The following is a 115,343-nucleotide window of genomic DNA, read 5'->3' on the forward strand; positions in this document are numbered from 1 at the left end:
GGGGACGGTTTGCCGGTATCGATCTGGCAGAAATCACACCGGCGCGTGCACTCGGACCCGCCGATCAGGAACGTGGCTTCCTTGTCCTCCCAGCATTCAAAAATGTTGGGGCAGCCGGCCTCCTCACATACCGTGTGCAGGCCTTCCTTTTTCACCAGGTTCTTGAGCCCGACGAACTCCGGACCCATCTGGACCTTGGCCTTGATCCACTCCGGCTTGCGCTCCACCGGAACAGCAGAATTACGCTGTTCAACGCGCAAAAGCTTCCGGCCTTCAGGTGCCAATGTCACAGTAGAGCTCCTTCGGGGGTAGCGACCAGGGCGTCTTCATTCTTGCGCAGTTCTTCGATAACCCGGGAAACGAGGTCTGCCGGGGCAACGTCATAACCGGTTTCCTGGGCGATGGTGGTCACGCCCGCATCGGTGATGCCGCAGGCGATGATCTGCGAGTACGGGGTGAGATCGTTGTTGCAGTTGATGGCGAAGCCGTGCATGGTGACGCCCTCGTGGACGCGGATGCCGATGGCTGCGATCTTCCTGTCCGGGCCCTTGTCATCCGCAGTGAGCCAGACCCCGGCACGGCCTTTGATCCGTACAGCCTCGATGCCATAGTCGGCGAGGACGGCGATGATCACGGACTCGAGGCGTTCCACATAATCACGGATGCCCGCGCGGTTCTTCAGCTTAATGATGGGGTAACCCACCAGCTGGCCCGGGCCGTGCCAGGTGAGTTTACCGCCACGGTCCACCGGGACAACGGGGGTACCGTCAAAGGGCCGCTCATGGTCCTCTGTGCGTTTGCCGGCCGTGTAGACCGGGGCGTGTTCCAGGAGGAGGACGGTGCTGGGGGCCTTGCCGGCGACGACGTCGTCATGGAGTTCGCTCTGAATGGCCCAACCGCGGGTGTAGTCCACAAAGTCCGGAGCAAGACCCAGCTGTGAAAACTCAAGAGTCATGGGATCCAGCTTAGACCTTGGGAGGCCGCAGGCCCGGTTTAGTGCTGAAGCTCACCCCGGGCAGTGAGCCAGCCCCCATCGGCCGAAAAAAGCCCTTGGAGCCAGGCCTGTGGCTGCCTGTGGATAACTTCTGCACGGGGTTCCGGATTCGGCTAGACATAGGTCATGGAGAAATTGCAGCACCCGGGTGTCCCCGGATATGCGGTGGGGAGGTTGCTCGGCCACGGTGGGAGCTCTTCAGTCTGGCTGGTCAAGGAGGAGAGGACTGGCCGTGAGTTTGCCCTGAAGTGCCTCCGCCGGACCGCGCGGCGGGCAGCTCGCGGGGAAGAGATGACGGAAGAGGGGATCCGCCGCGAGATCCGTATCCTGTCAGTGCTGGACCACCCCCACCTTATTAAGGCCCATAGCGCCGTCAGGGTGGAAGACGGGCCTGACAGTACGGCCGGCCTGATCATGGACTACGCACCCGCCGGTTCGCTCGGTGGGCTGGTGGCGGCACGGGGCAGGTTGAGTGCCGGCGAGACGGTGACAGTCTTGACGCCCATCGCGCAGGTGCTCGGATACCTGCACAGCAAGGGATTCACGCATGCCGACGTCTCACCGGGCAACGTCCTGTTTACCGGCCAGGGGAAGCCGATGCTGTCCGACGTCGGCATCGCCCGGATGCTTGGCGATCCTGCGTCCGCTCCGGGCAGGGGCACGCCGGGCTTTACGGATCCGGCACCCGTGGACGCCGTCCGGGCCGGTCTGCAGCCCGAGCGCGACGTGTATTCGGCTGCCGCCCTGGGCTGGTTCTGCCTGACCGGGTCGCCGCCGCAACGCACGGCGGACCGCCCACCGCTGACACTCCTGGTTCCGACTGTCCCCAAAGAGCTCGCCGTGGCTCTTGAGTCCGGGCTTAACGAAGATCGGCGGCTGCGGCCCACGGCAGCAGCATTCGGGACCGCCATCTACCGGAGCGCATCGCCATTGCCACTTGATCTCGCGTCTGCGGTCCATCCCACAGTCCTTCCTGAACTGGTGACGCGCCTGCACGCGCCGGCATCACCCAGCGGACTGCGCGAAAGGCTCGATTTCTTGCGGCGCCGGCTGGCAACATCGACATGGGCCGGTTGGTTCCCTAACCCGCAGAAGCTGCCGTTCCCGGCGTCGGACTCCACGGTGTCCACGGCAGCCCAGGCCATGCCCGGCCAGGCCCCCAGGGACCAGCGGAAGGACCAGATCGCGCGTGGGCAGGGAAAGCGTGGGCAAGGAATAGGACAGCCCGCGCTGGACAAGCGGAGGGGCAAGCCCGCGCCGGACCGGCGGAACAACCAGGCCGCGGTAAACCGGGAGAAGAGCCGGCCTGCCGGGATGCGGGGCAGGGCCCGGCACGCTCAGGCGGAACCCAGGGGAGCGCTGCGGCGGGGTGCTGTTGCCGCCGCAGCCCTTACCGCGGCCGTGTGTGCCTGGTGGCTTGTTGGAGCGGGGCTCACAGCAGCAGGACCGGGTTCGCCGCCCGCCGGCCAAAGTGCCGGAACCGCAGGTGCCTACCCGAAAACGCCTCGCGTGGAGGCGCCGCAGCGGCTGGACCCGGCCGACGCCGCGCGGCTGCAGGCGGGTTCGCCGGATCCCGGGGTGGCAGTCCAGGGACTGTCGTCGCTGAGGTCCCTGGCCTTCAGTTCCGGCAGGCTGGAACTGCTGGACGAAGTGAACCAGCCGGGCGCAGGGGCCGCTGCAGCAGACCGGCGAATTGCCGAGCGCCTGCAGGCATCCGGGCATAGGCTTGCGGGCTTCTCCACGGCCCTGTCGCAGGTGCACACAGAAGAGGGCGCAACATCAGCCCGTGCAGTGGTGGCGGTGACGTCCGGCTCTTCCGCCTACGAAGAGAAGGACCCCAAGGGTGCCGTTGTCGCGACCGGTGCCGCCGGTGCTGAGCAGCGGATCCGCGTTGTGCTTGTATCAGTTGGCGGCAGGTGGCGGGTCACTGAAATCCTTCCGAGCCCTTGACTTGTCCGCGGCCGGGAGCCGCTACTCCTTGCCGGCCACCCACTCCGCTGCCTGGGCGAGTGTTGGGTGCTGCCAGGTGAATCCCGCAGAGGACAGGCGTGCGGGCTCCATCCGCTGGCTGGCGAGCAGCAGTTCGTCGGCCAGGTCGCGCATGACAAACCGCAGCACCGGACCCGGAACCCTCAGGGCAGCGGGACGGTGCAGGGCATGGGCCAGGGCAGCCACGAGCTCGTTGACGTTGGCTTCCTCGGGGGCGCACAGGTTGACCGGGCCGCTTACGTCCGATTCCAGCAGGAAGAGGAAAGCCGCGGAGACGTCCGGCAGGGTGATCCAGGGCCAGTACTGGCGGCCATTCCCCAGCGGGCCGCCAATGCCCAGCCGGATCAGCGGCAGCAGCCTGCCCAGTGCTCCTCCCTTACGGCTGAGCACCACCGCCGTGCGCGGAGTCACCACTCGTATACCAGGGGGAGCGGCGGCAGCTGCAGCCTCCCACTCGCCGCAGATCCGGGCCAGCGTCCCGGCACCTTGCGGCGCATCTTCCCGGAGCACGGTGTTCCCGGCGTCACCGTAGTAGCCGGCACCGGACTGGCTGATAAATACGGGCGGCGGGGAATCCAGCTGGCGCATGGCGTTGGTCAGGGTGCGGGTGGCATCCAGCCGGGAGCTGAAGAGCTCCGCAACCCGGTTTCGCGTCCACGGCCTGTCCCCGATGCCGGCGCCGGAGAGATTAACGACGGCGTCAGCGCCTTCCAGCACCTTGGGGTCCAGTTCCCCGGCGGCCGGGTTCCACCGGACTTCCGCGGCTGAGGAGGCCTCGCGCCGCACCAGGGAAATCACCTGGTGGCCGGCCGTACGGAAGGTTGCGGACATGTGGGTTCCGATCAGCCCGGAGGCCCCGGCGATGACTATGCGCATGCTGTCCATCACACCACGGCTGCCACACCGGCACCTCCAACGGCGCCGCGTGGGGGATGACTATGATCGAACGATGACCTCTTCGAGCTACTTCCGTTACCCGCACCTGCACGGCGATCTGGTCACATTCGTGGCCGAGGACGACGTGTGGATTGCACCCTTGGACGGCGGCCGCGCATGGCGTGTCTCCTCGCTCCAGCTTCCTGCCCGCAATCCGCGCTTCACCCCTGACGGGCAGCGGCTGGTGTGGACGGTGGTGCAGGGAACGGCGCCGGAGGTGGTGTCGGCGGCAGTGGACGGCGGGGATTACCGGCAGCTGACGTACTTCGGCCACGGCACCACCAAAGTCAAAGGCTTCACCGCCAGCGGCTCAGTGGTTGTCACCAGCGCGTTCCGGCAGGCCGAAAGCAGGCACACGCACGCCTACAGCGTCCCGCTCGACGGCGGCTGGGCGGAAGAGCTGTCGTTCGGCCCGGTGGAGTCGGTGGCCTTCGGCCCCGAGGTGGGTGATGAACGGCCCGTAGTGGTGGGCAGCGTATTGTCCCGCGAGCCCGCCTGGTGGAAGCGCTACCGCGGAGGCACGGCAGGAAAGCTCTGGATCGACAACGACGGCAATGGCGAGTTTGAACGCCTGCTGCCGGACCTGGACGGCAACCTCGCCGACCCCATGTGGGTGGACGGGCGGATTGCGTTCCTGTCCGACCACGAGGGTTACGGCAACCTGTATTCGGTGTTGCCCAACGGAAAGGACCTGCAGCGCCACACGGACCACGAGGACTTCTATGTCCGTCACGCCAGCACGGACGGCAAGCGGATCGTCTTCGAGTCTGCGGGTGAGCTGTGGGTGCTTTCCGGGCTCGGGGCCGACGCAGTGCGGCTGGACATCACGTTGGGGTCGGCCTCGCAGTCGAGGCGGCCGGCACTCCTTAATACAGCCAAACACCTGGGCGAGGCAGTCCCGGACGCCGCCGGCTCGGCCAGTGCGGTGGAAGCCCACGGCACCATCTCCTGGCTCCGTCACAAAGACGGTCCAGCGCGCATCATCGAAGCAACCCCAGGGGTCCGCGCGCGCCTGCCAAGGCCGCTGAACAACGGGCGACTGGCCTACGTCGCCGATCATGACGGCGTCGAAGCCCTGTTCATCAAGGATGTCGCCGGGCCCGTCCCCGGCACCGCCGACGCACCCTCCGCAGCCAGGCCCGCCGGACCTCAGGACGGTGGGGCAGCCGCCCCGGCACAGGGCCGCGACGAGGAGCAGACGCCTTTGCCGCAGCCGGTCCCTGCTGCCGGCGCTGCAGTCCTGGCCGCAAACACAACGAACACCGCCGTCCGGGATGACCAGCAGGCTGACGTCGCTCCTGAGGAAGCGTCTTCTCCTGACGATGCGAAGGCCGAGCCAGCTGCGCACGCCCAAACGCTGCGCATCGGTTTTCCGCGCCCCACCCGGAGCAGTTCGCTGGAGGCAAGCCCGGACGGCAACTGGCTTGCGCTGGGCACATCGTTCGGCGAGGTCTACGCGGCCGATACGCGGACCGGCGAACTGACCCTGGTGGCAAGCATCGGCGAAGGCACCGTTTCGGACCTCGCCTGGTCCACGGACTCCGAGTGGCTGGTCTGGTCCGAGCCGGTCACCTCTTTCGGTTCGCGCAGCCGGCTCCGGCTGGCAAAGGTGTCGGATCCCGGGGCCAGCCCGGTGGACGTCACGGACGGCCGGTTCCGGGACACGTCTCCCGCCTTCACTCCGGACGGGAAGTTCCTGGCCTTCCTGTCCAACCGCAGCTTCGACCCCGTCTACGACGGGCACTCCTTCGACCTCTCCTTCCCCAGCCCCATCAAGCCCTACCTCGTGGCACTGGCTGCAGATACGCCGTCGCCCTTTGGTCCTTCAGTGGATCCCGATGCCGGTGAGGCTGAGGCGGCGAAGGCTGACCCGAAGCAGGATGAGGCGGCCGCCCCCGAAGTCATCGTGGATCCCGAGGGCCTGGCCCACCGCGTTATCGGCGTTCCCGTGCCGCAGGGCAACTACACGTCACTGAAGGCGGCCGACGGCGCTTTGCTGTGGCTCGACTGGGCCCTCGCCGGGGTAACCGGTGACGGCAAAGCCAGCCAGGAGGACAAGGATGCACGCCCCAGCCTGTCCCGTTTCGACCTCGCCCGCCGGAAGCAGACCACCCTGGTGGAGTCTTTGGACAGTTTCCGGCTCTCCGGAGACCGCAGCAAAGTGGTGCTGATCTCCGAAAAGAAGGTCACGGTGGTCCCGGCGGACAAAAAGGTGGACGAGGAATCCGGCGACCTTGTCAAGGTTGACCTGGGGCGGATCCGGGTCATGATGGAACCGCTCCGCGTCTGGGGCCACGCCTTCGACGAGGCCTGGCGGCTGCAGCGCGACTTCTTCTGGGCAGAGGACATGGCCGGGCAGGACTGGGAGTCCATCCACAAGCGCTACCGCCCCCTGGTGGACCGCCTGGGCTCGCACGATGACCTGGTGGACCTCCTGTGGGAGCTGCACGGCGAACTTGGAACGTCCCACGCCTACGTCAAGCCGGCGCCGGTCACCGAAAACGGCAGCCACGGCCAGGGGCGCCTGGGCGCGGACCTATCGCTCACCCCGGCCGGCTGGGAAATCACACGGATCCTTGCCGGCGAGTCCTCAGACCCGCTCGCTACATCTCCGCTGACCCGCCCGGGCGTGGGCGCCAAGGCAGGCGACATCCTGCTGGCCGTCGACGGGGTTCCGCTGTCCGCCTCCGTCACCCCGGCCATGCAACTGGTCGGAGCCGCGGGCCGGGCCGTGGAACTGACCCTGCTCAACGGCACCGCGCACGGCGGACGTGCCGGCACGCAGCGGCGGGTCGCCGTCGTTCCGGTGAAGGACGAGGAGCGCCTGCGGTACCAGGAGTGGGTGGCATCGAACCGGCGCACTGTGCGTGAGGCGTCCGGCGGAACCTTCGGGTACCTGCACATCCCGGACATGATGGCCAACGGCTGGGCCCAGCTCCACCGGGACCTCGATACGGAGACGGCCCTGGATGGACTCATCGTGGACGTGCGGCGCAACCGCGGCGGGCACACATCCCAGCTGGTGGCCGAGCTGATCGGGCGTAAAGTCACCGGCTGGAGCATGCCGCGCGGCGAAAAGCCGCGGACGTACCCGCACCACGCCCCGCGCGGGCCCGTCATCATCCTCGCCGATGAATTTGCCGGTTCCGACGGCGACATCATCACCCAGGTGTCCAAGCTCCGCGGCATTGGCCCTGTGATCGGAACCCGCACCTGGGGCGGTGTGGTGGGCATTGATAACAGGTTCTCCCTGGCCGACGGCACTGGCGTCACCCAGCCGCGGTATGCCAACTGGTTCACTGGCGGCGTGGGCTGGGGCGTTGAGAACTACGGCGTGGACCCGGACATCGAAGTGGCGTACCCGCCGCACGCCTACGCGGCCGGCCGGGATCCCCAGCTTGAATACGGCATCGGTGCGCTGAAGGAAATGGTGCAGGAGCTTCCCACGGACCGGCCGCCGGCCCGCGAGGGCTACCGCCGGCTCCGCGCGGCCCCGCTGCCGGCCCGCCGGCCGGGGAGCCGGCAGGCGTAGCTCCTGACCGTAACTAAAAGGCCCTGCCCTGCCGGAAGATCTTCCGGCAGGGCAGGGCCTTTTTGTTAAGCCTGGGGGAGGGCCTAGGCCTCCAGCGTGGCGTCCAGGGTGATGTCGATGCTGGCGAGGGCGCCGGAGACCGGGCAGCCCACCTTGGCGTCCGCTGCGATCTTCTGGAACTCGTCCTCGGAGATGCCGGGGACCCGGGCTGACATGGTCAGGTGGCTGCCGGTGATGCCCGTGCCCGGAACGAAAGTGACATCTGCCTTGGTGCGCACTTCCTCCGGTGTGTGCCCGGCGTTGGCGAGCTCGTTGCTGAAGGCCATGGAGAAGCAGGCTGCGTGGGCTGCAGCGATGAGCTCTTCCGGGCTCGTTTTGCCGTTGGCCGCTTCAGTCCTGGCCTTCCACGTCACGTCGAAGGTGCCCAGGCCTGAGGTGGCCAGGCTGGTGGTGCCGGAACCCTCCGTCAGGTTGCCGTTCCATACTGCGTTTGCTGAACGTGTTGCTGCCATGTCACTCCTCAAATCGATTCGAACCGGGGCAGGCTGCTGCCAGGACCCCGCCGCTACCCATCCTATGGATTCGGCACCCCAGGTGCACGGGTTGTCCGCTGTCAGAGGATTGTGACCATGGCGCTAAAACGCCGACGGCGACGCCCCCGCAGGTGGGAGCGTCGCCGTCGTACGGTGCAGATAAAATTGCCTACTGCCAGATGGTGGCAATGGCTACGTTCAGCAGCGCCAGACCGCCCACGGCGTGTGCCAGGCCCTTGCTGACGGGCTCGTTGTTCTTGTACTTGCGGCGGCCGATGAAGGCCAGCACCCCAACCGCAAGGGCGATGGCGAACTTGATGCCCAGCTTGACGTAGTTGGCGTCCATGTCCAGGGCCGGGATCAGGCCCATCAGGGCGATGCCGGTGAGCAGCTGGAGCATGGCGCCGTCGAACTGGCGGGGGTGGACGGTGGGATTTTTCATCTGGCCGATCCAGATGCCCACTATCATGGCGGCGCCGACGATGTGCAGGAAAACCACAATGTTATAGACGATGTTCATGGGACCAGTGTAGCCAGAGGTTCTACAGCTTGTAGTAGTTAAACGCCGACGGCGGTGCAGGCGTTGCGCTGGTTACCCACCGCTGCCTGCACCGCCGTGCGTGCGTTGTTGGCCTGTTACAGCCCCAGGTCCGCTTCGAAGGCGCCCTCTTCAAGGCGTGCCTTCAGGGTCTGGAGGAACCGGCCGGCGTCCGCGCCGTCCACCAGGCGGTGATCGTACGTCAGCGACAGGTACATCATGGAGCGGATGGCGATCGAGTCGTCACCGTTTTCATCCGAAACAACCACGGCACGCTTGACGATGGCGCCGGTACCCAGGATGCCCACCTGCGGCTGGTTGATGATCGGGGTGTCGAACAGGGCCCCGACCGAACCGATGTTGGTGATGCTGAAGGTGCCGCCGGACAACTCGTCCGGGCCGATCTTGCCGTCGCGGGTGCGGCTGGCAACGTCGGCGATCTTGCCCGCCAGGCCGGCGAGGTTCAGGTTGCCGGCGTCGGAAATGACCGGAACCAGCAGGCCCTTGTCCGTGTCCACGGCAATCGCGAGGTGCTCGGCGTTGTGGTAGGTGATTTCCTGCTTGGCCTCGTCGTAGGCAGCGTTGAGCTTGGGGTGCTGCTTGAGGGCCTCGGCGACGGCCTTGGCGATGAACGGCAGGAAGGTCAGCTTGACGCCGTTCTGCGCCTGGAACGAGTTCTTGGCGCGGGCACGGAGCTTGGCCACCTTGGTCATGTCCACCTCGTGGACCTGGGTCAGCTGGGTGGAGATCTCCAGGGATTCGCGCATGCGGCGGGCGATGACCTGGCGGATGCGCGGTGCCTTCTGCGTGGTGCCGCGCAGCGAGGAAACTGCGGCGTTGGAGGCTGCGGGAGCAGACGCGGCCGGTGCTGCTGCCGGCGCTGCTGCCGGTGCGGCCTTGGCCTCGGCGGCGGCGATGACGTCCTGCTTGCGGATGCGTCCACCCACGCCGGTGCCGGAGAGTGAGGCGATGTCCACGCCGTGCTGGTTCGCCAGCTTGCGGACCAGGGGAGTGACGTAACCGGACTCGGATCCGCCGTTTGAGGGTGCAGCCTCGGCTGCGGCAGGTGCTGCGGCGGGGGCCGGTGCTGCTGCCGCAGCGGGTGCCGCGGCCGGTGCGGGAGCGGCCTGCGGGGCAGGTGCTTCAGCCTTCGGCGCTTCAGCCTTGGGGGCTTCCTGTGCCGGCGCTTCCTGTGCCGGGGCGGGTGCGGCCGGCGCTTCGGCGGGGGCAGCAGCTGCACCGGAGCCGATGACGGCCAGGACGGAACCGACCTCTGCGGTTTCGTCTTCGTTGACCCGGATTTCCTGCAGGGTGCCGGCAACGGGGGACGGGATCTCGGTGTCCACCTTGTCGGTGGAAACTTCCAGGAGCGGCTCATCCACCTCAACGGAGTCGCCCACGGCCTTCAGCCAGCGGGTGACGGTGCCTTCGGTAACGCTTTCGCCCAGGGCAGGGAGGGTGACCTCGTGGCCTTCGCCGCCGCCGGCTGCCGGAGCTGCCGGTGCTTCCTGGGCGGGCGCAGGCTGTGCAGGTGCTTCCTGGGCGGGGGCTTCTTCAGCCGGAGCGGCAGCGGGAGCTTCCTGCGCAGGAGCTTCTTCGGCCGGTGCAGCGGGGGCGCCGCCACCGGAGCCGTCGCCGATCCGGACCAGGGGAGCGCCTACCTCGGCGGTCTCGTCCTCGGCAACCAGGATTTCCTCAATCACGCCAGCTACAGGAGAGGGGATTTCAGTGTCTACTTTGTCGGTGGAGACTTCGAGCAGCGGCTCGTCCACCTCTACCCGGTCACCTACCTGCTTGAGCCAGCGGGTGACGGTTCCTTCGGTGACGCTCTCACCGAGGGCGGGCAAGTTAACGGATTCAGACATGTCGTCCCCGTTCTCCTTATTGATCTTTAGTGCGGATGATTGCTGCCTTGTTGGCCAGCCTAGTGCACCCGGCATTTCGTGCCGGGTGCACCAGGCCCTTTGGTGCTTGGGGGGAGACTAGCCGTGAAGGGGCTTGCCCGCGAGTGCCAGGTGGGCTTCGCCCAGGGACTCGTTCTGGGTGGGATGGGCGTGCACCAGCTGCGCCACATCCTCGGGGTATGCTTCCCAGTTCACGATCAGCTGGGCTTCGCCCACCTGCTCGCCCATGCGGGCGCCGATCATGTGGACGCCCACCACGGGGCCGTCCTTCTGGCGGACCAGCTTGACCAGTCCGGAGGTGCCCAGGATGGAGCTCTTGCCGTTGCCGGCGAGGTTGTATTCCTGGGTCTGGACCTGGTCGTCGCCGAACTTTTCCTTGGCTGCCTTTTCGGTGTAGCCCACGGTGGCGATTTCGGGATCGGAGTAGGTGACCTTGGGGATGTTGATGTCCTCGACGATCACCGGCTTGAGGCCGGCGATTTCCTCGGCCACGAAGATGCCCTGCTGGTAGCCGCGGTGCGCCAGCTGCACGCCGGGGACGATGTCGCCGACAGCGTAGATGTTGCCGACGCCGGTGTGCAGGCGCTCGTTGGTGATGACGAAGCCGCGGTCGATGGTGATACCGGCTTCCTCGTAGCCCAGGCTGGCGGTGACAGGGCCACGGCCGACGGCGACGAGCAGCAGGTCCGCTTCGAAGGTCTTGCCGTCCACGAGGGTGACCTTCACGCCGTCGTTGTTCTGCTCAACGCCCTGGAAGAAGACTCCGGTGGAGAACTTGATGCCGCGCTTCTTGAAGGCACGCTCGAAGTTCTTGACGATGGTGGCGTCCTCGTTCGGGACCAGCGAGGGCAGGCCCTCCACGATGGTGACGTCGACGCCGAAGGACTTCCACACGGAAGCGAACTCGACACCGATCACGCCGCCGCCGAGGATGATGGCGCTCTTGGGGATGGAGTCCATGGTCAGGGCCTGGTCCGAGGTGATGACCTTGCCGCCGATTTCCAGGCCCGGAAGGGTGCGGGAGTAGGAACCGGTGGCCAAAACGATGTTTTTGCCCTTGTAGGCGGTGCCGTTCACCACAACGGTGTCGGTGCCCTGGAGCTTGCCCTCACCTTCGATGACGGTGATGCCCTTGGACTTGATCAGGCCCTGGAGGCCCTTGTACTTGCCGGCGATGATGCCGTCCTTGTACGCGTTGACGGCAGTGATGTCGATGCCGTCCAGGGTGACGTTCACGCCGTACTTGGCGGAGTCACGGGCGTGGTCGGCGAGCTCTGCCGAATGCAGCAGCGCCTTGGTGGGGATGCAGCCGTTGTGGAGGCAGGTACCGCCCAGCTTTGCCTTCTCCACGAGGCCGACGGTCAGGCCAAGCTGTACGGCCCGCAGGGCGGCGGCGTATCCACCGCTGCCTCCACCGAGTACCAGGATGTCGAATTCTTGCGCAGTTGCCTGATCGGCCACTTAAACGCTCCCTCGCGTGAACGATGACGCGTTCTTCCGCGCATCATCTGGTCTTGGAACTTGCACTGCCGTGATTATGTCAGCGTGCCTGTTCTCTTGCATTTGTGACTACCGTGGTTCACCTTAGCGAACCACTTATCCATGCTCCACCTTGGCGCCGCGTTTGTGGAGCGCTTGTGTCGAGTGTCACGCGGCCCTGCGGCGCAGGGAACATCCCGTGCCGCAGGGCGCGCAGTTACCGGGCTACGGCTGCCCGTTGGCCTCAGGCGGCTGCTGCCAGGATGTCCTCTACATAGGCCACCAGGGTCCGGACCGTGCAGCCCGTTCCCTGCTTGTGGGTGTAGCCGTAGGGGCTTCCGTTGTTGAAGGAGGGCCCGGCGATGTCGATGTGGGCCCAGGGGATCTGTTCCCCGTCCTTGCCCTTACCCACGAATTCGCGCAGGAAAACGGCCGCCGTCATCATGCCGCCGTGGCGTTCGCCGATGTTGGCCAGGTCGGCCACCTGCGAATCGAGGCTGGGGCGCAGTTCCTCGGGCAGCGGCATGGGCCAGACCAGTTCGCCCGCACGGTCCGCCGCGGTCTTCAGGGCACCCGTGACGCTCTCCGACCCCATCACGCCGGCGGTGCGGTTGCCCAGGGCGATCAGCTGCGCGCCGGTGAGCGTGGCGACGTCGATGATGGCGTCCGGGTATTCGCGGCTGGCGGCCACGATGCCGTCTGCCATCACCAGGCGGCCCTCGGCGTCGGTGTTCAGGACCTCAACAGTTTTGCCACCGAACATGGTGAGGACGTCCGCCGGGCGGGACGCCGCACCGGAGGGCATGTTTTCGGCGATGCAGAGCCATGCGGTCGCCTTCACCGGCAGGCCCAGTCCCGCCAGGGCCAGGACAGTGTTAAGGACGACGGCGGCGCCGGCCATATCGCTTTTCATGTCGCCCATGCCGAGGGCCGGCTTGATGGAGATGCCGCCGGTGTCGAACGTGATGCCTTTGCCAACGAGGGCGATCTTCGAGGTTGCCTTGGCGGGGGAGTATTCCACCTTGACCAGCCGGGGCTGGCGGGCTGAGCCCTTGCCCACGCCCATGATGCCGCCGAAGCCTTCCTTTTCCAGCCGCTTCTCATCCCAGACGGTGACTTTGACGGGCAGGCCTTTGGCCAGGTCCTTTGCGGCCTCGGCGAACGTCTCCGGGTAGAGGTGGCTCGGCGGCTGGTTGACCAGTGACCGGGTGGCGTTGACGGCCTTTCCGAGCAGGCCGGCACGCTTCAGTGCTGCGTTGACGCCGTCGTTGCCGGACAGGTCCGTGAAGATAACGGCATTTTTGACCGGATCCTTCAGCCCGTCCGTGGAGGACCGGAATTCGGTGAACGAATAGGCGCCCAGTGCGGCACCTTCGGCGACTGCCGCCACGTCGGCGACGGACGCCGTCGGAAGGGCCAGGACAACCGTGGCGAGGCCGGAAAGCTGGCGGACGGCGGAGCCGGCAGCGCGGCGGAGCGCTTCTTCCGTCAGCGGCTTTCCGGCCGCCACGCTGCCGGTGCCGGCGAGGACCAGGATTCCGGCGCCCGTTTCCGGAAGGCCGGGAAGGCGGACAATCTGGTCTGCGGCGCCCGTGACGCCCAGAGACTTGAGGGACTCCGCCAGGGCCTCGGCACTCTTGGCCGTCAGCGGGTTGTCCAGGAGCACCGGACCGTCAGTGCCCTTCCCCACACCGATGACCACTGCGTCACTGGGGCTCTTCTTCAGGTCCCTGGTGAGGGTACTAAGGTTGATTTCAGTATTCTTGACCACAGGGATCAGTCCTCAATTCTCGCGAGATGTTCGAAGCAGGGATGCATGTTCGGCGCTCTGCCATGGATGCCCGGATTGCCGTCGTTCGGGACGCAGCCCGGGTGTCTTCAAGCCCGTCTGGCAGGCCAGTTCCGATCGTAGCCCGTCCCCGCCCGAGCCGGTGAATTTCCTGAGATGTGCGCCACACCAGCCGCAGGAATGCGGGGCTGTCCCGGGGCGTTGTAGAGGATGTCCACCCGCACCCATGAAAGGAACACGCCGTGCTTGAACGGATCTCCGGCTCCCTGCTGGACCCCGACGCGCTTTATGCAAGCAACATTGAGCTGTTCCACAGCCCGGAGCTCAAGGGGCTGAACCTGGTGATGGGCTTCACCGGATTCGCCGACGCCGGGCAGGTGGTGAAGCAGATCAATGCCGAGCTGCTGGACTCGCTCGACGCCCAGCCCGTTGCCGTCTTCGACGCCGACCAGCTGATCGATTACCGCTCCCGCAGGCCGCACCTGACCTTTGTCGAGGACCATCTGCAGGACTACCAGGAACCCCGGCTCGCCCTCTACCGGCTCGTGGACGGCCTGGGCAGCCCCTTCCTGCTGCTGGCCGGATTCGAACCGGACCTGCAGTGGGAACGTTTTGCCCGCGCAGTGGTGGGCATCGTGGAGAAACTCGACGTCAACCTGGTCACCTGGATCCACTCAATCCCCATGCCCGTTCCGCACACCCGCCCCGTGGGCGTCACGGTGCACGGCAACCGGCCGGAGCTCATCGAGGGCATCTCGGTGTGGAAGCCCACCGTGGAAGTGCCCGCGGCAGTGGGGCACATCCTTGAACTCCGCCTCGTGGAGGCAGGCCGCAACGTGGCCGGCTACGTCATCCACGTGCCGCACTACCTGGCCGAGGCCGAATACCCCACGGCCGCCGTGGCCGGCCTGGAGTACCTGGGTGCCGCCACCTCCCTGATGCTTCCCTCGGACCGGCTCCGCGAAGCCGGCCGTGAGGTCAGCCGCCAGATCGCCGAGCAGATCGACGCCTCCGAGGAAGTCCAGCAGGTGGTGTCCCGGCTTGAGTCCCGGTATGACGAAAAGGCCGAAGGTACCGTCCGGCGATCCCTCCTGGCGGATGAAAATGACGAGCTGCCCAATGCCGATGTCCTCGGCGCCGCTGTGGAGGCCTATCTCGCCCGCGAGAATCCCGGCCAGTAGACGCGCCCGTGTCCTGAACCCTTTCCGCGCCCGGACCGCCGTCGAACGCCCTGCTGCCGGGCCGGGCACGGGTGTCCGGGCATAATGAAGAGGTGACTGCACCCCGAGCCTGGCTGATCTGGACCATTGGAATCTTCGGGTACCTGGTGGCCGTTTGCCAGCGCACCTCCTTCGGGGTAGTGGGCCTGGAAGCGACGGAACGCTTTCACGCCAGCGCCGCCGCGATCTCGTTCTTCACCGTCCTCCAGCTCCTGGTCTACGCCGGGCTCCAGATCCCGGTGGGGCTGCTGGTGGACCGCTTCGGCTCCCGGGCCATGATCGCCGGCGGTGCGGTGCTGATGGGGTTCGGCCAGCTTCAGCTGGCCTTTGCCGACAGCATCCCCGGCGGCGTGGCCGGACGGGTCCTCGTGGGCGCCGGCGACGCCATGACCTTTATCTCGGTGATCCGCCTGATTCCGCTCTGGTTCGCTCCCGCCCGCGTGCCGCTGGTCACCCAGCTGACCGGGATGTCCGGGCAGCTGGGACAGCTGTTCAGTGTCCTCCCGTTCGCGTTCGTGCTGCACTCTGCCGGCTGGACCCCGGCGTTCCTGATGCTGGCCGGGATGTCCGGACTCGCCGTCGTCCTGGTGGTTCTGCTCCTGCAGGATGTGCCGCCCGGTACCGCCCGGCCGCAGGGGCAGCAGGGCTTGAAAGCCACGGGTGCCTCGCTGGCCCGCGCGTGGCGCCAGCCGGGGACGCGGCTGGGCCTGTGGAGCCACTTCACCATCCAGTTCAGCGGCACCGTTTTTGCGATGACGTGGGGCTACCCCTTCCTGATTTCCGGACAGGGCCTGGACGCCGGAACCGTTGCCGCCCTGATGGCGCTGTACGTGGCGGCCGCCATGGCGGTAGGTCCTTTCATCGGGCGCTTTGTGTCCCGCCACCCGCTGCGGCGTTCCACCATGGTCCTCCTGATTGCCGCCGCGACTGCCGGGGCGTGGGCCGCTGTCCTGCTGACGCCGGGCCGTTCGCCGTTGTGGCTCCTGGCCGGCCTGGTCATGGTGCTTGCCATCGGCGGCCCGGGCTCGATGATCGGCTTCGACTTTGCGCGGACGTTCAACCCGGCCCACCGGATCGGGACGGCCACGGGCATTGTTAACGTGGGGGGCTTCATCGCCGCGCTTGTTGCCATCTTCCTCATCGGCCTGGTGCTGGACGTGCTGTACGCCAGCGGCTTCTCCAACGGAGAGCTGTACGGGCTGGCTCCGTTCCGGATTGCCCTGAGTGTCCAGTTCGTGCTGCTTGGCTTCGGCGTTGTGGCCATGCTCGTGTGCCGGCGGAAGGTCCGGCGGCAGATGGCGGCGCAGGGCGTTGTGGTACCGCCCCTCCGCAGTGCCCTGGCCCGCCAGCGCCGGGAAAACCTGGCCCGGCGCAGCAAGGCAGCGGCTTCGGACGACTAGTCCCGCACAGGCCCGGTTTTCGCCTCGTCCGCCGGGCGCGGCGGACTCGTTATCCACATAGGTGAGCCTGGTCCTTCTGAGGCTTCCGCCGCAGGCGAAAGCTGGAACCATGACATCTCCAGAGCGCCTCACAGTCCGCGGCCCGGAAGACATCCTGGGCTTCATTCCGCATTCGTTGGGTTACTGGCCGGCCAACAGCCTGGTGGCCATGACGCTGCAGGGCAAGAGGCTGGGTGCAACCCTCCGGCTGGATCTTCCCGGGCCGGCGGTGCTGGCCGATCCGGCACCCTTCGCCGAAACGGTAGCCGGGTACTTGGCGGCAGACGAGCACGCCGACGGCACTCTGCTGGCTCTTTTCACCAACAACGGCTGGCTGTCCGGGCCGGGATGCTATGACGGGCTGCTGTTCAGCCTTGAAGCGGCGCTGGCCGGAGCCTGCATGCCCGTCAAGGAGGCCTGGTATGTGGGGGACCGCTACTGGCGGGACGCCTGGTGCACGGATCCGGCCTGCTGCCCGCTGCCGGGCCGGCCCCTGGAACAGATCCGGGACAGCCTGCTCAACACGGAAATGGTGTTCCGCGGAAGCAGTGTGGGGCCGCCTCCGGAGGAACGGCAGGCCCGCACTGTCCCCAGCCTGTACCGTGCAGCTGTCCTGGAGGCCGAAGCTGTGTGGTCGGCCCGCCTGGACTGCCGGCGGCAGAGCCGGGCGCAGTTTGACGCTGTGCTGGGCCTCTGGACCGGGTTGCTCGCAGGCCCGCGGGAGGAATTAGGCCAGCCGCTGGTGGACCGGGACGCCTTCCTGCGGGCCTCGCTGCTGGTGCCTGCCTGGCGCGACGCTGTCCTGGTGATGGCGGCGGCCGGACAAGCGGCTGCCGCAGCCGGAGCCGAGGAGTTCGGGAATTTCGACGAGGAGCCGGGACCTGAGCCCGTGGTCTTTACGGGCGTTGTTCCATTGGAGACGGGCCCACCGGAGACCGAGCCGGCCGGAGCTCCATCATCAACCGGGGGACCCCCCGCCCCCGAGCCCCTGCTGAAGACCGGACAACACCAGGGGACTCCCGGTTACGGTGATGTCCTCATGGGGCATGAGCCGCCAGTCCCGCAGTGGCTGACCATGGACGCGCTGGACCTGGTCCTGGGGCAGCTGGCGCTCCTGGGTGGGGCGCCGGCAGCGGCCGCATTAACGGGAAGAGGCTGGATTGCGTGGTGCCGCGGACGCGGCTCGTACTCCGCAGCGTATTACGAGGAAGCCCTGGAAATCGAACCCGGCTACCGTCTGGCGGAACTGCTGCTGGAGCTGGTTCGTCGCGGTACTTTATGCGGGTGGGCAGCCCGGAAGGAGGCAGCCTGGCAGAAATTCGGTCCGGACGCCGCCTGAAGCCCAGCGCTCCGGTCCCCCTTGGCCAGTCAGCGGGACCGTGGGGAGGTCCTATTCGGGGAAACGTGAGACAATGGTTGCCGAGACCCGGTTGGGTCCGTGTATCAAGTGCCTGTAACTGGTCCTTCCGGGGAACATTACAGCCGCTCCGGCAGTTCTATTTATAGACTCTGCCGGCCGTGGTGGCGCTTGGTTTCCACCACGGACTTGACAGGGTCATAGTGGTGTTGCCCGTATGGTGATTCCACAGACCACCGCTAGAAAGGTTTTCTGTGACCCCGTCTTCCACGAAGAAGGACCCCGCCGCCCAGGACGAACTGTCCGCTGAGCAGAAGCAGGCTGCGACAAACGCCAAGCGGGCCGCCACTCGGGCAGCCAACAAGGCTTCTGCCGGTGAAGCTGGTGCGGACGGCAAGCGTGAGCCCAAAAAGCGCGGCCCCAAGCCCGGCGCGAAGGCCGCCGCCGAGGCAGCCGGCAAATCGGCGTCTGACACCGACGATGACGTAGAAGAAGTTGAGGAAGACCTCGACGACATCATCCTCGAAGGCCCCGACGTTGTTGAAGAGGACGCCGAAGCCGATCCCGTGAAGGGTGCTGCCGGATCGGGCAAGGGCTTCGTCTACTCCGATGCTGATGACGACGACGCACCTGTCCAGCAGGTCATGTCGGCCGGCGCCACCGCCGACCCCGTCAAGGACTACCTGAAGCAGATCGGTAAGGTTGCGCTGCTCAACGCCGAGCAGGAAGTGGACCTTGCGCTCCGGATCGAAGCCGGTCTGTTTGCCGAAGAGAAGATCAACGCGGACGACGGGTCCATGGACCCCAAGTACAAGCGTGAGCTTGAGTTCATCATCCACGACGGCAAGCGCGCCAAGAACCACCTGCTCGAGGCCAACCTGCGCCTGGTGGTCTCGCTGGCCAAGCGCTACACCGGCCGCGGCATGCTGTTCCTTGACCTGATCCAGGAAGGCAACCTGGGCCTCATCCGCGCTGTGGAGAAGTTCGATTACACCAAGGGCTTCAAGTTCTCCACCTACGCCACCTGGTGGATCCGCCAGGCGATCACCCGCGCCATGGCGGACCAGGCCCGCACCATCCGTATTCCGGTGCACATGGTTGAAGTCATCAACAAGCTGGCCCGTGTCCAGCGCCAGATGCTGCAGGACCTTGGCCGTGAACCCACGCCTGAAGAGCTGGCCCTCGAACTGGACATGACGCCCGAAAAGGTGGTCGAAGTCCAGAAGTACGGCCGCGAGCCCATTTCGCTGCACACACCCCTGGGCGAGGACGGCGATTCCGAGTTCGGCGACCTCATCGAGGACTCCGAGGCTGTTGTCCCGGCCGATGCCGTGAGCTTCACCCTTCTGCAGGAACAGCTCCACTCCGTCCTGGATACCCTGTCCGAGCGCGAGGCCGGGGTTGTTGCGATGCGGTTCGGCCTCACCGACGGACAGCCGAAGACTTTAGACGAAATCGGCAAGGTCTACGGCGTCACGCGTGAGCGGATCCGCCAGATCGAATCCAAGACCATGTCCAAGCTGCGCCACCCCTCGCGGTCGCAGGTCCTGCGGGACTACCTGGACTAGGACCAGCAAGTCAGCGAGAGCGGCCCGCCGGCTGCCGTGCCCCTCCCGGGGTGCAGCAGCCGGCGGGCCGCTTTGCTTAGTACCAGGCGCTGCTGCGCGAGCGGCTGAGGTTAAAACGAAGAGGGACCCCACCTTCCGGTGGGGTCCCAACTGCTTCGGGTGTGCTAGTCGATTTCTACGGCAGCCTTCTCGTGAAGCTTGCCCGTCTCATCGTGCCAGTCGGAGCTCAACGGCTTGAGCGTTGCCTCGACTGCGCGGGCGTGGTGGCCGCAGAACAGCAGCTCACCGCCGGAGGACTCGAGTACAACCCGCACATATGCCTGGGCTCCGCAACGGTCGCACCGGTCGAGTGCGTTGAGTGTGCGGTCTGCCACTGCTGTTGTCATGTCGGCCTCCTTAGTAGATCAGTACGTCTATATAACCAGTATTCGTAACAAAACCATCGCAAGGATGGGGCAAGTTCGCTGTCCGCGTATCCGCAAGAGTGCGTCAAGATCTGCACAGTCCCCTTCAAGAAGCGCTAAGTGGCGCGGGGCACAGGCCCCGCCAGGTGTGGCAGTCGGTGGTGCACGGCCCGGCCGACTACCCTAGGAAGAGCGAATCCCAGCCCGCTGTTCCATCCTTGAAGGAGTTCACCACCGGTGGCACCAAGTTCTGATTACACTGCCCGGCACCTGTCTGTCCTGGAGGGCCTCGAAGCCGTCCGCAAGCGCCCCGGCATGTACATCGGTTCCACCGACTCCCGCGGGTTGATGCACTGCCTCTGGGAAATCATCGACAACTCCGTTGACGAGGCCTTGGCCGGGTTCGGCCACGACATCAAGATCATCCTCCACGCCGATAACTCCGTGGAAATCCACGACGACGGTCGCGGCATCCCCATCGACAAGGAACCAAAAACCGGGCTGACCGGCGTCGAAGTGGTCTTCACCAAACTCCACGCCGGCGGAAAGTTCGGCGGCGGCTCCTATACCGCCTCAGGCGGCCTGCACGGTGTGGGCGCGTCCGTGGTCAACGCCTTGTCCTCACGCCTCGACGTGGAGGTGGACCGCGGCGGCAAAACCTACAAGATGTCCTTCCGCCGGGGCGAACCCGGCCGCTTCAAGGACGTCGGATCCAAGGTCGACCCGGCCGCACCCTTCACTCCGTTTGTGGACGATTCCGTCCTGGACGTGGTGGGCAAAGCCAAGCGCGGCGTCACCGGCACCAGGATCCGGTACTGGGCTGACCGGCAGATCTTCACCCCGGACGCAAAGTTCTCCTACGACGAACTCGCCGCCCGGGCCCGGCAGACGTCCTTCCTGGTGCCCGGCCTCAAGCTCACCGTGCGCGATGAGCGGAAGGTCCCGGGAACCCCCGGCGAAGCCGGTCCGCATGAAGAGGTCTTCCACCACGACGGCGGCATCTCGGAATTCGTCGAGTTCCTGGCTGCCGATCCCGCGGTCACCGACGTCTGGCGGCTGCACGGCTCGGGCAAGTTCAAAGAGACCGTTCCCGTGCTGGACGAACGCGGGCACAGCCAGCTCGCCGAGGTGGAACGCGACTGTGAAGTCGATGTGGCCCTGCGCTGGGGAATCGGCTACGACAGCACCGTCCGAAGCTTCGTCAACATCATCTCCACGCCCAAGGGTGGAACGCACCAGTCCGGCTTTGAGCAGGCCCTGGTCAAGACCTTCCGCAAAGCCGTGGAAACCAACGCCCGCAAACTCAAAGCCGGCAACGACAAAATCGAAAAGGACGACATCTTCGCCGGCCTCACCGCCGTCCTGACCGTGCGCCTGGCCGAGCCCCAGTTCGAAGGCCAGACCAAGGAAATCCTGGGCACCTCCGCCGTGCGCGCCATCGTGGCCAAGGTGGTGGAGCGTGAAATCACCGCGAAGATCAACTCCGCCAACAAAAACGACAAGTCCCAGTCGGCCCTGCTCCTGGAGAAAATTGTCAGCGAGATGAAGTCCCGCATCTCGGCCCGGGTGCACAAGGAAACCCAACGGCGCAAGAACGCGCTGGAAACTTCCTCGATGCCCACCAAGCTGGCTGACTGCCGCACGGACGACGTCGACCGTTCCGAACTGTTCATCGTGGAAGGCGACTCTGCTCTGGGAACCGCCAAGCTGGCCCGGTCCTCGGACTTCCAGGCGCTGCTGCCCATCCGCGGCAAGATCCTCAACGTCCAGAAGGCGTCAGTGGGGGACATGCTCTCCAACGCCGAGTGCGCCGCCCTCATCCAGGTGGTGGGTGCCGGCTCCGGCCGCAGCTTTGACATCAGTGCCGCCCGCTACGGCAAGGTCATTCTTATGACGGACGCGGACGTGGACGGCGCGCACATCCGCACGCTGCTCCTGACGCTTTTCTTCCGCTACATGCGCCCCATGATCGAAGAGGGCCGCGTCTTCGCCGCCGTCCCGCCGCTGCACCGGGTGGAGGTCATCAATGCCGGCCAGAAGGCCAACGAGATGATCTACACCTACTCGGAGGCGGAGCTGCACGTGCTCCTGGCCCGGCTGGCCCAGGAGGGCAAGCGCTACAAGGAGCCTATCCAGCGCTACAAGGGCCTGGGCGAGATGGACGCCGAGCAATTGGCCGAGACCACCATGGACCCGCGGCACCGCACGCTGCGGAAGGTGGGGATCGAGAACGCGAAGCAGGCGGAGGAGATCTTTGACCTGCTGATGGGCTCGGACGTCTCGCCGCGCAAGGACTTTATCATCGCGGGCGCCTCCAGCCTGGACCGGGAGCGCATCGACGCCTGACCTTTTTCACCGGTGGTTGAGCTTGTCGAAACCCGGGTTTCGACAAGCTCAACCACCGGCATAGCGTACGACGGCGGGACTCAGCCGAACAGGCCGGGCACCACCAGCAGCGCTGTGGGCAGGGCCAGCAGGAGTACGCAGCCGGCCAGGACCAGGCTGCGGACCGGAGCTGGCAGTTGCGGCTGGGGGGAGAGCAGCCGGCTGACCCGGGAGGCCGTGGTGCGGGCCGAGTCCGCGCCGGCGGCCGCTGCCGGGTCGAGCCCGGCCAATGACAATCCGGACGCGGCGAGCCCGGACGGGGCAGGCTGGATTTCTGCTTCGCCCGGCGTCCTGGCGGATCCGCTGGCAACGATGGCAATGGCCTTGATGAGCGTGGCTTTGCTTTCGGTTTTGAGCGCGACGTCGTCGGCCAGCATTTCGATCAGGGAGTTCACGGACTCCTGCGCAAGCCGGGTGGTGGGAAGCCAGGGGAGCGCCTGCCGCCAGGCGGCGAACGCCCACAGGAGCAGGTGGTGCCGCTGGCTCAGGTGCGCGTTTTCGTGGATCAGTACGGCGCGCAGTTCGGCCGGCTCAAGGGCAGCCATCAGGCCATCCGACAGCACGGTTACCGAGCGCGCCCCGCCGGGAAGGCAGTAGGCCACGGGTGAATCGTGGCTGATGACCAGCGTTCCGGCCCCTTCGGCGGACGGGGAGGCCAGGAGCGCGAGAAGCTCCCGGTGCCGCCGCCGCTGGCGCTCGATCTTGTAATAGGTCAGCAGCAAGGTGAACACCAGGTGCGCCGTCAGCAGCGCGGCGGCGGACAGCGCGAAGATATGCCAGAAGCCCAGGTCCGTGGTGGGGGCGTTGAAGAGCACCATGCCTGCAAGGGCCCGAAGGCCGGCGATCAGGTTGTCGCCGACGGGCTCCAGCCCGTACACCAGCATGGCGCCGATCATGGACAGGCCACCGGCAAGGGCGATGGCCTGCCAGAGCACCATGGCCGTAAAAGGGGACCGCGCGGGCCACTGTGCACGCGAGAGGAGGATAGGCACCGGCCACGCCAGGACTATCGCAAGGACCGCCAGCAGGTATGAGGCCCAGAACATGGTCCGCTAGATGTGGCCAAGCAGTTTGCGCAGAGTCTCGGCTTCACCTTCGGAAACGGAGCCAATGAAGCGTGCCAGCACGGCTTCACGGTCCGGGGCGGACCCCAGTACTTCGTGCATCAGCTCCGCGGTGTGGTCCTCGCGGCTGGATACTGCCTGGTAGCGGTGCGGACGGGTTCCGCGTTCGCGCTCCACCAGGCCCTTCTTCTCGAGCCGGGACAAAACGGTGAGCACGGTGGTGACGGCCAGTTCCTTGCCTTCATGGCCGGCGCTGCCATCCTGCCCCGCTGACGTCTGTGCCAGCCGATCCCGCAACGTGTTGGCGGTGGCTGCTTCATGGCCCGCCCAGAGCAGGTCCATCACTGCCCGTTCCAGTTCACCAAGACTAGCCATTTGCACTTTTCCTTTGTTTCCCCGCACCGCTGCCATGGACAGCGGTGACAGCATGCGTTTTGCTACTACTACAGGATCCAATTTACCCCGATTCCGTTTCACTTTCTACATTGGGTAGAACACGAGCAGGTCACGGCCCCACTGCACGCGCGGTGGAACCGCAGCCCCGTTTTTACAGTGCCGCCGGCGTTGTTCTACACTTTGTAGAAGTTAGAGTTTCTACAGAACGTAGAAAACCTTCGCCCGGACAGTAGGGACCGCCATGGACGCTTTGGACGCTCTGGAAATCGCACGCTGGCAATTCGGCATCACCACCGTCTATCACTTCATGATGGTTCCGCTCACCATAGGCCTCGGCCTGGTGGTGGCCGTCATCCAGACCATCTGGCACCGCACCGGAAAGCCCGAGTACCTCCGGATGACCAAGTTCTGGGGCAAGCTCTTCCTTATCAACTTCATCATGGGCGTGGCCACCGGCATCGTCCAGGAGTTCCAGTTCGGCATGGCCTGGAGCGAGTACAGCCGGTTTGTCGGTGATGTCTTCGGGGCCCCGCTGGCACTGGAGGCGCTGCTGGCCTTCTTTGTGGAGTCCACCTTCCTGGGCCTGTGGATCTTCGGCTGGAAGCAGCTCAAGCCCGCCATCCACCTCGCCTGCCTCTGGATCGCCGTCGTCGGCTCCGTGTTCTCCGCATACTTCATCATCGTGGCCAACAGCTGGATGCAGCACCCCGTGGGCGTCGAGATGATCGACGGCCGGCCGGTCATGACCGATGCCTGGGCAGTCTTCACCAACAACACCGCCCTCGTTGCCGTACCGCACACCCTTTTCGGCGCACTCGCCGTGGCCGGCGGCTTCCTGCTTGGCATCGCCTGGTACCACCTCTGGCGGAGGCGGCGCGACGGCGTGGACACCGTGGGTGCCGACGGCAAGGTCATTGCAGGGGAAGCAGCAGAGATCCCCGGCCGTGACCGGGACGACCACAAGGTCTGGCTCCGGTCCCTGCGGATCGGTGCCGTGGTGGCCATGATCTCCTTTGCCGGAACCGCCCTTACCGGCGACCTCCAGGGCAAGCTCATGTTCGAGCAGCAGCCCATGAAAATGGCTGCCGCCGAAGCAGCATGCCACGACGGCACCGGATTCTCGGTCCTGAGCATCGGCAACATCGGCTCGCAGAGCTGCGACGACATTGTGGCCCTGATCGAGGTTCCCGGCATCCTCTCCTACCTGGCCAAGGGCGATTTCACCACCGAAGTCCAGGGTGTTAACAGCCTGCTGCCCGAGTACAAGGAAAAGTACGGCACGCACCTTCCGGACAACCCGATCTACGGCGAGCGCGCCGGGCAGGAAATCGACTACCTTCCCGTCATGGAGGTCACCTACTGGGGCTTCCGCATGATGATCGGCTTCGGCGGCCTCGCGGCCCTCGCAGCCCTGGTGGCCCTCTGGCTGACCCGCAAAGGCACCGTCCCGGAGTCCAAGTGGCTGATGCGGCTTGCCGTCATCGGGATCCTTGCCCCATTCGGCGCCAACGCGGCCGGCTGGATCTTCACCGAGATGGGCCGCCAGCCGTTCGTAGTGGCACCGAACCCGGACCCCAGCGGCATCGACCAGGTGTTTATGTTCACGGCAGCCGCAGTTTCGCCCGGTGTCTCCGCCGGTGAACTCATGACGTCCCTGGTCACGCTGACCGCCATCTACGCCGTGCTGCTGGTGGTGGAGGTCAAGCTGCTGGTCAAGTACATCCGGGGCGGCGTGGTGTCCGCGATGCCGGAGCTCGTCCACGCCCCGGTGGACGAAAACGAAGACGCGACCCCCGGGCCCGGCGGCCCTGGCGGCAAACCGGCCGACGACGTCCTGGCCTTCGCCTACTAGTCCCCGCCACGAGCAGAGGAAACAAAGAATGGAACTGCTGCCAACCATCTGGTTCATCGCCATCGCAGTGCTCTGGACCGGGTACCTCTTCCTGGAGGGCTTTGACCTGGGCGTGGGCATGCTGATGAAGCTGTTCGCCCGGAACAACACCGAACGCCGCGTCCTGCTCAACACCGTGGGCCCGGTGTGGGACGGCAACGAGGTGTGGCTCCTGACCGCCGGCGGTGCCACCTTCGCCGCCTTCCCGCTCTGGTACGCCTCGCTGTTCTCCGCCCTGTACCTGCCGCTGCTGGTGGTCCTGGTGGCACTGATCTTCCGTGCCGTAGCCTTCGAATACCGCGGCAAGGTGGACACCGAGCAGTGGCGGGCCCGGTGGGACTGGGCCATTGCCCTGGGATCCTTCTTCGCGGCCTTCGGCGTCGGCGCGGCGCTTGCCCTGACCACCACCGGCCTTCCCCTGAACGCCAACGGTGACCGCGAGGGCGGCCCGTTCGCGTGGTTCAACGGCTACGCGGTCCTCGGCGGACTCGCCGTCGTCGGCTTCGCGCTGGTCCACGCCCTGGCCTTCCTTGCCCTGAAGACCGACGGCGAGGTCCGCCATCGTGCCCGCGCATGGTTTGTCCGGCTGCTTCCCGTCCTGCTCCTGCCCATCGCGGCGTGGGCGGTGACGGTGCAGGTCCTGGAAGGAAAGCCCTGGACATGGGCGCTGGTCCTGCTGGCGGTAGCCGCGGCAGCCACAGCCTGGTCAATGGCCCGGAAAGGTGCGGAGGGAAAGGCGTTTATGGCCCTGGGAGCGTTCCTGGCCCTGGGCTCCGCATCCATCTTCGGGGCGGCGTTCCCGGTGGTGCTGCCCTCCACCCTTAATGAGGCCTTTGACCTCACCATTTCCAACGCCTCATCCTCGGACTACACTCTGGGCCTCATGAGCGCAGTGGCCGCGTTTGGACTCCCACTGGTCATCGCCTACCAGGCCTGGACCTACTGGGTCTTCCGGAAACGCGTCAGTGCTGCCCACATCCCGGAGGCCCACAGCTTCCTGCCGGCAATCGCCGCCAAGGCTTTTTCCACCAAAGGCTGACATGCGCCCCACCTTCCCGCCCGGCCCGGCCACCCGTTCCGCCACCTACTGGCTGGGACTCCTCGCCGCCCTCAAGGCGCTCTCCCTGGTCCTGATCGGCCAGGCGGTAGCATCGGTGCTCGCCGGCCTGGTGGCGGGGAACCCGGCGTGGGCGGAGCAGATCGCCGCCGGCATGGCTGGCGTGGTCCTACGTTCGGTGACCGTGTGGGGACAGGCCGTTGCGGCCCGCCGGGCAGCCCTGGGCATCAAGGAGGAACTCCGCGCCGGGCTGCTGGACAGGGCACTGCGCAACGGCGTCCGTGGCACGGGACCGGCCGACGGCGGACTGGCCGTGCTGGCCACCCGCGGACTGGACGCGCTGGACAGCTACTACACGCAGTTCCTGCCCGCCCTGGTGAACTGCGCCGCGGTTCCACTGCTGGTGGGTGCGCGGATCCTTTTCGCTGACTGGGTTTCCGCGGTGGTCATCGTCCTGACCGTTCCGCTGGTGCCGCTGTTCATGGTGCTGATCGGCCGGTACACCGAGGACAATGTCCGCGAAGCACAGGCCGCCCTGGCCCGGCTCTCCACCCACATGCTGGAGCTCGCCAAGGGGCTTCCCGTGCTGGTGGGCCTGGGACGTGCCTCCGCCCAGCGCAAAGCACTCGAGGAGATCTCCGAGGAATACCGGTCCCGCACCATGGGAACCTTGCGGACCGCATTCCTCTCCGCCCTGGCGCTGGAACTGATCGCCACCATCTCCGTTGCGGTGGTGGCCGTGTTCATCGGCGTGCGGCTGGTGCACGGTGACATGCCGCTGGAAGCCGGACTGCTGGCCCTGATCCTGGCGCCGGACTGCTACCTGCCTTTGCGCGAGCTTGGCACCGCCCACCACGCCAGCGACGACGGCAGGGTGGCGCTCGCGGAAACCACCGCCGTCACCGGGGCGCCCGAGCCGCAGCCGCTGTCCGCAGCCCGCGCCGGCCGGCCAGGTGCCCCCATCACCGTCACGGCACTCACGGTGAGTTACGACGGAAGGCCGCAGCCCGCCGTCGGCCCGCTCACGTTCACCGCGCCGCAAAGCAGGATCACCGCCCTGGACGGCCCGAGCGGAGCCGGCAAGAGCACCGTTCTGGGTGTCTTGGCGGGGACCATCGGACATGGAGCGGGTACTTCCGTCAGCGGCGCCATCTCCGGCCTGGACCGGCACGACATCGCCTGGGTCCCGCAGCACCCTGTGATGGTGGCGGAAACGGTCCTCGACGAGGTTGTGCTGTACCTGACCGGTAAGACGGGCATAGAGGCCAACCGTCCCCGCCGGCACGCTGCCGAGGCAGCCGCCCGAGTCTGCCTGGCGCGGGCAGCGGCCGCCCATCTTGCCGGAAAGCACCCGGCAGAGCTCAGTCCCGGCGAACTGCGCCGCGTGGCGCTGGCCCGCGGGCTGGCCCGGATCGAGGCCGGCGCCACGGTGCTCCTGCTGGATGAACCCACTGCGCATCTTGACGATGAGTCGGCGATGCTGGTGGAGGACACCATCAGGAACCTCCGCGGGCAGGTCACCGTCATCCTGGTAGCCCACGAGGAACGCACGCGGGCGCTCGCCGAACACCTCGTGCCCGTGGCCGGAAGCGGCCTCACATCCCCGGCTCCTGCGGCAGCGGTGCACGCCGGCCTGACAGCTGCTTCCCGCAGCAGCGCGGCAGCGGTCTCCGCGAAATCCCGGCCGGATGCGGCGCAACCCCCGGCGCCCAACGCGGAGCAGGGCAGCGCCACCCGAACAAGCGCCTCCCAAGCCAGCGCCGTGCGCCTGCTGTCCGCACTCCTGGCGCCGGTGCGGGGCAAGTCCGCGGGCGCGGCCGTCGTGGGGACCCTGGCGGCGGTCTTCGCCGTGGCCCTGTCCGGCCTGTCCGGCTGGCTCATTATCCGCGCCGCCGGGCAGCCGCCCATCCTGTACCTGCTGACCGCGATTGTTGGCGTGCGGTTCTTCGGGATCGGCCGGGCGGTGCTGCGCTACTGCGAACGGTTGCTCCTGCACGATGCCGTGTTCTCGGCGCTGACGCGGCTCCGGGGCCGGCTTTGGGAGTCGCTGAGCCGGCGCGCGCTGCCGCTGCGGCGCCTGCTGCAGGGCGGCAGCGTCCTGGGAACGGTGATTGACGACGTCGACACCGTCCGCGATCTCCTGCCGCGCGTGGTCCTGCCGCCGGTCACGGCGCTGGCAGTGGCTGTGCTGGCCCTCGTCACCACGTCGGTGCTGGTGCCTGCCGCGCTTCCGGCCGTGCTCGGTGCCTGCGCGGTGAGCCTCCTGTTCGCCCCCGCAGCAGCACTCTGGGGCGACCGGAAGTCCGCCACCGCTGAGCAGCTCCTCCGCGCCGGTGTCCTGCGGCGCGTGGCGGCAGCCCTTGACGCCCGTGCTGACCTGCACGCGAACGGCGCAGCTCCCCGCGTCCTGGAGGGCCTCCGCGCCCAGGACCGCAATGCCACCAAAGCTTCCCAGCGGTCAGCCTGGGCGGACGGCCTGGGCCAGGCCCTCACCACGGCTGCCTGCGCAAGCGCCGCGCTGGGGGCTGCCTGGCTGGCGGGCCCGGCCGTGCTCGCGGGCCAGCTTGCCCCGGAAACTGCAGCAGTGGTGGTCTTGCTGCTCCTCGCGCTGGTGGAACCTTTCGCGGCGATGACGACGTCGGTACGCCAGTTCCCGGCGCTGCGGACAGTCATGGAGCGGGTGGCGGAGTCGGGCGCCCTGGACGACGCGTCCGGCAGCGGCGACGGTGATGGACTCCAGGCTGTTCCTGCCCGCCCGGGCGGCCGGCCCGGCGTCGAACTGGCCGGCTTGTCAGCGGCCTGGCCAGGCGGTGCACCCGTGTTCGCCGGTCTGGACGCCGTGGCCGAACCCGGGCGGTGGCTGGCCGTCACCGGCCCGTCGGGGTCGGGAAAGTCCACCCTGCTGTCAGTCCTGCTGGGATTCCTTCCCGTGGCCGCAGGGCGGATCGGCGTAACTGGCCGCGCCGCGTGGTGCCCGCAGGAAGCACACCTGTTTGATTCGACGATCCGCGGCAACCTCCTCCTCGGGAAGCCCGGCAACGAAACAACCGACGACAAAGAGCAGGCAGATGCCCGGCTGCTGGAGGTGCTCGCGTCGGTGGGCCTCACCGGCCTGCTGGAGCGGTTGCCGGCAGGCCTGGATACGAGGATCGGGCCGGGCGGGGCGTTCCTGAGCGGCGGGGAGCGCCAGCGCCTGGCCGTTGCCCGCACCCTGCTGACCGGGGCCGAGGTGATCCTGCTGGATGAGCCCACCGCACACCTGGATGCGGAGTCCGCAAGGGCGATGCTGGCGGATCTCCGGCAGGGACTGCGCCACCGCACCGTGGTGCTGGTGACGCACAACCCGGCAGATATCCGGCCCGAGGATGCCCGCCTGGTGCTGGCGGCCGGTTCGGAAAACTTGGGGTCAGAGGACCCACGTGCAAAGGGCTCCGCTTCAGGAACCGCTGGTGGAAACCTGGTGCCGTCCTACGCCGGGGATCAGCCGTCCACGTCGTGAAGGTGGTGGACCACGTCGTGCAGGAAGTACTGGGACAGCGTCAAGACCGTGAATTCGGAGCCGTTGCTGCGCAGCCCTTTGCGGCCCCATTCAGACTCCCGGACGGCGGCAAAGGACTCGGCGGCCTGCTTGCCTTCCGCTGTCAGTTCGGCGCTGACAACGGCGGGATCGGCGTTGGCGTAGTCCTTGTCGACGGCCGTCTGGTCCTGGTCCCAGTTCTCGAACCGGGCGTCGTCTGAATCCAGCATCAGGTTCAGCCGCTGGTCAAACAGGCTGAACACGTCCCGGACGTGGCAGGCGTACTCCAGCGCTGACCACGTGTGGTCATCCGGGCGCTCGGCCACGCCAGGGCGGCGGAGAACGGCGCGCCACCGCGGGAGCATGCTTTCGATTGTCCCGGGCACCGTGGAGGGCGTGGTGGTGAAGGCGTCGAACGAGCATTCCGGGCAGGGACGGGTCAGGACCCAGGTCCAGTCCTTTTCATCAGGAACGATAGGCATGGAAGCAGTCTAAGCGGGATCGGGCCAGGCCATCGCAGGGCCCACCACATCCACCGGCTGGGACAGCGGGACACCCGAACCGTCACGCCGGCCGTGCTCCTGGGGAAGGGACCGCGCCACGCCGGCGGCGGACGAAGCCTTGGCCGGGCCATGGCCGGCCCACGCCAGCAGGAGGATGTCCTCACCCTTCAGGAACCGGTGCGCGCGGACGCCCGCCGTCGCACGTCCCTTGGCCGGGTATTCGGAGAACGCCGTCACCTTGGCGGTGCCTGGAGCAGTTCCCGGCAGGGCGCCTGTGGTGCCGGCGATGGTCACCACCACGGCCGCTTCATCCTTGGGGTGGATGGCGCCGAAGAACAAGACTTTGTCACCGGCGGCGAGTTTGATGCCGGCCATTCCACCGGCCGTCCGGCCCTGAGTCCGCACGGCGCCAGCCCCGAACTTGAGCAGCTGGGCCTGGCTGGTGAGGAACACCAGTTCGGCGTCGTCCTCGCCGGCAGGCGCCACGCCCACCACGAAGTCCTTGTCCTTGAGCGAAATGATTTCCCAGTCCTCGCGGTTCAGGGGGTAGTCCGGCTGGACCCGCTTCACCACGCCCTGCGCGGTGCCGATGGCCAGGACTTCGTCCAGCCGGGCGAAGGCCACCAGGGATTCCCCCTTCTGCAGGGTGATGAAGTCCTTCGCCGGGACACCGCCGGCAAGGTTGGGCAGGCCGGAAACAGGGGGCAGGACCGGCATGTCCATCACCTGCAGGCGGAGCATGCGCCCGGAGGAGGTAACGGCGGCAATCTCGTCGCGTGCCGACGTCTTCACTACCGAGGTAAACACATCGTGCTTGCTCCGGGGCCCGGCTTCTGCCAAGGGCTCCTGGTTGCTGGTGCGGGCGATCTGGCCGGAAGCGGTGAGGATGGCCCAGCAGGGATCGTCGGCGATCTCAAGTGCCAGGGGCACCGCCTTGCCCTTCTTGCCCGGGGCCGCGAGTTCGGCGGCCACGGTGGGGGAGACGGCTTCGGATTCGAGCAGGAGGGTGCGGCGCGGTGTCCCGTGCTCCTCCGCGATGGCGCCCAGTTCGTCCGAGACCAGGGTGCGCAGCCGCTCGTCCGAGGCGAGGATGGCTTCCAGTTCCGCGATCTCGCGGCGCAGCTCGTCCTGTTCCTTCTCCAGCTCGATCCGGGAGTACTTGGTCAGCTGGCGGAGGCGCAGCTCCAGGATGTAATTCGCCTGGATTTCGGTGAGGTCATAGATGGACATCAGGCGGGCGCGGGCGGCGGCTGCTTCATCCGAGGAGCGGATGATCTGGATGACCTCGTCGATGTCCACGATGGCGATGAGCAGGCCCTCCACCAGGTGGAGGCGGTCCTTCTTCTTCCCCAGCCGGTACGCAGTGCGCCGGCGCACCACGTCGATCCGGTGGTTCACGTAGACAGTCAGCAGCTGCACAAGGCCAAGGGTCTGCGGCTGGCCATCCACCAGGGTCACGTTGTTGATGCCGAAGGAATCCTCCATCGGCGAGTAGCGGTAGAGCTGCTGGAGCACGGCGTTGGGGTTGAAGCCGTTCTTGAGTTCGATCACCAGCCGCAGCCCGTGCTTGCGGTCCGTCAGGTCGACGATGTCGCTGATGCCGGTCAGCTTCTTGGCGTTGACGGCGTCCTTGATCTTTTCGATGACCTTTTCGGGGCCCACCATGTAGGGCAGTTCCGTGACCACCAGGCCCGTCCGGCGGGCCGAGAGCTGCTCGACCTCCACCTTGGCGCGGGTCTTGAAGGATCCGCGACCGGTGGCGTAGGCATCGCGGATGCCGTCCAGCCCCACGATCCGGCCGCCGCTGGGCAGGTCCGGGCCGGGGACGAACCGCATGAGGTCATCCAGGGTGGCGTCCGGGTTGGCAATCAGGTGCCGGGCGGCGGAGATGACTTCCACCAGGTTGTGCGGGGCCATGTTGGTGGCCATGCCGACGGCGATGCCCGTGGCACCGTTAACCAGCAGGTTGGGGAACGCGGCGGGGAGGACTTCCGGCTGGGTCAGCTGGTTGTCGTAGTTGGGGACAAAGTCCACCACGTCCTCATCGAGGTGGTCGGTGAGGGTGAGGGCGGCGGCAGCCATGCGGGCTTCGGTGTAGCGCGGGGCCGCCGGGCCGTCGTCGAGCGAGCCGAAGTTGCCGTGCCCGTCGATCAGCGGCAGCCGCAGGGAGAAGTCCTGGGCCATGCGCACCATGGCGTCGTAAATGGCGGTGTCGCCGTGCGGGTGCAGCTTTCCCATGACCTCACCCACCACGCGGGCGCTCTTGACGTGGCCGCGGTCCGGGCGCAGGCCCATGTCGCTCATCATGTAGAGGATGCGCCGCTGCACGGGTTTCAGGCCGTCCCGGGCGTCCGGAAGCGCGCGGGAGTAGATCACCGAATACGCGTACTCCAGGAAGGAGCCTTCCATTTCGGAGGTCACATCGATGTCCACGATGTTCTCCGTGTAGGGCGTGCTGTCTTCCACAGCGGGGGTGGAACTTTGGCGGCGGGCCATGGGGGTTGGTAAATCCTTCTGGGTACTGAGCAGCGAACGGGGGTGTGCTGCCATAGTTTTTGGCTAGGCTAAGCCTATGGTGGATCAGCCCGGGGACGGCGAATATCCGGAACATTGGGAAGCCGATGTCGTACTGCGTGACGGCGGAACGGCCCACCTGAGGCCAATCCACCCGTCCGACGCCGATGCCGTCCAGGCCTTCCATATCGGGCAGTCGCAGGACTCAATCTACATGCGCTTCTTCGCGTTCAAAGCCAGGTTGTCCAGTAAAGAGCTTAAGCGCTTCACGGAGGTTGACTACAAAGACCGGGTGGCTTTTGTGATCACCATCCGCGGCGAAATTGTCGGCATTGGCCGGTATGACCGGCTCGATGACCCCACCGAGGCCGAGGTGGCATTCAACATTTCCGACGCCCACCAGGGGCGGGGGATCGGCTCCATCCTGCTGGAACACCTGGCCGCGGCCGCCCACGAAAACGGGATCCGGCGGTTCAGCGCCGAGGTGCTGCCGGAGAACCGGAAGATGCTGATGGTGTTCTCCGACGCCGGGTACGACGTCCGGCGGCATTTCGACGACGGTGTGGTCAGCCTCGAGTTCAACATCGATCCCACCGAGAAGTCGCGGGCGGTGATGGAATCCCGCGAGCACCGTGCCGAGGCGAGGAGCGTGCGGGACCTGCTGACGCCGTCGTCCATTGCCGTCATCGGTGCCAGCCGCAAATGGGGCACGGTGGGATACCAGCTGCTGGAGCACATCATCGAAGGCGGGTTCCGCGGCCCGGTCTACGCGATCAACCCCGAAGCGCTGGAGCTTGCCGGCATGCTGTCCTTCGGCAAACTGTCCGAGGTTCCGGAGCCCGTCCAGCTTGCCGTCGTGGCCGTGCCCTATGAGGAGGTGCCCGCCGTGGTGGCGGACTGTGCAGCCGCGGGCGTCAGGGGACTTGTGGTGGCGTCGGCAGGCTTCGCGGACGACGGCGAACGCGGCCTTCTGCGCCAGCGTGACCTCGTGCGGCAGGCGAGGGCCAGCGGCATGCGCGTGATTGGGCCGGCCTCCCTGGGCATCGTGAACACCAACCCGGACGTGTCCCTGAACGCCTCCATGGCGCCTACGCTGCCGCTGCGCGGGGGACTGGGCCTGTTCAGCCAGTCAGCGGCGATTGGTGTCTCGCTCTACGCTGCCTCGAGCCGGCGCCGGCTGGGACTCTCCACATTCCTGTCAGCCGGGAACCGGGCCGATGTTTCGGGCAATGACATGATGCAGTACTGGGAAGACGATCCCGACACGGCCGCCGTCGGCCTTTACCTTGAATCGATTGGGAACCCGCGCAAGTTTTCCCGGCTCGCACGGCGGCTGGCCCGCACCCGTCCCGTGATCGTGGCGAAGTCCGACGCCATGGGGCTGCGGCTGCCGCCGGGGCATGCCGTCCGCACCACGCAGGCGCCTTCCGGAGCACTGGACGCCATGCTGCGCCAGTCCGGTGTGATCCGGGTGGAAACCATCGAGCAGCTGATGGACGTGGCGCAGGTGGTGTCCGGCCAGCCCCTTCCCCTGGGGCCGGGGCTCGCGATCTTCAGCAACTCGCACGCGCTGGGCAATGTGGTGGCGGGCAGCGCGTCATCCCAGGGGCTCACTGTGGAAGAGCTGGTGACGGGCGTGGATCTCGACGCCGGGCAGTCGGTTGCGCTTCCTGCCTTACGTGCCAGCCTGCTCAAGGTGCTGGAGCAGGACGATGTCCACTCCGCGGTGGCCGCGCTCCTGCCCGCGCGGGGACTGACCGTGGAAAGCATCGCCGAAGTACTGGCCGAATGTTCGGCCATAGCCGGCAAGCCGGTGGTGGCGGCGTTCACCGGCATCCTGGACGCGTCGATTTACGTGGAGGGAATGGTGGGTTCGCCGGAACGCGCGGTACCTTGCTTCTCCAATCCGGGTGCTGCCGTGGCCGCGCTCGCGGCTGTGGCCAGGTACTCGGAATGGGTGTCCCGGGACCAGGGCCATTTTGTAGAGCCGGACGGCTGCAGCCCGGAGCTCGCGCGGACCGAACTCGAAGCCCTGCTGCGGGACGTCAAGGGCGAGCAGCTCAAACGCCTGGATCCTGCAGCCACCGCCTCCTTGCTGGGCCACTACGGCATCACGGTGCTGCCGTCCGTGGGCTTTGACACTGCGGATGAGGCAGTGCAGGCGGCGGAATCACTTGGCTGGCCGGTGGTGTTGAAGACCACCGATCCTGCCTTGCGGCACCGGCTGGACCTCGGCGGCGTGCGTTTGGACATCCAGGATGCCGATTCGCTGCGGCAGAACGTGCTGCAGATGCGGCGGGTCCTGTCCAACTATGGCGACCCCGCGCTGGAAGTGCAGAGCATGGCCCCGGTTGGCCAGGCGTGCACGTTCCGCGCCATCGAGGACCCGCTGCTGGGGCCGGTCATCTCGTTCGGGCTCGCCGGGGACGCCGTGAACCTGCTGGACGACTGGTCGCACCGGGTACCGCCATTGTCCGCGGCTGACGTGGACGACTTCATCCGCGGCCCGCGTGCCTCGCGGAAGCTGTTCGGTTACCAGGGCCTGCCGGCGGTGGATGTGGCTGCGCTGGAGGACCTGGCCGGCCGCCTCGCCTGGCTGAAGGACAACCACCCCGAAATCGCCCTGGTGGAATTCAACCCGGTCCTGTGCGGCACGTCGGGTTTGACCATCCTTGCCGCGGACATCCGGATCGGCAACCCCGCCCAGCGCACGGACAGCGCGCGCCGGGCCATGCTGGGCTGACGCGGTTAGCAAGAGTCCGGCCGATCTGTGAAAATGGGGTAATGAGCTCACAGCCTCCCGCTTCGGCGCCCAAAACGCCCGGCAACGAAACCCAGGCAGTCCGCCACCACAGCTCACACAGCCACACCGCACAAGGCCAGAGCCTGGAAGGCGCCCTGCAGAAGGCCGGCTTCTACCCCCGCCTCGTGGCAGATGTTGTGGACGACGCCCTGGACGGCCGCGACTGCGTGGCGCACCTGGTGCACCTGGAGACCCACTTTGACCGCGCCGAAGTCCGCCGCCACATTACGGTGCTGGTACTGACCGCGGACATGCTGGTCATCACCCACGTCGATGACCAGCAGCTTGATGAAGCCGGCGAACAGATTGTGGCCCAGATTTCCACTGAATCCGTCCCCGTGGCCCAGATCCGCTCCGTGGTGCTCAGCTACATGTACTCGCAGCCGCAGAACTACAAGCCTTCCGACCCCGTCCGCGAAGTCACCTTGTCCATTGCGTGGTCCGGCGGGCAGCGCCTGGATATGGGACCCGCCAGTTGCGGCGACCCCCAGTGCGAAGCAGACCACGGATACAGCGGCACCATTGCCCAGGAAGACATCGTCCTGCGGATCAGCGCCGAGGCGGACGGGCTGCAGGCAGTCCAGGACGCCAAGCTCTTTGCCCGGGCACTTCGGGCCGTCAACACAGGATCGCCGGCCCCGCAGCCGCACGTCCAGTCCATGCCGCCGCGGCCGCGTGCCGGTGTTTTCGGCAACCGCCTCAGCCGCGGGCACCAGCAGCGCTGATGCCCGCAGACCGCCAGCCGACAGATATCGTTCCGCCCGCCCGGCCAGGCCTCGAGTTTGTTATGCCGCCGGCCCCCGCATACGGGCAGCGTTCCATTGCCGAGGTGCTCACGAGCGCCGCGGCCAGCATGGGTTTGGACGGGTTCGCCAACACGCTCGGCCTTCCGGCAGCCTCGCGGGTGTGCGTTGTCCTCGCCGACGGGCTGGGCCGGAACCTGCTGAAGCAGAAATCCGCCCACACGCCGTTCCTGCGCTCCGTGATGCAGGCCGGGCAGGGCGAAGTTCCCGTCTGGCTCGACTCCACCTTCCCCTCCACCACCGCAGCGGCCTTATCCAGCTTCGGCACCGGACAGGCTCCGGGCCAGCACGGCATGGTGGGCTACGACGTCCTCGATCCGCGGCAGGACAAGGTGGTCAACCTGCTGGGGAACTGGGATCCCGGTGTCGATCCCGCCGCCTGGCAGCCGTTTCCTACCGTGCTCGAGCGCGCTGCGGAGCATGTGGATGTCACCACCGTGAGCCTGCCGCAGTTCGCGGATTCCCCCATGACCCGCGCCGCCCTGCGGGGCGGCCGGCATATTTCCGGAGTCACTTCGCATGCCCGCACGGCCTCCGCAGCCGAGGCCATGGCCTCTGCGGGTCCGTCGCTGATGTACTTCTACGTGAACGAACTGGACAAAGCCGGGCACCGGTACGGCTGCCAGTCCGAGCAATGGGAGCACCAGCTCGAAGAGCTCGACGCCACCGTCAAACGCCTGAGTAATACCCTGCCCGCAGGCACCACTATCCTGCTCACGGCGGACCACGGCATGCTGGATGTCCCCGAGCAGCAACGGATCGACTACTCCGCCGAACCTGCGCTGCTGGAAGGGGTCCGGCACACGGCCGGCGAACCGAGGATGGTCCACCTTTACCTTGAAAATGGAACCGGCCCGGACGTCCGGGACCGGCTGCTCGCGGCCTGGCGGGCGCGTTTCGGGGACCGGATCTGGGCCTTCACCAGGGAGGACGCCATTGCGGCCGGCCTCTTCGGTACGGTGCGTCCCGCCGTCGAAGGCAGGATCGGTGACGTGATGATCGCTGCACGGGATCCGCTGGCGCTGTACGACACCCGCCGTGTCCGTCCCGCAGCCATGGAAGTGGTAGGCCAGCACGGTTCCTTGACCAAGGCTGAGCGGGAGGTCCCCCTGCTCTGCTTCCCAGCCGGCGGCAGGAGCCCCCGGCGTGGCTGAACTGGTCTTTTTCTCCGGCACCATGGACTGCGGAAAGTCCACCCTGGCCCTGCAGATGGACCACAACCACCGCGCCAGGGGACGCGGCGGCGTACGGTTCAGCCGGAACGACCGCGCCGGGGAATCACGGATCTCCAGCCGCCTGGGCCTGCAGACCGATGCCGTAGAGGTGCTGGACAGCACGGACTTCTGGGAGGAAGTCATGCTGCGCCGCACCCAGGGGCAGCGCATCGATTATCTGATTTGTGACGAGGCCCAGTTCTACACGCCGGAGCAGGTGGAACAGCTGGCGAAGGTGGTGGACGAGATTGACGTGGACGTCTTCGCGTTCGGCATCACCGCAGACTTCCGCACCAGACTGTTTCCGGGCTCCCAGCGGCTCGTGGAGTTGGCGGACCGGGTGCAGGTCCTGCAGGTGGAGGCACTGTGCTGGTGCGGCCGCCGCGCCACGCACAATGCCAGGACCGTCGACGGCGTGATGGTCACCGAGGGCGCGCAGGTGGTGGTTGGCGATGTGGACATGGCGATGGACGGCGCCCCTGGAACGCCTGAGCTGGACCATGATCCGGTGGTGGGATACGAGACGCTGTGCCGCCGGCATTACATGCGGCGGGTGACTGCCCACGGGGCCGCCCTGATGGGCCGGCAGGATCCGCTGCTGCCGTTCGAGGTTGATGCGTGCTTGTGGCGTGGCTCCGGCGGTACAGGAGCATCAGGGGCTTAGGCTCAGCCTGACTCTCCGCGGCGACGCCACATGGCGCTGCTGCGCTTCGGCGCCGCACCCCTATTGCCGCTTGCTGCTCCTTCGTCGCTCTGACGCAAGCTACACAAATGACCCCGGCGCCTACGCTGGGTGCCCGGCCTCTGACCGCCTACTCACTGCGCGTGCCGAACACAATCTCGTCCCAGGACGGAACGCTCGAACGCTTTGGCCTGCCCGGCTGGCGCTCGGGTGCGCCGGTTTCCGGGAGCTGGCCGGTAACGGGGGAGCTGTCGTCGGGCCGGGGAGCCGGACGCCGCGGGTTGTTGCCCAGCAACTCGTTCAGGCCAGCGCCACTGGAGGGATTGACGCTTTCGGAAGAAGCTGTGACGCTCCCGCCAGCCTCACTGCTGCCTTCGTCCCCGGAAACCTGCCCCTGAGTGCCGCCCGAGGGCCGCTGGGGCGACGCGACAATAGTGATCTCGCGGGTTTGGGTGCTGACGCCGTCGTGCAGTTTGAGGGCATCTTCCATCGCCTCCCGGTGCGGAGGTATGAGGCTGAGCCGCGACAACATGGACGGCCTGGCATCCCGTCGCCGGGTGAAGGAGTTGGCCTGGGCGGCTGGAGTTTCGGGGTTTTCCTCCGGCGACTCGTCGGCATGCTCCTCAGCCTCGGGAATGACCTCCGACGGCCTGGGGTGGGCGGCGGGGACGCCATGGGTCAGCAGCAGCGCCAGGGCGTCGTCCGAATCCTCGTCCACACCCAGCCGCTGGCCCCGGCGGGACCGCAGCATGTCCAAAAGTCCATCCGATTCCTTGCCGTCGGGTTGTCCCTCGGCGCCCGGTGACGGGCGGGTGGAATCGGCGTCGGTTTCAAAGTCGAAGGGGCGGTCGGTGACGGCAGAGAGCCTTCGGGCCGGAACGGGCCCGTCCAGGGGCTCGAGCTCGCTGAGCTGCTGGGCCCAACGGTTGGCATTGTGCAGCGACTTCCGGGTAGGACTGAATGTCCAAAGTGCCGGTGGTTCTTCGCCGATCCCGGCTTTTCCACCGGTGTTTGCCTCGAAACTGGCCGACACTGTCCACGTGCCATCCTGGCGCCGCCAGGAATCCCACTCCACGGAGGAGGGGTCGATGCCGTGGGCAGAAAGCCTGTGGGCGACCATGTCATCCAAGGTGGCCGGATTGTCGCCGAACGCGGACCGGTAGATGTCGTGGCCGGGCGAAGGGGAAGCCACTTCCACCTTGCGGGCCTGCTGGGCCACGTACTCGCGTTCCGCCAGTACGGGTCCCTCGTAGCGTTCCACTTTTGCCAGCGGCAGGCCGGAGAGCTCGGCCACGTCCGCAGCGGTGGCGCCGGCCCGGATACGGGCCTGGATGTCCCTCGGGGACAGGGGAATGGCGGGCCGCTCGGCAGCAGGCCTGGGAGCAGGCCTGCTTGCGGTCCTCAGCGCTTCATCGATCGGCAGCTGGAACATCTCGCCGCCGGCCCCGCTCAACAGGAGATGCGTCCCGTCGTCGTGTACGCCTACAAGCCGTAGATCCTGCATACAAATCCTCCACCCTGGCATTACTATCAACCGAAACTCTGCCACCCGGTGAACCGGTTTTGGGTCAAGGGGCAGGGCGCGCCGCAATATTCCGGCTCCCCGCTGTGCCGGGGAGCTGCAACTGGCAAAGCCGCTGGTCTTCCATACGGACTCCAACACGACGGCTGCAGCCTTGGAATGTGTTGGGCAGCAAGCGCAGGCAGTACGACGACGGGACTGGCACCTGCAGTCGGCGTCACTTATGTGCCAGGGCAGGCAGTCCGGGTCACCTGCGTGCCAAGGCCGCCGTCAGTTTGTCCGGATGCCGTGAGGAGGTCAGCCAATACGGCGTCTGGTCCGACGGATCCGTGATCTGGATCTTGACCACGGGGTCAATCCAGCCCCGGATGCACAGGTAGGCCAATCCGTTGAGCCGGGTTCCGCGTTCTGCCGTGGCCTCCTCTTTCCGGAACGGCTCCACTGCACCCACAAAACGCCGTTCAATGGTGGCCCGGCCCACGGTCAGCGAATCGTCAGTCACCACAATGGACGGGGTGGACAGGACCAGGAGGATGGCGATGATTGCGAAGAGCACCGCTGCGGCCGTGTATCCCGCCGTCATGCTGATGGGTGCGAACACCAGGATGCCGGCCCCCGCCACACCGGCCGAGATGATCCAGATCCACACGTTGGGCCACAGCTTCTCCCGATAGATCACCGGCGCCCCTGGGGAAGGTATCTCGGGCACGGGCGCAGGGGAGATTGATTCGGGCATAAGCCAAGCTTTCCATTTTTGCCCGGCTATTTCACCTTGGCTCAACCCGGCTGTTTCCCTTGCAGGCAACCCTTCCCTCACCGGTACCCCGTGAGGAGCGAAACCCCCGCCGGTACCCCGCTCCCGGCCGGTGGACCTAGGACTGATTTGGGGGCGCGGGTTAGAGTGAGTGACTGTGACTGATCATCCCGCCACAGTAGACACGTTCCCTGACGAAGCCGCCGCAGCCGGGTCCGCGGTTCCGGCCGCCCTCGGCGTTCCCACCCTGCAGGTCCAGCTGAAGATGCTCGACCCGGAGCTTGAGGCGCCGTCCTATGCCCACCCGGGCGACGCCGGTGCGGACCTCCGTGCACGCGAGGATGTTGTCCTGAAGCCGGGGGAGCGGAAACTTGTCCCCACGGGCGTGGCCATCGCCCTCCCCGACGGCTTCGTTGCGTTGATCCACCCCCGCTCGGGCCTTGCCACCAAACACGGCCTCACCATCGTGAACGCTCCGGGAACGGTGGATGCGGGCTACCGCGGTGAAATCTCCGTCACCCTGCTGAACACCGATGCGACGCAAAGCATCGAGCTGCGCCGCGGCGATAGAATTGCCCAGATGGTCATTCAGCGTGTTGAGTACGCGCAGTTCGTCGCTGTCGACGAATTGAGCGGGTCCGTGCGTGGCTCGGGAGGATTCGGTTCCACGGGCGGCTTCAACGTGCCAGGCGCCTGAACCTTTTTCTTCCCCCCAGCCGTTCCCAGGTCAGGAATGTTTCCTGCCGGACGGCCATAAAGCACCACGGCGGGACCCCCACGGGCCAGCCCGGCAACCAACTAAGGAGACACCCAAATGGTCTTTGGGCTCGGCAGGAAAGCCAAGAAGGAACAAGCAGCCGAACCGGATGAACTGTTGCCTGCCGCGGAGACCGCGCAGGAGGCGAAGGACAGTTCCGGACAACGTGCGGACGGCCCTTTCGATGAGTCAGAAATCAGCAGCCGTGACGGCTACGTTGACCTGGGCGCGCTCCTGATCACCCCCAGTGAAGGGCTCCAGCTCCGGCTCGAGGTGGAAGAAGCGACGCAGCGCGTCGTCGCGGTCACCATGGACCTGAACGGTTCCAGCCTCCAGCTCCAGGCGTTCGCTGCCCCCAAGAGCGAGGGCCTCTGGGACGAGATCCGGGAACAAATCGGCCAGTCCGTCGGTGTCCAGGGCGGCCAGGTGGAGGAGATCGACGGTCCCTTCGGAACCGAGCTCGTGGCAAAACTGCCCGCAGGCCTGCCGGACGGGAGCCAGGGCTACCGGGTGGCGCGCTTCATTGGCGTGGACGGCCCCCGCTGGTTCCTGCGCGGCGTCCTGGGCGGTGCCGCAGCACTGGAACGGCCCGCGGCGGAACCCCTCGAAGCACTGTTCCGGCAGGTAGTGGTGATCCGGGGAGACAACCCGATGCCGCCGCGCGATCTGCTGCAGCTGCGCCTGCCCAAGGACGCTACCCCGACGCCGCCGCCAGGTGCGGCAGCACGTCCGGAAACATCACTGCAGGAACCTGAACGTGGTCCTGAAATCACCCAGATTGGCTGATATCGCATCAGGTGGAGCCCCGCTTGGCGACAGCGGAGATGTTCCCCTCAGCCAGTTGCCGGTCAAGGGACGCGTTGTGTGCCGCGGGTGGATCGAATCGGTCACCTACGTTCCAACCGACCGGACCGCGGAGTTCAGCGCCATGGTCTCCGACACCGATGCCCGCCACCGCACCGCCGGCGCCGCTGCAGGACAGCCCGCCAGGCTGCGCGTGGTATGGCTGGGACGGCGGCGGGTACCCGGTATCGACGCCGGCACCGAGGTGCGGCTGGAAGGAATGCTCTCGGCGGTGCAGGGCCTGCCCACGATGTTCAACCCACGCTACGAAATACTGTCCCGCCAGGAGAATGAATGACCGCGCCCAATCCAGACCCTTCCACTGGACCTGGACCCGACGGCCAGCAGGCCAGCCAGGCAAAACCGGAAGAGGGGCGGATCCCTGGCGAGGGAGAGACGCCGTCGCCGATGGCAGGACTTGCTGCCGAATACGCCGCGAAGGCGGGGCTGCACCGCACCCATGACGGACGGGTGGACGTACTGCGCAGCGCCGGCGGAGTCCAGGGTATAGCCGAAAGTATCCTGCCGGGCCTGGTGTTCCTCGTGGCGTACACCATCAGCCGGGACCTCGCTGTTTCACTCGTGGCCGCCTTGGCCGCTGCCGCGGCGTTCACTGTGGTCCGGCTGGTGCAGCGGCGCCCCCTGACGCAGGCATTGGCAGGTGTGGTGGGCGTGGGCATTTCCGCCTGGCTGGCGAACACCACCGGCAAGGCTGAGGACTTCTACCTGCCGGGCTTTTTCACCAACGCGGCCTACATCGTGGCCATGGTGATCTCGATCCTGGTCAAGTGGCCGGTGGCCGGGCTGCTGTTCGGGTTCATCCGCAACGAGGGCCTGGACTGGCGCAAGGAGCCCGCGCGGCTCAAGGCTTACCGGCTCGGCACCTGGATCATTGTTGCCGTCCTGGTGCTCCGGCTTGTGGTCCAGGTACCGCTCTATCTCCTGGGGCCGGAAGGACTGGCCGCCCTCGCCACTACCAGGCTCATTATGGGCGCTCCGCTGTACATCCTGGGCATCTGGGTGGCCTGGCTCATCACCAGGCCGGCTCCGGTAAGCGACGGCGCAGATGACGGCGCAGCCCCAACGGACGCAACAGCCCGCGACTAGCTGTCGAACAGAACTAGCCGTCGAACCCGTCATCCTCCGGGCTCTGCTGCTCTGCGTGGCCCGTGCCGGCGTCAACCCGCGGCCGCGGCGGTTCCGAGGAATCGGGGGAGAGCAGGGCACGCAGCTCGTCCTCCGCGGCAATGGTGGTGACAAAGAACAGTTCGTCGCCACCGTCAATAACGTCGTCGCGGCTCGGCGTAATCGGTGCGTGGTCCCGCAGGATGGCCACCAGGGTGGAGTCCTCGGGCCACTGGATGTCGCCCACCGTACTGCCGATAACGTGGGAGTCGTGCGGAACGGTGAACTCCACCAGTGAGGACACACCGGTCTGGAGCGTCAGCAGCCGGACGAGGTCGCCAATCTCCACAGCTTCCTCCACCAGCGCCGTCATCAGCTGGGGCGTGTTAACGGCAACATCCACGCCCCATGAATCGTTGAACATCCAGTCGTTCTTGGGATTGTTCACCCGGCCCACTGTGCGGCCAACACCAAATTCTGTTTTCGCCAGCAGGGACACCACCAGGTTGACTTTGTCATCACCGGTGGCCGACACCACAACGTCAGCGTCCTCCACCTTGGCGCCCTGCAGCGTACTCAGCTCACAGGCGTCACCCACCAGCCAGTGCGCGCCGCGGAGCCCGCTGCGCCCAATGACCTCAGGCTTGAGGTCGATCAGCAGGATTTCGTGCTTGTGCGCCAGGAGTTCCCGGGCGATGGACGACCCGACACTGCCGGCACCCACAATCACAACTTTCACTGGTACTCCTTGGCGGGTGCTTTGGCGAGGATCTGGGCGACCTGGGCGCTGCGGTCAACCTGCAGCATGGCGTGGACGGTGTCGCCGTCCTGGTAGGCAGTACCGGCGTCGGGAAGCAATCCTTCGCCGAAACGGGTGAGGTACGCGATCCGGACGGCGGCCGCCTTTTCGATGCTGCTGATCCGGTGGCCGATCCAGCCGGCGTCGAGATCCAGTTCGGCCAGCACCAGGCGTCCCGAAGGCTCCCGGAAATCGCCGGCAAGGTGCTGTTCGGGAAGGATGCGCCGCAGCACCTGGTCTGCGCTCCAGCGGACCGCCGCCACGGTGGGGATTCCCAGGCGCTGGTAGATTTCGGCCCGACCGGGATCGTAGATCCTGGCGACAACATGGGGGACATGGAACGTTTCCCTGGCCACCCGGGTGGCAAGGATGTTGGAATTGTCACCGCTGGAGACTGCGGCGAAGGCGTACGCTTCGGCGACGCCGGCCTGCTTGAGGGTGTCCCGGTCGAACCCCACTCCGGTGACCTTGCGGCCCGTGAAGCCCTGGCGGAGCCTGCGGAAAGCGCGGTCGTCCTGGTCGATGATGGCCACGGAATGCCCGGCGTCTTCAAGGGTGTGCGCCAGCGTGGCCCCCACCCGGCCACATCCCATGATCACGAAATGCGCCACCAGTATCTCCTCTTGTTTCTTTCCGGTTCGTCCTGCCGCTAGAACTCTACCGTCAGGGCCCGGAATGCCGCTGTTCACCGGCCGTCATGACACAGCCCGGGAATCAGACTAGCTTTGTGGGGTGCTGACAATATTCAACGCGGTCAAGCGCGTGCTGGTGGGACGGCCGTTCCGGAACGACCGGATGGCCCACACCCTGCTTCCGAAAAAGATCGCACTTCCGATTTTCGCGTCGGACGCGCTGTCCTCGGTGGCCTACGCGCCGGACGAAATCCTGCTGACCCTGGCCCTGGCCGGCGTCAGCGCCGTGGCGTTCTCGCCGTGGGTTGGTTTGGCCGTGATGGTGGTGCTGCTGACGGTGGTGGCCTCATACCGGCAGAATGTCCACGCGTACCCTTCCGGCGGCGGCGACTACGAGATCGCCAACGAGAACCTGGGCAAGTTCGCCGGCCTCACGGTGGCGTCCGCCCTGCTGGTGGATTACGTGCTGACCGTCGCGGTGTCCATGTCCTCGGCGGCCGCATACCTGACGACGGCAATCCCGTCCCTGCACGGCCGGCAGGCCGTGATTGCCACGATTGGCGTCGTCATCCTCGCCCTGGTCAACCTGCGCGGCATCAAGGAAGCCGGCAGCGTGTTCGCGGTTCCCACCTACATCTTTATGGCATCCATCTTTGGCATGACCGCTGTAGGCATTTTCCAGGCCGCCACCGGTCAACTGGGCGAAGCACCGTCCGCCGCCTTCACCATTCTCCCCGCGGCGGGCTTCGACGAAGGCCTGGTGGGCCTGGCGGGCGCCTTCCTCCTGCTGCGCGCCTTCTCTTCCGGGGCCGCGGCACTCACCGGAGTGGAGGCCATCAGCAACGGCGTCCCCAACTTCAAAGTCCCCAAGAGCAAAAACGCCGCCACCACGCTTCTGCTGCTGGGCGTTATCGGCGCAGCCATGCTGGCGGGCATCATCTACCTGGCCAACGCCACCAAGGTCCACATTGTGCTGGACCCGGCCAGGGAGTTCCTGCTCAACGGAAACCCGTTGCCCGAGGACTACATCCAGAACCCGGCCATCAGCCAGATCGCACAGACTATCTTTGGCCCCGGCTCCATCCCTTTCTACATCGTGGTGGCCGCCACCGGCGTCATCCTGGTTTTCGCCTCCAACACCGCCTTCAACGGCTTCCCTGTCCTGGGCTCCATCCTCGCCCAGGACGGTTACCTTCCGCGCCAGCTCCGCACCAGGGGCGACCGGCTCGCCTTCAGCAACGGCGTCCTGGCCCTCGCCGCGGGCGCCCTGGTGCTGATCATCGCGTTCAACGCCGATGTCACAAAACTCATCCAGCTCTACATTGTGGGCGTCTTTATCTCCTTCACCGCCAGCCAGCTGGGTATGATCCGGCACTGGGGCAGGGAACTGAAACTGGCCAAGGACAAGGCTTTGCGGCGCCGGATGGCCAAGTCCCGGGCCATCAACACCGTGGGCTTCGGCATGACCGCCCTGGTGCTGGTGATTGTGCTCATTACCAAGTTCGAGCAGGGCGCCTGGATCGCGCTGCTCGCCATGTTCGTCCTCTTCCTGATCATGTGGAGCATCCGGGCGCACTATGACAATGTGGCCAGGGAACTGGCAGTGGACGCGGATTCCTCACCGCGTGCGCTGCCCACCCGCGTCCATGCCGTCCTGCTGGTGTCCCACGTCCGCAAGCCCGTCCTCCGGGCCCTGGCTTACGCACGCGCTTCCCGGCCATCAAGGCTGGACGCCATCACCGTGGACATCGATCCCGAGGAAACCGCGCACACGGTGGCTGACTGGGAGAAGCTGGACATTCCGGTGCCGCTGACGGTGCTGGCCAGCCCCTACCGGGAGACCGTCACGCCCATCATGGAGTACGTCAAGCAGATGCGGCGGGATTCACCCCGGGACCTCGTGGTGGTGTACATCCCCGAGTACGTGGTGGGTAAGTGGTGGGAGCAACTGGTCCATAACCAGACTGCCCTGCGCATCAAGACCCGGCTGCATTTTGAGCCCGGCGTGATGGTGGCCAGCGTTCCGTGGCAGCTCAAATCATCCGAAGAAGCGAAGAACCTGCAGGACGTGCAATGACCGCAAAGACACAAACCCAGCCGGCACCCACCGGAGAAACCGGCACCGAAGTAGTGCTCGACGTCGGGCCCGTTGCCCACGGCGGCCACTGCGTGGCCCGGCACGAGGGCCGCGTCATATTTGTCCGCCACGCCATCCCCGGCGAGAAGGTGCGGGCCAGGCTCACCGACGCCGACGAAAAGGCCAAGTTCTGGCGGGCTGACGTGGTGGACGTCCTCGAAGCCTCGCCGGACCGGGTGGACCATTTCTGGCACCCGGCCGATTCACGCCGCGCCTGGGGGCACGGCCACCCGCCGGTGGGCGGAGCCGAGTTCGGCCACATCGCACTGGCCCGCCAGCGCAGCCTCAAGGCAGATGTGCTCACCGAACAGCTCAAGCGGCTCGCAGGCGTCGAGCAGTTGCCGGACAGCTGGGCAGGAACGTCCGTGGAGGCAGTGGGGGAGGCGTCCGACGGCGGCAGCGGCCTCGGGTGGCGGACCAGGGCGAGCTTCTCGGTCACCCCCGGCGGCAAACTGGGCATGCACGCCCACCGGTCCGGCGAGATCATCCCCGTGCGTGAGATGCCGCTGGCCATCGATGCCATTAATGACCTGCGCCTGTGGGACATCGACCTGCAGGGCGTGGACCGGGTGGAGGTGGCTGCGCCGGCCAACGGCTCGCGCCCGCTGGTACTGCTGGCCCCGGCGGAAGGCACCAAGCCGAAACGGCTCAACGCCATCGCCGCCCAACTGCCCGACGACGTATCCGTGGCTGCTTTTGATCCCCTGACAGAGGCCGTTGAGCGGGTGCGTGGACGGCAGTGGGTACAGGAATCAGCGGCCGGCCACGACTACCGGGTGACCGGCGCCGGGTTCTGGCAGATCCACCGCGACGCGCCCGGGACACTTGTGGGGGCTGTCACAGAATTCCTTCAGGGCGGCGGCTTCCTGCATCCCGGCGCCGTCGTGGCGGACCTGTACGCCGGAGCGGGCCTTTTCACGGCGGTCCTTGCCGATGCAGTGGGTGAAACCGGTTCCGTCCTGTCCGTTGAAGGCGCCCCGGGCACCAGCCGGGATGCACGAAAGAACCTGCACGCAGCGCCGCACGTGGAGATCATCCAGGGCCGGGTGGAGCGTGTCCTGCGCCAGAAACCGCGGGATTTCGATGCCCTGGTCCTTGACCCGCCCCGGGCAGGCGCCGGGAAAGCTGTGGTGGGGCAGCTTGTTGCCTCGCACCCGCGCGCCATTGCCTATGTGTCCTGCGACCCGGCGTCGTTCGCCCGTGACGTGGGGTACTTCCGGCAGTCCGGCTGGGAGCTCTCGGCCCTGCGGGCCTTCGACCTCTACCCCCACACCCACCACCTCGAGACGGTGGCTTTGCTCACTCCGGTTCCCTGATGCCCTAACGTATTTCGACTACTATGGCGGTAGTAGTCCCACGTCGCGCTCCGTAATCACGGCCGGCCGTGTGCAATTTTCGGGCCTTGAACATAATTAGGGCGTCCTAACTAGCAGGCGGTCAACCGCGCGACAAAGATGAAACTGTTGCGAGAGGAGTCCTGCGATGAGCACTGTGGACAGCTTCGGTTCAAAAGGCAAACTTAATGTAGCCGGAACCGAGTATGAAATTTTCCGGTTGAACTCCGTTGAAGGTGCAGAAAACCTTCCGTTCAGCCTCAAAGTATTGCTTGAAAACCTGTTGAGGACCGAGGACGGCGCGAACATCACTGCCGATCACGTCCGCGCCTTGGCAGGCTGGGATCCCAACGCCCAGCCTGATACAGAAATCCAGTTCACGCCGGCCCGCGTGATCATGCAGGACTTCACCGGCGTTCCCTGCGTGGTTGACCTGGCGACGATGCGTGAAGCGGTCAAGGAACTGGGCGGCGACCCCAAGCGGGTGAACCCGCTGGCACCGGCCGAAATGGTCATTGACCACTCGGTCCAGATCGATGCCTTCGGCAACTCCGGCGCACTGGAGCGCAACATGGAGATCGAATACCAGCGCAACGGGGAGCGTTACCAGTTCCTGCGCTGGGGCCAGACGGCGTTTGACGACTTCAAGGTTGTCCCCCCGGGAACCGGCATCGTGCACCAGGTCAACATCGAGTACCTGGCCCGCACCGTGATGACCCGCGAAGTTGACGGCGTGGTACGCGCCTACCCCGACACCTGCGTCGGTACCGACTCGCACACCACCATGGTCAACGGCCTGGGCGTGCTCGGCTGGGGCGTCGGCGGCATCGAAGCCGAGGCGGCCATGCTCGGCCAGCCCGTTTCCATGCTGATCCCGCGTGTTGTGGGATTCAAGCTCAGCGGCAGCATCCCTGCCGGCGCCACGGCAACCGACGTGGTGCTGACCATCACCGAAATGCTGCGCAAGCACGGCGTGGTGGGCAAGTTCGTGGAGTTCTACGGCGAAGGCGTCGCGGCTGTGCCGCTGGCCAACCGCGCCACCATCGGCAACATGAGCCCGGAATTCGGTTCCACGGCAGCCATGTTCCCGATCGACGACGTCACCCTGGACTACCTGCGCCTCACCGGCCGCTCCGAGCAGAACGTTGCGCTCGTTGAGTCCTACGCCAAGGAACAGGGCCTCTGGCACGACGCGTCCCGCGAGATCAAGTTCTCCGAGTACCTGGAGTTGGACCTGTCCACGGTTGTTCCGTCGATCGCCGGCCCCAAGCGCCCGCAGGACCGCATCGAGCTGACCGAGGCCAAGGACGAGTTCCGCCACGACCTGAAGAACTACGTCTCGCACGATGCCGACGCCGGTACCTTGGACGAATCGCTCGAGGAGACCTTCCCGGCCTCTGACTCGCCCTCCTTCACCAGCGGCGCAACCCACGTCTCCGACACTGACCGCGAGCCCCCGAAGTACTCGGCAGGGCACGGGGGAGCGGGCCGCATCACCAAGCCGGTGCCCGTGAAGATGGCTGACGGCCGCGAATTCGAACTGGACCACGGTGCAGTCACCATCGCCTCCATCACCTCCTGCACCAACACGTCCAACCCCTCGGTCATGCTGGCCGCCGCGGTCCTGGCACGCAACGCCGTGGACAAGGGCCTCACGTCCAAGCCGTGGGTCAAGACGTCCGTCGCACCCGGCTCCAAGGTGGTCACCGACTACTACGAGAAGTCCGGCCTGACCCCCTACCTGGAGAAGCTCGGCTTCTACATCGTGGGCTACGGCTGCGCCACCTGCATCGGCAACTCCGGTCCGCTGGAAACCGAAGTCTCGGAGGCCATCCAGGCCAACGACCTCGCCGTCGCAGCCGTCCTGTCGGGCAACCGCAACTTCGAAGGCCGCATCAACCCGGACGTCAAGATGAACTACCTGGCCTCCCCGCCGCTGGTCATCGCCTACGCCCTGGCCGGTTCCATGGACTTCGATTTCGAAACCGACGCCCTGGGCCAGGACCAGGCCGGCAACGATGTCTTCCTGAAGGACATCTGGCCCAACCCGGTTGAGGTCCAGCAGGTCATCGATTCCTCGATCGACAAGGAAATGTTCGCCAAGGGCTACGAGGGCGTCTTCGACGGCGACGACCGCTGGAAGGCACTCGACACCCCCGCCGGTGACACCTTCGCCTGGGATCCGAACTCCACCTACGTCCGGAAGCCCCCGTACTTCGAGGGCATGAAGGCGCAGCCGGAGCCGGTCAAGGACATCTCGGGTGCACGCGTGCTCCTGAAGCTGGGCGACTCGGTCACCACCGACCACATCTCCCCGGCCGGTTCCTTCAAGTCCGACACCCCCGCCGGACAGTACCTCCTGGCCAACGGCGTGGAGCGCAAGGACTTCAACTCCTACGGTTCCCGCCGCGGCAACCACGAAGTGATGATCCGCGGAACGTTCGCGAACATCCGCATCAAGAACCAGATCCTGGACGGCGTCGAAGGTGGCTTCACCCGCGACTTCACCCAGGAAGGCGGTCCGCAGGCCTACGTCTACGACGCTGCGCAGAACTACCAGGCAGCCGGCACCCCGCTGGTGGTCCTGGCCGGCAAGGAATACGGTTCCGGCTCATCCCGTGACTGGGCTGCCAAGGGTACCGCCCTGCTGGGTGTCAAGGCTGTCATCGCCGAGAGCTACGAGCGTATCCACCGCTCCAACCTGATCGGCATGGGCGTCCTGCCGCTGCAGTTCCCGGCGGGCGAATCAGCCGCAACCCTGGGCCTGAGCGGCACGGAAACGTTCTCCGTTGAAGGCGTCACCGCCCTGAACGAGGGCACCACGCCGAAGACCCTGAAGGTCACCGCCACCGCCGAAGACGGATCCGCAAAGTCCTTCGACGCCGTGCTGCGCATCGATACCCCCGGTGAAGCGGACTACTACCGCAACGGCGGCATCCTGCAGTACGTCCTGCGCCAGATCTCCGCAAACTAGCGGGTTCTGTCCATCAGGCAGCACCTCCCGAAGCCCCGGCCGGTCACCGACCAGCCGGGGCTTCGGCTTTGCATGTGAGCTTTCCATTTGAGCCGAGGCGTTAGAGTTAAGCGGCACGTCTACCACCCGAAGGAGGGGTCATTGGGAATCTTGGACACCATCCGGAATCCGCAGGACCTGAACGAGTTGTCCGAAGAACAGCTGAACCAGCTGGCTTCGGAGATCAGGGATTTCCTGATCACTAACGTCTCCCAAACGGGCGGCCACCTCGGACCAAACCTCGGCGTAGTGGAACTCACGCTGGCCGTGCACCGCATCTTCGACTCGCCGCGTGACAGCATCGTTTTTGACACCGGGCACCAGTCCTACGTCCACAAACTCCTGACCGGGCGCCAGGACTTCAGCACCCTCCGCCAGGAAGGCGGCCTCTCCGGCTACCCCTCCCGCGCCGAGTCCGACCACGACATCGTGGAAAGCTCCCACGCCTCCTCATCATTGTCCTGGGCAGACGGGATTTCCCGGGCCCGCCAACTGACAGGTGAAGGCCACCGGCACGTCGTTGCCGTAGTGGGCGACGGCGCCCTGACCGGCGGCATGGCCTGGGAAGCCATCAACAACATCGCAGCGGACAAGCGGCGCCGCGTGGTCATCGTGGTTAACGACAATGGCAGGTCCTACGCCCCCACCGTTGGCGGCTTCGCCGACTACCTCGCCTCCCTGCGCCCCACCATCGATTCCTTCCGCGCCACCCCCGCCTACGAGCGCGCGCTGGACTGGTGGAAGAAGAAGCTGCAAAACGGCGGACCCGCAGGCCAGTTCACCTATAAAAGCCTGCATGCCATGAAGAAGGGCATCAAGGACTGGTGGGCCCCACAGGGCATGTTCGAGGACCTCGGCATGAAATACATCGGTCCCGTGGACGGCCACAACCTCCAGGCCATGGAGCACGCCCTGTCCACGGCCAAGAACTACGCCGGACCGGTCATTGTCCATGCCATGACCGAAAAGGGACACGGGTACGCACCGGCCCGGGCCCACGAGGCGGACCAGTTCCACGCCGTGGGCATCATCGACCCCGAAACCGGCGAGCCCACCGGCACCGCCGGCGCCAAATCCTGGACCTCCGTCTTCGCTGACGAAATCGCCGCCATCGCCGATGAGCGCAAAGACGTTGTGGGTATTACCGGCGCCATGCTCATCCCCGTAGGCCTGCACAAGTTCGCCGCCCGGCACCCCGAACGGGTCATCGACGTCGGCATTGCCGAACAGCATGCCCTCACCTCCGCGGCCGGCATGGCCTTCGGCGGGCTGCACCCTGTGGTCGCCGTCTACGCCACCTTCCTGAACCGCGCCTTCGACCAGCTCCTGATGGACGTAGCCCTGCACAAGGCAGGGGTCACCATCGTGCTGGACCGCGCCGGCGTCACCGGCCCGGACGGTGCCAGCCACCACGGCATGTGGGACATGTCCATGGTCCAGATCGTCCCCGGCCTGCACCTGGCCGCACCCCGCGACGCCAGCAGGCTGCGCGAGGAACTCCGTGAAGCCGTAGCCATCAGCGACGCCCCCACGGTGGTCCGTTTCTCCAAGGGGTCAGTCGGTGCCGAGGTGGAGGCGCTCGAACGCCTCAGCGATGGCGTGGACGTCCTCTCCCGGCGCCCCTCCGGCTCCACCGAGAACGACGTACTGATCATCTCCGTGGGCGCCATGTCGGAGCTGGCGCTGGATGTTTCCAACCGTCTGGGCGCGCAGGGCATCAGCACCACCGTGGTGGACCCTCGCTGGGTCCTTCCGGTCCCGCGGTCCATCATCGCGCTGGCATCGCACCACCGCCTGGTGATCTGCATCGAGGACGGTGTCCGCGCCGGTGGCGTAGGCTCCCGCATCCGCCAGGAAATGCGCGCAGCCGGTGTGGACACGGCCCTGAACGAGGTGGGCCTGCCGGTCGAGTTCCTCGACCACGGCACCCGCAACCAGGTCCTGGAACGCGTAGGCCTCACGGCCCAACAGATTACGCACGACGTCGTAGCCCAGGTCCTGGGAACAAAGGTTCCCTTTGCGCGTCCCCTGCCGGGCCAGCAGCATCCCACCACCGGCAGCCTTCCGATCCTGTGAGGGGAGAGGACCTACTGAAGTATCCGGGCGTTGTGGGGGAGCCGGCAGGAGAACGGCATCCCGGGCCCGCACGTGAACCACAAGGGCTTGAACCGGGCCACCTGGTGGTGGCGCGCAACCGCAAATGGGACGGCAAAGCGCACTGGGTGGTACCCGGGCGCTACCTGGGCGAGGACCGGCACGGCTGGTGGATCTTCCAGGGAACCAACGAATTCTGCTCCCGTCCCGGTGCCGCGTTCTACACAAAGTCAGACGCGGTCCTCCTGATACCCCGCGAGGGCGACTGGGTGGCCACGTTCTACGACGACGCCCATCCCGGCGGTGTGCGGATCTACATCGACCTGGCCGTGGCGCATGAATGGAACCCCATCCGTCCCACCGTCACGGAATTCCATGTCATCGACATGGACCTGGACGTGGTGCGGACAGCGGACCGGGGCGTGTTCATCGACGACGAGGACGAGTTCGCCGAACACCGCGTGGCCATGGACTACCCGGCAGCCCTGGTGGAATCCCTCGAGGCCTCCGCCGGACAGCTTTACCAGGCCGTGAAGGCGGAGCAGGCACCCTTCGACGGCACCGACGTTGAATGGTTTACAAAGGGACGGTTATGAGCGGAATTGTCAGGGTCTATAAGCGCGACGACGAGGGCACGCTGCACTTCCGGGAAGCCTGGTTCGACGAGGACTACGAGCAGTTCGTCATGAACTACGGCGTGGTGGGCCACCAGAGCAAAACCGAGGAAACCGACGTGCCGGATGCTGCGGCCGCCGAAGGACTCCTGGACGCTTTTGCGGTCCAGTGCGCCGAGGACGGCTACGCCGAAATCCCGGAGGACGAGCAGTACTGGGTAGTGGCCCAGTTCGCCCTCAAAACCAGGGAAGGCACCGATCGGGACCGCTACCTGGAGGAAAAGGCCAAGGACGCCCTGATCAGCCACCTCGCCTGGCGGGGGCTCGGCACGGTGGAACGCTCCGAATTCACCGACTTCAAGCTCAATATTTTCTGCCTCTGCCCCGAGGTCAACAAAGCCGTCAACGCCATCAAAGTCTGTGCGCGGAACGAGGACCTGGACTTCACCAAGCTCAGCATCGGCGCAGCCCCGCACAGCGATCCAGAAAACTTCAAGCTCAAGCATTCAGCTAAGCCCGCCAACACCTTCAGCCTTTAGGAGTTTCCGTGACCACCTACCGCCGCGTTGGAAAGTCCGGCCTGACCGTTTCCACGGTTGGACTGGGCTGCAACAACCTTGGCCGGCCCAACACCCCGACGGAGTCCCAAGAGGCCACCGACGCCGTGGTCAACGCGGCCGTGGATGCCGGAATCACCCTGTTCGACGTCGCCGATACCTACGGCAGGGAACCCGGACTCAGCGAAACGATGCTCGGTAAAGCGCTCGGCGCCCGGCGGGCCGACGTCGTCGTTGCCACAAAGTTTGGCATGGACATGAAAGGCGCCAGCGGCCCGGACTTCGGCGCCCGCGGCTCCCGCCGCTACATCCTCCAGGCCGTGGAAGCCTCGCTCCGCCGGCTGGGCACCGAATGGATCGACCTGTACCAGTTCCATACGCCGGACCCGCTGACCCCCATTGATGAAACCCTGTCCGCCCTGGACACCCTGGTCACCAGCGGCAAGGTCCGCTACATCGGCCACTCCAACAGGGCTGGATGGCAGATAGCGCAGGCGGAGTACGTTGCCCGCGAATTAGGAGGTGCGCGTTTCATCTCCACCCAGAACCACTACAACCTCCTGGACCGGCGGGCTGAGCTGGAAGTCACCCCGGCCGCCGAGGAGTTGGGCCTGGGCGTCCTGCCCTACTTCCCGCTGGCCAACGGCCTGCTGACCGGCAAATACGCCCCGGGCCATGCGCCGGAGGGCTCGCGGCTCAGCCACACCCGCAAGAACATGGTCCACGACGCCGACTGGGACCAGCTGGGCAGGTTCAGCAGCTTCGCCAAAGAACGGGGCCTGAGCGAAATCCAGGTCGCCTTCTCCTGGCTGGCAGCCCAGCCGTCCGTTGCCAGCGTCATCGCCGGGGCCACCCGCCCGGAACAGGTCCAGCAGAACGCAGAAGCGGCGGACTGGATGCCTTCCGAAGAGGACCTCGCGGAGCTGGACAGCATCTTCCCGGCCGCGCCCAAGGTGGCGCTCTTCTAGGGCACGGGCATGACCGCCTTCCTGCTGGACGTGGACACGGGCATCGACGACGCCCTTGCCCTCACCTACCTTGCCGCCCTGCCGGACACTGAGTTCGTGTCCGTCACCGCCACGCCCGGAAACGTGGACGCGGACCAGGTGGCGCGCAACACCCTGGCACTCCTGGAGCTGTGCGGACGCCCGGGGGTGGAAGTGGCCATCGGCGCCCGCGGGCCGCTTTCCATACCCCTGCTGACCACCCCCGAAACCCACGGCCCGCAAGGCATCGGATACGCCGTCCTTCCGGAACCCGCAGGCGCTGTCTCAGCGCGGAACGCTGTGGACCTCTGGGTGGAGCACGCCCGCGCCCGGCCCGGGGAGCTCACCGCCCTGATCACGGCACCGCTGACCAACTTCGCGCTGGCGCTGCGGAAGGAACCACGGCTGCCCGAGCTGCTGGCGAAGGTGGTCATTATGGGCGGAAGCTTCTACTACCAGGGCAATACCACTCCTACCGCCGAGTGGAACACGCACGTGGACCCGCACGCCGCCAAGGAGGTCTATGCCGCCTTCCAGGGCCGGCCGCTGGAAAAGCTCCCCATCGTCTGCTCCCTGGACACCACAGAGCGGATGGAACTGCACCCGGAGCATGTCCGGCTCTTGGCGGAGGCTGCCGGCGCCGAAGTTCCCGAACTGGTACTTCCCGAACAGACGGAGGGCCTTCGCAGCACCTCGGACAACACCCTGGTGCGGCATTTGTCCGATGCCCTGCGGTTCTACTTCGAATTCCACCGCCACTATGACCAGGGCTATATCGCCCACGTCCACGACTACTTCGCCGCAGGTGTCGCCGCGGGCACCCTGGACTTCGAATCCCGTCCCGCCACGGTGGATGTGGAGACTGTTTCAACGATGCTGATGGGCACCACCGTGGCGGACTTCCGCGGCCTCTGGGGAGTACCGCCGAATGCCCGCGTTGTGTCCACAAACCATCCGGAAGCTGCCTTCCGGGAGCTGGTGTCCGCCGTCGGAAGCCTGGCACGGCGCCTGGGTTGAGACGGCGCGGTTGGGGGAGCACCGCGGTAGAATTGTCCGCGGACCGGACAGGCGCTGACTGCCTGCCGGCTGCTGCGAGGTGACATAAGCAGCGTTCCATCCGGCCCGGCTTCCCGGGCCGTCCGTGCGCACCCTGAAGGAACTCCATGTCATCGCACTCCCTGACGTTGCCGTCCACCTCACCGGCCGCCGCCCGCAAACGCCGACTCCTTGAAATCCTCGGCGCCCTGGCCATCGCCGGCACCTACATCTACCTGGTCCTCAACCAGCCCGCAGACATTACCGGCGGACCCGGTAGCGCCTCCGCCCTGATCGCCCTGTCAGGGTTCCTGGCCGGCGCCATCCTGCTCATCGTGGCTGTCCTGCCTGCCCTGCCGACGTCCACCCTGGTGCTGATTCCCGTGGCACTGGTGCTCAATATCGTCCTGGGCCAGTTCGTGGGCAGCACCCTGGTGCCGTTCTATCTCGATGCGATCGGGACCGTCCTGGTGGCAGTCCTCGCCGGCCCCGGCGCCGGTGCGGCAACCGGGGCGTTGAGCAGCATCGTCTGGTCCTTCTTCAACCCCACCGTGCTGCCGTTCGCTGCCGGGGCGGCCCTGATCGGCTGCCTTGCCGGCCTTGCCGCCCGCTACGGCCTCTTCCGCCGCTTCTACCTGGCGCCCGTGGCGGGATTCGTTACGGGCATCATCGGCGGCGTGGTATCGGCCCCGGTGGCCGCCTTCGTCTTCGGCGGCACCTCCGGTGTGGCCACGGGTGCGATCGTCAGCGCCTTCCGCTCCATGGGGGACAGCCTCCTCGCGGCCATCACCAAGCAGGCCCTGATCTCCGATCCCATGGACAAAGCCATCGTGTTCACGGCCGTGGCTGTGCTTATCTACGCCCTGCCCCGCCGCGCGAGCCTGCAGTTCCCGTTTGTCCGGCGGCACCGCGTGCTGGCCGGCAAGGCGCCGGAACAGGGGGCCTGAGCGCCTCCTGATGCGATTACATCCGCTGACCTCCCTGGCGGCCGCCGGCAGTACGGCAGTAATTACGACGGCGGCAGCCTACCTTCCGCTGTCGCTCGCCGTGATCGCGGCGGCAGCGGGCCTCGCGGCCTGGGCCGGTACGTTCCGCAGACTCCTGCCCGCGGCGGCCGCCATCCTGGTGCCGCTGTGCTTGTCATTGCTGGTGCTGCATGGACTGTTTTTCCCGGAAGGCATTACTGTGCTGGGCGAGTGGGGACCGGCGCGCGTAACCTCCGAGGGGCTCTCCTTCGCAGTCCAGCGGGCGGCCCAGCTTTCCGCCGCGGTCCTGGCCCTGCTGGTGTTCTCCTTCAGCGTGAGTGTTCCGGACCTGGTCGCGGCGTTATCGGCCAAAGGCGTGCACGGGCGGTTTGCCTTCGTGCTGGCCTCCACCCTCACCCTGCTGCCCGCTATCACCTCCCGGCTGGAGCGCATCCGCCAGGCCCAGGAAGCACGGGGGCTGGTGATCCGGCGCGGCATCCTGGCACGGGCTGCGGCGTTCCGGCTGCAGGCAGTACCCCTCGTGTCCGTCCTGGTGGAGGACGCTGCAACCCGCGCCGCAGCCCTTGACGCCCGCGGTTTCGGCAGCACCGGCCCCCGGACCAGCTATCGTGAGGTGCCGGACCGGCCGTGGGAGCAGATGCTCCGGATTGTCCTGCTGCTGGCAGCCGCAGCAGCCGTGGCCGCCCGTCTATTGCAGGCGGGCACCTAGGTGGAATCCAATACGGTCCTGGGTGCCGGCATCAGGAGCTTCGCTTTCCATGAGGACGACGCACCGGTCCTCCGCGACGTGCACCTCTCCTTCGAACCCGGGACTTTGACGGCAATCCTGGGGCCGTCCGGCAGCGGCAAAACGACCCTTGGCCGGCTCCTGGCAGGCTGGCTTCCGCCAGGACCCGGGGGACGGCTGCAAGGGTGCCTGTCGCTTTCCGGAACCACGCTGCAGTTCCAGGGCGCGGCAGATGATCCGCGGATCAATCCGGCACAGTGGGGCCGGCGGGTGGGTTTCGTCCCGCAGGACGCCTCTGCCATCCTGTCCACGGTCCGGGCCATCGTCGCCGAAGAACTGGCGTTCGGCCTGGAAAATGCCGGCACGGACCGGCCGGCCATGAAGGCCGCGGTGGAACGAACGGCGGTTCTGCTTGGCCTTCGCGGGCTGCTGGACCGCCACCCGGACACACTGTCCGGCGGGCAGCTGCGCCGCCTCGCCATCGGGTGTGCCGTCATCGCTGAACCCGACGTGCTCATCATGGATGAGCCCTTCGCCTCCCTGGATGCAGCCGGGACGGATGAACTGACACACCTGCTGGGCCCTCTCCTCAGGCGGGGGACCGCCGTTGTGATACTCAGCCAGGCCGTGGAGGAGACGCTGCTCGCTGCGGAACGGTGGATGGTGCTGGACGGCGGCACGCTGACGGCCAGCGGGACCCCTGCCGAACTCTGCGCCTCGCCCGGACTCCTGCCGGCAGGCATCCGTCGGGCCCGCATCAACCGGCTTGGGACTCACCGGGATTTCAGGGCGAAGCTCAAGCCGAAGCCTTCGCACCCAGCGCAGGCTTCGGCGCCCGTCCTGGAGCTCCGCGACGTTGCCTTCGGGTACACAGACAAGGCGGCAAAAGGCAGGAAGGCCCGGGCAGCCACTGGCGGGTCAGCTGGGGACGGACCACAACAGGTGCTCCGCGGCGTCGACCTCGAGCTCATGCCCGGCGAGATCGTTGCCGTCACCGGACCGAACGGGGCGGGGAAATCCACCTTCCTGCGCCACCTCAACGGGTTGCTGCGGCCCACTTCCGGCACTGTCCTGGTGCACGGCGAGGACATTTCCCGCCGGCCCGTGGGCGAGGTGGCGGCAGCTGTGGGCCTGCTGTTCCAGCACCCGCGCCACCAGTTGTTTGAACGGACAGCCGCCCGGGAGGTGCGGTTCGGCCTGGACCGGCGGTTCGGCGGCAGTGAAGCGGCGGCCCGAACCGGGGCTGCGCTGGCTGATGTGGGGTTGTCGGCGCACGAAGATGCCCACCCCGCAGAGCTGCCGGCCTCCCGGCAGCGGCTCCTGGCATTGGCAACAGTCCTCGCCCGGAGGCCGGCGGTCCTGGCCCTGGACGAGCCCACGGTCGCCCTGGACGGGGACGGGCTCAGCCTGCTGGACGCAGCGGTGAGGAACGCAGCAGCGGCGGGCGCCGCCGTCGTCCTGGTCACCCACGATGTGCCCTACGCGCGCTCGGTGGCGGACCGCCTGTTAACGCTCGACGGCGGGCGGCTGGCACCGCTCTGACCCGGCCGGGGATGAGGGGCAACAAACACAAAGGGCCTGTCATACACAAGGGCTCCGTCCGGAGGAACCGGACGGAGCCCTTGTGCGATGCTTCAGCTGAGGCGCTGGCCTCTAGCGCTTTACACGTTCGCCGGGTTGTCCGCTGCCTTGCGGGAGGCCACTCCTGGCGGGAGGAAGCGCTTGCCGTTCACCCGTTCCGAGGCTCCCACCCGGTCAAGATAGGGGGTGATGCCGCCCAGGAACAGCGGCCAGCCGGCCCCGAGGATCATGCAGAGGTCGATGTCTTCGGGCCCCGCTACCACGCCTTCGGCCAGCATCAGCCCGATCTCCTCGGCGAGGGCGTCCTGTGTGCGGCGCAACACCTCGTCGCCAGTGGATGGGTTGGTGCCAAAGGACAGCAGCGACAGCGTGGAGTCAGGGATCACCTGGCCGCCGTCAGGCCCGGGACCCCACAGGCCCTTGACGCCGTTGTCGATGAGTTTTTGCAGGTTGGCGGACACTGTGAAGCGGTCGCCGAAGGCCGCATGCAGCGACTCCTGGACGTGCTGCGCCACGGGAAGGCCAACCATCGCGCCGAGGGTAAACGGAGTCATGGGCAGGCCCATGGGGCGGAGGGCGTTGTCCGCCACCTCGGCGGGAGTGCCTTCATCGAAGGCCGCGGTCACCTCGCCCATCAGCCGCAGCAGGATGCGGTTCGCTACAAACGCGGCGGCGTCCTTGACCAGCACCCCGGTCTTTTTCAGGGCCTTGGCCAGCTCAAAGGCGGTGGCCAGCACGGCGTCATCGGTCCCCGGGGCCCGGACGATTTCCAGCAGCGGCATCACGGCCACGGGGTTGAAGAAGTGGAAGCCCACCAGCCGTTCGGGATGCTGAAGGTCCTCGGCCATGGCCGTTACAGACAGTGACGAGGTGTTGGTGGCCAGGATGCACTCCGGAGTAATGATCCGCTCCAGTTCGGCGAACACCTGCTTTTTGACGTTCAGCTCTTCGAAGACCGCTTCGATCACAAAGTCCGCGTCGGCGAAAACATCCTTCGAAACGGAACCGGTCACCAGCGCCTTGGTGCGGTTGGCGGCGTCCTGGCTGATGCGCTGCTTGGCCAGCAGCTTGTCCACTTCGGCGTGGACGTAGCCCACGCCTTTGTCCACCCTGGCCTGGTCAATGTCCGTCATCACCACGGGAACTTTCAGTTGGCGTGCGAACACCAGCGCGAGCTGGCTTGCCATCAGGCCCGCGCCCACCACCCCTACTTTGGTCACCGGGCGCGCCAGCTTGCGGTCCGGGGCGCCGGCCGGACGCTTGGAGCGCTTCTGGACCAGGTCCAGGAAGGCATACACGGTGGCGCGGAATTCGTCGGTCTGCATAAGTTCCGCGAGCGTCTCGCACTCAAGTGCAGCGGACTCGGCCTGGGTCATGGTCCGGTTAGCTTCCAGGATGTCCAGGACCTTGCCGGGGGCGGGGGCCGCATTGGACGTCTTCGCTTCCACCAGTGCCCGGCCGGCAGCCACCGCTGCGGACCAGCGCGCGGCCGTTTCCGGATCAGCGGGATCGACGGCGTTGGGACGTTTTGCCGCCACCTCACCGGAGATGACCTTCCCGGCCCAGGCCAGGGACTGCTCGAGGAAATCCGCGGGTTCGAACATGGCGTCGGCGATACCGAGTGCGAAGGCCTGGGGGCCGTTGAGCGTCCGGTTGCTGCTGAGCGCGTTCTCGATCATGACCTTGACCGCGTTCTCCGGGCCGATGAGGCGCGGCAGGAGGTACACGCCACCCCAGCCGGGAACCAGGCCAAGATAGGCCTCCGGCAGGGCCAGCGCACCCGCGCCGGTGGACACAGTGCGGTAGGTGGACTGCAGGGCGACCTCAAGGCCGCCGCCCAGGGCTGCGCCGTTGATGAATGCGAAGCTGGGAACGCCGAGGTTGGCGAGTGTGCCGTACACGTCGTGGCCCAGCTGGGCCATCCAGAGTCCGTGCTCGCGCTCTTCCAGGTTCTTGACGGCGGAGAGGTCCGCTCCGGCCACCAGGAAGTAGGGCTTACCGGTCACGCCCACACCGACGATCTCGCCGCGGCCGGCCCGCTCCCGGAGCTCCTCAAGCACCGTGCCCAGCTCCACCAGGGTGTTCGGCCCCAGGGTGGTGGGCTTGGTGTGGTCCAGGCCGTTGTCCAGCGTGATGAGGGCGAAGGTGCCGGGGCTGGGCTTGCCGGCCGGTGCCGGGAGCTCGATATCCCGGACGTAGGAGTGCGTCACGGTCTCGTTGGGGAACAGATCGGCAAGCTTGGTGAAATCTTCGGCGCTCATGCGGCTCCTTCGGAAACGGTTTCGGTGTTGAGGGTCCGGGCTTCGGACGGCCCCGGCAGGGTTCCGCTGTAATCGGCGTGGTGCGGGTTCTCCCAGATCACTGTGGCTCCCATCCCCAACCCTACGCACATGGTGGTGATGCCGTACCGCACGGAGTGATCCTCCTCAAACTGGCGGGCCAGCTGATTCATCAGGCGCACGCCGGAGGATGCGAGGGGATGGCCCACCGCGATGGCACCGCCGTAGCGGTTGACGCGGGAGTCGTCGTCGGCAATGCCGAAGTGCTCGAGGAAGCTCAGCGCCTGGACGGCAAAGGCTTCATTGATTTCGAACAGGCCGATCTCGTTGATGGACAGGCCGGCGTTTTTCAGCGCCTTTTCGGTGGCGGGGACGGGGCCGATGCCCATCACTTCAGGCTCGACTCCCGCATAGGCATAGCTGACCAGCCGCATCCGGACCGGCAGTCCCAGTTCGGCGGCCGCATCGGCGGAAGCCAGGATGGCGGCGGTGGCGCCGTCATTCAGTCCCGCGGCATTCCCTGCGGTGACCCGCCCGTGCGGACGGAACGGGGTTCGGAGCGCCGCGAGGTCTTCCACAGTGGTGCCCGGCCGTGGCGGTTCATCAAAGGTGTTGAGGGACCAACCCTGGCCCGGCTTCAGGGTTGCCACCGGAATCAGGTCCGGCTGGATGCGGCCGTTGCGGCGGGCTGCATCAAATTTGCTTTGTGACGCCACTGCATAGGCGTCGGTCCGGTCTTTGGTGATGGAAGGGAACCGGTCATGGAGGTTCTCTGCGGTGTTGCCCATGTTCAGCGCTGCCGGGTCCACCAGCCGTTCGGACATGAACCGGGGATTGGGGTCGGCGCCCGAGCCCATCGGATGGTTGCCCATGTGCTCCACACCCCCGGCGATGACCACGTCGTAGGCGCCGAAGCCGATGCCGCCGGCGGTGGCGGTGACGGCGGTCATGGCGCCCGCGCACATCCGGTCGACGGCAAAGCCGGGCACGGTCCTGGGAAGTCCCGCCAGCAGGGCTGCGGTCCGGCCCAGCGTCAGGCCCTGGTCGCCGGTCTGGGTGGTGGCGGCGATGGCCACTTCGTCAACGCGTTCCGGCGGGAGCGACGGGTTCCGCCGCAGCAGTTCCCGGATGCATTTCACTATCAGGTCGTCCGCCCGGGTTCCGGCGTAGATGCCTTTTTCTCCCGCCCGGCCAAAGGGGGTGCGGAGGCCGTCGACAAAAACGACGTCCCGGACAGTGCGCGCGGGTGCGCCGCTGCGCTCTCCGCTGTTGCTGACTGTGCTCACGTGTAACTCCTCATCGAGACATGGGCGCCGGTGCGCGCCGGTTGACGGCGGCAGCCCAGCGGCAATGTTCTCGATGTTACTCGCCAGTAACATCGAGAGGCAAGGCCCTCACGGGGGACGCTCTCTCACTTAACGCGGGAAAAACCCAAACGCTCCATCACTTACCGCTGGAAAAACCCAAACGCTCCATCACTTACCGCTGGAAAAACCGGAACGCTCCATCACTCTCTTCAGGAGAGTGATAGAGCGTTCCGGTTTAAGGCGCATCAAGTGAGAGAGCGTTACAAAAAAGCACGCATTAAGTGATAGAGCGTCGGGCCTGCTAACCGGCGGCGGCCACGTCCGGCTTGGGTTCCTTGGCCGGAAGCGGCTGCGGATGGAGGAACGCATCGGCAATCAGGGGCGCTGCCAGTTCAACCTGCCACTCGCGGGCACCCAACGCCCGGAGCTCGGCAGCGATGGAGGACTCACTGGTCTCCGCCGGGGGCCGCCACGCTACTCGGCGCAAATAATCCGGGGTCAGGAGGTTCTCCAGCGGGAGCTTCAGCTGGTCGGCCTTCTCCTGCAGCATCGGCCTTGCTGTGGCGAGCCGTGCGGCGGCTTCGGGGTCCCGGTCAGCCCAGACCCGGGGAGGCGGCGGGGCATTGGTGGCCAGGTGCAGCGGCGGGAGTTCTTCCAGGTCACGGGCCGTGGCAATGCAGCGCAGCCAGCGGGGAGCTTCGCGCTGGGCTGCCCGGCCATGGAAGCCTTTGGTCCCCAGCAGCTGGGGCACCGTGGACGGCATGGCCTTCGCGGCGGCAACCAGGGCAGAGTCCGGGATCAGCCGGCCGGGCGCCACGTCCCTCTTCTGGGCCAGGGAATCGCGTTCCAGCCACAGCTCCCGGACAGCGGCCAACTGCCGCCGGTCGCGGATCTGGTGCAGGCCGGAGGTTTTCCGCCAGGGGTCGACTCGGGCCGGAGGCAGTCCGGCAGCCAGGATGGCGGCGAACTCCTGTTCCGCATACTCGAGCTTGCCGTCCGCTTCGAGGAGCTCGATGAGTTCTTCCCGCAGTTCGGTGAGGACTTCAACGTCCAGGGCGGCGTACCGCAGCCACGGCTCGGGAAGGGGTCTTGTGGACCAGTCTGCCGCGGAATGCTCCTTCGCGAGTCCGAAACCCAGCAGCTGTTCGATGACGGCGGCGAGTCCCACCCGGGGCAGGCCGGCCAGGCGGGCGGCGAGTTCGGTGTCGAAGAGCTTGTCCGGCCACATGCCCAGCTCGTGCAGGCAGGGCAGGTCCTGGCTGGCGGCGTGCAGGATCCACTCCACGCCGCGCAGGGCCTCGTTGATGACGTCCAGGTTGTCGAAGGGTTCGGGGTCGATCAGCCAGGTCCCGGCACCTTCGCGGCGAATCTGGACCAGGAACGCGCGCTGTCCGTAGCGGAAGCCGGAGGCACGTTCGGCGTCCACGCCGGCCGGTCCGGTGCCCGCGGCGATGGCGGCTGCGCACCGCTCCAGCCCGGCCTGCGTTTCGATGACCAGCGGAACGCCGTCGCGGGGCGAATCGAGTTCAATGATCTGGGGGATGGGGGCGTCGAAGCCCTCCACCGTGATGTGGGGTGCGGTATCAGCAGCCGGGACGCCGGCCGTGGTGTTTTCCGGAATGTTAGGGGTCATGATGCCTTCAGTTTACCGGCCGGCCGTTTCGGGGCTGACGCCGAGACCCCCGCCGGGCTTTCGTCCGGAATTCGCCGCACGCCACCGGTGCTAGTTCCGGCGCCGCTGCGGCAGCGGGGTGACGCCGTCCGGAAGCGGCGGCAGGCCGGCGAAGGTGCACACCATGTCGGACCAGGCTTCGAGGTGGGCGGTGACATCGGAGGTGGCGGGAGTCCAGGAGGCGCGGAGTTCGATGTCGATGGACCCCGGCCTGTCCGCCAGCGTTCCAAAACTCTCGGAGAGGACACGGGTGGCCGTGCCGCCGGCGGCACGGTAGGGGGCCTTGTGGTTTTCGAGCGCCTCCACCAGCCAGGTCCACGCCACTGTTCCCAGCATCTCATCGTTGCCCATCTCGGGCTCGAGCTGCGCCCGGATATAGGTAACGATGCGGAACTCGCCGTCCCACACCGCCGAGCCTTCGGGGTCGTGAAGCAGGATAAAACGCCCCGTGGCCAACTCTGTCTCGTCGTCGTCGCCTGTTCCCGAGGCAGCAGCCAGCGCCATCGCGGCCGGACCGTGCAGGGGAGTAGTGGCAGCATTTGGCCCTGGCGCGAGGACCTCTGCGCCCAGTGCTACGGCAAAGGGGGCCAGGCGTGCCGGCGCGGGGATCTCCGCCAGGCGGAGCTCCCCGCGGCACCGGGCTTTCCTGAGGGTTCCCAAGGCGTGGAGAAATTCCGGGGGAACCTGGTCAAGTGCGTTCACCTTCGCAGGTTACGCAACGGGGCCGGGGACGGCGGGAAGGCTCGCCGTCGCCGCGCGACTAGCTCGCCGTGCTGCCGCGGTAAGCGCGAAGCTCATGCCTGATGGCATCGGCAAAGGCATCGATGTCCTCCTCGGTGGTATCGAACGAACACATCCAGCGCACCTCCCGGGCGGCCTCGTCCCAGTCGTAGAAACGGAAGGACTGCCGCAGCCGGTCGGCCACGCCCTCGGGAAGGATGGCAAAAACGCCGTTCGACTCGGTTTTCTGCGTGGGCTGCACGCCGTCAATGGTGTCGACGGCGGCGCGCAGCCTGGCTGCCATCGCATTGGCATGCGAGGCGGAACGCAGCCACAGGTCGCCTTCCAGGAGGGCGATGAACTGCGCGGACATAAAGCGCATCTTGGACCCCAGCTGCATGTTCATCTTGCGCAGGTACACCAGCCCGTGCGCAGACTCCGGGTTCAGTGCAACCACCACTTCGCCGAACAGCAGCCCGTTTTTGGTGCCGCCGAAGGAGAGGATGTCCACGCCGGCGTCGCGCGTGAATGCCCGCAGCGGCACCTGGAGGTGGGCGGCCGCGTTCGCCAGCCGTGCACCATCCATATGGAGCTTCATTCCCTTGGCATGGATGTGGTCGGCGATGGCCCGGACTTCTTCGGGCGTGTAGCAGGTGCCCAGTTCGGTGGTCTGGGTGATGGAGACGGCGAGCGGCTGGGCGCGGTGCTCGTCGCCCCAGCCCCAGGCCTCACGGTCGATCAGTTCAGGCGTGAGCTTGCCGTCCGGGGTGGGGACGTGCAGGAGCTTGATGCCGCCGATGCGTTCCGGCGCGCCGTTTTCATCCATGTTGATGTGGGCGGTGGAGGCGCACACCACGGCACCCCAACGGGGAAGCAGCGACTGCAGGGACAGGACATTGGCGCCGGTGCCGTTGAAGACCGGGAAGCTCTCGATGCCGGGGCCGAAGTGGCCTTCCAGCACCTCCTGCAGCCTGGCTGTGTACTCGTCTTCGCCATAGGACACCTGGTGGCCGTCATTGGCGGCGGCCAGGGCCGCGAGGATCTCAGGATGGACGCCGGAATAGTTGTCCGAGGCGAACCCGCGGACGTTGGGATCGTGCAGCCGGATCCCGGCGGCAGTTTCTGCTGTTGTGGTCATGGCTTTGGTCACGCTTTCAGTCTAAGTTCAGTCGCGGGCGGGCTGTGCCGTCAGGGCGCAAGCCGGAGCCGGGTGCCGTTCAGCTGGTCCGCGGGTGCTTCGAAGAGTCCGACGACGGCACGGGCAAGGTCTTCCACGTCCGTGGCGCCGGGGAAGCTGCGCTCCGGGTGGCTGCGGCGCATCGCGTCGTCCACCAGGGCTTTGACCACCAGGACGACGGCGGCCGGTCCGGTGCCATGGTCCGCGTCTGGATTGTCGGCGGCTGCCCGGCGGAAGCCGTCCGCCATGGCCATGGTCCAGGCTTCCGCAGCGGCTTTGGCGGCGACATAGTTGGCCGTAGCCGCTGCCGGTTTTTCCACGGCGGTAGAGGACACCATCGCGAAGCGGCCACGGCGCGATGCAGCAATATCGTCGTAAAACACGCGCGACACGTTCCGGAGGGTGGTGATGGCGCCGCGTTCCAGGAAGCCCCAGTCCTCATCGGTCTGGTCGGCGATGCCCTTGGCTCCGCGCCAGCCGCCCACCAGGTGGATCACGGCATCCATAGTGACATCATCCCCGTCTCCGCCGGTTGCGCTCACGTCAGTCCGCAGCTGCCGCACGTCCGCCAAAGCCGCGAGGTCGCACACGAGGCCCGTGACGCCGTCGCCCGCCTGCTGCGCTGCCGCCTCGATCCTCGCCTGGTCCGAACCCACGGTGATTACGCGGTGGCCGGCATTGTGCAGCGCCCGTGCGACGGCGATGCCGGACGCGCCGCTGCCGCCGGTTACCAGGATGTTCAGGCGCGGTACGTCCGCGGCAGGCGCCGCCGGCCCTGTTTGAGCTGTTGCCGGTTCCTCCGTCACAGTGCGGAGGCTCCAGTGATTCCGGCGGTGGATTCGATCACGGGGCGCATCTTCTTCTCCAGTGCTTCGTAGAACATGGACAGCGGGAACTCGTCGTCAAGCACCTGGTCCGTCAGTCCCCGCGGCGGACCGGCCAGTGCCAGTCCTTCCGGTCCCTTGGCCCAGGCTGATGCCGGGTTAGGAGTAACGGTAGCGGAGATCAGCTTGTATGCGGCGAGCCAGTGGGCGGTCTTCGGCCGGTCGATGGAACGCCAGTACAGCTCATCGATGCTTGCGCCCAGGGCGATGACGGCATCGGCCACTTCCTCCCAGTCGATGGTGAGCCGCGTGTCAGTCCAGTGCAGGACGTGCTGCTGGTGCAGCCAGGCGAACAGAAGCTGGCCGCCGAGTCCGTCATAGTTGCGGACGCGGCTGCCGGTGACCGCAAAGCGGAAGATGCGGTCGAAAATGATGGCGAACTGCACCAGCTTGGCGTGACGGCGCGCCTCCGGGTCGGCGTCGTCGTCCTTCTCGATCCGGACCGATTCGCGGAAGGCGGTCAGGTCGCAGCGCAGTTCCTCCAGCGAGTACAGGAAGTACGGCATCCGCTGCTTGATCATAAAGGGATCGAAGGGCAGGTCGCCGCGCATGTGGGTGCGGTCGTGGATAAGGTCCCACATCACAAAAGTGGCCTCTGTCAGGTCCTGGTCAGCGAGGAGTTCCGCGGCTCCCTCGGGCAGTTCCAGGCGGGTGGTTTCCGCGGCGGCCTTGAGCACGCGGCGGAAGCGGGCGGCTTCCCGGTCAGCGAAGATGGCACCCCAAGTGAACGTGGGGGTTTCGCTGACGGCCACTGTCTCCGGGAACAGCACTGCGGAGTTGGTATCGTAGCCGGCCGTGAAGTCGAGGAAGCGGACGGGAACGAACAGTTTGTTTGAGTACTCCCCGCCTTCGAGGCCGGCGATGAACTCCGGCCAGATGACTTCAATCAGGACGGCCTCAACCAGCCTGTTGCTGCTCCCGTTCTGGGTGTACATGGGGAAGACCACCAGGTGCTGGAGGCCGTCCTGGCGCTGTTCCTGCGGCTGGAAGGCGAGCAGCGAGGACAGGAAATCGGGGACGGTGAAGCCCTTGGCTTCCCAGCCGGCGAAATCCGCGCAAACCGCATCCAGGTAGGCGGCGTCGTGCGGGAAGGCGGGGGTCAGGGCGCGCACCGCGTCAACGATGCCGCTGACGTGCAGGGATGCCTCGGCATGGTTGGCCGGGTCGGGAATGGAGCCGTCCTTGACTTGCAACGCCTGGATGGCCGTGGCGGCCGCCTTGAGCCTGGTCCAATCCTGGTTTTCAGCGGAAATCCCGGTGGGAGCGGTGATCAGTGTTTCGGTCATCGTCGGCGCCTTTCTGGTTGCTTGCTACCTATGGCGAGCGTAACAAGCAACCAGCAGGACTAATCTCAAAAGCGGCCTAGCCTAAGAAAAGCTTTTCCTTCGGACCGTAGGACCAAGGAGAAGGTCCAGCCTTTCCTGATCTCAGGCTTCCGATACTGGCCCGCTGGCCTGCGGCTCTTCGCGCGGAACGAGCTTCAGGGAGACGGAATTGATGCAGTACCGCTGGTCCGTGGGTGTGGGGTAGCCCTCGCCGTCGAACACGTGCCCCAAGTGGGAATCACAGGTGGCGCAGCGCACCTCCACGCGCTCCATGCCAAGGGTACGGTCGTGGATGTAGCGGACGGTGCCTTCAGCCAGCGGTGCGAAGAAGGAGGGCCACCCGCAGTGGGAATCAAACTTCTCGTTGCTGGTAAACAGTTCCGCCCCGCACGCCCGGCACTGGTAGACGCCGGCAGTATGTGTGTCCCAGTATTCACCCGTGAACGGACGCTCGGTGCCGGCCTGGCGGAGTACGTGGTATTCCTCCGGCGTAAGCTCCTGCCGCCACTCTGCATCGGTCTTCTGGACGCCGGGCTCGGCGGCGGGGGACTCGGGAGCCGGATCTGCGTCCTTGTTTCCGAAGAGGTTCTTTCCCAGGATGTTGTTTCCGAAGATGCTCATAGCCTTCTCAACGCTCAGGAGTCGCCGATAAATCCCGAACCTGCATACAGGTGCAGGACGGGCAGGCCCAGCTGGTCCTGGGCCTTGTTCGCCCAGTCAGTATGGAACGTATCCGCCACGGCGTGCGGCCGGGTGACCACCACGGCCTGGGAAGCACCGCTTTCCTTCACTTTGGCAACCAGGCCCTGCACCGCGCCGCCGTCGACAACTTCTCCCGTGACGCCCGCGCCGAGCCCCGCCAGCGCTGCCAGCGACACCGCGAGGGTCTCCGCGGCCTGTGCCCGTTCGGTGGCTGGATCCGGGGTGTGGGATGTCAGTTCGCGGAAGGCCTTGGCGATGTCCAGCATCGAAAGGTTCTCAAGGAAGTCCACCAGCAGATGGCGTTCGGTGTTCGCCGGAACCAGGACCAGCAGCCGGGTGTCTCCTCCGTCCACAAGACGCTCGATGTTCAGGCGGTCGTCCGCGCCCAGGGGTTCTTCGGTCAGGATGACGATGGGATCACTCATGGCCTTAGCCTAGTCCCGCCCAAGGTGCGCCCGCACTGGTTCAGGGGTCTGCCGGGTTCAGGGATGTGCACGGCCGTTGCGCCCCCGGGCGGCAAATACGGCCTGCCGGTGCCGGGGCGGTAAGAATAGTTCCATGGCACTTTTCCAGCGCAGCAGCCCCGCACCCCTCCTGAATACCAAGGATGCCGGCACCGGCCTGTCGTTGCGGACCAAATGGGCCATCGGCGGGGCTATCGGCGGAGGTGCGCTGGCCGGGCTGCTGGCCACGGGATCGTCAGCGCTCGCCGTGTACTTTGCGCGCCGCGTCATCACCCCCGCGCGCCAGCGGGCGGCAAACCAGGAAGTGCTGGCCGTGATCCGGGACGGCAACGGGCAGCAGGTGATCCTGGCAGCCAATGAGGACACCACCGTTGACGGCGTGTACGGGTTCTTTTTCGACGGCGGCAACGGGCACGCCCGGATCGGCCGAATCGTTTCCTATTCACCGGCTGAGCGCACGGTGTCCCGCGAGGTGGAAGCGGTCTACGCAGGGGACCTCACCAAAGCGCGCTGGGGCTGGTGGAGCGGGGCCCTCTATCCGGACCCGGCCGCCGTCGGGATCCCTGCCGAAGACGTCATGATCGAGGTGGACCGCGGGCAGGCGCCGGCCTGGCTGGTCCGTGCCGGCGGGACGGCGCGGACCTGGGCGGTGATGGTCCATGGACGCGGCGCCACACGGCAGGAGGCCCTGCGCGCCGTCGGGCCCGCGCTGGAGCTGGGCCTGACCAGTCTGGTGGTGTCCTACCGCAATGACGGGCTGGCGCCCTCCGCCGACGACGGTCGTTACGGCCTGGGCTCCACGGAGTGGCGTGATATCGAGGCGGCCATTGAGTATGCCTTGGCGAACGGGGCCGAGGAGATTGTGCTGTTCGGCTGGTCCATGGGCGGCGCCATCTGCCTGCAGACTGCGGATCTGTCCCGCTACCGTCATTTGATCCGGGCCATGGTGTTGGATGCGCCCGTCATTGACTGGGTGACCGTGCTGGCCCACCACGCCCAGCTGAACAAAATTCCGTCGCTGGTGGGGCGGTACGGGCAACTCATGCTGGGGCACCCGCTGGGCCGGCGGCTCACCGGGCTGTCCGCACCGGTGGACCTCAAGGCGATGGACTGGGTGTCGCGGGCAGTTGAACTTCGGACGCCCACCTTGATCATCCACAGCGTGGACGATGAGTACGTGCCCTACGGCCCGTCCGCGTTGTTGGCAGAGCGCAATCCGGAAATGGTCACCTTCGAGGCCTTCAACCATGCGCGGCATACCAAGGAGTGGAATGTTGATCCGGAGCGCTGGGAGCGCGTGGTCAAGGCGTGGCTGCGCAAACAGCTGGCGCCCCGCCTGAATCCGGGTGCAGCCCGGCAGGGACGCGATGCTGCACTGGGCGGGGAACGCGCCTAGAAATCGCTGGTGGGTATGTCCGGACGGGTGGCATGCGGGTGGTCGCGGTCCGACAGCCGTTCCGACCACATGGTGCCGTGCCGGTCCACTTTTCCGCAGTTCACGCAGTGGCGGCTGAAATTGCCGTCAGTGTCCTCTTGGGCCAGCCAGTGGTGTCCCAGGTTGATCTTGCACAGCAGGGCCTTGAGCATGGCGTTGCTCCTGAAAACGGCGGCCCCGGCAGCTAACGGGACTGATGGATGGTGCCGTGATTATATGCCTGTGGCACCTGGTTCAGTCTCCCCTTTTTCTAGTCCTTCGAAGCCTGCACCGAGCTGATGGGCGCGGTGACGGCGTGGGTGAGACGGATCAGGTCCGCGGGTGCCAGCTCGATGTCCAGGCCTCGTTTGCCGCCCGAAACCAGCAACGTCTCCAGCGCCAGGGCGCTGTGGTCCAGGACTGTAGGGGAGGGAAGCCGCTGGCCGAGCGGGGAGATGCCGCCAAGGACGTATCCGGTGCGCCGCTGGGCGGCAGCAGGGTCCGCCATCGCCGCCTTCTTGGCTCCCATGGCGGCTGCGAACGCTTTGAGGTCGAGTGTGCCGCTGACCGGCACGATCCCCACCGCCAGCTTCCCTTCGACCTCCACCATCAGCGTTTTGAAGACCTTTCCAGGTTCGATTCCCAGCGCCTGGGCAGCTTCGGCGCCGTAACTTGCGGCGGCGGGATCGTGATCGTAGGGATGCAGCACAAAGGGAACCCCGGCGGCCGCCAGTACGGCGGTGGCCGGAGTTCCCTGTGATGCGTTTTTGCGTGCCATCGGTTCCGGGCGGACGGCTAGGAGCGCACAGCCGTGGAAGCGGCAACCTTGCGCTTGATCCTTCCCAGCATTGCGGTCATTCCGCGCATCCGCAGCGGCGTGATGGCGCGGGTCAGGCCCAGCAGTTCGGGCATGTCATCCGGGACCGAGAGGATCTCCTCGGCGGACAACCCGTCCAGGCCTTCATGCAGCACACCGGCAAAACCCCGCGTGGTGGGAGCCTCTGCCGGAGCCTTGAAGAAGAGCCGCACGGCGCCGGCCGGGCCGCCGCCCTTTTCCGTCTCGATGGTCAGGAACAGCGGGGACTGGCACTCCACCACCTGTTCGAGCAGTTCGGGATGGTCCTTCAGGCGCTCGGGCAGTTCCGGCAGGCCCTGCGAGAACTCGAGCAGCAGTTGCAGCCGCTCGGGCTCCGTCAGGGCCTGGAAGTCGTCCACAATGGCCGCAAGGGCGGTGGGCAGTGCTTGAGTAGTCATCATTTTCAAGTTTACGCAGGATCCACAGGGGAGGCGGCGTCAGGCTCCGACGGCGACGGGAAAGGACCCGCGCTCGGCGCCCTTGACGATGGGCACGCGCACGGCGTTGCCCCACTCGGTCCACGAACCGTCGTAGTTGCGGACGGTTTCGAAGCCCAGGAGGTACTTCAGGGCGAACCAGGTGTGGCTGGAACGCTCGCCGATGCGGCAGTAAGCCACAACGTCGTCGCCTTCGGTCAGGCCGGCCTCGCCCAGGTAGAGGGCGTCGAGTTCCTCACGGCTGCGGAAAGTTCCGTCCGGCGCGGCCGCCCGGGCCCACGGAATGGAGGCAGCAGTAGGAATGTGGCCGCCGCGCAGCGCGCCCTCCTCGGGGTAGGCCGGCATGTGGGTGCGCTGGCCGGTGTATTCCTCGGGGGAGCGGACGTCGATCAGGGGCTTGCCCAGGTGGGCCAGCACATCTTCCTTGAAAGCGCGGATCGGAGCATCGTCGCGCTCAACGACCGGGTAGTCGCCCCGTGCCGGTGCAGGCCGGTCTGTGGTCAGTTCCCTGCCTTCGGCGATCCACTTGTCCCGGCCGCCGTCGAGCAGCCGCACATCCTGGTGTCCGAAGAGGGTGAAGACCCACAGCGCGTAGGCAGCCCACCAGTTGGACTTGTCACCGTAAATCACCACGGTGCTGTCGCGGGAGATGCCTTTCGACGCCGCCAGCTCGGCGAAAGCGGCGCCATCGACGTAGTCGCGGGTCACTTCGTCATTGAGGTCGGTGTGCCAGTCGATTTTCACGGCGCCCGGGATGTGACCTGTTTCGTAGAGGAGCACGTCCTCGTCGGACTCCACTACTACCAGCTGGCCGCTGGCCACGGCACCGTTTTCGACGGCGGCTGCAAGCCACTCAGTGGAGACCAGGCGCTCCGGGTGGGCGTAGGCTGCAAACTTTTCGTTCTGTTCAACCGGGTAAGACATGGCGTTGCCTTTCATCGAGAGCACGGGTAATCCGCGGGACCGGTGTTGGGACCTGCTCCCACACTAGCCAGCGCCCCAAGTGATGTCCGTATTCCGTTAACAGGAGGAAATGTTGCCTTCATCACGCATCCGCCAAGTGTGGCCGGCGCCACCGGGAGCGGCAGTACATTGCCGGTATCCTTTCTGGGGACCAACCACCAGCAGAACGGACCACCTTGGTACAGATCGAACAGCTTGCCGCCCGAACCCCCTCGGTATCGGTGGATGAGCTCCTCAAGGGTTTCTATCCTTCACCGCGGTTCGGTCAGGTGTCATTTGCAAGCTACCGCCCCGATCCCAAGCAGCCCAGCCAGGCGCACGCAGTACATGCCCTGCAGGGTTTTGCCGGGGGCGTTGGGTCCGGTGACGGGGGTGGCCTGTTCAAGAAGTTGTTCGGCAAAAAGGACACTTCCCGCGCCGGTATCTATCTGGACGGCGGCTTCGGTGTGGGCAAGACGCACCTGCTGGCCTCGCTGTGGCACGCTTCGCCCGGGCCCAAGGCCTTCGGCACGTTCGTGGAATACACCAACTTGGTGGGGGCGCTCTCCTTCCGCAAGACTGTGGAGGCGCTGAGCGGTTACAAACTCGTCTGCATCGACGAATTCGAGCTCGACGATCCGGGCGATACCGTGCTGATGTCGCGGCTGATGCGTGAACTCGCGGACGCCGGTGTGAAGCTTGCCGCCACATCAAACACCCTGCCGGGTTCGCTGGGTGACGGCAGGTTCGCCGCAGTGGACTTCCAGCGTGAAATCCAGGTGCTCGCGGACCAGTTCGACGTGGTCCGGATTGACGGTGAGGACTTCCGCCACCGCGGGCTTCCGGCAGCCCCGGCCCCCTTGAAGAACAGCGAACTGTCCGCCCATATGAAAGCCGAGTTCGATGGCAAGACGGTGGCGCAGGATGAGTTCAGCACCCTGATCGCCCACCTGGCCGGCGTGCACCCGAGCCGCTACCGCCAGCTGATCGACGGCATCGACGGCGTGGTGTGGCGGAACGTGGGAACCATTACCGAGCAGGCGGTGGCGCTTCGCTTTGTGGTGCTGGCTGACCGGCTCTACGACAAGGATGTGCCCATCCTGGCCAGCGGGGTTCCCTTCGACAAGCTGTTCACCGAGGAAATGATGACCGGCGGCTACATGAAGAAGTACTTCCGTGCAGTCTCACGCCTCACCGCACTGGCCCGTGAAGGCCAGAACCACGAGCCCTCCTAGCTTGAAGCCGGTGGCCGGCGCGGACTGAGTACCGCCCGCACTGCCAGGCCAATGGCCAGCGCCCAAAACGCGGAGCCGACGCCGGCAAGGCCCAGCCCGGAGGCTGCCATCAGGAAAGTGACGGCCGGAGCTATCCTGTCCTCCGGGTCCGCCAGCGCCGCCGAGATGGAACTTGCCAGCGTGCCCAGGAGTGCCAGGCCGGCCACTGCTTCGAGCACTCCTGCCGGTGCGGCTGCCACCAGGGAAACCAGTGCAGTGGAGAACGCGGCCAGCACAAGGTAGGCAAGTCCGGACGTAAAACCTGCGATCCACCGCCTGCTGCGGTCCGGCCCCGCTTCCTCACCCGCGGCCAGTGCGGCGCTCAGTGCGGCGAGGTTGATGGCGTGGGCGCCGAAAGGGGCCGCCAGGGCAGTCCCGGCCCCCGTTACCAGCATGGATGCACGCCACGGTGTTTGGTAGCCGAACGACCTGAGCACGGCCACCCCCGGAACGTTCTGGGATGCCATGGTCACCACAAAGAGCGGCAGGGCGATGCCGGCCATGGCCTGCAGGGTGAACTCAGGGGTGGCCCAGTCGAAGGTGGGAAAGATCGTGGTGCCTGCCAGGGATGTTCCACCCGCGGCCAGGGAAACCCCAATCACTGCCAAGGCCACCAGCAGCGCTGCCGGCACCGACCAGCGGGGAGCGTACTTCATCATCAGCAGCCAGCAGGCGATAACAGGGGCTATGAACAGCGGGACGCTGCCCAGGGCTTTGAACGGCGCGAGGCAGAGCTGCAGCAGGATGCCGGCCAGCATCGCCTGCGCCAGCGTTGCCGGGATCTTGGCCATCAGCCGCCCCAGGGCGGGGACCAGGCCGGTCAAGGCAATCAGTATCCCCGCGGCAAGGAAGGCGCCGACGGCGGCCAGCCACCCGCCGTCGACCGTTCCTGACGTTGCCAGCAACGCGGCCCCGGGAGTGGACCACGCGAGGGTCACCGGCACTTTTGACCGCCAGGATAGCCACAACACGCCTACGCCCACCGCCACGGTGAGTGCCAACAGTCCGGAGGCGGCCTGCGCGGGGTCGGCCCCGACTGCCTTCAGCCCGGACAGGACCACGGCGAAAGACGAGGTGAAGCCCACTAATGCGGTGACAATTCCTGCCACAACCGGCCTGGAATCCAGGGTGGATGGCCTGCCGGACCGGTGGGCTTTGAGGGATGCGGGGGACTTCGCCATACGGGCAGGTTATCGGGACTGGCTCATTAGCCTTCAATCGGGCCGCAGCGTACAAGCGCCGGCAACCTGTGGCGTGTCCTTAAACGCCAAAGGTGCGGGTGCCGCCTCCCGGCGGGACCCGCACCCCGTTGACGTACTAGGGCAAAGCCCTGGCCAAATCCTGTTTACGGAGCCTTGTCAACCGGCGGAACCGGGTTGACCGGCGGGACCTGCTCAGCGGCAGGTGCCGTGCCTGGGGTTCCGTTCTTGTCAATGAGCTTGGAAGCGCCATCCTGGATCTTGTTGACGTGACCGGAGTACTTGCCTCCGGTCTTGGTGTCGACTAAATCGCCGGCCTTGGTGATGCCGTTCTTGATGGCCTGCTCGTTGCCGCGGATGAGACCTTGAGCCTTGCCCTTTAGATCGTCAATCAGTCCCACGAGCACCTCCCTTCAATCGCGGAGCCAGGTCGCTCCTCGCGCCTTCGATCCTAGCCCTGCCAAGGAGGCGTGCCAAGGAAACCAGGCACTTTGGGCGTTCGCCCGGAGCGGATGCAGGAACACCGGCAGCCAAGCGGGGCATGAAAAAAGCAGCTCCGGGGGAGCTGCTGAGTGTGGGCGATACTGGGATCGAACCAGTGACCTCTTCCGTGTCAGGGAAGCGCGCTACCGCTGCGCCAATCGCCCGGAACCGGAAGACCGGCATATGGGTTTATGAGAAGTAAGAGAGCGGACGACGAGATTCGAACTCGCGACATCCACCTTGGCAAGGTGGTGCTCTACCAGCTGAGCTACGTCCGCGTGTGCAGGACCGGTAAACCGGTGGTACTGCGGGCAAGTTTCCTTGCCAGTGGGCGATACTGGGATCGAACCAGTGACCTCTTCCGTGTCAGGGAAGCGCGCTACCGCTGCGCCAATCGCCCATGTTCATTCGGAGATATCCGAAAAACCATGGTTTTCACCGAGGTGGGTACGGGATTCGAACCCGTGTATACGGCTTTGCAGGCCGCTGCCTCGCCTCTCGGCCAACCCACCGTGTTAGCGCCGGTTCAAAAGAACCTTTGCCGTGACAGTGTCCTGCGAGCGGACGACGAGATTCGAACTCGCGACATCCACCTTGGCAAGGTGGTGCTCTACCAGCTGAGCTACGTCCGCATTTTGGAGGGCTGATTCGCTGCCGTTCCCGGCATTTCCTCGCTTTCCAACGAGTAAAAACAATATAGGAGGTTCGGGGATTCTCCAAATCGTCTCCCGCCGGGGAAGACGCAATGGCGCTGCTTCCCAGCAATCACGCGGATTTTTCCAAGTTACAGGCATGTAATTTACGACGGCGGCGCAGGTCTTCTGCGAGCGGGTTGCCGTTTGGAAGGGGCTGGGTGGGATAAGTCCTTCCCTTTCCGTTGCTGCTTCACCAGTCCAGTTGAGTGCCTGACGTGGTGCCGCTTCCGGCCGATTTCCGAAATGGCCGCAAGGTCCGCTAACATTCAAATGCATCAGGGCGATTGGCGCAGTGGTAGCGCGCTTCGTTCACACCGAAGAGGTCACTGGTTCGAACCCAGTATCGCCCACCGCATATGGTCCGTTTCCGCTCATCAGCAGCGGAAACGGACCATTTTTTGTGCGTGCGGACATTCTGTCAGCCCCTTGTGAAAGAGTTTTTCTTATGACAGCTCCACTTCTTGCCCATGCCACGGAATACGGGCGGATGTACGCCCGGTCCACCTCCGAGCACTTCTCCGTCCCGTCCATCACCACAGTGATCGGCCAGCAGCCGCACGGGCTTGACGGCTGGTTCGGGTACATGGGCGCCAGCAGCCTGGCCAAGGATCCGCTGCTGGCCGACTGCCTGGGAAGCCCCGCCAAAATCAAACAGGCAGTCAATCGGGCAGCCAAAGCAGCGGAAACCTACCGGGACGAGGCCGCCAAGCGCGGGGACCGCGTGCATTTCTACTGCGAGCAGGTGGCCCTGCGGGCCCTGGGCCGTCCCCACGGCATGAAGGAAGCGCGCGAGGCCCTCGCAGCCAACGGCGAAGAAGCCTTCGCCGTCCGGTTCGACGAATGGTGGGAGCTTTTCCAGGTTGAACCCATCGCCCCCGAGATCACCGTCTGGAACAACTCCGTGGGATACGCCGGAACCCTGGACCTCGTGGCACGGATCAACGGCCGGATCTGCCTTATCGATTACAAAACCAAGGGCACCACCCGTGACGGCCTGGTCAAGCCGCTGGACGACAAAGTAGTCATGCAGCTGGTGGCCGGCATGAAAGCCGAGGAGAGCCTGGTGGATCCTGAAGCCGGTACCTGGGAGCCGTGGAAGTACGGCGAAAACCCGGTCCTGCTGGCCGTGGCCATTGGCGAGACCGAGGTCCGCCCCGTCCGCGCCAACCCCGAGGTCCTCAAGCACCACTGGTGGAAGTTCTGCGCCCTGCGGCGTGTGTGGGAGCTGTCCGCGGACACTATTTCAGCGGGCACCGCGCTCCTGCCCATCGCCCCTCCGCCTCTCGCGCAGGTACAGCCCGCCTAGGTACGCGGGTGCACGGACAGCCCGGGAGTTGTCTGCGCCTAAACTGGATTGGTCCCCTTTGCCGCCTACCGTAAGGACAAACAGCGCATGGCTATTCTGAATATCCGCATCATCGGTGATCCTGTGCTCCGCACAGTTGCCGATCCTGTGACGGATTTCGGGCCTGAGCTGGCCAAGCTGGTGGCGGACATGACTGAAACCATGGAGGACGTCGACGGCGCCGGCCTCGCCGCGCCTCAAATCGGCGTCAGCAAGCGAGTCTTCACCTACCGCATTGACGGCGTGGAGGGGCACATCATTAACCCTGTGCTCGAAAACAGCGAGGACTTCCAGCCGGACCACGTGGAAGGCTGCCTCTCCATCCCGGGCCTGGGTTTCCCGGTCAAGCGTTACCGCGCCACCCGCGTCACCGGCGTCGATATGCACGGCAACCCCGTCACCGTCGAGGGCGAGGGGATGCTGGCACGCTGCTTCCAGCACGAGAATGACCACCTGGACGGCATCCTCTACACCGACAGGCTGGAAGGGGAGGACCGCAAGGCTGCCCTGCGTTCCATCCGCAACGCCAACTACGACTCCATCACGGAAAAGACGACGGCGAAACGCGCCAAGACTGTCGGCTCAAGTTTCGGGGGCTCGAGCTTTGGCGGCGCAACGACCGGCTCCAGCTTCGGTGCAGGCGCGGCTGGTACCAACGGGTGAGGGTCCTTTTCGCGGGAACCCCCGCCGTTGCTGTCCCGTCCCTAAATGCCCTCGTCGAAGCAGGCTTCGACGTCGTGGCTGTCCTTACCAGGCCCGACGCACCTATCGGCCGGAAGCGCGTCATGACGCCGTCCCCGGTGGCTGCCCGGGCAGCCGAGCTGGGGATCGAGGTGATCCACGCGTCCCGGATCAACGATGAAACCATCGCCCGGATTACCGCGGCCGGTCCCGACGTCGCCGCAATTGTGGCCTACGGCGGGCTGGTCCCGCCCGCGGCGCTTGGCATCCCGCGGCACGGGTGGATTAACCTCCATTTCTCCCTCCTTCCAGCCTGGCGCGGTGCCGCCCCCGTGCAGCGCGCCGTGATGGCCGGAGACGACATCACCGGCGCTGTGACCTTCCAGTTGGAGGAGGGCCTGGACACCGGACCGGTGTTCGGAACCCTGACGGAAACGGTGGGCCCCGACGATACCGCCGGGGAGCTCCTGGAACGGCTGTCGCACAGTGGCGCCGTGCTGCTCGCCCAGACACTCTCGGCTATTGACAGCGGCAAAGCCGCCGCTGTGCCGCAGACCGGTGAGGTCTCCCTGGCACCCAAGCTGACCCTTGACGACGGCCGCCTGGACTGGAAGCACCCGGCCCTGGCGATCGGACGGCAGGCGCGGGGAGTCACTCCGGAACCGGGAGCCTGGACAATCCTGGAGGGGCAGCGGATCAAGCTGGAGCCCGTCCGGCTGCGGCCGGATGTCTCGCAGCTGGCGCCCGGTGCCGTGTCAATCCAAGACAAGAGCGTCCTGGTGGGAACCGGTTCGCACGCCGTGGAGCTGACCCGGGTGCAGCCCGCCGGCAAAAAGATGATGGCCGCTGCCGACTGGGCACGCGGCATGGCTTCCCTTGAAAGCGTGGTGTTCGAATGAGCGGTTCCGGAGACAACCAAGGTGGCCGCGGAAGAACCGGCGGCGGCGCAGGCGGACAACGTGGCGGCTCCGGCGGCGGCAGCCAGCGCGGAAGCGGCCGCGGCAACGGCGGGCCGCGCGATTCCAGCAACCGCAACGCCAAGGGCCGGGAACGGAACCGCGCCGCGCAGCGCAGCTTCACTGACAGCGCGCCCTCCCAGCGGACCCGCCGGGCTGATCCTGCCCGGCTGGTGGCCTTCGAAGTCCTTCGGGCCGTGGCCGCCGAGGACGCCTATGCCAACCTGGTGCTGCCGGCACGGATCCGGCACCACGGACTGGACAAGCGGGACGCCGGGTTCGCCACCGAACTCAGCTACGGGGCCCTTCGCGGCCAGGGAACGTACGACGCCGTCCTGGCCCGTTGCGTTGACCGTCCGCTGGACCAGCTGGACCCGGCCATCCTTGACGCCCTCCGGCTCGGAGTCCACCAGCTGCTGGCCATGCGTGTTCCTGCGCACGCAGCGCTGGACCAGACCGTCGGCCTGGCCCGCGCCGTCATCGGCGCGGGACCCTCAGCCCTCATCAACGCAGTCCTCCGCAAAGTGGCTGCCAACACCCTCGAGGAATGGCTGGAGCTGCTGACCGGCGGCGAAACAGACGAGACCAAGGTTGCGTCCCTCCGCCACGCGCATCCCGAGTGGATTGTCCGCGCCATGCGCCAGTCGCTGGTGGCCCATGGGCGTCCGGCCTCGGAAATCAATGACCTCCTGGAAGCCGATAACGCTGCCCCGGTTGTTAACCTGGTGGCCCTGCCCGGCATTGGAAGCCTGGATGAAGCCCTTGAGAACGGCGCCGCTCCCGGTCAACTGGTGGAAGGTTCCGCGCTCTCCAGCGGCGGGGACCTTGGCCGGCTTGCCTCAGTGAGGGAGGGCAGTACCAGGGTTCAGGATGTCGGCTCACAGCTGGTGGCACGGGCCATGGCCGCGGTTAACCTTGCCGGGCGCCATAGCGCCGGCGACGCCGATGGAGTTGACACAAAGCACGACGGCGAAGCCTGGCTGGACCTGTGCGCGGGCCCCGGCGGCAAGGCCGCCTTGCTCGGTGCGTTGGCGAGCCAGAGGGGAGCCACCCTGCTGGCCAATGAACCGGCACCCCACCGGGCGAAGCTGGTCAGCCAGGCGCTGTCCGCCGTGCCCCGGGAAACCTGGCAGGTCAGGACCGGCGACGGCCGCGACGTCGGCATCGAGAAGCCCGAAGCCTTTGACCGCGTGCTCGTGGACGTCCCCTGCAGCGGATTGGGCGCGCTTCGGCGCAGGCCCGAATCCCGCTGGCGCCGCACTCCCAAGGACCTGGCAGACCTGGGCCCGCTCCAGCGCGAGCTGCTCAAATCTGCGTTGGCTGCCGTCCGTCCGGGCGGCGTCGTGGCGTACGTGACCTGCTCGCCCCACCCTGCCGAAACAACCGCTGTGGTGGCCGATGCACTCCGTAAGCGCGATGACCTCGAACTGCTGGAGGCCGGGGAGGTCCTGGACAGTGTGAGCCTGACCGGGGATCTCGGCGCGGGGCACGAGTCCACCGCCCAGCTGTGGCCCCACGTCCATGGCACCGACGCCATGTTCCTTGCCCTGATCCGCAAAAAGCCCTGATCCGTAAGCCCTGATCCGTAAGCACTGATCCGCAACAAGCACCGGCTCCCCGGAGTCCTGCCCGTGAAAGGTATCCCTGTGACGCAATGCTGCATCAACCCGAGCATCCTCTCCGCCGACTTCGTCAACCTTGAGGCTGAGCTCAAGCGAATCAGCAATGCGGACGCTGTGCACGTGGACGTGATGGACAACCACTTTGTGCCCAACCTCACCATCGGCCTGCCGGTGGTCCAGCGGATCCAGGCAGTCAGCCCTGTGCCCCTCGATGCCCACCTGATGATCGCCGACGCCGACCGTTGGGCTCCCGGCTTCGCGGACGCCGGGCTGGCGTCTGTCACGTTTCACGCCGAAGCTGCCATTGCCCCCATCAAACTTGCACGCGAACTGCGGGCGAGGGGTGCCAAGGCAGGCATGGCGCTGCGGCCGGGAACACCTGTGGAGCCGTATCTGGACATGCTGTCAGAGCTGGACATGCTGCTGATCATGACGGTGGAGCCCGGCTTCGGCGGGCAGGCCTTCCTGGACGTGACCCTGCCCAAAATCCGGCGTGCCAGGAAAGCGATCGACGGTTCGGGGATCGGCGTGGCCATCCAGGTGGACGGCGGTATTACCGAGGACACCATCGCCCGGGCGGCCGAGGCCGGTGCCAACGTCTTTGTGGCCGGGTCCGCGGTCTACGGTGCCGATGACCCGGAGGCCGCGATTGACCGGCTGCGGCAGGCGGGAAGCGAAACGTTACGTTCCTCGGCGGAATAGCCAGGAGACCGCCGGCGTTGTGGCACAATAGCTATACACATACGTGCTCCGGGGTCGGTGTAAGTCCGAACCGGCGGTGACAGTCCGCGACCCGCGAGCTGGTGGTTTTCCTTCGGGAGGACACCGGCAGACGGTTGAACCGGTGGAATTCCGGTACCGACAGTTAAAGTCTGGATGAGAGAAGCACGTACAGCTGTTTCTGTGGCGTCCTGTGACGCCGCGGCGTTCTGCTGTCGTATACCCCCGGAGCCATCGCGGTTCGAGAGGGAAGGAACGACACAAGCATTATGAACCGTTTGCGATGGCTCTTTGAGGCCACTATTCCTGCTGCCGGCATGCCTGCCGGCCCAAACATCGAGGCCGCCGCGTGACTGCGGGTGTGGTCACGGCCTTTACCGCTGCTGAAACCACCGCCATGGCCACCGCCCTGAAGGCGGCCCTCAACGGCCCCCGCGGCGCGAATCCCCTGGTAGGTGCCGTCATCATCGATCCTGAAGGACGCGAACTGGTGACCGGGTTCCACCGCGGCGCCGGCACCGCTCACGCTGAGGTGGACGCGATCGCGCAGGCGGCGGCTGCCGGAATCGATCTCTCGGGTTGCACCATGCTGGTCACCCTGGAGCCCTGCAACCACATTGGCCGCACCGGTCCCTGCGCGCAGGCGATCATCGATGCCGGCATCACCGACGTTGTCTACGCAGTGGACGATCCGCATGACCCGGCAGCGGGCGGAGCTGCCACACTTCGGCAGGCGGGCGTCCGTGTCCGCGCCGGACTTGGTGCCGGTGAAGCGCTGGACCTGAACCGCCAATGGTTTGAGGCGGTGGCGGCAAAACGCCCGTTCGTCACCCTGCATATCGCCCAGACCCTGGACAGCCGCATCGCGGCCGAGGACGGCACCAGCCAGTGGATTTCCTGCCCGGAATCCCTCGCCGACAACCACGCCGTTCGCGGGCGCATCGATGCCATCCTCGTTGGCACGCAGACCGTGCTGGTGGACAACCCGCGCCTTACCGCCAGGGACGCTGCCGGCACTCCGGCCACCAAGCAACCCGTGCGCGCTGTGATGGGGCTCCGCGACATTCCGGCGGACGCCGCCGTTAACGGAAGCGACGGCCTGGTGCTGCACTTGCCCACCCGCGACCCCCGCGAAGCCTTGTCCAGCCTGTACGGCAGCGGCATGCGCCACCTGATGGTGGAAGGAGGATCGCGGATCCTCAGCGCCTTCCTCGCGGCCGGGCTGGTGGACGAACTTATTGTCTACCTGGCGCCCACACTGCTCGGCTCCGGCACTCCTGCCCTTACCGGGCTGGGGATCACCACCCTCGCTGACGCACAGCATTGGGAGTGGGACGCGTCCGACGGCGGTGCCGTCCGGACGCTGGGCCGTGACCTAAGACTCCATCTCCGACCGCAACGCACTGTTGCCCTCGACCCACAACCGTCCCGCGCCACCGCGGAGCAAGCCCAGGGAGGCTACTAATGTTTACCGGAATTATTGCCGAGCAGGGGCAGGTCCTGTCCATGGAAAGGGACGGCGACGCCAGCGCCACCCTCCGGCTGCGCGCACCCAGCACCACCGAAGGGCTCGCCCTCGGCGGTTCCATCGCCGTCAACGGCGTTTGCCTGACGGCCACTGAGATCGACGGCAAGGAATTCAGCGTTGACGTGATAGGCGAGACCCTGGTCCGCAGCACCATCGGTGAACTTGCGCCCGGTGACGCCGTTAACCTCGAACGCTGCGTTCCCGCCGGCGGACGGCTCGACGGACACGTGGTGCAGGGCCACGTGGACGGCGTCGGCGTGCTGCTTGAACGCGAGCCGTTGGGCAATTGGGACCGGCTCCGCTTCGGCGTCCCTGCCAACCTGGCCCGCTACATCGCAGAAAAGGGGTCCATTGCCATCGACGGCGTGTCCCTCACCGTCACCGCCGTCAGCCCCGCCGCAGAGCAGGAACCCTGGTTCGAAGTGGGACTGATCCCCACCACCCTGGCTGAAACCGGGCTTGGTACCAAAGTCACCGGCAGCCGGGTGAACCTGGAAGTTGACGTGCTGGCCAAGTACACCGAACGCCTGCTGGCGTTCAGCACGGCAGCGCCCGGCGCTGTTGAAGGAGGAACACGATGAACGCCGCCGTCCGAGTCGAACCCGGGGTGGCCATCCCGGCCGGCTCCCGTCCCCAGAAAGACGCTGCCGTACGGCTGAGCACCATCGAGGAGGCGGTGCAGGCCATCGCCGCCGGCAAGCCCGTGCTGGCCGTGGACAATGAGGACCGGGAAAACGAAGGCGACATCATTTTCGCCGCCCAGTTCGCCACTCCGGCTTTGATGGGCTGGACCATCCGCTACAGTTCCGGCGTCATCTGCGTCCCGCTGTCCGGCGAACGCGCAGATGCCCTCGCGCTGCCTCCCATGGTGGAAGTGAACCAGGACGCAAAGGGAACCGCCTACACCGTTTCCTGCGACGCGGCCACGGGCGTCAGCACTGGAATCTCCGCCACGGACCGGGCCCTCACGGCCCGGGTGCTGGCCGATCCGACGTCGGGGCCGGCGTCCCTGACACGTCCCGGGCATATTTTCCCGCTGCGCGCGGTTGACGGTGGTGTGCGGGAACGTCCCGGCCACACCGAAGCCGCAGTGGACCTGTGCCGCCTGGCGGGCCTGGAACCTGTGGGCGTGATCGCTGAAGTAGTGTATGACGACGGCGAAATGATGCGGCTGGACGGGCTCCGTGCCTTCGCTGCTGAACATGGGTGCCCCCTGATTTCGATCCAGGACCTGGTGGCCTACCTCGAAGCGGCAGGCATATCGGCTGACGGTAACACCCGGGCAAGACGCGCGGGCGAAGAAGAGGAGATACGATGACGGCTTCCGGAGCTTCGGGCAACGGCCACCTGCCTGCCTCAGGCAACGGCCATCACAAGGCCGAATCCGCACGTGGCCATCACCACGCGGAGGGCCACGGCCACACACCCCATCCCGTCAGCGCGGGCCCCATCGTGCAGCTGCCCACAGCCTTCGGCGATTTCGTGGCCCAGGCCTGGACGGACCTCGTCACCGGCCACGAGCACCTGGCGGTCAGCTCTCCGAACCCGCCCAAGGATGGAAAAGCGCCCCTGGTCCGGCTGCACTCCGAATGCCTCACCGGGGATGTTTTTGGTTCGTACCGCTGCGACTGCGGCGAGCAGCTTGCCTACGCCCTGGAAATGATCCGCGAACACGGCGGCACGCTGCTGTACCTGCGCGGGCAGGAAGGCAGAGGCATCGGCCTCGCCAACAAGATCAAGGCCTACGCCCTGCAGGAAGCCGGCTTCGACACAGTGGAGGCCAACGAACAGCTTGGCCTGCCCGTGGACGGCCGGTGCTATAAAGCCGCCGCCCAGGTGCTGGCCGAAATGGGGCTGCACGAGGTGCGGCTCCTGAGCAACAACCCGGACAAGCAGAACAGGCTGGCGAAGGCCGGCGTCAAGGTGGTGGAAATGGTCCCCACCGAGGTGCCCTCACGCGACCAGAACATCCGGTACCTGCAGACCAAAAAGGACCGCATGGAGCACCGGCTGGTGCTTGGCTCCCACGTGGGCCCGGTGCCGGTAGCCAGTCCCGGCGCCGGCTTCGAGCACGAACAAGACTGAACAGCGCATCTCGCTGCTGACCCAACACAACGAACGGAACACTACTGACCTATGAGCGGACACGGCGCCCCCGACATCGACCTCACCACCCTCAACCCGGCCGAAACGTCCCAGCTGAAGCTGGCTATCGTCGCGGCTAGCTGGCACACCCAGATCATGGACGGCCTCCTGGACGGTGCCCTGCGTGCGGCCAAGGACGCCGGCATCGCCGATCCTATCGTCCTGCGGGTGCCGGGCTGCTTTGAGTTGCCGGTGGCAGCCGCGCGCCTCGCGCCGCACTTCGACGCCGTGGTGGCCCTCGGCGTCGTGATCCGGGGCGGCACGCCGCACTTCGAGTACGTCTGCCAGGCCGCGACGTCGGGACTCACCGACGTGAGCGTGCGCACCGGCGTCCCCGTGGGCTTCGGCGTCCTGACCTGCGATACCGAACAGCAGGGCCTGGACCGCGCCGGCCTCCCCGGCTCGAAAGAAGACAAAGGCCACGAGGCCGTCACCGCGGCCTTGGCCACCGCCGTCGTGCTCAAGCAGTACAGCAACCAGCAGTAGCGGGTACGGGCCCGCTCGATGGCGGGCGCGTGTGTGTTCACTCACACCGCGCCCGTCATGCAAGGGCCCGACAAGCGCCCTTTAGGCCTGAGCAAGTAGGCTGGAGGGCGTGAAGAATTTCGAGACGCTGTTCGCTGAGCTCAGCGAGAAGGCAGCCACCCGCCCGGAAGGCTCCCGCACCGTCGCTGAATTGGACTCCGGTGTCCACGGCATCGGCAAAAAAGTTGTCGAAGAAGCAGCCGAAGTATGGATGGCTGCCGAATATGAATCCGATGAAGCGGCGGCCGAGGAAATCTCCCAGCTGCTGTACCACCTGCAGGTTCTGATGCTCGCCAAAGGCCTGACCCTGGAAGACGTCTACAAGCATCTGTAGCCACCGGACCGGTGCGCCATCTGGCGCCCGTGCCTGCCGTGGCCCGCATTGCTTGAACCCCTAGACAATTCCACATCCAGAAAGACTTTCCCCATGCTGCGAGTAGCCGTCCCCAACAAGGGATCCCTGTCCGAAGCCGCCTCCGCGATGCTCTCCGAAGCCGGATACCGCCAGCGCCGCGATTCCCGCGAGCTGGTGATGGTGGACCCGGACAACGACATAGAGTTCTTCTTCCTCCGCCCCCGCGACATCGCCGTGTACGTGGGCCAGGGAACGCTCGACGTCGGCATCACCGGCCGCGACCTGCTGCTGGATGCCGAGGTGGAAGCGGAGGAGCTGCTTCCGCTGGGCTTCGCCGCTTCCACGTTCCGCTTCGCCGGTCCGGTCGGGGATTTCGCCAAGGTTGAGGAGCTGGAGGGCAAGCGCCTGGCCACCAGCTATGACGGCCTTCTGCGCGGCTACCTCGCCGAACGCGGCATCAAGGCTAAGGTGGTCCGCCTCGACGGCGCCGTTGAATCCTCGGTCCGCCTCGGCGTCGCGGACGCCATCGCCGACGTCGTGGAAACCGGCAACACGCTCAAGGCCGCCGGGATGGAAATCTTTGGCGATCCCATCCTCAAGTCCGAGGCCGTCCTGATCCGGCGCACCGGTGCAGGTGGTGCCGCGAACGGTACGGCCAAGGAGATCGAGGTCCTGATCCGTCGGCTGCAGGGTGTGCTCGTGGCGCGCCAGTACGTCCTGATGGACTACGACATCCGCAAGGAACTCGTGGAACAGGCTGCCTCGTTGACGCCCGGACTGGAATCGCCCACGGTATCGCCACTGCGCGACTCGGACTGGGTGGCCGTCCGCTCCATGGTGCCCAAGCGCGAAACCAACCGGATCATGGATGAGCTGTACGACCTCGGGGCCCGCGCCATCCTGGTCAGCAGCATCCACGCCTGCCGCATCTGATTCCACGCAGCGGACCCAGCGCGACATCCACCACAGAATTTCCAGGAGTTTCCCATGGCAGTAGCCGTACGCGTCATTCCCTGCCTCGACGTGGACGCCGGGCGCGTCGTCAAAGGCGTTAACTTCGAGGGCCTCCGCGACGCCGGGGACCCCGTGGAGCTTGCCCACCGGTACGACAACGCCGGTGCCGACGAACTGACATTCCTTGACGTCACCGCCTCGTCCGGCAACCGCGAAACCACTTTCGACGTGGTCCGCCGGACCGCCGAGGAAGTGTTTATCCCGCTTTGCGTCGGCGGCGGCGTTCGCGGTGTGGCCGAGGTGGACAAGCTGCTCCGCTTCGGCGCGGACAAAGCCTCCATCAACACCGCAGCCGTTGCCCGGCCCGACGTCATCGACGAGATCACCCGGCACTTCGGTTCCCAGGTCCTCGTCCTGTCCGTGGACGCACGCCGGACCCGCCCCGGATCCCAGCCCACGCCGTCGGGCTTTGAAGTCACCACCCACGGCGGACGGACCGGCACCGGGATCGACGCCATCGCCTGGGCCAAGGAAGCCGCGGACCGCGGCGTGGGGGAGATCCTGCTGAACTCCATCGACGCCGACGGCACTAAGGACGGGTTCGACCTCGAACTCATCAAACTCGTCCGCGCCGCTGTCAAAGTACCCATCATCGCCTCCGGCGGTGCGGGGGAGCCGGCGCACTTCCCGCCGGCCGTCGCCGCCGGCGCTGACGCGGTCCTGGCCGCATCGATCTTCCACTGGGGCCCGGACGACATGATGTCCCAAGTCAAGAAGGCGATCCGCGAGGCCGGCTTCGAAGTCCGCTGACGGCCATTGGTTTAATGCAACGCGGAGTCACTTCCGGCCCAAAAACCTCGGTTTATTGGGCCGGAAGTGACCCCGCGTTGCTTGGTTAAAGCCCTACTTCGGCTGACTGGAGGAGGGCGACGGCGTCAGGCTGGCCTTCGAAGGTGACCAGGGCGTGGCGCGTGCGGCCGTGGGCGTGCATGAGCAGTTCGCCCGGCTCGCCAACGATTGCGACCGAAACAGGGGCCCGCTTGGCCACGTGCCGCGGGCCCGAGGGCCGGACCAGCACAATGCCGAGGTCGACGCCCCGGTACAGGATGGCGGCACGCTTCACCAGCTCATCCCACAGCGCTTCCGAATACGCCTCATCCAGTGCCCTCGGTGCCCAACGGTCCACTGCGCGGCGGACGTCTTCAGTGTGCACAAAGTATTCGATCAGGTTGGAGCTTTCGTCCAGTGCCTTGATGTTCATCGGGGACAGCGCCGGCGGGCCGGCCCGGAACGTGTTCACGAGTCCCGTGTACGCTTCGGGCGTGGTCAGCTTTGCTGCCAGCTTGGCTGTGGCCTGGTCCGATGCCTTGGCCAGGCGCTTGATGATCAGCCCGAGCCCTACAGCGGCTTTGCGCTCACGCAGGTACAGGTGCGCGGCAAGGTCCCTGGTGCGCCAGCCTTTGCAGAGTGTGGGCGCGTCAGGGCCGGCCGCAAGCAGGGTCTCGGCCAGGACTTCTCGGGACGGGTCGACGAAATGCATCACTTGTGAAACTAGCACGACACCCGCGCAGTTGGGCAGCGCGGCCACCGGTGCTGGCGTGCCGTTGTTCACACACGATTCCGGGCACGGCAAAGGCACTAGACTTGATCTGATGTCTGAGCAGCCCGCCCCCGTCCCCACCCCTGCTTCCACCCTGCCCGCAACACCTTCGCGCGGTCCTGCAGGGACTCCCGCCGCTGTACCCGCGGGCAGTCCGCTGCCGTCTGAGCTGGCCGCCGCGTTGAAGCGTGACAGCGCGGGGCTGGTAGCCGCCGTCGTGCAGCAGTACGACACCAACGAGGTGCTGATGCTGGGCTGGATGGATGACGAAGCGCTGCACCGCACCATGACTACCGGGCGGGTCACGTTCTACTCCCGCTCCCGCCAGGAGTACTGGCGCAAGGGAGACACGTCCGGGCACGTGCAGTGGGTCAAGTCCGTGGCCATGGACTGCGACGGCGACGCACTCCTGGTCCGCGTGGACCAGGTGGGCGCCGCATGCCACACCGGCACCCGCACCTGCTTCGACGGCAGGGACCTGGCAGTCAGCACCGGCCGGGCACTCTGAATTTCTTCCACTGACCGCAGTCACCCTGCTTGCAGGACAGGGTTGGCCATCCCTGCAAGCACCAGCAACAGGTGCCGGCGCAGGCCCGATAAAGCACCGGCTCCACCAGAACCAGAACCGGCCCCGACGAGAACAGGCGGAACAGCATAGCCATGCAGGACCTTGGAACCATCAGCCCAAGCCTCGAGGAGTTCCGGGAACTGGCCGGCCACAGCCGCGTCATCCCCGTCCGGCTCAAAGTACTCGCCGACGCTGAAACGCCCATCGGCTTGTACCGCAAGCTCGCCCAGGGGCAGCCCGGAACATTCCTGATGGAGTCCGCTGCCGTGGGCGGAGCATGGTCCCGCTACTCCTTCATCGGCGCCCGGTCCCGGGCCACCCTGACCACCAAGGACGGCAACGCCCATTGGCTGGGAGAGCCGCCAGTGGGAGTCCCGGTGGGCGGGAGCCCGGTGGACGCCGTCCGCGACACCATCGAAGCTTTGCGCACCGACAGGTTCAACGGCCTGCCGCCGTTCACCTCCGGCCTGGTGGGTTTCCTCGGCTGGGAAACAGTGCGCCACTGGGAACGCCTGGTCAGCCCGCCCGAGGACGACCTGCAGCTGCCGGAGATGGCGCTGAACCTCGTCACGGACATGGCGGTCCACGACAACGTGGACGGCACCGTGCTGCTGATCGCCAACGCCATCAACTTCGATGACAGTTCCGAACGCGTGGACGACGCATGGCACGACGCCGTTGCCCGGGTCAAGGCGCTGCTCACCCAAGTCAGCACTCCCGTTGCCCAGCCCGTCTCAGTGCTGGCCCCTGCCGCGCTGGACTTTGCCGCCAGCGTCCAGGAACGCTGGGACGAGGCCGAGTACCTGGCAGCCCTTGACCGCGGCAAGGAAGCAATCGTCGACGGCGAAGTGTTCCAGGTGGTGATTTCCCGCCGCTTCGAAATGGAGTGCAAGGCTTCAGCCCTGGACGTCTATCGGGTCCTGCGCAACACCAACCCCAGCCCGTACATGTACATCTTCAGCCTTGAGGACGCCGATGGCCGGGAATACTCGATCGTCGGGTCCTCGCCTGAGGCACTGGTCACCGTGACCGGTGAAGAGGTCATCACCCACCCCATCGCCGGTTCCCGGCCGCGCGGCAAAACGGTGGAAGCGGACAAGGCCCTCGCCGAGGAACTGCTCGCGGACCAGAAGGAACGCGCCGAACACCTGATGCTGGTAGACCTGTCCCGCAACGACCTTTCCAAGGTGTGCGTCGCGGGAACCGTGGATGTCACGCAGTTTATGGAGGTGGAGCGCTTCAGCCACATCATGCACCTGGTTTCCACCGTGGTGGGCCAGCTCTCGCCACAGGCCAAGGCCTATGACGTGCTGAAGGCCACCTTCCCGGCAGGCACACTGTCCGGCGCACCGAAACCCCGCGCCCTGCGGCTCCTCGACGAGCTCGAACCGCACCGCCGGGGCATCTACGGGGGAGTGGTGGGCTACCTCGACTTCGCCGGCGACATGGACATGGCGATCGCCATCCGCTCCGCACTGCTGCGCGAAGGCCGGGCCTATGTGCAGGCCGGCGGCGGCATTGTGGCCGATTCCGTGAACCCCACCGAGGCCCTCGAAACCGTGAACAAGGCCGCCGCCCCGTTGCGCGCGGTGCACACGGCAAGTTCGCTGCAGAACATCACTGCCGACTCCTTTTCCGCGGATTCTGAAGGCGCTGTATCCGGCGGGACGGACTCCTGATGCCTGGTGTCCCCCGGAACGCCGGATCGGCAGCCGGGCAAGGAATGTCGAAGAAGCGGGCGGCCACACCCGCCTGGGCCCGCAAGTCCACGCTGGTGCTGCTGGTAGCCGTCCTGGCGCTGGCAGTCTTCGGCACCACCACCCAGACGTGGATGACTGTCACGCTGGACCCCAACCAGGTGGGCCAGTCCGGTGCGGCCCAGACGGCGCTGGAGGTACAGGGCAGCAAGGCTGCCACTGCCGTCACCGCGCTGGCCCTCGTGGCCCTCGCCGGCGGGCTGGCAGCCGCAATCGCAGGCAGGATCGCCCGGTGGATCATCACTGCCATCATCCTCCTGGCCTCGGCGGGGATCGTCGCCGCTGCCGCCACTGTCCTGGCTGACCCGTTGGCGGCTGCCCAGGGTGCCATCGCCGCAGCCACCGGTGTCACGGGCAGCCAGGCTCAAGTGGCCGTCACGGCTTTCCCGGTCCTGGCCGTCGTGGCCGGCTGCCTGCTGGCCCTGGCCGCGCTGCTCATTATTCCGGCCAGCCGGCACTGGAAAACCCGGACCAAATATGACGCGCCGGCCACCGGTGGAACCGCTGCCGCGTCAGGACCGGTTGACGAAATCGACAGCTGGGACCGGCTCTCCCGCGGCGACGATCCCACGTAAACAGGCCACGGGCTGCCCCGGCCCGCCCAGCCCGGCGGCGCAATACGCGGCTGGCAGGCAAAAAATGGCAGAATATAAGCAGTATCCACCCTGAGGAGATTTTCCATGAGCAAAGCACCCGCGTCCGTTTCCAAGTCAGGCACCCGCACGGTTGCCCCCGGCGCCATTGACCACAGCCAGGAACTTGGCCACGGCAACAGCCCCGCGGCCTGGACCTGCGTCATCGTGATGCTGGTGGGTGCCCTCATCGCGTCAATCGCCTTCGTTATCGCCAGCACCCCCATCTTCATCGCAGGAGCGGGCGTGATGGTCCTCGGACTCATCCTCGGCTACATCATGCGCAAGGCAGGCTACGGCGTCGAAGGCAGCAAGCTGAAGAACTCCGGCCACTGATGGCAACTGTTCTCGATGACATCAACGCCGGTGTCAGGGAGGATATGGACGCCCGGAAACGCCTTGTTTCCCTAGCTGAACTGAAGGACATGGCCCAGGCCGCAGCACCGGCCCGTGACGCCTGGGCTGCCCTCGGTGGTCCCTCCCCGTCACGTGACCAGCTCAAAGTCATTGCGGAAATCAAGCGGCGCAGCCCTTCCAAAGGCGACCTCGCCGCCATTGGCGACCCTGCGTCACTTGCCCGGCAGTATGCCGACGGCGGTGCCTCCGTCATCAGCGTCCTCACCGAACAGCGCCGCTTCAACGGGTCCCTGGCGGACCTCGATGCCGTGCGCGCTGAGGTGGACGTGCCCTTGCTGCGCAAGGACTTCACCCTCGACGAGTACCAGATCTGGGAGGCCCGGGCACACGGCGCGGACCTCATCCTGCTGATCGTGGCCGCGCTCTCCGACGCACAGCTGAACGAGTTCTCGGCACTGAGCCGGGAACTGGGTATGAATGTGCTCGTGGAAACGCACACCGAAGAGGAAATTGAGCGGGCGGTCGCAGCCCAGGCGCGCATCATCGGAGTGAACGTGCGCAACCTGAAGACGCTCGACGTCGACCGTTCCGTTTTCGCGTCCCTCGCGGGCCTGATTCCGGCTGAGGCCCTCGTGGTTGCCGAATCGGGCGTCCGCGGCGTGGATGACGTGACGCACTACGCCGCCAGCGGCGCCAACGCAATCCTGGTGGGGGAGGCCCTGGTGAGCCACTCCACACCCCGCGAGCGGATTGCCGAGTTCACGGCGGCAGGGGCCGCCGCCATCGCCGCCCGAGGCTGACCCAGCGCCCCTGGCCACGGCAGCGTGGACAGGGGCTGGCCGCCGCCTGATGGAAATTGTTCCGGCCCACCAGCGGGAACACCACAACTTACCGAACGATCAACTTGGAACAGGACGGGACTGATGGCTGACGCACCCTCAGGAAACGCTGACAACAACGCCACGGAAGCATTCCTGCAGGGCGGCTCCCTGAAACACGCCCCGGGGCCGTACTTCGGCAGCTACGGTGGGCGTTGGATGCCCGAGTCCCTCATTGCCGCCCTGGACGAGCTCGAGGAGACGTTCGACAAGGCCAAGGACGATCCCGACTTCCGCGCCCAGGTGGCGGACCTGAACAAAAACTACTCCGGCCGGCCCTCGCTGCTGACTGAAGCCAAGCGGTTCTCGGAGCACGCCGGGGGAGTCCGGGTCTTCCTCAAGCGCGAGGACTTGAACCACACCGGTTCCCACAAGATCAACAACGTCCTGGGCCAGGCGCTGCTCGCCAAGCGCATGGGCAAAACCCGCGTGATCGCCGAGACCGGCGCGGGACAGCACGGCGTGGCCAGCGCCACCGCAGCCGCCCTGATGGGGCTTGAGTGCGTGGTGTACATGGGCGCCGAGGACTGCCGCCGCCAGGCCCTGAACGTTGCCCGGATGGAGCTCCTGGGCGCCACTGTCATCCCCGTGACCAGCGGCTCGCAGACCCTCAAGGACGCCATCAACGACGCCCTGCGCGACTGGGTGGCCAATGTTGACAACACCCACTACCTCCTGGGCACCGCCGCCGGCGCCCACCCGTTCCCGGCGATGGTCCGCTACTTCCATGAAGTGATCGGCGAGGAAGCACGCGCCCAGATCCTGGACCAGGAAGGCCGGCTCCCGGACGCCGTCTGCGCCTGCATCGGCGGCGGCTCCAACGCCATCGGCATCTTCCACGGCTTCCTGGACGATCCGTCCGTGAAGATCTACGGCTTCGAAGCAGGCGGCGACGGCGTGGAAACGGGCCGCCACGCAGCCACCATCACGCTGGGCAAGCCGGGCGTCCTGCACGGCGCCCGCTCGTACCTCATGCAGGATGACGACGGCCAGACCATCGAGTCGCACTCCATCTCCGCGGGCCTCGACTACCCCGGTGTCGGCCCCGAACACTCCTACCTGTCGGACATCGGCCGGGTCAGCTACGAACCCATCACCGACGCCGAGGCCATGGAGGCCTTCCGCCTCCTGTGCCGCACCGAAGGCATCATCCCCGCCATCGAGTCCTCGCACGCGCTGGCCGGCGCCATCAAGGTGGGTCAGCGCCTCGCTGCCGAAGCCGCTGATGCCGGCGGCACCGCGCAGGACAAGATCGTGATCGTCAACCTTTCGGGCCGCGGGGACAAGGATGTTGCCACCGCCGCCGAATGGTTCGATCTGTTGGACAAGAATTCCGCCGAGTCCGAGATCGGCAAAGAGGGGGAGCAGCTGTGAGCACTGCACAGACCACCAGCAAGTCAGCCGCGGCCATCGACAAGGCACGCGCCGAAGGCCGCGCCGCCCTCATCGGTTACCTTCCCGCCGGCTACCCGAGCGTGGAGGACACCATCGCCGCGGGCATCGCCCTGGCCGAGAACGGGGCCGACCTGATCGAAATCGGCATCCCCTACTCGGACCCCGTGATGGACGGCCAGGTTATCCAGGCCGCCACCACCGAGGCCCTGGCCAAGGGCTTCCACGTACGCCAGGTCTTTGATGTGGTGGCAGGCATCACCAGTAAAACCGACGCCGCCGTCCTGGTGATGACCTACTGGAACCCCGTGATCCGGATGGGCGTGGACGAGTTCTCCCGGCGCCTGGCGGAAGCAGGCGGCGCCGGACTCATCACCCCCGACCTCATCCCCGATGAAGCAGCGGAGTGGATGGAAGCCTCGGACAAGTACGGCCTGGACCGGGTGTTCCTGGTGGCGCCGTCCTCCACCACGGAGCGCATGCAGCGCACCGTGGACGCCAGCCGCGGCTTCGTCTACGCCGTGTCAATCATGGGTGTCACCGGCGCCCGGACCTCCGTCAGCACTGCTGCCAAGGACGTGGTGGCAGCAGCGCACGCCGCCGGTGCCGACCGTGTGTGTGTTGGGCTGGGCGTCTCCAATGCCGAACAGGTCCGCGAGATCGCGGCCTACGCCGAAGGCGTGATCGTGGGCACCGCACTGGTGGCCGCAATCCGCGACGGCGGCGTCGACGCCGTCGCCGCCCTTACCAAGGACCTCAGCACTGGCTTGACCCGGGAAACCGGCCTGACCGGGGAAGAAGCCTAATCCATGCAGACGCTCCTTCAGGCGGCGGCCCTGATGCCCGCCGGTATTCCCAGCCCGGACTGGTCCGGGTTCGATATTCCCCTGCCCTGGGGAACGCTGCGCATCCACGCCTACGCCCTCTGCATCCTGGCCGGCATAGTGGTGGGCCTGTGGCTCACGTCGGTCCGCTGGGCCAAGCGCGGCGCGCCTGAAGGCAGCGTCTGGGACATTGTGGTCTGGGCCATCCCGTTCGGCATCATCGGGGGCCGGCTCTACCACGTGGTGTCGTCGCCGGACGCCTACTTCGGCCCCGGCTTTGACGGCACCGGCGACCTCTCCCTGATCCCGCAGATCCAGCGCGGCGGCCTGGGCATCTGGGGCGCCGTGGTCCTTGGTGTGGTGGGTGCGTGGATCGGCTGCCGCCGCAGCGGCGTCAAGCTCAGCGCCTTCCTCGACGCTGCCGCCCCCGGGCTGCTGCTCGCCCAGGCCGTGGGCCGGTGGGGCAACTACTTCAACCAGGAACTCTTCGGCGGTCCTACCACGCTGCCCTGGGGGCTGCAGATCGACGCGGACAACCCCAACTTCCCGGCGGGAGTAGCCGCGGACACCCTGTTCCACCCCACATTCCTCTACGAATCGCTGTGGAACCTGGCCGGCGTCGTCATCCTGCTCGCCCTGGACCGGAAGTTCAACTTCCGCCGCAGCAGGCTGTTCTGGCTCTACGCCATGTACTACACGCTGGGCCGGGTCTGGATCGAAGCCATGCGCATCGACGATGCCGAGCAGATTTCGCTGTTCGGCATCACCACCCGGCTGAATGTCTGGACGAGCATCTTCGTTTTCCTGGCCGCTCTGGTGGCGTTCATCCTGCTGGGACTGAAGAAGCCGGCGGACGCCGAAAGCCCTTATCTTCCGGGCCGGGAACCTGCGGAAAAGCAGGATGATGCGGCCGTAACAGGCCCCGGCGATTCGGTCCGTGATACGGACCCTGTTGTCTCAGATAGTGAATCGCGTGATAATCTCCCTGATAACCAAAGCGGTTCCAGGCCCCATTCCGTCCCCGCGGAAGAGGCCTCGGCAGCACCGGCCGGCGCCAAGCCGGGACAGGATGCAACGGCTGCCGGACATTCCGGCAGTACAGCCACAGGAGCCGCACCGGAGGCCGGCACCAGCAAGTAAACCGCCGGCCCAAAGGGCAGCAGGGCCACCGCTCGAAGCTCCCGAAAACCACAGTGTCGTGGCATGGGGCCAAATCTGTACAGCATAGAGCTGCTGTCAGGTAAAGCCCTGGGCAGGGGCCTGCGTAACCGTTAGTTCAGCAGGCCGGGCTGACCTACAATTTCCAGTAAGTAACACTTTGTTGTGCCCATGTGAGCGGCGCCCGACGAGTGGGGCCAACGGTGTCCCTTCCATACGCACGATCAGGAGGAAGGACGTCTCCCATGACCCAAACTCTTCACACTCCCGGCTGGTCTGAACCGGATCAGCCTGAGACTGCCATGTCGCCGTTCAAGCGCTTCGCGGCCTTGCCGGAGGCCAGCGGGTTGTACAACCCCGAGCAGGAGAAGGACGCCTGCGGTCTTGCGATTATCGCCACCCTCCGCGGCGAACCCGGCTACGACATCGTGGACGCCGCCCTCACCGCCCTGCGCAACCTCGAGCACCGCGGTGCCGTGGGTGCGGACGAAGGCACCGGTGACGGCGCAGGCCTCCTCATGCAGATCCCGGACGAGTTCTTCCGTGCGGTCACCGAGTTCGAACTTCCCGCGCCCGGCCAGTACGTTGCCGGAACCGCGTTCCTGCCCGCCGAGCAGCGCGAAGCCGACGCCGCGAAGGCCGGCATCGAAGGCCTGGCAGCTGACGAGGGCCTGAAGGTCCTCGGCTGGCGCGAAGTGCCCATTGTGGCCGACCTCGTCGGTGCCATGGCGCGCGCCTGCATGCCCTACTTCTCCCAGCCCTTCCTGGCATCCGCCACGGGTGAGGAACTGGACCGCAACGAACTGGACTCCCGCGCCTGGCGGATCCGCAAGCGTGCCCAGAACAAGTTCGGCGTGTACTTCCCGTCGCTGTCCTCGCGGACCATCGTCTACAAGGGCATGCTCACCACCGCCCAGCTGGAGCCTTTCTACCCGGACCTCTCGGACAAGCGGTTCAAGACCAAGCTGGCGATCGTCCACTCACGGTTCTCCACCAACACCTTCCCGTCCTGGCCGCTGGCCCAGCCGTTCCGCACCATCGCCCACAACGGTGAAATCAACACCGTCAAGGGCAACCGGAACTGGATGCGCGCCCGCCAGTCCCAGCTCGCCAACCCGCTGCTGGGTGACTCACCGGAAGAGCTGTACCCCATCTGCACTCCCGGTGCCTCCGACTCCGCTTCCTTCGACGAGGTAGCTGAGCTGCTATGGCTCTCCGGCCGCCCCATCACGCACTCGATCATGATGATGATCCCGGAGGCGTGGGAAAACCACGCCACCATGGATCCGGCACGGCGTGCGTTCTACGAGTACCACTCCCTGCTGATGGAGCCGTGGGACGGCCCCGCAGCTGTTTCCTTCACCGACGGCAACCTCGTGGGCGCCACACTGGACCGCAACGGCCTGCGCCCCGGCCGCTTCTGGATCACCGAAGACGGGCTGATCGTCTTCGCCTCCGAGGTGGGCGTGATCGACGTCGAACCCTCCAAGGTGGTCAAGAAGGGCCGCGTGTCCCCGGGCAAGATGTTCCTGGTGGACACCGAAGCCGGGCGGATCATCGACGACGAAGAGGTCAAGGCCGAGGTGGCCGCCGCCAATCCGTGGGCTGAGTGGGTCAAGGACAACCTGATCGACCTCAACGAGCTTCCCGAGCGTGAGCACGTGGTCCACACGGCCGCTTCCGTGAACATCCGCCAGCGCACCTTCGGCTACACCACCGAGGAACTGAAGATCCTGCTGGGCCCGATGGCCCGCACCGGCGCAGAACCGCTGGGCGCCATGGGTTCGGACACTCCGGTGGCCGTCCTGTCCAAGCGCCCCCGGCTGCTCTTCGACTACTTCGTGCAGTCCTTCGCGCAGGTGACCAACCCGCCGCTGGACGCCATCCGCGAAGAACTTGTCACGTCGCTGACCTGTGCCATCGGCCCCAACGGCAACCTCCTGGATACCAAGCAGGTCCGCCAGCCCCAGGTCCAGCTGCCGTTCCCGGTGATCAACAACGACCAGCTCGCCAAGATCGCCAACATCGAGGACGCAGACGGCAACCGCGTGGCCATGAAGGTCCGCGGCCTCTACCGCCCCGAAGGCGGCGAGAACGCACTCCGTGCACGGCTCACCGAAATCTGCGAGCAGGTTTCCGGCGCCATCAACCGCGGCGTGCAGTACATCGTGCTGTCCGACCGCGACTCCAACGCACAGTGGGCGCCCATCCCGTCCCTGCTGCTGGTCAGCGCCGTACACCACCACCTGCTCCGCAGCGCCAACCGCACCAAGACGGCCCTGGTGGTCGAGGCCGGCGACGTCCGCGAGACGCACCACGTGGCTGTGCTCATCGGTTACGGCGCCTCCGCCGTCAACCCGTACCTGGCCATGGAATCCGTGGAGCAGCTGATTGCTGCCGGCGACGTCACCGGCGTCACCGCGCAGGACGGCGTCTACAACCTCATCAAGGGCCTGGGCAAGGGCGTCCTGAAGATCATGTCCAAGATGGGCATCTCCACCGTGGCGTCCTACACCGGCGCGCAGACGTTCGAGGCACTGGGCCTCGGCCAGGAGCTGGTGGACGAATTCTTCGCCGGCACGCACTCCCAGCTGGGCGGCGTGGGCTTGGACGTCATCGCGGCCGAAGTTTCCGCGCGGCACCAGATGGCCTACCCCGAGGGCGGCATCGAGCAGCCCCACCGCCCGCTCCTGGGCGGCGGCGAATACCAGTGGCGCCGCGACGGCGAGCCGCACCTGTTCAACCCGGAGACGGTCTTCCGGTTGCAGCACGCCACGCGTGAGCGCCGCTACGACATCTTCAAGGCCTACACCAAGGGCGTGGACGACCAGTCCCAGAACCTGATGACCCTGCGCGGTCTGCTCAAGTTCAAGAACGAGCGACCCGCGGTTCCGCTCGAGGAAGTGGAGCCCGTCTCCAGCATCGTCAAGCGGTTCTCCACAGGTGCCATGAGCTACGGCTCCATCTCCCAGGAGGCCCACGAGACGCTGGCCATCGCCATGAACCAGCTGGGCGGCAAGTCCAACACGGGTGAAGGCGGCGAGGACGTGGACCGCCTGCTCGATCCCAAGCGCCGGTCCGCCGTCAAGCAGATCGCGTCCGGCCGCTTCGGCGTCACCAGCCTCTACCTGACCAACGCCGACGACATCCAGATCAAGATGGCGCAGGGCGCAAAGCCCGGCGAAGGCGGCCAGCTGATGGCGCAGAAGGTCTACCCCTGGGTGGCCCGCACGCGGCACTCGACCCCCGGCGTCGGACTCATCTCCCCGCCCCCGCACCACGACATCTACTCCATCGAGGACCTCGCGCAGCTGATCTACGATGCCAAGCGCGCCAACCCCTCGGCCCGCGTGCACGTCAAGCTCGTCTCGGAAGTCGGGATCGGCACCGTGGCGTCCGGCGTGACCAAGGCGAAGGCCGACGTCGTGCTCGTTTCCGGCCACGACGGCGGAACCGGCGCCTCGCCGCTGAACTCACTCAAGCACGCCGGTGTCCCGTGGGAGCTCGGCCTGGCCGAGACCCAGCAGACGCTGATGCTCAACGGCCTGCGCGACCGCGTGGTGGTGCAGGTTGACGGCCAGCTCAAGACCGGCCGCGACGTGGTGATTGCCGCGCTGCTCGGCGGCGAAGAGTTCGGGTTCGCCACCGCACCGCTGGTGGTGGAAGGCTGCATCATGATGCGCGTCTGCCATCTGGACACCTGCCCCGTGGGTGTGGCCACGCAGAACCCGGAACTGCGGGCACGCTTCACCGGCAAGCCGGAGTTCGTGGTCAACTTCTTCGAGTTCCTTGCCGAGGAAGTCCGCGAGATCCTGGCCGAGCTGGGCTTCCGCAGCCTGGAAGAGGCCATCGGCCACGCCGAGGTCCTCGATGCCCGCGAGGCGATCAACCACTGGAAGGCCGACGGCCTGGACCTGGACCCCATCCTGCACGGGCTGGAGTTCGACGACGACGCCCCGCTGCGGAACATGACCGGCCAGAACCATGAACTGGACAAGCACTTCGACCAGCGGCTCATCACCATGGCCACCGAGGCCCTGACGGACCGCAGCCCGGTGAAGATCTCCGTTGACGTGATCAACACGGACCGTTCGGTGGGTACCATGCTGGGCCACGTGGTCACTAAGACGTTCAGCACGGACGTCCTGGCCACGGACACCATCGATGTGACCCTCAGCGGCACGGCCGGCCAGTCCCTGGGCGCCTTCCTGCCCGCAGGCATCACCTTGCGGCTGTTCGGCGACTCGAACGACTACGTGGGCAAGGGCCTTTCCGGCGGCCGCATCATCGTCCGGCCGGACCGCACCAATGTGTTCAAGGCTGAGACGAACGTCATCGCCGGCAATGTGATCGGTTACGGCGCCACCAGCGGCGAGATGTTCCTGCGCGGCCAGGTGGGCGAACGCTTCCTGGTCCGCAACTCGGGTGCCACCGCCGTCGTCGAAGGCATCGGCGACCACGGCTGCGAGTACATGACCGGCGGCCAGACGCTGATCATTGGCCGCACCGGGCGCAACTTCGGTGCCGGCATGTCCGGCGGCACCGCCTACGTCCTGGACCTGGACACTGCCAAGGTCAACAAGGACGCACTGCAGTCCGGTGAGCTCCAGCTCCGTGAGCTGGACGCCGAGGACCGCGACATCGTGCACGGCCTGCTGGTCAAGCACGTTGAAGAAACTGACTCCCAGCTGGCGGCGCGCCTCCTCGAGAACTTCGATGACACCGCTGCCCGCATTACCAAGGTGCTGCCGCGGGACTACGCGGCCGTGCTGCAAACCCGCCTCGACGCCATTGAAGAGGGCCTGGACCCCGACGGCGAAGAAGTGTGGTCTCGAATCCTGGAGGTAACCGGTGGCTGATCCACGCGGATTTTTGAAAGTACGTCAGCGTGAAACCCAGCCGCGCCGTCCCGTTCCGGTCCGCATCATGGACTGGAAGGAAGTGTACGAGGCACAGGAAAAGGGCACGCTGAAAGCGCAGGCCGGCCGCTGCATGGACTGCGGCGTCCCGTTCTGCCACCAGGGCTGCCCGCTGGGCAACCTCATTCCCGAGTGGAACGACCTCATGTGGCGGGACAAGGGCGAGGAAGCGATCGAGCGGCTCCACGCCACGAACAACTTCCCCGAGTTCACCGGCCGGCTCTGCCCCGCTCCGTGCGAGGCGTCCTGCGTGCTGGGCATCAACCAGCCCGCCGTCACCATCAAGCAGGTGGAAGTTAGCATCATCGACGAAGCCTGGGACAACGGCTGGGTCAACCCCCTGCCGCCGGCACGACTTTCCGGTAAGACGGTTGCCGTCGTCGGCTCCGGCCCTGCCGGCCTGGCCGTCGCGCAGCAGCTGACCCGGGTGGGCCACACCGTGGCCGTGTACGAGCGGGACGACAAGATCGGGGGCCTGCTGCGGTACGGCATCCCCGATTTCAAGATGGAAAAAGAGCAGGTTGACCGCCGCATCGAGCAGATGAAGTCGGAAGGTACCCGCTTCCGCACCGGTGTTAACGTGGGCACGGACGTGACCTGGGAGCAGCTGCGCAGGCGCTACGACGCCGTCGTGGTGTGCACCGGTGCCACGGTTCCGCGCGACCTGCCCATCCCCGGACGCGACCTGGACGGCGTCCACTTCGCCATGGATTACCTGGTGCCGGCCAACCGCGTTGTCGCGGGGGAGCAGGTGGAGAACCAGATCCACGCGCAGGGCAAGCACGTGGTGATCTTGGGCGGCGGCGATACCGGAGCGGACTGCCTGGGCACGGCCCACCGCCACGGCGCTGCGTCCGTGACCACCCTCGCCATCGGCAAGCAGCCGCCGGCCGAGCGTGCCAGCCACCAGCCCTGGCCGACGTTCCCCACCTTGTTCGAAGTTGCCAGCGCGCACGAGGAAGGCGGCGAGCGGACCTACCTTGCCTCCACCGTGGAGTTTGTGGGCGAAAACGGCAAGCTGACCGGCGTCAAGGTTGCCGAGACGGAATTCGTGGACGGCAAGCGCCTGCCCAAGGCCGGCACCGAGCGGATCATCCCCGCTGACCTGGTATTCCTCTCCCTGGGGTTCACCGGTGCGGAGCCTGCGGGCATCACCGAACAGGTGCACGCCGAATTCGACGGCCGCGGCAACGTGTCCCGCGACGGCTACTACATGACCAACACTGAAGGCGTTTTTGTGGCCGGTGACGCTGGCCGTGGACAATCCCTCATTGTGTGGGCCATCGCCGAAGGACGCGCCGCCGCCGCAGCCGTGGACAAGTACTTGATGGGCAGCACCATCCTGCCCGCACCCGTGGCCCCCACCGACCGGGCCATCGCCGTCCTCTAGAGCTGCACCGAGGGTTCACCTCGTCGACAACTTAACCAATGCAAGAGACCAATAGGGTAGGTATATGAGACGCGCAAAAATTGTGGCTACGTTCGGCCCGGCAATTGCCAGCTACGAAAACACCCTCGCGGTGCTGGAAGCCGGCGTTGACGTCGCCCGCATGAACATGAGCCACGGCGACTACTCCGTGCATGACAACACCTACGAAAATGTCCGGAAGGCAGCCGCCGATCTTGGCAAGGCTGTGGCCATCATGGCCGACCTGCAGGGACCCAAGATCCGCCTGGGCCGGTTCGTTGACGGCCCGCACGCCCTCGCCGTCGGTGACACCTTCACCATTACCACCGAGGACGTTCCCGGCACCAAGGACATCTGCTCCACCACGCTGAAGAGCCTCACCGAGGACGTCAATGTGGGAGATGCGCTGCTGATCGACGACGGCAAGGTGGCCCTGCGTGCCACGGCAGTCGACGACGTCAAGGTGGTCGCCGAGGTGACTGTTGGCGGCATGGTGTCCAACAACAAGGGCATCAACCTGCCGGGTGTGGCTGTCAACGTCCCCGCGCTGAGCGAAAAGGATGAGGACGACCTCCGCTGGGCCATGCGCCGCGGTGTTGACCTGGTGGCACTGTCCTTCGTGCGCGACGCCTCCGACATCCGGCGCGTCCACGAGATCATGGACGAAGAAGGCCGCCGCGTGCCGGTGATCGCCAAGATCGAAAAGCCGCAGGCCGTGGAGCAGCTGCCCGAGATCATCGACGCGTTCGACGCCATCATGGTGGCCCGTGGCGACCTTGGTGTGGAGCTTCCGCTGGAGGAAGTGCCGATCGTGCAGAAGCGCGCTATCGAACTGGCGCGCCGCTGGGCCAAGCCGGTCATCGTGGCAACCCAGGTGCTGGAATCCATGATCGACAACCCGCGCCCCACCCGCGCCGAGGCATCCGACTGCGCCAACGCCGTGCTTGATGGTGCGGACGCCGTAATGCTGTCGGGTGAGACCAGCGTGGGCAAGTACCCGATCGAGACCGTCAAGACCATGGCCCGGATCATCGAATCCACCGAGGTCCACGGCCTGGAGCGCGTCCCCCCGCTGGGCACCAAGCCCAAGACCCGCGGCGGCGCCATCACCCGTGCCGCCGTCGAAATCGCCGATCAGCTGGACGCCAAGTACATCTGTGCGTTCACCCAGTCCGGCGATTCCGCACGCCGCCTGTCACGCCTGCGGCCGATCAAGCCCGTCTTCGCGTTCACCCCGGTGGAGCAGGTCTGGAACCAGCTGGCGCTGACCTGGGGCATCCAGCCGGTGCTGGTGCAGATGGTGGACCACACCGATGCCATGACCGCGCAGGTTGACCGCAGCCTCGAGGAAATGGGACTCGTCGAGGACGGTGACCTGGTGGTCATCGCCGCCGGTTCGCCTCCCGGAAAAGCCGGTTCCACGAACTCCCTGAAGGTGCACAAGGTAGGCGACCTCGCCGACTCCACGCGCGCCGGTGAAGTCACCAGCAACAAGGAAAAGCTCGGCCCCTGGCCGGAAAGAAAGAAGAAGGCGTAAGCTTTCTAACACTGAAAAGGACCCCCGCCGGTTGGCGGGGGTCCTTTTTGGTTTGGTCTCTCCGGTGATTGAGCCGGGGCCCCGACCGCTGGGTTCCCTGGCCGAGCTTGCGAGGCTAGGGGGCGGTTGGGGAGCGAAATCCCGCGGAGTTCGACAGGCTCAATCCGTCGGCGTTAGTTGACCTGGTTGATGATCGTTTCGGCCACTTCGCGCATGCTCAGGCGGCGATCCATGGAGGTCTTCTGGATCCAGCGGAAGGCCTCGGGCTCGGTGAGGCCCATCTTGGTGGTGAGCAGGCTCTTGGCGCGCTCCACGAGCTTGCGGGTGGCGAACTGTTCCTGGAGGTCGGAGACTTCGCTTTCGAGGGCCTTGATCTCCTCGTGGCGGGAGAGTGCAATCTCAAGCGCAGGGATGAGGTCAGCGGGGGTGAAGGGCTTCACCACGTAGGCCATGGCTCCGGCGTCGCGGGCGCGCTCCACGAGTTCCTTCTGGCTGAAGGCCGTCAGCAGGACCACGGGGGCGATGCGGGCCTTGACGATCTTTTCGGCTGCGGAAATGCCGTCCATGACGGGCATCTTGACGTCCATCAGGACCAGGTCCGGCTTCAGTTCCTCGGCCAGCTGGACGGCCTTCTCGCCGTTGTCTGCTTCGCCGATGACGTCATAGCCTTCGCCGCGCAGGATTTCGATGATGTCGAGGCGGATGAGGGTTTCATCCTCGGCCACAATGACGCGGCGCGCCGGCTGGGACGATGGTTTTGACTCCGTCTGTTCAGTCACGGGATCTCCTTGGAAAGGTACGGCGGGGACATCACTATCTTAGGTGTGCGCCCGGTCCAGTACTTGATCTGCATGGTCGGTTGCGGCGTCGGCGGCGCGATTCTGGAATTCAGCCTATCTGCATGTAGAGTAATTCCGCGTACGTGAAGCGATCGCGTTGCTCACAATCAGCTGTGGGCGTAGCCTTTTGCTTCACGTAATCCGCGCCCGAGTGGCGGAATTGGCAGACGCGCCGCACTCAAAATGCGGTATCGAAAGGTGTGTGGGTTCGAGTCCCACCTCGGGCACAGTGTTTTCGCAGGTCAGAGGCCTGTTTCATCTTTGAGTGTTGACAAAACCGCCCAAAGTGTTGACAGCGGCGTACCGTTTTTGTGTGGCAAGCATTCGAAAACGCACCAAAAAAGACGGCTCATCGTCCTACATGGTGTTGTGGCGGGACCCGAAGAGCCGCGAGCAGCAGGGGATCACTGTTCCTACCCTCGTCGAAGCCGAGATGCTGAAGAGACTTCTGGACGCCAACGGCCAGTCCTTCGAAATCGCGCAGCACGCCATCCTCTCCAACGAGAAGCGCACACCGACCGTTGCCGAGGTTATTCAGGAGCACATCGATCTTCTGATCCGGCCATCGAGCGGAACCACGAAGACGTACCAGACCATGCTGGACCTTCATGTCCGGAACGTCATCGGCCACGTACCGGTGGACAAGCTCGATTACCGCTTGATCGCCCATTGGGTGAAGTCAATGATGGCCAAGGGCAAAGCGCCGAAGACGATCCATAACGTGCATGGCTTGATTTCGGCCGCTATGAACACCGCAGAGATGCTCGGCTACATTGCGCGGAACCCCTGCCGTGGGGTGCAGCTCCCCAACATAGAAAAGGCCGAGGACGAGGCCATGTTCCTCACCCATGCGGAGTTCAGCCTCATCATGGAAGGGATGGGGGAGCGCTACAAGGCCTTCACCAACTTCCTGGTCATGACGGGTACCCGCTTTGGCGAGGCCACTGCCCTGACTGTGGCGGACGTTGATCTGCTGTCCAAGCCACCTACCGCCAGGATAAACAAGGCATGGAAACGAGACGGCCAGAACCAGTACTACATCGGGGCGACGAAGACAGGTGCCGGTAAGCGCACCATCGGGCTGAACCCCGCGCTGGTGGAGCTGCTGATCCCGCTGGTCGCGAGCAGGCCTGGAAAGGAGTTGGTGTTCACGACACCCAAGGGTGGCCGCATCATCCACAAGCTGTACTGGCACCACTACTGGGTCCCAGCCGTTCGAACGGCCCAGGCTATCGGCCTCACTAAGAACCCGCGGATCCACGACCTCCGTCACACTCACGCGTCCTGGCTGATCCAGGATGGTGTGCCATTGTTCACCATCTCACGCCGGCTGGGGCACACCTCCACGCGGACTACAGAGCAGGTCTACGGGCACTTGATGCCGGAGGCCCTGCAGGCTGGTGCTGACGCGACTGAGCGGTCGATAACGGCTTTCCTGCGATGAAGGGGGACTAGTCAGCATGGCGGAATTTCTGTCCCCGGGTTCGCCTGCCCGGCGCAGCCCGAGTCATGTAGGTCGGTCTCCAAGCCGTCATGAAAGTGAAAAGCACCGCCTTCCCTTTGGAGATCCCGTGGAGATCGAATTCTTTGAACCCGCAGAAGCAGCCGCGCTCATGCGCTGCACCGAATCATGGCTCCGCGACGGCGCCACCAGCGGACGCTTCCCGCACGCATGCTGGGGAAAGGGAAAGATCATTTTCACTTCCGAACACATCCTGGAAATCGCAAAGTTGAGCGAGATCCTTCCCGGCAGCACCGGTTCCCCGCTCTCCGGCAGTGGGCCCGTGACGAAGGAGAGGCTCATCGGTACCCGGTCCAAAGTCAGATTGGCTACGGCGCGTTGAGTAAGCGTGAGATCTCCCGTGAGAGCCAAGGTTTGAACAGGTGAGGCAACCAGTGGCACCCGAAGCGGACTGGCGCAGAGTACTAAGGGCGCGGACGTGTGGCAGGCAGCACGGACTGAGTTACCCGCGGCAGGTGGTGGTCGAAGCTAGCGTGGAACAACGCCTCAATGACCAGAAGGACCATGAAGACCATCTGTTCTCCCGCCAAAGGCCTGGCCGCTGTTACCGCGATGATGCTGGCTGGGTCATTAGTGGGTTGTGATGCTGCAGCCAACGCCCTTGAGATCATCGACCCTGCCCCAGGCATCGGTGCCTCGAGTACGGTGGATCCGGCTACTGCTGCCGACGCCCTCGTCCAGCTGGAGACAATTCAGGTTAAGGGTCGCGCGCCAAAAACTGGTTATACCCGCGATGAGTTTGGACCGGCCTGGGCGGACACGGACCGCAATGGCTGCGACACTCGCAACGACATCCTCGCCCGTGACCTGACCGACGAGACGTTCAAGCAAGGCACCAACAACTGCGTGGTCATGACAGGAGTCCTGGCCGATAAGTACACCGGCACCATGATTACCTTCACGCGCGGCCAGGACACCAGCTCCGATGTCCAGATCGACCATATCGTTTCCCTTAGCGATGCCTGGCAGAAGGGCGCCCAGCAGCTCAACGTTGACCAGCGCAAGGAACTCGCCAACGACCCCCTGAATCTCATGGCCGCCGACGGCCCCACCAACGGGGCCAAAGGTGACAAAGATGCAGCAACGTGGCTTCCGCCGAACAAGGCCTTCCGATGCGAGTACGTCGCCCGCCAAACTGCCGTTAAGGCCAAATACCGGCTCTGGGTCACACAAGCCGAGCACTACGCAATCGTCGGCCTTCTTAAGGGCTGCAAATAAATTCCCCATGGAGGGCGACGAAGCCATTGGGCGGGCCGCCGACAGCAGTGGGGTACAGACATTTGCCGGTGCTGATGGGGCACGTACGAAAAAGCGTGTACCTAGTGGCCGTAGCCGCCGGCATTCTGGAGGGCTATAGCGTCGTCGGTCGGTCGCTCACCGCAACACCGGAGCGCTCGAAGGAGCGCCTCGTCCAATGCCCCAGGACAGCTGGCCCAATGCGGTCAGCCGGCCCATCCCACGGTGCCCCGCGTCGCCGAACCTTGGCCGAGGGCTGACCTCCCACTACAGTCAGGAGAAGTTGCGGTCTGACTGGCTCTACGAGGACCTGGCCGCAAAATGGGAACTGACCGTTGAGACTGGGAGACCGAACAGTCCAGCGATCCGGCGCCTCCAAGCCCGATCCGGTACATCAGCGCCCCTTCCGGATTCGAGCTGGCTCCCTGCTCCTGATGGCGGTCGCTGGGTCCTCTGCAGGCCAGCCTGACCCTGCATGTAGGATTTGTCCACTGGGACACTAAGGAGACCACCATGGGGCTTATCCGCAAGACATTCAGCATCGGCCTGACCGGCGGGTTGATCGGGTACAGATCCAGAGTCGAGAAGGTGGAGCGGGACATCCGGCAGACTTCCAAGGCAACCCGGCAGACGGCGGGCGCCTCACGGCAGCAGAACGTTCTAATTGAGCGCCAAAACGAGCTGATCGCACAGCAGACCGACGCCATCATCAGGCAGCAGCAGCAATTGATCGAACAGCAGGCCGCAGCCATGCGCAAGCAGGAAGAGGAGCTGAGGACGCTGCAGGGCGTCAGCGGTGTTCCCTCTGCCGCCGCGGCAGAGGATGCGGAGCTTGAGCGGGCCCGCCGGGCTGCCTTCGGCGCATTGAGCGCCCACGAGGAATCGCAGCGAAAGCTCGGCGAGAAATAGGGCAGCTGCAGCCGGTCACGGACGGACAGGATGGCGCACGCTGTTCCGTGCTACCGAGACAGCCCCTCGACGGACTAGGATTGGTGGTTAGCCACCTCTCCAGCTCGCGCGACTCACTGGTCTGGGAAATAGGTTGAGAAGACCGTCTACGCCTAAACGGAAAGAGGCCCCGCCGACTGATACCGGGGCCACTTTGCTGTCCAGCGTGTGTGCGATCGCAGCGCGTACCGGGCGGACGAACCGCACGAGTCCCGCGGCCGGCAGTGCCCCGCCGAAAGGTCGCGGGCCGGACGACGGCCGAAGTTGTAGAAGGCGTGGCGCGGTTCCGGTGGACCCTGCCGATCTCGGCGAGGACCTTTCGCTGCTTCCAAGTCCGGTCGACGGGAACGGCGCGGCCTCCGATGGCGCTGATCGTGAACGTTTAGCTACTTATCCTGGTCGGTGGGAAAGCCAGCACAGGACTGAAACTAAAACACTTCGGAGACCAGTTTGAACTCGACCTTCTTGGCGTCTGCAGTCAGCCTCGCACCCGATACGGCCGAGGAAGCAATCCTCACCGTTCCGGGCACGGTGGGAGGTCTGGTGGATTGGGCACAGCCGCTCGTCGCTAAATGAGCTGCATCCAGCGACGCCGTCATCGAGGAGGACTAGGGTTCCCTGTCGATTCTGCTGTTGCGTGCCCCGATGAAGTCAATGCTGGCCTGTAGATAGCTGAGGTACTCGTCCTTGTTTTTCGGAACGGCCGGCGTTTTGAAGTCATCGAACGGGTGGAAGAACCGGACGGTACCGTCATCCTGCAAGAGGTCCTGCAGTAGGAAGAATTCGACGTACCCCTTGAAGTCTCCGAACAGCTTGAAAAATTCCTCGTACCTGAGCAGCACCTTTCCCAGCGGGTTCGGCTGGCTGCCAAGATAGTGGCGCCGGATGCACTCCACGGTCAGGTCCGGGCGATCGGCGATTTTGGCGAGGAATCCCCGTGCGCCATTGATCGTCATCATTCCGCCGACCCTGTTGGACGGAAACACGATGGCGCTGCCAACCGTGTAGCCGGGCCATTTCGGCAGCTCATCGTCCGGGATCTCGCGTATGACACGCCGAGCCCGCTTCTGCAGCCTGGTGGTGAAGCCGTCACTGGCGAGGAAAAAGTCACCCAGGGAGGAGTGGTGCTCCAGGTGGTGACGTACCGGTGACAGGTCGAAGTGCCCTCCAGTGGGCAACGCCTTACCCCACAGCAGCTGTTGGTACCTGCGCATGGTGGGGCTATATCGGTCCGGGTCTTTGCCATCCGGAGTGTCTGAATGAAAGTCGAAGGTTGTATCGATTCCCCTCATCGAACGGCACTTCCGAATACGTTGAAATGAGCGTCTTTCTTGTCCATTGGTTCCCCTATTTGTCGACCACTGCCTGAACTTTTCTTCTGATCGTGAGCGTACCTGCAGAACAGCCATCTCGGGGTGGAGGCTTTCCCGAGGGATCGGATGGGCCGTTCTGAAGCCGTAGCGGATTCGGTGCGCGAAGTGGTGAGAGGCCCGGGAACACCTACGCATGTTGGGGACTCCTGCAACGGAACGAGCCCGATTAGCACCTTCCTAGGCCTGATAACCATCTGCCAAACGGGGCCCGGCCTATGCTGCCGGTCGTATGGGCGCTCATCACCCCGCTACTCAAGCAGGTCAACGCGAAGCTTGCCGGTGATGCCAAAGAGGACGAGGTGCTGGTCGTTCCTGACGCTCTTGAGGGTCTGCCTCCGTAACGTAAGCGGCCAGTGACAGCCCCTACAGCGCTTCGGCGATCCTGCGGTTTCGCGCCCGGATGAAATCGTTGCTGGCCTGCAGATACCGAAGGTAGTCAGGCTTGCTTTTCGGTACGGCCGGCGTCCTGAAATCAGCGAACGGGTGGAAGAACCGGATGGCCCGGCCGTCATCCTCTACGAGGTCCTGCAGCAGGAAGAAATTGACGTACCCGCGGAAGTCCCCGAACAGGTCGAAGAAATCCTTATACCTGAGCAGGACCTTTGCCAGCGGGTTCCGCTGCACTCCGAGATAGTGGCGGCGGATGCACTCCAAGGTCAGGTCGGGGCGGTCGGCGATATTAGCGAGAAACCCGCGTGCACCATTGATGGTCTGTTTTCCGTCTACCGTGTTGGCCGGAAAGACGATGGCACTGCCGACTGTGTAGCCGGGCCATTTCGGCAGCTCGTCATCAGGGATCTCACGTATGACGCGCCCCGCCCGTTTCCCCAGCCTGGTGGTAAAGGCGTCACTGGAGAGGGAAAAGACGCCCCGGGAAGATCGGTGCACGAGGTACCTGCGAGGTTCTGGCGCAAGGTCAAAGCGCCCTCCGGTGGGTAACTCTTTGCTCCACAGCAGCTGGTGGTATCGTCGCAGCGTCGGACTGTACTTGTCGGGGTCCTTGCCATCCGAGTCTGAATGCAAATTGAAACTCGGGTCAATGCCTTCGGTCATTTTTACTGCCCCTGGAGCCCCGTTTTGAATCCGACGTGTGGATTCCACTGCTCGTCAGCGTACCGTCAGAACAGCACTTTGGATGAGGTCTACGCGACAGGCTACTAGGGGAGGGCGCACTGGCCTCAAGCCGCAGCGGACTTACGGTGCACCAACTCGGCGAGTCCATCCTCGCCGACATCCCGGACAACGGGTTGGTGGGAAGCGCGGAAACACCTCCGCATGTTCCTCAGTGAAGCCCCCGTTCGCGGGGCTCACTTTCGTCGAGAAGATCGTCCACGCTGAGCAGCTGTGGGAAGTAAAAGATCGGCGCCGCAGCCAGCCAGTTTTTCACCTCGCGCCGCAAGGCAGCAGCAGGGCTTGTCCGCCTCGCCGAACGCCGGATAAACCAGGGTCGGACACTGAATTGCACCGTCCTGCGCCTCGACAATGAGGACAAGCCCGACTGGGAAACGCCAGCTACGACGTAGCCCAGGTCTTCGCCGCCACCGGCTATCCGGCAGGTGGTACCGACGGGGTTTCGTGCAGTCACCATCGACTGCATCGAGGCAATCCTTACCGTCTAAGCGGTGTTGTTGGCGGCCCCGGGTTAGAAGCCGCAGACCTCGGAGACGGTGGCTGCCGGGTCGCTGATCCTGGACCCCGCCGACTGCATGACCTCCTTGCCTTCTGGCGCAACCCCAGCGATCGTGCCAAACAGCTTACAAAGCCTGCTGCCCTACGGGATTCAGGCATCGTCACCCAGTATGAATGTTCGCAAAAAAGGATGGCTGAGCTGCTGGCACGCCTCTGACCAGCCCCTTCAACCATTGGCAGGGCCTGATGCCGTCGCGAAGGTGTGTACGCCTCTCCTCGCTGCAAGGAGCCTTTAGGAGAGTCAACGGAAGCGACGTCTCAACGGCACGCCGTTGTCGCGGTCAAGGTGGGGCCACATGCGCAGCGGTAACAGCTGTAGTTATCGCCAGGGCTGGGCCGAGCTTGTTGGGTTCGAATGCGCGCCGCTAGGTTACGGGTTTCAAGCCATTCATTGACCTCTCCGCGCTGGACTGCGTTACCCGCGCTGAAGACCTCAAGACGCCGACTCTGATAAAGCGTGGCATCGACGACGAACCGACACTGGTCGCAGTCTCTGAACGATTCGCCGACCCACGACCCCGCCCGTTCAGTTGGTTCGCTTCGATTTTCCGGGGCATTCACTTGAGTGGAACGGCGATACCGAGAAGTGGGAGTCGTCCGTTACGCACGGCCTGAAGTCGCTGCCCGCCGGCTGAAACGTGGCCGCAAGGTCCGCAAGTTCCTTTTCGACCATATCCCGCCGCGCTTCATACATTCCCGACCCGAGGATGACTACGCCTGCCTCGGATAGAACACTGAGGTGTTTACGGACAGTGGAAGCAGACAAGGTGAGGGTTGCAGTAATCTCATTGCACTTCGCCGGACCATGGGTGATCAAATAGCGAATGAGGCGGCTTCGCGTCCGGTTCATCAAGATGTTCGCCATGGAGACCACAATCAGGTGACGAGGGAACGGCTGTTGCCCGCTGTAGACGGGTCTACAGCAACACGATACGCTCCTCAAGATACTGATGGAAGAACGTAACGCTTTTCATTGCATGTGGAGATGGTCACGACAATACTGGGCAACAATTAGTGCTCGCTGACGATAGTCATGTCAGGGCTGGGAGGTGCATTGTGTCCGGAGGCGACGAAGGTCTCACAGGCGCGGAACTGTCTCCCCAAGCCGAGCTTGCACGCCGTTTGAACCTGTTGCTCGATGTTGTTGTTGCCGAGCGAGGACAACCCGTCACCTTCCGTGAAGTCCAGGAAAAGCTGGAAGACAAAGGGATCAAACTTTCCAGGGCCCGTTGGTTCTACATGAAGGACGGAACCGGAAGGCTGGTGAGCGACCCGGAGCTTCTTGGCGCCTTGTGCGAGATCTTCAACGTAGATCCCGCATATTTGCTAGGTAGCAACGACCCAAACCTTCCCGAGCGCATCGATTCCCAGCTTGAGTTTGTGAAATCTCTTCGCGCCGCGAGAGTAAAGACGTTCGCTGCCCGCACCCTAGGTGACGTGTCGCCAGAGACGCTTCGGGCGATCACAGAGTACTTGAATAAGGACATCAGCCGTCGGCCAGAAGGGGAGAGGGCCGAGGCCAGTCCGCAGTTGCACGCGGATGAGGCGCCAGAACGCCCCGAATAATCTCGGGCTCACCATTTCAGCGCGCTGCGGTTACTGTTCCAGCAAGTACTTAAGGTGAGCGTCGAGCAGTTCCTTGATCCGGAGTGGGTTCGCCGAGTACCGCGGTGACCGCCCGTGCCTACGTCCAGGCTCGACGTCGACTATCACCACTCCTGCCTCTTCGAGTGCGGCCAGATGCTTGGCCACGCTGGGATCGCCCGCGCTGACAGCGGCGACAATGTCGCCGCGCGTGGCAGGCCCACTGGCCGTGAGGAATCGAAGAATTTCGTTTCGCGCTCGGTTGCCGAAGGTTGCGACGGCAGCCTCGACGTCGGCCGACCAGGCGGCGTCGTGAGGCTGCGTAATTCTCGGCATACCGTCATTCTTCCCGAAGGTAGCGCAAAAAGTAAGAACAGCACTCTTGACGATACTTTAGTTATCTTCGACAATAATTCCTATACCTTCTTCTGGCCGTTGTTGGATCTTCAGATCC

97 protein-coding genes, 7 tRNA genes, 1 pseudogene and 1 riboswitch are annotated in these 115,343 nt (G+C 65.9%); of the genes and pseudogenes, 62 read left to right on the top strand and 43 right to left on the bottom strand.

What is annotated here, in order from left to right:
- Both BMX78_RS13060 and lipB read right to left on the bottom strand, forming a co-directional pair.
- Positions 1 to 290, bottom strand: a pseudogene (locus BMX78_RS13060) (lipoyl synthase); the annotation flags it as partial.
- A complete protein-coding gene (lipB, locus tag BMX78_RS13065; protein ID WP_091420034.1) occupies positions 287 to 955 on the bottom strand; it encodes a lipoyl(octanoyl) transferase LipB in 669 nt (222 codons plus the stop codon). The gene lipB and the pseudogene BMX78_RS13060, both read right to left, overlap by 4 nt.
- 165 nt (positions 956 to 1,120) lie before the next feature.
- Here lipB and BMX78_RS13070 point away from each other — a divergent pair, with 165 nt between their 5' ends.
- On the top strand, positions 1,121 to 2,944 hold the full coding sequence (locus tag BMX78_RS13070) for a serine/threonine-protein kinase (RefSeq protein WP_091420036.1): 1,824 nt from the start codon (positions 1,121 to 1,123) through the stop codon (positions 2,942 to 2,944).
- Positions 2,945 to 2,965: 21 nt separating this feature from the next.
- Here the strand turns inward: BMX78_RS13070 and BMX78_RS13075 are convergent, their stop codons facing one another.
- Positions 2,966 to 3,859, bottom strand: a complete 894-nt coding sequence (locus BMX78_RS13075) for a TIGR01777 family oxidoreductase (protein ID WP_091420243.1) — start codon at positions 3,857 to 3,859, stop codon at positions 2,966 to 2,968.
- Between the two features lie 73 nt (positions 3,860 to 3,932).
- Here BMX78_RS13075 and BMX78_RS13080 point away from each other — a divergent pair, with 73 nt between their 5' ends.
- Positions 3,933 to 7,451 carry a S41 family peptidase gene (locus BMX78_RS13080; RefSeq protein WP_091420038.1) on the top strand — a complete coding sequence of 1,173 codons (3,519 nt, stop codon included), beginning with the start codon at positions 3,933 to 3,935 and terminating at the stop codon, positions 7,449 to 7,451.
- An 83-nt stretch (positions 7,452 to 7,534) separates the two neighbouring features.
- Here the strand turns inward: BMX78_RS13080 and BMX78_RS13085 are convergent, their stop codons facing one another.
- The 5 genes from BMX78_RS13085 to BMX78_RS13105 all read right to left on the bottom strand — a co-directional run bounded on the left by BMX78_RS13085 (position 7,535) and on the right by BMX78_RS13105 (position 13,676).
- Positions 7,535 to 7,963, bottom strand: coding sequence for an OsmC family protein (locus tag BMX78_RS13085; RefSeq protein WP_056333222.1), 429 nt, complete (start codon positions 7,961 to 7,963; stop codon positions 7,535 to 7,537).
- 190 nt (positions 7,964 to 8,153) lie between these two features.
- Positions 8,154 to 8,504: a hypothetical protein gene (locus BMX78_RS13090; protein ID WP_091420040.1), complete on the bottom strand. Its 351-nt coding sequence runs from the start codon at positions 8,502 to 8,504 to the stop codon at positions 8,154 to 8,156.
- Between the two features lie 116 nt (positions 8,505 to 8,620).
- Positions 8,621 to 10,387 (bottom strand): 2-oxoglutarate dehydrogenase, E2 component, dihydrolipoamide succinyltransferase, encoded by a 1,767-nt coding sequence (gene sucB, locus BMX78_RS13095; RefSeq protein ID WP_091420042.1) that lies wholly within the window; start codon positions 10,385 to 10,387, stop codon positions 8,621 to 8,623.
- A gap of 117 nt (positions 10,388 to 10,504) precedes the next feature.
- Positions 10,505 to 11,887 (bottom strand): dihydrolipoyl dehydrogenase, encoded by a 1,383-nt coding sequence (lpdA, locus tag BMX78_RS13100; RefSeq protein ID WP_091420043.1) that lies wholly within the window; start codon positions 11,885 to 11,887, stop codon positions 10,505 to 10,507.
- Positions 11,888 to 12,149: 262 nt separating this feature from the next.
- Positions 12,150 to 13,676, bottom strand: coding sequence for a leucyl aminopeptidase (locus tag BMX78_RS13105; protein ID WP_091420045.1), 1,527 nt, complete (start codon positions 13,674 to 13,676; stop codon positions 12,150 to 12,152).
- A gap of 260 nt (positions 13,677 to 13,936) precedes the next feature.
- Between BMX78_RS13105 and BMX78_RS13110 the strand changes: the two genes are divergently transcribed.
- The 4 genes from BMX78_RS13110 (at position 13,937) to BMX78_RS13125 (ending at position 19,278) form a co-directional block, all read left to right on the top strand.
- Positions 13,937 to 14,875, top strand: a complete 939-nt coding sequence (locus BMX78_RS13110; RefSeq protein ID WP_091420047.1) for a proteasome assembly chaperone family protein — start codon at positions 13,937 to 13,939, stop codon at positions 14,873 to 14,875.
- A 92-nt stretch (positions 14,876 to 14,967) separates the two neighbouring features.
- On the top strand, positions 14,968 to 16,314 hold the full coding sequence (locus tag BMX78_RS13115) for an MFS transporter (protein WP_091420048.1): 1,347 nt from the start codon (positions 14,968 to 14,970) through the stop codon (positions 16,312 to 16,314).
- Positions 16,315 to 16,423: 109 nt separating this feature from the next.
- Positions 16,424 to 17,692 (top strand): DUF4192 domain-containing protein, encoded by a 1,269-nt coding sequence (locus BMX78_RS13120; protein ID WP_091420050.1) that lies wholly within the window; start codon positions 16,424 to 16,426, stop codon positions 17,690 to 17,692.
- A gap of 272 nt (positions 17,693 to 17,964) precedes the next feature.
- Positions 17,965 to 19,278, top strand: a complete 1,314-nt coding sequence (locus BMX78_RS13125) for an RNA polymerase sigma factor (protein WP_091420052.1) — start codon at positions 17,965 to 17,967, stop codon at positions 19,276 to 19,278.
- Between the two features lie 164 nt (positions 19,279 to 19,442).
- On the opposite strand, the gene BMX78_RS13130 is transcribed toward BMX78_RS13125, so the two are convergent.
- Entirely contained in the window at positions 19,443 to 19,664 is a 222-nt protein-coding gene (locus BMX78_RS13130) for a DUF7455 domain-containing protein (protein ID WP_013600696.1), read from the bottom strand.
- A 255-nt stretch (positions 19,665 to 19,919) separates the two neighbouring features.
- Between BMX78_RS13130 and BMX78_RS13135 the strand changes: the two genes are divergently transcribed.
- Positions 19,920 to 22,028, top strand: coding sequence for a DNA gyrase/topoisomerase IV subunit B (locus tag BMX78_RS13135; protein WP_091420053.1), 2,109 nt, complete (start codon positions 19,920 to 19,922; stop codon positions 22,026 to 22,028).
- Between the two features lie 80 nt (positions 22,029 to 22,108).
- Here BMX78_RS13135 and BMX78_RS13140 read toward each other — a convergent pair whose 3' ends face one another.
- Complete coding sequence (locus tag BMX78_RS13140) at positions 22,109 to 23,113, bottom strand: M56 family metallopeptidase (protein ID WP_091420055.1); 1,005 nt, start codon at positions 23,111 to 23,113, stop codon at positions 22,109 to 22,111.
- A gap of 6 nt (positions 23,114 to 23,119) precedes the next feature.
- Positions 23,120 to 23,506: a BlaI/MecI/CopY family transcriptional regulator gene (locus tag BMX78_RS13145; protein ID WP_050055484.1), complete on the bottom strand. Its 387-nt coding sequence runs from the start codon at positions 23,504 to 23,506 to the stop codon at positions 23,120 to 23,122.
- A 271-nt stretch (positions 23,507 to 23,777) separates the two neighbouring features.
- Between BMX78_RS13145 and BMX78_RS13150 the strand changes: the two genes are divergently transcribed.
- From BMX78_RS13150 to cydD, 3 genes are read left to right on the top strand one after another with little or no spacing between them, the layout of a single operon-like run.
- Positions 23,778 to 25,379: a cytochrome ubiquinol oxidase subunit I gene (locus BMX78_RS13150; RefSeq protein WP_091420245.1), complete on the top strand. Its 1,602-nt coding sequence runs from the start codon at positions 23,778 to 23,780 to the stop codon at positions 25,377 to 25,379.
- A gap of 28 nt (positions 25,380 to 25,407) precedes the next feature.
- Positions 25,408 to 26,457, top strand: coding sequence for a cytochrome d ubiquinol oxidase subunit II (gene cydB, locus BMX78_RS13155; RefSeq protein WP_091420056.1), 1,050 nt, complete (start codon positions 25,408 to 25,410; stop codon positions 26,455 to 26,457).
- 1 nt (position 26,458) lies between these two features.
- Positions 26,459 to 29,974 (top strand): thiol reductant ABC exporter subunit CydD, encoded by a 3,516-nt coding sequence (gene cydD, locus BMX78_RS13160; RefSeq protein ID WP_091420058.1) that lies wholly within the window; start codon positions 26,459 to 26,461, stop codon positions 29,972 to 29,974.
- Here cydD and BMX78_RS13165 read toward each other — a convergent pair.
- Positions 29,956 to 30,474, bottom strand: coding sequence for a DinB family protein (locus BMX78_RS13165; protein ID WP_091420059.1), 519 nt, complete (start codon positions 30,472 to 30,474; stop codon positions 29,956 to 29,958). The genes cydD and BMX78_RS13165 overlap by 19 nt on opposite strands.
- Before the next feature lie 9 nt (positions 30,475 to 30,483).
- Entirely contained in the window at positions 30,484 to 32,991 is a 2,508-nt protein-coding gene (locus tag BMX78_RS13170) for a DNA gyrase/topoisomerase IV subunit A (RefSeq protein WP_091420061.1), read from the bottom strand.
- Positions 32,992 to 33,067: 76 nt separating this feature from the next.
- Between BMX78_RS13170 and BMX78_RS13175 the strand changes: the two genes are divergently transcribed.
- The 4 genes from BMX78_RS13175 to BMX78_RS13190 all read left to right on the top strand — a co-directional run bounded on the left by BMX78_RS13175 (position 33,068) and on the right by BMX78_RS13190 (position 38,493).
- Positions 33,068 to 35,752: a bifunctional acetate--CoA ligase family protein/GNAT family N-acetyltransferase gene (locus tag BMX78_RS13175; protein ID WP_091420063.1), complete on the top strand. Its 2,685-nt coding sequence runs from the start codon at positions 33,068 to 33,070 to the stop codon at positions 35,750 to 35,752.
- Between the two features lie 41 nt (positions 35,753 to 35,793).
- Positions 35,794 to 36,537, top strand: a complete 744-nt coding sequence (locus BMX78_RS13180) for a DUF5998 family protein (protein WP_091420064.1) — start codon at positions 35,794 to 35,796, stop codon at positions 36,535 to 36,537.
- Positions 36,538 to 36,599: 62 nt separating this feature from the next.
- Positions 36,600 to 37,769, top strand: a complete 1,170-nt coding sequence (locus tag BMX78_RS13185) for an alkaline phosphatase family protein (RefSeq protein ID WP_286138990.1) — start codon at positions 36,600 to 36,602, stop codon at positions 37,767 to 37,769.
- The gene (locus BMX78_RS13190) at positions 37,762 to 38,493 is read left to right on the top strand and encodes a thymidine kinase (protein ID WP_091420067.1); all 732 of its coding nucleotides are present in this window, start codon (positions 37,762 to 37,764) and stop codon (positions 38,491 to 38,493) included. Before BMX78_RS13185 ends, BMX78_RS13190 begins: the two co-directional genes overlap by 8 nt.
- Before the next feature lie 148 nt (positions 38,494 to 38,641).
- On the opposite strand, the gene sepH is transcribed toward BMX78_RS13190, so the two are convergent.
- Together sepH and BMX78_RS13200 are read right to left on the bottom strand one after the other, a co-directional pair.
- On the bottom strand, positions 38,642 to 40,015 hold the full coding sequence (gene sepH / locus BMX78_RS13195; RefSeq protein WP_091420069.1) for a septation protein SepH: 1,374 nt from the start codon (positions 40,013 to 40,015) through the stop codon (positions 38,642 to 38,644).
- A gap of 265 nt (positions 40,016 to 40,280) precedes the next feature.
- Positions 40,281 to 40,769, bottom strand: a complete 489-nt coding sequence (locus BMX78_RS13200; protein ID WP_091420071.1) for a DUF3093 domain-containing protein — start codon at positions 40,767 to 40,769, stop codon at positions 40,281 to 40,283.
- Positions 40,770 to 40,944: 175 nt separating this feature from the next.
- Between BMX78_RS13200 and dut the strand changes: the two genes are divergently transcribed.
- From dut to BMX78_RS13220, 4 genes are all read left to right on the top strand, one after another.
- Complete coding sequence (gene dut / locus BMX78_RS13205) at positions 40,945 to 41,484, top strand: dUTP diphosphatase (protein WP_091420073.1); 540 nt, start codon at positions 40,945 to 40,947, stop codon at positions 41,482 to 41,484.
- Between the two features lie 117 nt (positions 41,485 to 41,601).
- A complete protein-coding gene (locus BMX78_RS13210) occupies positions 41,602 to 42,330 on the top strand; it encodes a DUF3710 domain-containing protein (protein ID WP_091420075.1) in 729 nt (242 codons plus the stop codon).
- The gene (locus BMX78_RS13215) at positions 42,323 to 42,685 is read left to right on the top strand and encodes a hypothetical protein (RefSeq protein WP_091420077.1); all 363 of its coding nucleotides are present in this window, start codon (positions 42,323 to 42,325) and stop codon (positions 42,683 to 42,685) included. The genes BMX78_RS13210 and BMX78_RS13215 overlap by 8 nt, the downstream gene beginning before the upstream one ends.
- Positions 42,682 to 43,494, top strand: a complete 813-nt coding sequence (locus tag BMX78_RS13220; RefSeq protein ID WP_091420078.1) for a DUF3159 domain-containing protein — start codon at positions 42,682 to 42,684, stop codon at positions 43,492 to 43,494. Before BMX78_RS13215 ends, BMX78_RS13220 begins: the two co-directional genes overlap by 4 nt.
- Positions 43,495 to 43,507: 13 nt before the next feature.
- Here the strand turns inward: BMX78_RS13220 and BMX78_RS13225 are convergent, their stop codons facing one another.
- Positions 43,508 to 44,251, bottom strand: a complete 744-nt coding sequence (locus BMX78_RS13225) for a potassium channel family protein (protein WP_091420080.1) — start codon at positions 44,249 to 44,251, stop codon at positions 43,508 to 43,510.
- Entirely contained in the window at positions 44,248 to 44,922 is a 675-nt protein-coding gene (locus BMX78_RS13230) for a potassium channel family protein (RefSeq protein ID WP_091420082.1), read from the bottom strand. Before BMX78_RS13230 ends, BMX78_RS13225 begins: the two co-directional genes overlap by 4 nt.
- 121 nt (positions 44,923 to 45,043) lie before the next feature.
- Between BMX78_RS13230 and BMX78_RS13235 the strand changes: the two genes are divergently transcribed.
- The 11 genes from BMX78_RS13235 (at position 45,044) to BMX78_RS13285 (ending at position 59,968) form a co-directional block, all read left to right on the top strand.
- Complete coding sequence (locus tag BMX78_RS13235) at positions 45,044 to 47,020, top strand: APC family permease (RefSeq protein WP_286138943.1); 1,977 nt, start codon at positions 45,044 to 45,046, stop codon at positions 47,018 to 47,020.
- The gene (locus BMX78_RS13240) at positions 47,017 to 48,396 is read left to right on the top strand and encodes a class I SAM-dependent RNA methyltransferase (protein WP_091420083.1); all 1,380 of its coding nucleotides are present in this window, start codon (positions 47,017 to 47,019) and stop codon (positions 48,394 to 48,396) included. Before BMX78_RS13235 ends, BMX78_RS13240 begins: the two co-directional genes overlap by 4 nt.
- Positions 48,397 to 48,562: 166 nt before the next feature.
- On the top strand, positions 48,563 to 51,388 hold the full coding sequence (locus tag BMX78_RS13245; RefSeq protein WP_091420085.1) for an aconitate hydratase: 2,826 nt from the start codon (positions 48,563 to 48,565) through the stop codon (positions 51,386 to 51,388).
- Positions 51,389 to 51,529: 141 nt separating this feature from the next.
- Positions 51,530 to 53,503 (top strand): 1-deoxy-D-xylulose-5-phosphate synthase, encoded by a 1,974-nt coding sequence (gene dxs, locus BMX78_RS13250; RefSeq protein WP_091420087.1) that lies wholly within the window; start codon positions 51,530 to 51,532, stop codon positions 53,501 to 53,503.
- Positions 53,500 to 54,117 (top strand): DUF402 domain-containing protein, encoded by a 618-nt coding sequence (locus BMX78_RS13255; RefSeq protein ID WP_091420089.1) that lies wholly within the window; start codon positions 53,500 to 53,502, stop codon positions 54,115 to 54,117. Before dxs ends, BMX78_RS13255 begins: the two co-directional genes overlap by 4 nt.
- Positions 54,114 to 54,674, top strand: coding sequence for a hypothetical protein (locus BMX78_RS13260; protein ID WP_091420090.1), 561 nt, complete (start codon positions 54,114 to 54,116; stop codon positions 54,672 to 54,674). Before BMX78_RS13255 ends, BMX78_RS13260 begins: the two co-directional genes overlap by 4 nt.
- An 8-nt stretch (positions 54,675 to 54,682) precedes the next feature.
- Positions 54,683 to 55,660, top strand: a complete 978-nt coding sequence (locus BMX78_RS13265; RefSeq protein ID WP_091420092.1) for an aldo/keto reductase — start codon at positions 54,683 to 54,685, stop codon at positions 55,658 to 55,660.
- Between the two features lie 9 nt (positions 55,661 to 55,669).
- Positions 55,670 to 56,695, top strand: a complete 1,026-nt coding sequence (locus tag BMX78_RS13270) for a nucleoside hydrolase (protein ID WP_091420094.1) — start codon at positions 55,670 to 55,672, stop codon at positions 56,693 to 56,695.
- Between the two features lie 146 nt (positions 56,696 to 56,841).
- Positions 56,842 to 57,660 carry a glycosyl transferase family 9 gene (locus BMX78_RS13275; RefSeq protein ID WP_091420096.1) on the top strand — a complete coding sequence of 273 codons (819 nt, stop codon included), beginning with the start codon at positions 56,842 to 56,844 and terminating at the stop codon, positions 57,658 to 57,660.
- 10 nt (positions 57,661 to 57,670) lie between these two features.
- Positions 57,671 to 58,408 (top strand): energy-coupling factor transporter transmembrane component T, encoded by a 738-nt coding sequence (locus BMX78_RS13280; protein ID WP_091420097.1) that lies wholly within the window; start codon positions 57,671 to 57,673, stop codon positions 58,406 to 58,408.
- Positions 58,409 to 59,968: an ABC transporter ATP-binding protein gene (locus BMX78_RS13285; protein WP_091420099.1), complete on the top strand. Its 1,560-nt coding sequence runs from the start codon at positions 58,409 to 58,411 to the stop codon at positions 59,966 to 59,968.
- A gap of 119 nt (positions 59,969 to 60,087) precedes the next feature.
- On the opposite strand, the gene BMX78_RS13290 is transcribed toward BMX78_RS13285, so the two are convergent.
- From BMX78_RS13290 to BMX78_RS13330, 9 genes are all read right to left on the bottom strand, one after another.
- The gene (locus BMX78_RS13290) at positions 60,088 to 62,268 is read right to left on the bottom strand and encodes a 3-hydroxyacyl-CoA dehydrogenase NAD-binding domain-containing protein (protein ID WP_091420101.1); all 2,181 of its coding nucleotides are present in this window, start codon (positions 62,266 to 62,268) and stop codon (positions 60,088 to 60,090) included.
- A complete protein-coding gene (locus BMX78_RS13295) occupies positions 62,265 to 63,572 on the bottom strand; it encodes a thiolase family protein (RefSeq protein WP_091420102.1) in 1,308 nt (435 codons plus the stop codon). Before BMX78_RS13295 ends, BMX78_RS13290 begins: the two co-directional genes overlap by 4 nt.
- A gap of 322 nt (positions 63,573 to 63,894) precedes the next feature.
- A complete protein-coding gene (locus tag BMX78_RS13300) occupies positions 63,895 to 65,226 on the bottom strand; it encodes an HRDC domain-containing protein (protein ID WP_091420104.1) in 1,332 nt (443 codons plus the stop codon).
- A 90-nt stretch (positions 65,227 to 65,316) separates the two neighbouring features.
- A complete protein-coding gene (locus tag BMX78_RS13305) occupies positions 65,317 to 65,967 on the bottom strand; it encodes a DUF3000 domain-containing protein (RefSeq protein WP_091420106.1) in 651 nt (216 codons plus the stop codon).
- A 58-nt stretch (positions 65,968 to 66,025) separates the two neighbouring features.
- Positions 66,026 to 67,123, bottom strand: a complete 1,098-nt coding sequence (locus BMX78_RS13310; protein WP_091420249.1) for a threonine aldolase family protein — start codon at positions 67,121 to 67,123, stop codon at positions 66,026 to 66,028.
- A gap of 50 nt (positions 67,124 to 67,173) precedes the next feature.
- Positions 67,174 to 67,905, bottom strand: a complete 732-nt coding sequence (locus BMX78_RS13315; RefSeq protein WP_091420250.1) for an SDR family NAD(P)-dependent oxidoreductase — start codon at positions 67,903 to 67,905, stop codon at positions 67,174 to 67,176.
- A gap of 59 nt (positions 67,906 to 67,964) precedes the next feature.
- Complete coding sequence (locus tag BMX78_RS13320; protein ID WP_091420108.1) at positions 67,965 to 69,332, bottom strand: DUF6421 family protein; 1,368 nt, start codon at positions 69,330 to 69,332, stop codon at positions 67,965 to 67,967.
- A gap of 141 nt (positions 69,333 to 69,473) precedes the next feature.
- Positions 69,474 to 69,992, bottom strand: a complete 519-nt coding sequence (msrB, locus tag BMX78_RS13325; protein WP_091420109.1) for a peptide-methionine (R)-S-oxide reductase MsrB — start codon at positions 69,990 to 69,992, stop codon at positions 69,474 to 69,476.
- 14 nt (positions 69,993 to 70,006) lie between these two features.
- Positions 70,007 to 70,498, bottom strand: coding sequence for a hypothetical protein (locus BMX78_RS13330; protein WP_091420111.1), 492 nt, complete (start codon positions 70,496 to 70,498; stop codon positions 70,007 to 70,009).
- A 133-nt stretch (positions 70,499 to 70,631) separates the two neighbouring features.
- Here BMX78_RS13330 and BMX78_RS13335 point away from each other — a divergent pair, with 133 nt between their 5' ends.
- Positions 70,632 to 71,933: an alpha/beta hydrolase family protein gene (locus BMX78_RS13335; RefSeq protein ID WP_286138947.1), complete on the top strand. Its 1,302-nt coding sequence runs from the start codon at positions 70,632 to 70,634 to the stop codon at positions 71,931 to 71,933.
- On the opposite strand, the gene BMX78_RS13340 is transcribed toward BMX78_RS13335, so the two are convergent.
- The 4 genes from BMX78_RS13340 to BMX78_RS13355 all read right to left on the bottom strand — a co-directional run bounded on the left by BMX78_RS13340 (position 71,930) and on the right by BMX78_RS13355 (position 74,168).
- Positions 71,930 to 72,124, bottom strand: a complete 195-nt coding sequence (locus BMX78_RS13340) for a hypothetical protein (RefSeq protein ID WP_091420113.1) — start codon at positions 72,122 to 72,124, stop codon at positions 71,930 to 71,932. The two genes, BMX78_RS13335 and BMX78_RS13340, sit on opposite strands and share 4 nt — an antisense overlap.
- Positions 72,125 to 72,222: 98 nt before the next feature.
- Positions 72,223 to 72,729 (bottom strand): Cys-tRNA(Pro) deacylase, encoded by a 507-nt coding sequence (ybaK, locus tag BMX78_RS13345; RefSeq protein ID WP_091420114.1) that lies wholly within the window; start codon positions 72,727 to 72,729, stop codon positions 72,223 to 72,225.
- 17 nt (positions 72,730 to 72,746) lie between these two features.
- Positions 72,747 to 73,205, bottom strand: a complete 459-nt coding sequence (locus BMX78_RS13350) for a SufE family protein (protein WP_091420116.1) — start codon at positions 73,203 to 73,205, stop codon at positions 72,747 to 72,749.
- A 39-nt stretch (positions 73,206 to 73,244) separates the two neighbouring features.
- Positions 73,245 to 74,168, bottom strand: coding sequence for a sulfurtransferase (locus BMX78_RS13355; RefSeq protein ID WP_091420254.1), 924 nt, complete (start codon positions 74,166 to 74,168; stop codon positions 73,245 to 73,247).
- Positions 74,169 to 74,383: 215 nt separating this feature from the next.
- Between BMX78_RS13355 and zapE the strand changes: the two genes are divergently transcribed.
- Positions 74,384 to 75,421, top strand: a complete 1,038-nt coding sequence (gene zapE, locus BMX78_RS13360) for a cell division protein ZapE (RefSeq protein WP_091420118.1) — start codon at positions 74,384 to 74,386, stop codon at positions 75,419 to 75,421.
- On the opposite strand, the gene BMX78_RS13365 is transcribed toward zapE, so the two are convergent.
- From BMX78_RS13365 to BMX78_RS13395, 7 genes are all read right to left on the bottom strand, one after another.
- The gene (locus BMX78_RS13365) at positions 75,418 to 76,641 is read right to left on the bottom strand and encodes a benzoate/H(+) symporter BenE family transporter (protein ID WP_091420119.1); all 1,224 of its coding nucleotides are present in this window, start codon (positions 76,639 to 76,641) and stop codon (positions 75,418 to 75,420) included. The genes zapE and BMX78_RS13365 overlap by 4 nt on opposite strands.
- 164 nt (positions 76,642 to 76,805) lie before the next feature.
- Positions 76,806 to 77,060 (bottom strand): antitoxin, encoded by a 255-nt coding sequence (locus BMX78_RS13370; protein ID WP_091420256.1) that lies wholly within the window; start codon positions 77,058 to 77,060, stop codon positions 76,806 to 76,808.
- Positions 77,061 to 77,234: 174 nt separating this feature from the next.
- A tRNA-Val gene (locus BMX78_RS13375) sits at positions 77,235 to 77,306 on the bottom strand.
- 41 nt (positions 77,307 to 77,347) lie between these two features.
- Positions 77,348 to 77,420 (bottom strand) — tRNA-Gly (locus BMX78_RS13380).
- A gap of 50 nt (positions 77,421 to 77,470) precedes the next feature.
- Positions 77,471 to 77,542 (bottom strand) — tRNA-Val (locus BMX78_RS13385).
- Between the two features lie 41 nt (positions 77,543 to 77,583).
- A tRNA-Cys gene (locus BMX78_RS13390) sits at positions 77,584 to 77,654 on the bottom strand.
- Positions 77,655 to 77,701: 47 nt separating this feature from the next.
- Positions 77,702 to 77,774: transfer RNA gene (locus tag BMX78_RS13395), tRNA-Gly, on the bottom strand.
- 341 nt (positions 77,775 to 78,115) lie between these two features.
- On the opposite strand from BMX78_RS13395, the gene BMX78_RS13400 reads away from it, so the two are divergent.
- From BMX78_RS13400 to hisF, 14 genes are all read left to right on the top strand, one after another.
- A tRNA-Val gene (locus tag BMX78_RS13400) sits at positions 78,116 to 78,187 on the top strand.
- Between the two features lie 95 nt (positions 78,188 to 78,282).
- Complete coding sequence (locus tag BMX78_RS13405; RefSeq protein ID WP_091420121.1) at positions 78,283 to 79,143, top strand: cytochrome; 861 nt, start codon at positions 78,283 to 78,285, stop codon at positions 79,141 to 79,143.
- An 87-nt stretch (positions 79,144 to 79,230) separates the two neighbouring features.
- Entirely contained in the window at positions 79,231 to 79,845 is a 615-nt protein-coding gene (def, locus tag BMX78_RS13410; protein ID WP_091420123.1) for a peptide deformylase, read from the top strand.
- Entirely contained in the window at positions 79,842 to 80,762 is a 921-nt protein-coding gene (gene fmt / locus BMX78_RS13415; RefSeq protein WP_091420124.1) for a methionyl-tRNA formyltransferase, read from the top strand. Before def ends, fmt begins: the two co-directional genes overlap by 4 nt.
- Complete coding sequence (locus BMX78_RS13420; protein ID WP_091420126.1) at positions 80,759 to 82,387, top strand: RsmB/NOP family class I SAM-dependent RNA methyltransferase; 1,629 nt, start codon at positions 80,759 to 80,761, stop codon at positions 82,385 to 82,387. Before fmt ends, BMX78_RS13420 begins: the two co-directional genes overlap by 4 nt.
- Positions 82,388 to 82,465: 78 nt before the next feature.
- The gene (gene rpe / locus BMX78_RS13425) at positions 82,466 to 83,143 is read left to right on the top strand and encodes a ribulose-phosphate 3-epimerase (RefSeq protein ID WP_091420127.1); all 678 of its coding nucleotides are present in this window, start codon (positions 82,466 to 82,468) and stop codon (positions 83,141 to 83,143) included.
- A 39-nt stretch (positions 83,144 to 83,182) separates the two neighbouring features.
- A riboswitch (FMN riboswitch) is annotated at positions 83,183 to 83,334 on the top strand.
- A 224-nt stretch (positions 83,335 to 83,558) separates the two neighbouring features.
- Positions 83,559 to 84,626 (top strand): bifunctional diaminohydroxyphosphoribosylaminopyrimidine deaminase/5-amino-6-(5-phosphoribosylamino)uracil reductase RibD, encoded by a 1,068-nt coding sequence (gene ribD, locus BMX78_RS13430; RefSeq protein ID WP_091420257.1) that lies wholly within the window; start codon positions 83,559 to 83,561, stop codon positions 84,624 to 84,626.
- On the top strand, positions 84,626 to 85,270 hold the full coding sequence (locus tag BMX78_RS13435; protein WP_091420129.1) for a riboflavin synthase: 645 nt from the start codon (positions 84,626 to 84,628) through the stop codon (positions 85,268 to 85,270). The genes ribD and BMX78_RS13435 overlap by 1 nt, the downstream gene beginning before the upstream one ends.
- Entirely contained in the window at positions 85,267 to 86,007 is a 741-nt protein-coding gene (gene ribB / locus BMX78_RS13440) for a 3,4-dihydroxy-2-butanone-4-phosphate synthase (protein WP_091420130.1), read from the top strand. Before BMX78_RS13435 ends, ribB begins: the two co-directional genes overlap by 4 nt.
- On the top strand, positions 86,004 to 86,774 hold the full coding sequence (ribA, locus tag BMX78_RS13445; protein ID WP_091420132.1) for a GTP cyclohydrolase II: 771 nt from the start codon (positions 86,004 to 86,006) through the stop codon (positions 86,772 to 86,774). Before ribB ends, ribA begins: the two co-directional genes overlap by 4 nt.
- 51 nt (positions 86,775 to 86,825) lie before the next feature.
- Positions 86,826 to 87,320: a 6,7-dimethyl-8-ribityllumazine synthase gene (gene ribH / locus BMX78_RS13450; protein WP_091420134.1), complete on the top strand. Its 495-nt coding sequence runs from the start codon at positions 86,826 to 86,828 to the stop codon at positions 87,318 to 87,320.
- 109 nt (positions 87,321 to 87,429) lie between these two features.
- The gene (locus BMX78_RS13455) at positions 87,430 to 87,693 is read left to right on the top strand and encodes a phosphoribosyl-ATP diphosphatase (RefSeq protein ID WP_015936881.1); all 264 of its coding nucleotides are present in this window, start codon (positions 87,430 to 87,432) and stop codon (positions 87,691 to 87,693) included.
- A gap of 93 nt (positions 87,694 to 87,786) precedes the next feature.
- The gene (gene hisG / locus BMX78_RS13460) at positions 87,787 to 88,647 is read left to right on the top strand and encodes an ATP phosphoribosyltransferase (protein ID WP_091420136.1); all 861 of its coding nucleotides are present in this window, start codon (positions 87,787 to 87,789) and stop codon (positions 88,645 to 88,647) included.
- 54 nt (positions 88,648 to 88,701) lie between these two features.
- Positions 88,702 to 89,478: an imidazole glycerol phosphate synthase subunit HisF gene (hisF, locus tag BMX78_RS13465; protein WP_050055437.1), complete on the top strand. Its 777-nt coding sequence runs from the start codon at positions 88,702 to 88,704 to the stop codon at positions 89,476 to 89,478.
- A gap of 85 nt (positions 89,479 to 89,563) precedes the next feature.
- Here the strand turns inward: hisF and BMX78_RS13470 are convergent, their stop codons facing one another.
- Positions 89,564 to 90,208, bottom strand: a complete 645-nt coding sequence (locus BMX78_RS13470) for a TIGR03085 family metal-binding protein (RefSeq protein ID WP_091420259.1) — start codon at positions 90,206 to 90,208, stop codon at positions 89,564 to 89,566.
- Between the two features lie 112 nt (positions 90,209 to 90,320).
- Between BMX78_RS13470 and hisI the strand changes: the two genes are divergently transcribed.
- The 11 genes from hisI to pyk all read left to right on the top strand — a co-directional run bounded on the left by hisI (position 90,321) and on the right by pyk (position 105,698).
- Entirely contained in the window at positions 90,321 to 90,776 is a 456-nt protein-coding gene (gene hisI / locus BMX78_RS13475; protein WP_091420137.1) for a phosphoribosyl-AMP cyclohydrolase, read from the top strand.
- Positions 90,777 to 90,928: 152 nt separating this feature from the next.
- Positions 90,929 to 92,515, top strand: a complete 1,587-nt coding sequence (locus tag BMX78_RS13480) for an anthranilate synthase component I (protein ID WP_091420139.1) — start codon at positions 90,929 to 90,931, stop codon at positions 92,513 to 92,515.
- Between the two features lie 44 nt (positions 92,516 to 92,559).
- Positions 92,560 to 93,168: a Trp biosynthesis-associated membrane protein gene (locus BMX78_RS13485; protein WP_091420140.1), complete on the top strand. Its 609-nt coding sequence runs from the start codon at positions 92,560 to 92,562 to the stop codon at positions 93,166 to 93,168.
- A gap of 105 nt (positions 93,169 to 93,273) precedes the next feature.
- Positions 93,274 to 93,561, top strand: a complete 288-nt coding sequence (locus tag BMX78_RS13490) for an HGxxPAAW family protein (protein ID WP_050055433.1) — start codon at positions 93,274 to 93,276, stop codon at positions 93,559 to 93,561.
- Positions 93,561 to 94,382 carry an indole-3-glycerol phosphate synthase TrpC gene (trpC, locus tag BMX78_RS13495; RefSeq protein ID WP_091420142.1) on the top strand — a complete coding sequence of 274 codons (822 nt, stop codon included), beginning with the start codon at positions 93,561 to 93,563 and terminating at the stop codon, positions 94,380 to 94,382. The genes BMX78_RS13490 and trpC overlap by 1 nt, the downstream gene beginning before the upstream one ends.
- 123 nt (positions 94,383 to 94,505) lie before the next feature.
- Positions 94,506 to 95,834, top strand: coding sequence for a tryptophan synthase subunit beta (gene trpB, locus BMX78_RS13500; protein ID WP_091420144.1), 1,329 nt, complete (start codon positions 94,506 to 94,508; stop codon positions 95,832 to 95,834).
- Positions 95,831 to 96,658 (top strand): tryptophan synthase subunit alpha, encoded by an 828-nt coding sequence (gene trpA / locus BMX78_RS13505; protein ID WP_091420145.1) that lies wholly within the window; start codon positions 95,831 to 95,833, stop codon positions 96,656 to 96,658. Before trpB ends, trpA begins: the two co-directional genes overlap by 4 nt.
- Before the next feature lie 3 nt (positions 96,659 to 96,661).
- Positions 96,662 to 97,816 carry a prolipoprotein diacylglyceryl transferase gene (gene lgt / locus BMX78_RS13510; RefSeq protein ID WP_091420147.1) on the top strand — a complete coding sequence of 385 codons (1,155 nt, stop codon included), beginning with the start codon at positions 96,662 to 96,664 and terminating at the stop codon, positions 97,814 to 97,816.
- A gap of 263 nt (positions 97,817 to 98,079) precedes the next feature.
- Positions 98,080 to 102,693, top strand: coding sequence for a glutamate synthase large subunit (gltB, locus tag BMX78_RS13515; RefSeq protein WP_091420149.1), 4,614 nt, complete (start codon positions 98,080 to 98,082; stop codon positions 102,691 to 102,693).
- Positions 102,686 to 104,143: a glutamate synthase subunit beta gene (locus BMX78_RS13520; protein WP_091420150.1), complete on the top strand. Its 1,458-nt coding sequence runs from the start codon at positions 102,686 to 102,688 to the stop codon at positions 104,141 to 104,143. The genes gltB and BMX78_RS13520 overlap by 8 nt, the downstream gene beginning before the upstream one ends.
- A 64-nt stretch (positions 104,144 to 104,207) precedes the next feature.
- A complete protein-coding gene (pyk, locus tag BMX78_RS13525) occupies positions 104,208 to 105,698 on the top strand; it encodes a pyruvate kinase (RefSeq protein ID WP_091420152.1) in 1,491 nt (496 codons plus the stop codon).
- Positions 105,699 to 105,871: 173 nt separating this feature from the next.
- Here pyk and BMX78_RS13530 read toward each other — a convergent pair whose 3' ends face one another.
- The gene (locus BMX78_RS13530; protein ID WP_050055425.1) at positions 105,872 to 106,477 is read right to left on the bottom strand and encodes an ANTAR domain-containing response regulator; all 606 of its coding nucleotides are present in this window, start codon (positions 106,475 to 106,477) and stop codon (positions 105,872 to 105,874) included.
- Positions 106,478 to 106,682: 205 nt separating this feature from the next.
- Between BMX78_RS13530 and BMX78_RS13535 the strand changes: the two genes are divergently transcribed.
- The 5 genes from BMX78_RS13535 (at position 106,683) to BMX78_RS13555 (ending at position 110,204) form a co-directional block, all read left to right on the top strand.
- Positions 106,683 to 106,764 (top strand) — tRNA-Leu (locus BMX78_RS13535).
- 86 nt (positions 106,765 to 106,850) lie between these two features.
- The gene (locus BMX78_RS13540) at positions 106,851 to 107,981 is read left to right on the top strand and encodes a tyrosine-type recombinase/integrase (protein WP_091420154.1); all 1,131 of its coding nucleotides are present in this window, start codon (positions 106,851 to 106,853) and stop codon (positions 107,979 to 107,981) included.
- A 127-nt stretch (positions 107,982 to 108,108) separates the two neighbouring features.
- Positions 108,109 to 108,381 carry a hypothetical protein gene (locus BMX78_RS13545; protein ID WP_091420155.1) on the top strand — a complete coding sequence of 91 codons (273 nt, stop codon included), beginning with the start codon at positions 108,109 to 108,111 and terminating at the stop codon, positions 108,379 to 108,381.
- A 167-nt stretch (positions 108,382 to 108,548) separates the two neighbouring features.
- Entirely contained in the window at positions 108,549 to 109,277 is a 729-nt protein-coding gene (locus BMX78_RS13550) for an HNH endonuclease family protein (protein ID WP_286138959.1), read from the top strand.
- A gap of 531 nt (positions 109,278 to 109,808) precedes the next feature.
- On the top strand, positions 109,809 to 110,204 hold the full coding sequence (locus tag BMX78_RS13555; protein WP_091420157.1) for a hypothetical protein: 396 nt from the start codon (positions 109,809 to 109,811) through the stop codon (positions 110,202 to 110,204).
- Between the two features lie 647 nt (positions 110,205 to 110,851).
- Here BMX78_RS13555 and BMX78_RS13560 read toward each other — a convergent pair.
- The 3 genes from BMX78_RS13560 to BMX78_RS23670 all read right to left on the bottom strand — a co-directional run bounded on the left by BMX78_RS13560 (position 110,852) and on the right by BMX78_RS23670 (position 114,170).
- A complete protein-coding gene (locus tag BMX78_RS13560; protein WP_091420158.1) occupies positions 110,852 to 111,535 on the bottom strand; it encodes a DUF6994 family protein in 684 nt (227 codons plus the stop codon).
- 444 nt (positions 111,536 to 111,979) lie between these two features.
- Positions 111,980 to 112,669 carry a DUF6994 family protein gene (locus tag BMX78_RS13565; RefSeq protein ID WP_091420160.1) on the bottom strand — a complete coding sequence of 230 codons (690 nt, stop codon included), beginning with the start codon at positions 112,667 to 112,669 and terminating at the stop codon, positions 111,980 to 111,982.
- A 1,162-nt stretch (positions 112,670 to 113,831) separates the two neighbouring features.
- Positions 113,832 to 114,170 (bottom strand): winged helix-turn-helix domain-containing protein, encoded by a 339-nt coding sequence (locus BMX78_RS23670; RefSeq protein WP_091420163.1) that lies wholly within the window; start codon positions 114,168 to 114,170, stop codon positions 113,832 to 113,834.
- Between the two features lie 191 nt (positions 114,171 to 114,361).
- Between BMX78_RS23670 and BMX78_RS13580 the strand changes: the two genes are divergently transcribed.
- Positions 114,362 to 114,871, top strand: coding sequence for a hypothetical protein (locus BMX78_RS13580; RefSeq protein ID WP_286138963.1), 510 nt, complete (start codon positions 114,362 to 114,364; stop codon positions 114,869 to 114,871).
- Between the two features lie 30 nt (positions 114,872 to 114,901).
- On the opposite strand, the gene BMX78_RS13585 is transcribed toward BMX78_RS13580, so the two are convergent.
- Positions 114,902 to 115,225: an ArsR/SmtB family transcription factor gene (locus tag BMX78_RS13585; protein WP_091420165.1), complete on the bottom strand. Its 324-nt coding sequence runs from the start codon at positions 115,223 to 115,225 to the stop codon at positions 114,902 to 114,904.
- Positions 115,226 to 115,343: the final 118 nt, after the last annotated feature.

This window comes from Arthrobacter sp. OV608 (genome assembly GCA_900110595.1).
Lineage (GTDB): Bacteria > Actinomycetota > Actinomycetes > Actinomycetales > Micrococcaceae > Arthrobacter.

Coding starts and splice junctions, on each gene's coding strand:
- lgt (WP_091420147.1), top strand. CDS start 96,662: ATGCAGACGCTCCTTCAGGCGGCGGCCCTGATGCCCGCCGGTATTCCC.
- BMX78_RS13435 (WP_091420129.1), top strand. CDS start 84,626: ATGTTTACCGGAATTATTGCCGAGCAGGGGCAGGTCCTGTCCATGGAA.
- BMX78_RS13180 (WP_091420064.1), top strand. CDS start 35,794: ATGAGCTCACAGCCTCCCGCTTCGGCGCCCAAAACGCCCGGCAACGAA.
- BMX78_RS13145 (WP_050055484.1), bottom strand. CDS start 23,506: ATGGCTAGTCTTGGTGAACTGGAACGGGCAGTGATGGACCTGCTCTGG.
- cydD (WP_091420058.1), top strand. CDS start 26,459: ATGCGCCCCACCTTCCCGCCCGGCCCGGCCACCCGTTCCGCCACCTAC.
- BMX78_RS13335 (WP_286138947.1), top strand. CDS start 70,632: ATGGCACTTTTCCAGCGCAGCAGCCCCGCACCCCTCCTGAATACCAAG.
- hisG (WP_091420136.1), top strand. CDS start 87,787: ATGCTGCGAGTAGCCGTCCCCAACAAGGGATCCCTGTCCGAAGCCGCC.
- BMX78_RS13290 (WP_091420101.1), bottom strand. CDS start 62,268: ATGAGCGCCGAAGATTTCACCAAGCTTGCCGATCTGTTCCCCAACGAG.
- def (WP_091420123.1), top strand. CDS start 79,231: ATGGCTATTCTGAATATCCGCATCATCGGTGATCCTGTGCTCCGCACA.
- BMX78_RS13175 (WP_091420063.1), top strand. CDS start 33,068: ATGGTGGATCAGCCCGGGGACGGCGAATATCCGGAACATTGGGAAGCC.
- BMX78_RS13200 (WP_091420071.1), bottom strand. CDS start 40,769: ATGCCCGAATCAATCTCCCCTGCGCCCGTGCCCGAGATACCTTCCCCA.
- BMX78_RS13585 (WP_091420165.1), bottom strand. CDS start 115,225: ATGCCGAGAATTACGCAGCCTCACGACGCCGCCTGGTCGGCCGACGTC.
- BMX78_RS13365 (WP_091420119.1), bottom strand. CDS start 76,641: ATGGCGAAGTCCCCCGCATCCCTCAAAGCCCACCGGTCCGGCAGGCCA.
- BMX78_RS13275 (WP_091420096.1), top strand. CDS start 56,842: ATGTCATCGCACTCCCTGACGTTGCCGTCCACCTCACCGGCCGCCGCC.
- ribB (WP_091420130.1), top strand. CDS start 85,267: ATGAACGCCGCCGTCCGAGTCGAACCCGGGGTGGCCATCCCGGCCGGC.
- BMX78_RS13565 (WP_091420160.1), bottom strand. CDS start 112,669: ATGACCGAAGGCATTGACCCGAGTTTCAATTTGCATTCAGACTCGGAT.
- BMX78_RS13220 (WP_091420078.1), top strand. CDS start 42,682: ATGACCGCGCCCAATCCAGACCCTTCCACTGGACCTGGACCCGACGGC.
- sucB (WP_091420042.1), bottom strand. CDS start 10,387: ATGTCTGAATCCGTTAACTTGCCCGCCCTCGGTGAGAGCGTCACCGAA.
- BMX78_RS13490 (WP_050055433.1), top strand. CDS start 93,274: ATGAGCAAAGCACCCGCGTCCGTTTCCAAGTCAGGCACCCGCACGGTT.
- BMX78_RS13470 (WP_091420259.1), bottom strand. CDS start 90,208: ATGCATTTCGTCGACCCGTCCCGAGAAGTCCTGGCCGAGACCCTGCTT.
- hisF (WP_050055437.1), top strand. CDS start 88,702: ATGGCAGTAGCCGTACGCGTCATTCCCTGCCTCGACGTGGACGCCGGG.
- BMX78_RS13120 (WP_091420050.1), top strand. CDS start 16,424: ATGACATCTCCAGAGCGCCTCACAGTCCGCGGCCCGGAAGACATCCTG.
- BMX78_RS13350 (WP_091420116.1), bottom strand. CDS start 73,205: ATGACTACTCAAGCACTGCCCACCGCCCTTGCGGCCATTGTGGACGAC.
- BMX78_RS13090 (WP_091420040.1), bottom strand. CDS start 8,504: ATGAACATCGTCTATAACATTGTGGTTTTCCTGCACATCGTCGGCGCC.
- trpB (WP_091420144.1), top strand. CDS start 94,506: ATGGCTGACGCACCCTCAGGAAACGCTGACAACAACGCCACGGAAGCA.
- cydB (WP_091420056.1), top strand. CDS start 25,408: ATGGAACTGCTGCCAACCATCTGGTTCATCGCCATCGCAGTGCTCTGG.
- BMX78_RS13280 (WP_091420097.1), top strand. CDS start 57,671: ATGCGATTACATCCGCTGACCTCCCTGGCGGCCGCCGGCAGTACGGCA.
- trpC (WP_091420142.1), top strand. CDS start 93,561: ATGGCAACTGTTCTCGATGACATCAACGCCGGTGTCAGGGAGGATATG.
- BMX78_RS13310 (WP_091420249.1), bottom strand. CDS start 67,123: ATGACCACAACAGCAGAAACTGCCGCCGGGATCCGGCTGCACGATCCC.
- BMX78_RS13070 (WP_091420036.1), top strand. CDS start 1,121: ATGGAGAAATTGCAGCACCCGGGTGTCCCCGGATATGCGGTGGGGAGG.
- BMX78_RS13485 (WP_091420140.1), top strand. CDS start 92,560: ATGTCGAAGAAGCGGGCGGCCACACCCGCCTGGGCCCGCAAGTCCACG.
- BMX78_RS23670 (WP_091420163.1), bottom strand. CDS start 114,170: ATGGCGAACATCTTGATGAACCGGACGCGAAGCCGCCTCATTCGCTAT.
- BMX78_RS13550 (WP_286138959.1), top strand. CDS start 108,549: ATGACCAGAAGGACCATGAAGACCATCTGTTCTCCCGCCAAAGGCCTG.
- ribD (WP_091420257.1), top strand. CDS start 83,559: ATGGCCACCGCCCTGAAGGCGGCCCTCAACGGCCCCCGCGGCGCGAAT.
- BMX78_RS13140 (WP_091420055.1), bottom strand. CDS start 23,113: ATGTTCTGGGCCTCATACCTGCTGGCGGTCCTTGCGATAGTCCTGGCG.
- BMX78_RS13085 (WP_056333222.1), bottom strand. CDS start 7,963: ATGGCAGCAACACGTTCAGCAAACGCAGTATGGAACGGCAACCTGACG.
- BMX78_RS13320 (WP_091420108.1), bottom strand. CDS start 69,332: ATGACCGAAACACTGATCACCGCTCCCACCGGGATTTCCGCTGAAAAC.
- BMX78_RS13240 (WP_091420083.1), top strand. CDS start 47,017: ATGACCGCAAAGACACAAACCCAGCCGGCACCCACCGGAGAAACCGGC.
- BMX78_RS13165 (WP_091420059.1), bottom strand. CDS start 30,474: ATGCCTATCGTTCCTGATGAAAAGGACTGGACCTGGGTCCTGACCCGT.
- BMX78_RS13420 (WP_091420126.1), top strand. CDS start 80,759: ATGAGCGGTTCCGGAGACAACCAAGGTGGCCGCGGAAGAACCGGCGGC.
- BMX78_RS13355 (WP_091420254.1), bottom strand. CDS start 74,168: ATGTCTTACCCGGTTGAACAGAACGAAAAGTTTGCAGCCTACGCCCAC.
- ribA (WP_091420132.1), top strand. CDS start 86,004: ATGACGGCTTCCGGAGCTTCGGGCAACGGCCACCTGCCTGCCTCAGGC.
- msrB (WP_091420109.1), bottom strand. CDS start 69,992: ATGAGCATCTTCGGAAACAACATCCTGGGAAAGAACCTCTTCGGAAAC.
- BMX78_RS13560 (WP_091420158.1), bottom strand. CDS start 111,535: ATGAGGGGAATCGATACAACCTTCGACTTTCATTCAGACACTCCGGAT.
- BMX78_RS13080 (WP_091420038.1), top strand. CDS start 3,933: ATGACCTCTTCGAGCTACTTCCGTTACCCGCACCTGCACGGCGATCTG.
- BMX78_RS13480 (WP_091420139.1), top strand. CDS start 90,929: ATGCAGGACCTTGGAACCATCAGCCCAAGCCTCGAGGAGTTCCGGGAA.
- BMX78_RS13405 (WP_091420121.1), top strand. CDS start 78,283: ATGACAGCTCCACTTCTTGCCCATGCCACGGAATACGGGCGGATGTAC.
- BMX78_RS13340 (WP_091420113.1), bottom strand. CDS start 72,124: ATGCTCAAGGCCCTGCTGTGCAAGATCAACCTGGGACACCACTGGCTG.
- BMX78_RS13170 (WP_091420061.1), bottom strand. CDS start 32,991: ATGGCCCGCCGCCAAAGTTCCACCCCCGCTGTGGAAGACAGCACGCCC.
- pyk (WP_091420152.1), top strand. CDS start 104,208: ATGAGACGCGCAAAAATTGTGGCTACGTTCGGCCCGGCAATTGCCAGC.
- BMX78_RS13330 (WP_091420111.1), bottom strand. CDS start 70,498: ATGAGTGATCCCATCGTCATCCTGACCGAAGAACCCCTGGGCGCGGAC.
- BMX78_RS13555 (WP_091420157.1), top strand. CDS start 109,809: ATGGGGCTTATCCGCAAGACATTCAGCATCGGCCTGACCGGCGGGTTG.
- lipB (WP_091420034.1), bottom strand. CDS start 955: ATGACTCTTGAGTTTTCACAGCTGGGTCTTGCTCCGGACTTTGTGGAC.
- BMX78_RS13300 (WP_091420104.1), bottom strand. CDS start 65,226: ATGACCCCTAACATTCCGGAAAACACCACGGCCGGCGTCCCGGCTGCT.
- ybaK (WP_091420114.1), bottom strand. CDS start 72,729: ATGGCACGCAAAAACGCATCACAGGGAACTCCGGCCACCGCCGTACTG.
- gltB (WP_091420149.1), top strand. CDS start 98,080: ATGACCCAAACTCTTCACACTCCCGGCTGGTCTGAACCGGATCAGCCT.
- BMX78_RS13210 (WP_091420075.1), top strand. CDS start 41,602: ATGGTCTTTGGGCTCGGCAGGAAAGCCAAGAAGGAACAAGCAGCCGAA.
- BMX78_RS13130 (WP_013600696.1), bottom strand. CDS start 19,664: ATGACAACAGCAGTGGCAGACCGCACACTCAACGCACTCGACCGGTGC.
- ribH (WP_091420134.1), top strand. CDS start 86,826: ATGAGCGGACACGGCGCCCCCGACATCGACCTCACCACCCTCAACCCG.
- BMX78_RS13270 (WP_091420094.1), top strand. CDS start 55,670: ATGACCGCCTTCCTGCTGGACGTGGACACGGGCATCGACGACGCCCTT.
- BMX78_RS13260 (WP_091420090.1), top strand. CDS start 54,114: ATGAGCGGAATTGTCAGGGTCTATAAGCGCGACGACGAGGGCACGCTG.
- sepH (WP_091420069.1), bottom strand. CDS start 40,015: ATGCAGGATCTACGGCTTGTAGGCGTACACGACGACGGGACGCATCTC.
- hisI (WP_091420137.1), top strand. CDS start 90,321: ATGTCTGAGCAGCCCGCCCCCGTCCCCACCCCTGCTTCCACCCTGCCC.
- BMX78_RS13245 (WP_091420085.1), top strand. CDS start 48,563: ATGAGCACTGTGGACAGCTTCGGTTCAAAAGGCAAACTTAATGTAGCC.
- BMX78_RS13185 (WP_286138990.1), top strand. CDS start 36,600: ATGCCGCCGGCCCCCGCATACGGGCAGCGTTCCATTGCCGAGGTGCTC.
- BMX78_RS13075 (WP_091420243.1), bottom strand. CDS start 3,859: ATGCGCATAGTCATCGCCGGGGCCTCCGGGCTGATCGGAACCCACATG.